Origin of the sequence: Roseomonas fluvialis, from assembly GCF_022846615.1 — a bacterium.
Taxonomy (GTDB): Bacteria; Pseudomonadota; Alphaproteobacteria; order Acetobacterales; family Acetobacteraceae; genus Neoroseomonas; species Neoroseomonas fluvialis.
In genome coordinates this window covers 1,671,644-1,786,986 of the sequence record NZ_AP025637.1, presented here as the reverse complement: position 1 = coordinate 1,786,986, position 115,343 = coordinate 1,671,644, and the positions used below count along the sequence as shown (strand labels likewise).

97 protein-coding genes, 1 tRNA gene and 3 pseudogenes (2 of these 101 running past the window's edge) are annotated in these 115,343 nt (G+C 68.9%); 56 read left to right on the top strand and 45 right to left on the bottom strand.

Annotated features, from left to right (window positions below; genetic code table 11):
* Positions 1 to 980: the 3' portion of a flagellar motor protein MotB gene (locus MWM08_RS08720; protein ID WP_244459057.1), read on the top strand. Its footprint begins 76 nt before the window's first position; the window shows 980 of its 1,056 coding nt (coding positions 77-1,056); its start codon lies beyond the left edge, outside the window; the stop codon is at positions 978 to 980.
* Positions 977 to 1,843 carry a flagellar motor stator protein MotA gene (gene motA, locus MWM08_RS08715; RefSeq protein ID WP_244459056.1) on the top strand — a complete coding sequence of 289 codons (867 nt, stop codon included), beginning with the start codon at positions 977 to 979 and terminating at the stop codon, positions 1,841 to 1,843. The genes MWM08_RS08720 and motA overlap by 4 nt, the downstream gene beginning before the upstream one ends.
* A gap of 172 nt (positions 1,844 to 2,015) precedes the next feature.
* Here motA and MWM08_RS08710 read toward each other — a convergent pair whose 3' ends face one another.
* Positions 2,016 to 2,501, bottom strand: coding sequence for a pyridoxamine 5'-phosphate oxidase family protein (locus tag MWM08_RS08710; protein ID WP_244459055.1), 486 nt, complete (start codon positions 2,499 to 2,501; stop codon positions 2,016 to 2,018).
* A gap of 271 nt (positions 2,502 to 2,772) precedes the next feature.
* Positions 2,773 to 3,132 (bottom strand): c-type cytochrome, encoded by a 360-nt coding sequence (locus tag MWM08_RS08705; RefSeq protein WP_423816022.1) that lies wholly within the window; start codon positions 3,130 to 3,132, stop codon positions 2,773 to 2,775.
* On the opposite strand from MWM08_RS08705, the pseudogene MWM08_RS26515 reads away from it, so the two are divergent.
* Positions 3,089 to 3,181 (top strand): annotated as a pseudogene (locus tag MWM08_RS26515) (hypothetical protein); the annotation flags it as partial. The gene MWM08_RS08705 and the pseudogene MWM08_RS26515 sit on opposite strands and share 44 nt — an antisense overlap.
* A gap of 126 nt (positions 3,182 to 3,307) precedes the next feature.
* Here the strand turns inward: MWM08_RS26515 and MWM08_RS08700 are convergent.
* The 4 genes from MWM08_RS08700 to MWM08_RS08685 all read right to left on the bottom strand — a co-directional run bounded on the left by MWM08_RS08700 (position 3,308) and on the right by MWM08_RS08685 (position 9,168).
* The gene (locus MWM08_RS08700; RefSeq protein WP_244459053.1) at positions 3,308 to 4,981 is read right to left on the bottom strand and encodes a hydantoinase B/oxoprolinase family protein; all 1,674 of its coding nucleotides are present in this window, start codon (positions 4,979 to 4,981) and stop codon (positions 3,308 to 3,310) included.
* Positions 4,981 to 7,053: a hydantoinase/oxoprolinase family protein gene (locus MWM08_RS08695; RefSeq protein ID WP_244459052.1), complete on the bottom strand. Its 2,073-nt coding sequence runs from the start codon at positions 7,051 to 7,053 to the stop codon at positions 4,981 to 4,983. The genes MWM08_RS08700 and MWM08_RS08695 overlap by 1 nt, the downstream gene beginning before the upstream one ends.
* Positions 7,050 to 8,315 carry a Zn-dependent hydrolase gene (locus MWM08_RS08690; RefSeq protein WP_244459051.1) on the bottom strand — a complete coding sequence of 422 codons (1,266 nt, stop codon included), beginning with the start codon at positions 8,313 to 8,315 and terminating at the stop codon, positions 7,050 to 7,052. Before MWM08_RS08690 ends, MWM08_RS08695 begins: the two co-directional genes overlap by 4 nt.
* A 61-nt stretch (positions 8,316 to 8,376) precedes the next feature.
* The gene (locus MWM08_RS08685) at positions 8,377 to 9,168 is read right to left on the bottom strand and encodes an SDR family oxidoreductase (protein ID WP_244459050.1); all 792 of its coding nucleotides are present in this window, start codon (positions 9,166 to 9,168) and stop codon (positions 8,377 to 8,379) included.
* Positions 9,169 to 9,292: 124 nt separating this feature from the next.
* Between MWM08_RS08685 and MWM08_RS08680 the strand changes: the two genes are divergently transcribed.
* The 6 genes from MWM08_RS08680 (at position 9,293) to MWM08_RS08655 (ending at position 15,907) form a co-directional block, all read left to right on the top strand.
* Entirely contained in the window at positions 9,293 to 10,270 is a 978-nt protein-coding gene (locus MWM08_RS08680) for a 2-hydroxyacid dehydrogenase (RefSeq protein WP_244459049.1), read from the top strand.
* 14 nt (positions 10,271 to 10,284) lie between these two features.
* On the top strand, positions 10,285 to 10,923 hold the full coding sequence (locus MWM08_RS08675; RefSeq protein WP_244459048.1) for a flavin reductase family protein: 639 nt from the start codon (positions 10,285 to 10,287) through the stop codon (positions 10,921 to 10,923).
* 207 nt (positions 10,924 to 11,130) lie between these two features.
* Positions 11,131 to 12,108: a Bug family tripartite tricarboxylate transporter substrate binding protein gene (locus tag MWM08_RS08670; RefSeq protein WP_244459047.1), complete on the top strand. Its 978-nt coding sequence runs from the start codon at positions 11,131 to 11,133 to the stop codon at positions 12,106 to 12,108.
* A 171-nt stretch (positions 12,109 to 12,279) separates the two neighbouring features.
* A complete protein-coding gene (locus tag MWM08_RS08665; protein ID WP_244459046.1) occupies positions 12,280 to 13,233 on the top strand; it encodes a Bug family tripartite tricarboxylate transporter substrate binding protein in 954 nt (317 codons plus the stop codon).
* 10 nt (positions 13,234 to 13,243) lie between these two features.
* The gene (locus tag MWM08_RS08660; protein ID WP_244459045.1) at positions 13,244 to 14,920 is read left to right on the top strand and encodes a thiamine pyrophosphate-dependent enzyme; all 1,677 of its coding nucleotides are present in this window, start codon (positions 13,244 to 13,246) and stop codon (positions 14,918 to 14,920) included.
* Between the two features lie 249 nt (positions 14,921 to 15,169).
* Entirely contained in the window at positions 15,170 to 15,907 is a 738-nt protein-coding gene (locus tag MWM08_RS08655) for a TorF family putative porin (RefSeq protein WP_244459044.1), read from the top strand.
* 319 nt (positions 15,908 to 16,226) lie between these two features.
* Here the strand turns inward: MWM08_RS08655 and MWM08_RS08650 are convergent, their stop codons facing one another.
* The 7 genes from MWM08_RS08650 to MWM08_RS08620 all read right to left on the bottom strand — a co-directional run bounded on the left by MWM08_RS08650 (position 16,227) and on the right by MWM08_RS08620 (position 22,247).
* Complete coding sequence (locus tag MWM08_RS08650) at positions 16,227 to 17,657, bottom strand: flavin-containing monooxygenase (RefSeq protein ID WP_244459043.1); 1,431 nt, start codon at positions 17,655 to 17,657, stop codon at positions 16,227 to 16,229.
* A 75-nt stretch (positions 17,658 to 17,732) separates the two neighbouring features.
* Entirely contained in the window at positions 17,733 to 18,119 is a 387-nt protein-coding gene (gene hpxZ / locus MWM08_RS08645; protein WP_244459042.1) for an oxalurate catabolism protein HpxZ, read from the bottom strand.
* Between the two features lie 3 nt (positions 18,120 to 18,122).
* On the bottom strand, positions 18,123 to 19,532 hold the full coding sequence (locus tag MWM08_RS08640) for an AtzE family amidohydrolase (RefSeq protein ID WP_244459041.1): 1,410 nt from the start codon (positions 19,530 to 19,532) through the stop codon (positions 18,123 to 18,125).
* Complete coding sequence (locus tag MWM08_RS08635) at positions 19,529 to 19,717, bottom strand: DUF4089 domain-containing protein (RefSeq protein ID WP_244459040.1); 189 nt, start codon at positions 19,715 to 19,717, stop codon at positions 19,529 to 19,531. The genes MWM08_RS08640 and MWM08_RS08635 overlap by 4 nt, the downstream gene beginning before the upstream one ends.
* A gap of 168 nt (positions 19,718 to 19,885) precedes the next feature.
* Positions 19,886 to 20,863: a Bug family tripartite tricarboxylate transporter substrate binding protein gene (locus MWM08_RS08630; protein ID WP_244459039.1), complete on the bottom strand. Its 978-nt coding sequence runs from the start codon at positions 20,861 to 20,863 to the stop codon at positions 19,886 to 19,888.
* A 23-nt stretch (positions 20,864 to 20,886) separates the two neighbouring features.
* Positions 20,887 to 21,441, bottom strand: coding sequence for a carboxymuconolactone decarboxylase family protein (locus tag MWM08_RS08625; protein WP_244459038.1), 555 nt, complete (start codon positions 21,439 to 21,441; stop codon positions 20,887 to 20,889).
* Positions 21,438 to 22,247 carry an SDR family NAD(P)-dependent oxidoreductase gene (locus MWM08_RS08620; RefSeq protein WP_244459037.1) on the bottom strand — a complete coding sequence of 270 codons (810 nt, stop codon included), beginning with the start codon at positions 22,245 to 22,247 and terminating at the stop codon, positions 21,438 to 21,440. The genes MWM08_RS08625 and MWM08_RS08620 overlap by 4 nt, the downstream gene beginning before the upstream one ends.
* A 165-nt stretch (positions 22,248 to 22,412) precedes the next feature.
* On the opposite strand from MWM08_RS08620, the gene MWM08_RS08615 reads away from it, so the two are divergent.
* Positions 22,413 to 23,396 carry a glycosyltransferase family 2 protein gene (locus MWM08_RS08615; protein ID WP_244459036.1) on the top strand — a complete coding sequence of 328 codons (984 nt, stop codon included), beginning with the start codon at positions 22,413 to 22,415 and terminating at the stop codon, positions 23,394 to 23,396.
* A 1-nt stretch (position 23,397) separates the two neighbouring features.
* Here MWM08_RS08615 and MWM08_RS08610 read toward each other — a convergent pair whose 3' ends face one another.
* A complete protein-coding gene (locus MWM08_RS08610; protein ID WP_244459035.1) occupies positions 23,398 to 25,020 on the bottom strand; it encodes a DUF6311 domain-containing protein in 1,623 nt (540 codons plus the stop codon).
* 341 nt (positions 25,021 to 25,361) lie between these two features.
* On the opposite strand from MWM08_RS08610, the gene MWM08_RS08605 reads away from it, so the two are divergent.
* The 9 genes from MWM08_RS08605 to MWM08_RS08565 all read left to right on the top strand — a co-directional run bounded on the left by MWM08_RS08605 (position 25,362) and on the right by MWM08_RS08565 (position 34,452).
* Complete coding sequence (locus MWM08_RS08605) at positions 25,362 to 26,075, top strand: sugar transferase (RefSeq protein WP_244459034.1); 714 nt, start codon at positions 25,362 to 25,364, stop codon at positions 26,073 to 26,075.
* Between the two features lie 309 nt (positions 26,076 to 26,384).
* Positions 26,385 to 27,887, top strand: a complete 1,503-nt coding sequence (locus MWM08_RS08600) for a flippase (protein ID WP_244459033.1) — start codon at positions 26,385 to 26,387, stop codon at positions 27,885 to 27,887.
* The gene (locus tag MWM08_RS08595; RefSeq protein ID WP_244459032.1) at positions 27,884 to 28,960 is read left to right on the top strand and encodes a glycosyltransferase family 4 protein; all 1,077 of its coding nucleotides are present in this window, start codon (positions 27,884 to 27,886) and stop codon (positions 28,958 to 28,960) included. The genes MWM08_RS08600 and MWM08_RS08595 overlap by 4 nt, the downstream gene beginning before the upstream one ends.
* On the top strand, positions 28,957 to 30,054 hold the full coding sequence (locus tag MWM08_RS08590; RefSeq protein WP_244459031.1) for a glycosyltransferase: 1,098 nt from the start codon (positions 28,957 to 28,959) through the stop codon (positions 30,052 to 30,054). The genes MWM08_RS08595 and MWM08_RS08590 overlap by 4 nt, the downstream gene beginning before the upstream one ends.
* Complete coding sequence (locus MWM08_RS08585; protein WP_244459030.1) at positions 30,051 to 30,923, top strand: glycosyltransferase family 2 protein; 873 nt, start codon at positions 30,051 to 30,053, stop codon at positions 30,921 to 30,923. The genes MWM08_RS08590 and MWM08_RS08585 overlap by 4 nt, the downstream gene beginning before the upstream one ends.
* Positions 30,923 to 31,783 carry a glycosyltransferase family 2 protein gene (locus MWM08_RS08580; RefSeq protein ID WP_244459029.1) on the top strand — a complete coding sequence of 287 codons (861 nt, stop codon included), beginning with the start codon at positions 30,923 to 30,925 and terminating at the stop codon, positions 31,781 to 31,783. The genes MWM08_RS08585 and MWM08_RS08580 overlap by 1 nt, the downstream gene beginning before the upstream one ends.
* Positions 31,784 to 31,851: 68 nt before the next feature.
* Positions 31,852 to 32,268: a Zn-ribbon domain-containing OB-fold protein gene (locus MWM08_RS08575; protein ID WP_244459028.1), complete on the top strand. Its 417-nt coding sequence runs from the start codon at positions 31,852 to 31,854 to the stop codon at positions 32,266 to 32,268.
* 3 nt (positions 32,269 to 32,271) lie between these two features.
* A complete protein-coding gene (locus MWM08_RS08570; RefSeq protein ID WP_244459027.1) occupies positions 32,272 to 33,423 on the top strand; it encodes a thiolase C-terminal domain-containing protein in 1,152 nt (383 codons plus the stop codon).
* 63 nt (positions 33,424 to 33,486) lie between these two features.
* Positions 33,487 to 34,452, top strand: coding sequence for a Bug family tripartite tricarboxylate transporter substrate binding protein (locus MWM08_RS08565; RefSeq protein WP_244459026.1), 966 nt, complete (start codon positions 33,487 to 33,489; stop codon positions 34,450 to 34,452).
* Between the two features lie 72 nt (positions 34,453 to 34,524).
* Here the strand turns inward: MWM08_RS08565 and MWM08_RS08560 are convergent, their stop codons facing one another.
* Positions 34,525 to 35,730, bottom strand: coding sequence for an LLM class flavin-dependent oxidoreductase (locus MWM08_RS08560; protein WP_244459025.1), 1,206 nt, complete (start codon positions 35,728 to 35,730; stop codon positions 34,525 to 34,527).
* A 14-nt stretch (positions 35,731 to 35,744) separates the two neighbouring features.
* The gene (locus MWM08_RS08555) at positions 35,745 to 36,452 is read right to left on the bottom strand and encodes an NUDIX hydrolase (RefSeq protein ID WP_244459024.1); all 708 of its coding nucleotides are present in this window, start codon (positions 36,450 to 36,452) and stop codon (positions 35,745 to 35,747) included.
* 107 nt (positions 36,453 to 36,559) lie between these two features.
* On the opposite strand from MWM08_RS08555, the gene MWM08_RS08550 reads away from it, so the two are divergent.
* Complete coding sequence (locus MWM08_RS08550) at positions 36,560 to 38,089, top strand: AMP-binding protein (protein ID WP_244459023.1); 1,530 nt, start codon at positions 36,560 to 36,562, stop codon at positions 38,087 to 38,089.
* Here the strand turns inward: MWM08_RS08550 and MWM08_RS08545 are convergent.
* From MWM08_RS08545 to MWM08_RS08510, 8 genes are all read right to left on the bottom strand, one after another.
* Entirely contained in the window at positions 38,076 to 39,044 is a 969-nt protein-coding gene (locus tag MWM08_RS08545; protein WP_244459022.1) for a tripartite tricarboxylate transporter substrate binding protein, read from the bottom strand. The two genes, MWM08_RS08550 and MWM08_RS08545, sit on opposite strands and share 14 nt — an antisense overlap.
* A 31-nt stretch (positions 39,045 to 39,075) precedes the next feature.
* The gene (locus MWM08_RS08540; RefSeq protein ID WP_244459021.1) at positions 39,076 to 40,236 is read right to left on the bottom strand and encodes an acyl-CoA dehydrogenase family protein; all 1,161 of its coding nucleotides are present in this window, start codon (positions 40,234 to 40,236) and stop codon (positions 39,076 to 39,078) included.
* A 146-nt stretch (positions 40,237 to 40,382) separates the two neighbouring features.
* The gene (locus MWM08_RS08535) at positions 40,383 to 41,504 is read right to left on the bottom strand and encodes a CaiB/BaiF CoA transferase family protein (protein ID WP_244459020.1); all 1,122 of its coding nucleotides are present in this window, start codon (positions 41,502 to 41,504) and stop codon (positions 40,383 to 40,385) included.
* Positions 41,505 to 41,507: 3 nt separating this feature from the next.
* On the bottom strand, positions 41,508 to 42,248 hold the full coding sequence (locus MWM08_RS08530) for an enoyl-CoA hydratase/isomerase family protein (RefSeq protein ID WP_244459019.1): 741 nt from the start codon (positions 42,246 to 42,248) through the stop codon (positions 41,508 to 41,510).
* Position 42,249: 1 nt separating this feature from the next.
* Positions 42,250 to 43,218 (bottom strand): Bug family tripartite tricarboxylate transporter substrate binding protein, encoded by a 969-nt coding sequence (locus tag MWM08_RS08525; protein ID WP_244459018.1) that lies wholly within the window; start codon positions 43,216 to 43,218, stop codon positions 42,250 to 42,252.
* On the bottom strand, positions 43,215 to 45,329 hold the full coding sequence (locus MWM08_RS08520; protein WP_244459017.1) for an acetate--CoA ligase family protein: 2,115 nt from the start codon (positions 45,327 to 45,329) through the stop codon (positions 43,215 to 43,217). Before MWM08_RS08520 ends, MWM08_RS08525 begins: the two co-directional genes overlap by 4 nt.
* Before the next feature lie 52 nt (positions 45,330 to 45,381).
* Entirely contained in the window at positions 45,382 to 46,254 is an 873-nt protein-coding gene (locus MWM08_RS08515) for an MBL fold metallo-hydrolase (RefSeq protein ID WP_244459016.1), read from the bottom strand.
* Positions 46,251 to 47,438, bottom strand: a complete 1,188-nt coding sequence (locus tag MWM08_RS08510; protein ID WP_244459015.1) for an MFS transporter — start codon at positions 47,436 to 47,438, stop codon at positions 46,251 to 46,253. The genes MWM08_RS08515 and MWM08_RS08510 overlap by 4 nt, the downstream gene beginning before the upstream one ends.
* A gap of 169 nt (positions 47,439 to 47,607) precedes the next feature.
* Here MWM08_RS08510 and MWM08_RS08505 point away from each other — a divergent pair, with 169 nt between their 5' ends.
* Positions 47,608 to 49,890 (top strand): heavy metal translocating P-type ATPase, encoded by a 2,283-nt coding sequence (locus MWM08_RS08505; protein ID WP_244459014.1) that lies wholly within the window; start codon positions 47,608 to 47,610, stop codon positions 49,888 to 49,890.
* A 102-nt stretch (positions 49,891 to 49,992) separates the two neighbouring features.
* Here the strand turns inward: MWM08_RS08505 and MWM08_RS08500 are convergent, their stop codons facing one another.
* Positions 49,993 to 50,733: a dienelactone hydrolase family protein gene (locus MWM08_RS08500; RefSeq protein WP_244459013.1), complete on the bottom strand. Its 741-nt coding sequence runs from the start codon at positions 50,731 to 50,733 to the stop codon at positions 49,993 to 49,995.
* Between the two features lie 96 nt (positions 50,734 to 50,829).
* Between MWM08_RS08500 and MWM08_RS08495 the strand changes: the two genes are divergently transcribed.
* Positions 50,830 to 51,420, top strand: coding sequence for a glutathione S-transferase family protein (locus MWM08_RS08495; protein ID WP_244459012.1), 591 nt, complete (start codon positions 50,830 to 50,832; stop codon positions 51,418 to 51,420).
* 1 nt (position 51,421) lies between these two features.
* On the opposite strand, the gene MWM08_RS08490 is transcribed toward MWM08_RS08495, so the two are convergent.
* Entirely contained in the window at positions 51,422 to 52,123 is a 702-nt protein-coding gene (locus MWM08_RS08490) for a creatininase family protein (RefSeq protein WP_244459011.1), read from the bottom strand.
* Entirely contained in the window at positions 52,120 to 53,700 is a 1,581-nt protein-coding gene (locus MWM08_RS08485) for an ABC transporter substrate-binding protein (protein ID WP_244459010.1), read from the bottom strand. Before MWM08_RS08485 ends, MWM08_RS08490 begins: the two co-directional genes overlap by 4 nt.
* Positions 53,701 to 53,776: 76 nt before the next feature.
* On the opposite strand from MWM08_RS08485, the gene MWM08_RS08480 reads away from it, so the two are divergent.
* The 5 genes from MWM08_RS08480 (at position 53,777) to MWM08_RS08460 (ending at position 59,257) form a co-directional block, all read left to right on the top strand.
* On the top strand, positions 53,777 to 54,754 hold the full coding sequence (locus MWM08_RS08480; protein WP_244459009.1) for an ABC transporter permease: 978 nt from the start codon (positions 53,777 to 53,779) through the stop codon (positions 54,752 to 54,754).
* On the top strand, positions 54,751 to 55,611 hold the full coding sequence (locus MWM08_RS08475) for an ABC transporter permease (RefSeq protein ID WP_244459008.1): 861 nt from the start codon (positions 54,751 to 54,753) through the stop codon (positions 55,609 to 55,611). Before MWM08_RS08480 ends, MWM08_RS08475 begins: the two co-directional genes overlap by 4 nt.
* Positions 55,608 to 56,579 (top strand): ABC transporter ATP-binding protein, encoded by a 972-nt coding sequence (locus tag MWM08_RS08470; RefSeq protein ID WP_244459007.1) that lies wholly within the window; start codon positions 55,608 to 55,610, stop codon positions 56,577 to 56,579. The genes MWM08_RS08475 and MWM08_RS08470 overlap by 4 nt, the downstream gene beginning before the upstream one ends.
* Positions 56,576 to 57,580, top strand: coding sequence for an ABC transporter ATP-binding protein (locus tag MWM08_RS08465; protein ID WP_244459006.1), 1,005 nt, complete (start codon positions 56,576 to 56,578; stop codon positions 57,578 to 57,580). The genes MWM08_RS08470 and MWM08_RS08465 overlap by 4 nt, the downstream gene beginning before the upstream one ends.
* Positions 57,581 to 57,643: 63 nt before the next feature.
* Positions 57,644 to 59,257 (top strand): GMC family oxidoreductase, encoded by a 1,614-nt coding sequence (locus MWM08_RS08460; protein ID WP_244459005.1) that lies wholly within the window; start codon positions 57,644 to 57,646, stop codon positions 59,255 to 59,257.
* 54 nt (positions 59,258 to 59,311) lie between these two features.
* Here MWM08_RS08460 and MWM08_RS08455 read toward each other — a convergent pair whose 3' ends face one another.
* From MWM08_RS08455 to MWM08_RS08445, 3 genes are all read right to left on the bottom strand, one after another.
* Positions 59,312 to 60,655, bottom strand: coding sequence for an MFS transporter (locus tag MWM08_RS08455; protein WP_244459004.1), 1,344 nt, complete (start codon positions 60,653 to 60,655; stop codon positions 59,312 to 59,314).
* 29 nt (positions 60,656 to 60,684) lie between these two features.
* Positions 60,685 to 61,017, bottom strand: a complete 333-nt coding sequence (locus tag MWM08_RS08450) for an FKBP-type peptidyl-prolyl cis-trans isomerase (protein ID WP_244459003.1) — start codon at positions 61,015 to 61,017, stop codon at positions 60,685 to 60,687.
* 117 nt (positions 61,018 to 61,134) lie between these two features.
* The gene (locus MWM08_RS08445; protein ID WP_244459002.1) at positions 61,135 to 62,667 is read right to left on the bottom strand and encodes an AMP-binding protein; all 1,533 of its coding nucleotides are present in this window, start codon (positions 62,665 to 62,667) and stop codon (positions 61,135 to 61,137) included.
* A 777-nt stretch (positions 62,668 to 63,444) separates the two neighbouring features.
* Here MWM08_RS08445 and MWM08_RS08440 point away from each other — a divergent pair.
* Positions 63,445 to 63,651, top strand: coding sequence for a hypothetical protein (locus MWM08_RS08440; protein ID WP_244459001.1), 207 nt, complete (start codon positions 63,445 to 63,447; stop codon positions 63,649 to 63,651).
* A 187-nt stretch (positions 63,652 to 63,838) separates the two neighbouring features.
* On the opposite strand, the gene MWM08_RS08435 is transcribed toward MWM08_RS08440, so the two are convergent.
* Positions 63,839 to 65,008 carry an isocitrate/isopropylmalate dehydrogenase family protein gene (locus MWM08_RS08435; RefSeq protein ID WP_244459000.1) on the bottom strand — a complete coding sequence of 390 codons (1,170 nt, stop codon included), beginning with the start codon at positions 65,006 to 65,008 and terminating at the stop codon, positions 63,839 to 63,841.
* Positions 65,009 to 65,180: 172 nt separating this feature from the next.
* Here MWM08_RS08435 and MWM08_RS08430 point away from each other — a divergent pair, with 172 nt between their 5' ends.
* From MWM08_RS08430 to MWM08_RS08400, 7 genes and pseudogenes are all read left to right on the top strand, one after another.
* Positions 65,181 to 65,495: a hypothetical protein gene (locus MWM08_RS08430; protein ID WP_244458999.1), complete on the top strand. Its 315-nt coding sequence runs from the start codon at positions 65,181 to 65,183 to the stop codon at positions 65,493 to 65,495.
* Between the two features lie 1,709 nt (positions 65,496 to 67,204).
* On the top strand, positions 67,205 to 68,719 hold the full coding sequence (locus MWM08_RS08425) for a glycosyltransferase family 2 protein (protein WP_244458998.1): 1,515 nt from the start codon (positions 67,205 to 67,207) through the stop codon (positions 68,717 to 68,719).
* Entirely contained in the window at positions 68,664 to 70,730 is a 2,067-nt protein-coding gene (locus MWM08_RS08420) for a glycoside hydrolase family 99-like domain-containing protein (protein WP_244458997.1), read from the top strand. Before MWM08_RS08425 ends, MWM08_RS08420 begins: the two co-directional genes overlap by 56 nt.
* Positions 70,731 to 70,822: 92 nt before the next feature.
* On the top strand, positions 70,823 to 71,518 hold the full coding sequence (locus tag MWM08_RS26510) for a class I SAM-dependent methyltransferase (RefSeq protein ID WP_423816043.1): 696 nt from the start codon (positions 70,823 to 70,825) through the stop codon (positions 71,516 to 71,518).
* A gap of 59 nt (positions 71,519 to 71,577) precedes the next feature.
* Complete coding sequence (locus MWM08_RS08410) at positions 71,578 to 73,854, top strand: class I SAM-dependent methyltransferase (RefSeq protein WP_244458995.1); 2,277 nt, start codon at positions 71,578 to 71,580, stop codon at positions 73,852 to 73,854.
* 57 nt (positions 73,855 to 73,911) lie between these two features.
* A pseudogene (locus MWM08_RS08405) lies at positions 73,912 to 74,106 on the top strand (IS481 family transposase); the annotation flags it as partial.
* Between the two features lie 97 nt (positions 74,107 to 74,203).
* Positions 74,204 to 75,318, top strand: a protein-coding gene (locus MWM08_RS08400) for an IS3 family transposase (protein ID WP_244458994.1) whose coding sequence is annotated in 2 segments (ribosomal slippage) — positions 74,204 to 74,420 and positions 74,420 to 75,318 — 1,116 coding nt in all. Because the reading frame shifts where the segments join, the coding sequence is not laid out codon by codon here.
* Positions 75,319 to 75,901: 583 nt separating this feature from the next.
* On the opposite strand, the gene MWM08_RS08395 is transcribed toward MWM08_RS08400, so the two are convergent.
* Positions 75,902 to 75,970, bottom strand: a tRNA-OTHER gene (locus tag MWM08_RS08395).
* 191 nt (positions 75,971 to 76,161) lie between these two features.
* Here MWM08_RS08395 and MWM08_RS08390 point away from each other — a divergent pair.
* The 3 genes from MWM08_RS08390 (at position 76,162) to MWM08_RS08380 (ending at position 80,076) form a co-directional block, all read left to right on the top strand.
* Positions 76,162 to 77,439, top strand: a complete 1,278-nt coding sequence (locus MWM08_RS08390) for a tyrosine-type recombinase/integrase (RefSeq protein ID WP_244458993.1) — start codon at positions 76,162 to 76,164, stop codon at positions 77,437 to 77,439.
* Between the two features lie 238 nt (positions 77,440 to 77,677).
* On the top strand, positions 77,678 to 77,881 hold the full coding sequence (locus MWM08_RS08385; RefSeq protein WP_244458992.1) for a helix-turn-helix domain-containing protein: 204 nt from the start codon (positions 77,678 to 77,680) through the stop codon (positions 77,879 to 77,881).
* A 50-nt stretch (positions 77,882 to 77,931) separates the two neighbouring features.
* The gene (locus tag MWM08_RS08380; RefSeq protein ID WP_244458991.1) at positions 77,932 to 80,076 is read left to right on the top strand and encodes a phage/plasmid primase, P4 family; all 2,145 of its coding nucleotides are present in this window, start codon (positions 77,932 to 77,934) and stop codon (positions 80,074 to 80,076) included.
* A 504-nt stretch (positions 80,077 to 80,580) separates the two neighbouring features.
* Here the strand turns inward: MWM08_RS08380 and MWM08_RS08375 are convergent.
* The 4 genes from MWM08_RS08375 to MWM08_RS08360 form a co-directional block, all read right to left on the bottom strand.
* A complete protein-coding gene (locus MWM08_RS08375; protein ID WP_244458990.1) occupies positions 80,581 to 82,197 on the bottom strand; it encodes a GMC family oxidoreductase in 1,617 nt (538 codons plus the stop codon).
* Complete coding sequence (locus MWM08_RS08370) at positions 82,194 to 83,054, bottom strand: TauD/TfdA dioxygenase family protein (protein WP_244458989.1); 861 nt, start codon at positions 83,052 to 83,054, stop codon at positions 82,194 to 82,196. The genes MWM08_RS08375 and MWM08_RS08370 overlap by 4 nt, the downstream gene beginning before the upstream one ends.
* Before the next feature lie 80 nt (positions 83,055 to 83,134).
* Positions 83,135 to 84,040: a LysR family transcriptional regulator gene (locus MWM08_RS08365; RefSeq protein ID WP_244458988.1), complete on the bottom strand. Its 906-nt coding sequence runs from the start codon at positions 84,038 to 84,040 to the stop codon at positions 83,135 to 83,137.
* Positions 84,041 to 84,362: 322 nt separating this feature from the next.
* A complete protein-coding gene (locus MWM08_RS08360) occupies positions 84,363 to 84,638 on the bottom strand; it encodes a PepSY domain-containing protein (protein WP_244458987.1) in 276 nt (91 codons plus the stop codon).
* Positions 84,639 to 84,783: 145 nt separating this feature from the next.
* Here MWM08_RS08360 and MWM08_RS08355 point away from each other — a divergent pair, with 145 nt between their 5' ends.
* The 5 genes from MWM08_RS08355 (at position 84,784) to MWM08_RS08335 (ending at position 90,540) form a co-directional block, all read left to right on the top strand.
* On the top strand, positions 84,784 to 85,458 hold the full coding sequence (locus MWM08_RS08355; RefSeq protein WP_244458986.1) for a response regulator transcription factor: 675 nt from the start codon (positions 84,784 to 84,786) through the stop codon (positions 85,456 to 85,458).
* Positions 85,459 to 85,514: 56 nt separating this feature from the next.
* A complete protein-coding gene (locus MWM08_RS08350; RefSeq protein WP_244458985.1) occupies positions 85,515 to 86,819 on the top strand; it encodes a sensor histidine kinase in 1,305 nt (434 codons plus the stop codon).
* 93 nt (positions 86,820 to 86,912) lie between these two features.
* Complete coding sequence (locus tag MWM08_RS08345) at positions 86,913 to 87,398, top strand: DUF2271 domain-containing protein (RefSeq protein ID WP_244458984.1); 486 nt, start codon at positions 86,913 to 86,915, stop codon at positions 87,396 to 87,398.
* Between the two features lie 21 nt (positions 87,399 to 87,419).
* Positions 87,420 to 89,618, top strand: a complete 2,199-nt coding sequence (locus tag MWM08_RS08340) for a PepSY domain-containing protein (RefSeq protein WP_244458983.1) — start codon at positions 87,420 to 87,422, stop codon at positions 89,616 to 89,618.
* Positions 89,619 to 89,631: 13 nt separating this feature from the next.
* Positions 89,632 to 90,540: an FAD:protein FMN transferase gene (locus MWM08_RS08335; protein WP_244458982.1), complete on the top strand. Its 909-nt coding sequence runs from the start codon at positions 89,632 to 89,634 to the stop codon at positions 90,538 to 90,540.
* 3 nt (positions 90,541 to 90,543) lie between these two features.
* Here MWM08_RS08335 and MWM08_RS08330 read toward each other — a convergent pair whose 3' ends face one another.
* The 7 genes from MWM08_RS08330 to MWM08_RS08300 form a co-directional block, all read right to left on the bottom strand.
* A complete protein-coding gene (locus MWM08_RS08330; RefSeq protein WP_244458981.1) occupies positions 90,544 to 91,098 on the bottom strand; it encodes a DUF2231 domain-containing protein in 555 nt (184 codons plus the stop codon).
* A gap of 2 nt (positions 91,099 to 91,100) precedes the next feature.
* Entirely contained in the window at positions 91,101 to 92,522 is a 1,422-nt protein-coding gene (locus MWM08_RS08325; RefSeq protein WP_244458980.1) for an ethylbenzene dehydrogenase-related protein, read from the bottom strand.
* 118 nt (positions 92,523 to 92,640) lie between these two features.
* A complete protein-coding gene (locus MWM08_RS08320; RefSeq protein ID WP_244458979.1) occupies positions 92,641 to 93,342 on the bottom strand; it encodes a VIT1/CCC1 transporter family protein in 702 nt (233 codons plus the stop codon).
* A gap of 6 nt (positions 93,343 to 93,348) precedes the next feature.
* Complete coding sequence (locus tag MWM08_RS08315; protein WP_244458978.1) at positions 93,349 to 94,083, bottom strand: cytochrome c3 family protein; 735 nt, start codon at positions 94,081 to 94,083, stop codon at positions 93,349 to 93,351.
* A 14-nt stretch (positions 94,084 to 94,097) separates the two neighbouring features.
* Entirely contained in the window at positions 94,098 to 94,676 is a 579-nt protein-coding gene (locus MWM08_RS08310; protein ID WP_244458977.1) for a hypothetical protein, read from the bottom strand.
* Entirely contained in the window at positions 94,673 to 95,914 is a 1,242-nt protein-coding gene (locus tag MWM08_RS08305) for a 2Fe-2S iron-sulfur cluster-binding protein (RefSeq protein WP_244458976.1), read from the bottom strand. Before MWM08_RS08305 ends, MWM08_RS08310 begins: the two co-directional genes overlap by 4 nt.
* On the bottom strand, positions 95,911 to 96,375 hold the full coding sequence (locus MWM08_RS08300; RefSeq protein ID WP_244458975.1) for a cupin domain-containing protein: 465 nt from the start codon (positions 96,373 to 96,375) through the stop codon (positions 95,911 to 95,913). Before MWM08_RS08300 ends, MWM08_RS08305 begins: the two co-directional genes overlap by 4 nt.
* 301 nt (positions 96,376 to 96,676) lie before the next feature.
* On the opposite strand from MWM08_RS08300, the gene MWM08_RS08295 reads away from it, so the two are divergent.
* The 13 genes and pseudogenes from MWM08_RS08295 to MWM08_RS08235 all read left to right on the top strand — a co-directional run bounded on the left by MWM08_RS08295 (position 96,677) and on the right by MWM08_RS08235 (position 113,904).
* Positions 96,677 to 99,196, top strand: coding sequence for a cation-translocating P-type ATPase (locus tag MWM08_RS08295; protein WP_244458974.1), 2,520 nt, complete (start codon positions 96,677 to 96,679; stop codon positions 99,194 to 99,196).
* 2 nt (positions 99,197 to 99,198) lie between these two features.
* Complete coding sequence (locus MWM08_RS08290; RefSeq protein ID WP_244458973.1) at positions 99,199 to 100,437, top strand: MgtC/SapB family protein; 1,239 nt, start codon at positions 99,199 to 99,201, stop codon at positions 100,435 to 100,437.
* A gap of 334 nt (positions 100,438 to 100,771) precedes the next feature.
* Positions 100,772 to 102,202, top strand: a complete 1,431-nt coding sequence (locus MWM08_RS08285) for a diaminopimelate decarboxylase family protein (RefSeq protein ID WP_244458972.1) — start codon at positions 100,772 to 100,774, stop codon at positions 102,200 to 102,202.
* A gap of 31 nt (positions 102,203 to 102,233) precedes the next feature.
* A complete protein-coding gene (locus tag MWM08_RS08280; RefSeq protein WP_244458971.1) occupies positions 102,234 to 103,607 on the top strand; it encodes an aminotransferase class III-fold pyridoxal phosphate-dependent enzyme in 1,374 nt (457 codons plus the stop codon).
* A 75-nt stretch (positions 103,608 to 103,682) separates the two neighbouring features.
* Positions 103,683 to 104,678 (top strand): Bug family tripartite tricarboxylate transporter substrate binding protein, encoded by a 996-nt coding sequence (locus tag MWM08_RS08275; RefSeq protein ID WP_244458970.1) that lies wholly within the window; start codon positions 103,683 to 103,685, stop codon positions 104,676 to 104,678.
* A 134-nt stretch (positions 104,679 to 104,812) separates the two neighbouring features.
* Complete coding sequence (locus MWM08_RS08270; protein ID WP_244458969.1) at positions 104,813 to 105,583, top strand: GntR family transcriptional regulator; 771 nt, start codon at positions 104,813 to 104,815, stop codon at positions 105,581 to 105,583.
* On the top strand, positions 105,534 to 108,536 hold the full coding sequence (locus MWM08_RS08265) for an FAD-dependent oxidoreductase (RefSeq protein ID WP_341482861.1): 3,003 nt from the start codon (positions 105,534 to 105,536) through the stop codon (positions 108,534 to 108,536). The genes MWM08_RS08270 and MWM08_RS08265 overlap by 50 nt, the downstream gene beginning before the upstream one ends.
* 8 nt (positions 108,537 to 108,544) lie before the next feature.
* Entirely contained in the window at positions 108,545 to 109,471 is a 927-nt protein-coding gene (gene dapA, locus MWM08_RS08260; RefSeq protein WP_244458968.1) for a 4-hydroxy-tetrahydrodipicolinate synthase, read from the top strand.
* Between the two features lie 294 nt (positions 109,472 to 109,765).
* Positions 109,766 to 110,689, top strand: coding sequence for a Bug family tripartite tricarboxylate transporter substrate binding protein (locus MWM08_RS08255; protein ID WP_244458967.1), 924 nt, complete (start codon positions 109,766 to 109,768; stop codon positions 110,687 to 110,689).
* 34 nt (positions 110,690 to 110,723) lie between these two features.
* Positions 110,724 to 111,890, top strand: a complete 1,167-nt coding sequence (locus MWM08_RS08250) for an NAD(P)/FAD-dependent oxidoreductase (RefSeq protein ID WP_244458966.1) — start codon at positions 110,724 to 110,726, stop codon at positions 111,888 to 111,890.
* Between the two features lie 14 nt (positions 111,891 to 111,904).
* Positions 111,905 to 112,435 carry a cupin domain-containing protein gene (locus MWM08_RS08245; protein WP_244458965.1) on the top strand — a complete coding sequence of 177 codons (531 nt, stop codon included), beginning with the start codon at positions 111,905 to 111,907 and terminating at the stop codon, positions 112,433 to 112,435.
* Positions 112,432 to 112,746: an NIPSNAP family protein gene (locus MWM08_RS08240; RefSeq protein ID WP_244458964.1), complete on the top strand. Its 315-nt coding sequence runs from the start codon at positions 112,432 to 112,434 to the stop codon at positions 112,744 to 112,746. The genes MWM08_RS08245 and MWM08_RS08240 overlap by 4 nt, the downstream gene beginning before the upstream one ends.
* 61 nt (positions 112,747 to 112,807) lie before the next feature.
* A pseudogene (locus tag MWM08_RS08235) lies at positions 112,808 to 113,904 on the top strand (IS3 family transposase).
* A 97-nt stretch (positions 113,905 to 114,001) separates the two neighbouring features.
* Here MWM08_RS08235 and MWM08_RS08230 read toward each other — a convergent pair.
* Both MWM08_RS08230 and MWM08_RS08225 read right to left on the bottom strand, forming a co-directional pair.
* On the bottom strand, positions 114,002 to 114,976 hold the full coding sequence (locus MWM08_RS08230) for an ABC transporter ATP-binding protein (protein WP_244458963.1): 975 nt from the start codon (positions 114,974 to 114,976) through the stop codon (positions 114,002 to 114,004).
* A gap of 23 nt (positions 114,977 to 114,999) precedes the next feature.
* Positions 115,000 to 115,343 carry the end of an ABC transporter ATP-binding protein gene (locus MWM08_RS08225; RefSeq protein WP_244458962.1) on the bottom strand. The gene runs 613 nt beyond the window's last position, so 344 of the gene's 957 nt are visible here — the last part of the coding sequence; its start codon lies off the right edge, out of view; its stop codon occupies positions 115,000 to 115,002.

The following is a 115,343-nucleotide window of genomic DNA, read 5'->3' as shown; positions in this document are numbered from 1 at the left end:
ACCATGGAGGCGCGTGGAAGGTCGCCTATGCGGACTTCGTCACCGCCATGATGGCGTTCTTCCTGCTGATGTGGCTGCTGAACGCCACCACCGAGGAACAGCGCCGGGGCCTGGCAGACTACTTCGCGCCCACCAACCTACTGGCGCGGTCGGTGTCCGGTTCCGGGCAGCCCTTCGGCGGCCAGACCCCCAACGACAACGGCAACGTCACCTCGACCACCGGGGCCACCACCATCCAGCCCGGCCAGGTGCCCGTAGTCATGGATATCGAGGAAGACGACACCGACACCCCCGCCCGCCCCATGCCGCGCCGCGAAGGCCCAGAGGCGCGCGAAGATGCCGAGGACCCGCGCCTGGTGGTTCAGACGCCGCCCGGCGCCCATGCCGGCCCCGAACAGCCCCGCGGCGGCCCCTCAGCGACCCCCGCCCCGGAAGCAACACCCGAGGCGCTCGGCGAGGCCGAGTTGCGCCGCGAACTCGCCCGGCGCGAGCGCGAGGCCTTCGAGCAGGCAGCCGAGCAGATCCGTGAGGCGATCGCCGCCGACCCGGCGCTGGCCGATCTCGCGCGCCAGATGCTGGTCGAACAGACGCCCGAGGGGCTGCGCATCCAGCTGGTGGATGCCGAGCGCCAGCCGATGTTCGCGCTCGGCGGCGCTGCGCCGAACGATCGTGCGCGTGCGCTGCTGGCCCGTGTGGCCCAGGCGGCAATGCGCCTGCCCAACCCGATCGCCATTTCCGGCCACACCGACTCCACGCCCTTCCGCGGCGGGGGCGAGCGCAGCAACTGGGACCTTTCGGCCGACCGCGCCAACACCACGCGCCGCCTGCTGATCGAAGGCGGCCTGGCGGAGGGGCGCATCCGGTCGGTGACCGGCAACGCCGACCGCGACCCGCTGCTGCCCGACCAGCCGACGGCCGCGGCCAACCGGCGCGTGTCGATCACCCTGCTGCGCCAGAACCGGGACGAGCCCGTGCGATGACCACCATCCTCGGCATCGTCGTGCTGTTCGTCATGGTGTTCGGCGGCTACATGCTGGCCGGCGGCAAGTTCGACATCATCATCAAGGCCCTGCCCTTCGAACTGATGATGATCGGCGGTGCGGCGGTCGGTGCCTTCCTGTCGTCGAATTCGATGCACGACGTGAAGCACACGCTGGGCGGCTTCGGGAAGATCATCAAGGGCGCGCGCTTCCACAAGCAGGACTACACCGAGATCCTGTCGCTGCTGTACTTCCTGGTGCGCCTTGCCCAGACCAAGGGACCGATGGCGCTGGAACCGCACATCGAAAAGCCCGACGAGAGCGCGGCTTTCCAGAAGTTTCCCAAGATCGCCGCCGACCACCACGCGGTGATGATGATCTGCGACTACCTGCGCATGGTCGGCATGAATGCCGACGACCCGCACCAGATCGAGGACGTGATGGGTCGCGAGCTCAAGAAGGTGAAGGAGGAGGAGATGCACCCCTCCCACGCGCTGCAGGGCATGGCGGATGCGCTGCCCGCGCTCGGCATCGTCGCCGCCGTGCTCGGCGTCATCAAGACCATGGCATCGATCAGCGAGCCGCCGGCGGTGCTGGGCAAGATGATCGGCGGCGCGCTGGTGGGCACGTTCCTCGGCGTGTTCCTCGCCTATGGCATCGTAGGGCCGATGGCCACGCGGCTGAAGGGCGTGGTGGACGAGGAAGCGCGCTACTACGACGTGATCAAGGCGGTGATCGTGGCGCATCTGCACGGCAATGCGCCGCAGGTCGCCGTCGAGACCGGGCGCAAGCTGGTGCCCAGCGCCTATATGCCGACCTTCCAGGAGCTCGAGCAGTCGCTGCAGGAACTCCAGATCGCCTGACGGCGCAAGTCAGTCGCCCCCGCCGGCGCGGTTGCGCCGTCGCGACGCGGGGTCGTGCAGTTCGCGCGCGCACGACCGGCCGCGTTTGCCAAGGCGACGATGATCATGACGAAACATCAAGCCCGTCAGCGCGACACCGTCCGGCAGATCGATAGAGGCGTCGTTTCTGCGCTCAGCGCAGCGTCACCTCGGCGGTCTTGTCCGCGTAGTCCTCCTTGGGATCGATGCCGAGCAGCATCTTGATGCCGGCGACGAAGTTGCGCTCGTTCAGCCAGATCTCGGCGCTTTCGGTGTCGAGGCGCAGGAGCACCAAGTTCGGATCATCCTTGCCGCCGTCAAACCAGGCGGCGATGAAGCGATTCCACAGCCGGTCAATCACCTCGCGATCCGTGGCGACCGCCACGCTGCCATGAACGGTCGCGAACAGATCGTGGCCCTTGGAGACGAAGGTCGCGATGGCACGGTTCCCACGGTCCAACGCATTCACGATGCCATTGTCCTTCGACGTGAAGAACCAGATCGGCCCGTGCGGGCCCTCGATCTGCGCGGTCATCGGGCGGGCATGACCGTCCTCGACGCCATCGAGGCCGAGCATCATGGTCATGTCCGACCCCAGGCTGTCCCAGAACTTCGCGCGGAGTTCAGCATCGTTCGACATCGGGTGTCTCCTGCATGTCGCAGGGCAACACCCGGCCCGTCGATAAGTTGCGCGCGGACCCTCGACGAACGTGCCAGGATCGCGCCGGCGGCGTAGCGGACGCAGCGGTGATGCGCGTAGCGGTCGCGCAAACCCCGCACGATCCGCCGCTCAGCGCCAGGTTGAGCCATGCCCACCAGGCCACGCCTCCGGGACCCTGGCGCTGCCGCTACGGGATCAGACCGGCGCGGGCTGTCGGAAGGCGCCGAATGGCGCCTTCGCAACCGGTCGCTCAGCCCGCCTGCGAGCGGAGATAGGCGATCACGTCGTTGATCTGCTGTTCGTTGCGCAGCCCGGGGAAGGACATGATGCCCTGCGGTGCGACATCCTTCGGGTTGCGCAGATAGGCGCGCAGATTGTCCGCATTCCAGACATGCCCCTGCTCGCCCAGGGTTCGTAGGTTCGCGGAGTAGCGGAAATTCTCGATGCTGGCGGCGCGACGGCCGAAGACCGTGTGCAGGTTGGGCCCGACGCCGTTGCGGCCATTGTTCTCGACGACGTGGCAGGCGCGGCACTGGTTGAACACACGCTGGCCGGCGGCGGGGTCGCCCGCCGCGTCCTGCGCGGTCGCTGGTCCGGCAAGGGCGAGCATGGCAAGACCCGCAAGCGCGGGGGCGATGGCACGCGGCAGCATCATCTGACGGATCCCTCGGAAACGCGCCCCTGTCGGGCGCTGACGAAGCGCCTTCTACGCGCCCACGCATGACGCAGCGCAAGTCGCGGGATGAAGATCATGTCATCCGCATCGGCGCGACCCGCGTGCGGGGTTACGTCTCCCGGCCGTAGATGCGCCGCGCGGCCTCGGGGCTCACCAGGCCGTCCTCGACATCGCGCTGCACCAGCGCGGGGTCGCGATCCTTCGGGTCGCCCATGCCGCCGCCACCAGGCAGTTTCAGCAGCAGGCGCCGGCCCTTCGGAATGATCTGGAAGCCCTTCGTGCGCAGCACCGTGCCGTTGGCGTCGTTCATGCCGACCCAGCCGGCCGCGCCCTCGCCGCCGCCATCGCGGCCCTTGGGCGGGTTCGCCACGCGGTCGAAGATGGCGTTGACGGCGAATTCGGCATCGCCCTTGGCACCGATCTCCATCACCTGGCCGAATCCGCCGCGGGTGCGGCCGGCGCCGGCGGAGTCCGGACGGAGCTGCTTCTGCCAGAAGATGACAGGGGCGACATTCTCGGTCGCTTCCACCGGCATGGTGCGCACGCCGGAGGGGAAGGCCGTGCCGTCGAGGCCGTCCTTGGACGGGCGCGCACCGGTGCCGCCGGAGTTGAAGGTGATGATCTCGAAATCCTCGGTCTCCGCCGCCTGGCCCGAGACCTGCGAGCCTCCGCGCAACGGCGGGTTCCACAGGGCCGAGGAGCCTTCGGCATTGACACGATCCGGTATCGCCTGGTGCAGGCAGCCCATCATCAGGTCAGGGATGAGCTGGCCCACCACATGCCGCACGCTGACCGGATAGGGCCGCGGCGCGTTCAGGATGCAGCCTTCCGGGATCTCCATCTGGAACGGCATGAGCGAGGCCCAGTTGTTCGGCACTTCCGGGGCCACCACGCACTTGATCCCGAAGCAGGCATAGGCGCGGCAGTACGCGGGCGGGACGTTGATGCCGCGGTTCGACAGGCCGGAGGTGCCGGCGAAGTCCACCACGATGCGGTCGTCATGGATGGTCATGGCGGCCTTCATCGTGACGGGCGCTTCGTAGCCGTCCGACTTGATCGAGCCGTGATAGGTACCGCGCGGCAGTTTCGCGATCTCGGCGAGCGTCGCGCGGGTGCTCGCTTCGAAGATGTAGCCGCCGAGGTCGTCGAGGCTGTCCATGTGGAACTCGTCCATCATTTCCACCAGCCGCTTTGCCCCCGCGTCGTTGCAGGCGCACAGGGAATAGATGTCGCCTTCCAGTTCGACCGGCGTGCGGGAGCCCGCGCGGATGAAGTCGAAGAAGGTCTCGTTCGGCACGTTGCGGTCGAAGCACTTCACGATGGGGATATAGAGGCCTTCCTCGAAGACCGACCGCCCCTCCGGCCCCATGCCCAGGCCGCCGATATCGATGATGTGCGCGGTGTTGGCGAACAGCCCGACGATCTCGCCCCGGCGGAAGGCGGGCGTCACCACCGTCAGGTCATGCAGGTGGCCCGTCGCGAGCCAGGGGTCGTTGGTGATGTAGTGGTCGCCCGGCTTCATCGTGTGCGCCGGGAACTTCTTCAGGAAATGCCCGACCGATTCCGCCATGGAATTCACATGACCCGGCGTGCCGGTGACGGCCTGCGCGAGCATGCGGCCCTCGAGGTCGAACACGCCCGCGGAAAGGTCACCCGCCTCGCGCACCGTGGTGCTGAAGGCGGTGCGGATCATGGTCTGCGCCTGTTCCTCGACCACCGCGATCAGGCGGTTCCACTGGATCTGGCGCTGGATGGTGGCGAGTGCGCCGGTCTGCTTGCTCATCACGCGGCCTCCTGCGTCAGGTCGAGGTAGCCCAGCCCATCCATCCGGCAGGTCCAGCCTGGCCCCACCAGCGTGCTGGTCTCGGCTTCCGCCACGATGGCGGGGCCGGCGATGGTCGCGCCGGGTGTCATGTGGTCGCGGTCATAAACCGGCCATTCGGTCACTTCGCCGCTGGCGGTGTCGCGAACCATGTGGGTGCGGATCGGCTTCGGCGCCGCGCTGTCGGCAACCGGCGCGGCAGGGTTCACCGGCGCTTCGACCGTGCGCACGGTGACGGCGAAGGACAGGATTTCCACATCCGACCCCGGCACAGGCCGGTCGTAGAAGCGCGTGTATTCGCTGTCGTACAGCGCGCGAATCTCGGCCACGTCGGCCGCAGTCAGCGCACGCGAGGGCAGCGGGACGGAAATTTCGTGCCCCTGCCCGACGTAGCGCATGTAGGCGATGCGCGTTTCCTCGACCGGCGCGTCGAAGGCGCCCTCGGCGACCACCTTCGTCGCTTCCGCCGACATCGACGCCAGCAGCCCGTTCACCGCGGCAAGGTCGAAGGTCCCGAAGCGCTGGTACAGCGACTTCACCACCTCATACGCCACGGGCGCGCGCAGGAAGCCGATCGCGGACCCGACGCCGGCGCCGGAGGGCACCAGCATGCGCTTCACGCCGATCTTCTCCGCCACGCGATAGCCATGCACCGGCCCACCACCGCCGAAGGCAATGACGATGCGGCCCTCGTAGCCCTTGCCGGATTCAATGGCGTGCACGCGCGCGGCGTTTGCCATGTTCTCATCGACCATCTCGACCACACCGAGCCCGGCCATGTCGCCCGACAGGCCAAGCTTGCTGCCGACATGTTCGGCCAGCGCCGCGCGCGACAGGTCCGGCTTCAACGGCAGCGACCCACCCGCGAACAGGTTCGGCTCGTAGCGCCCGAGCGACAGGTTCGCATCCGTCACCGCCGGATGCGTGCCGCCACGCCCGTAGCAGGCCGGCCCCGGATCGGCGCCGGCGGATTCCGGCCCCACCTGGATGCGCCCCATGCTGTCCACCTGCGCGATGGAACCGCCGCCGGCGCCAATCTCCACCATCTCGATCACCGGGATGCGCAGCGGCAGACCGGATCCCTTCTTGAAGCGCCCGACGCGCGCGACTTCGAAGGTGCGCGACGCCTGCGGCTGGAAGGAATCGATCAGGCAGATCTTCGCCGTGGTGCCGCCCATGTCGAAGGACAGCACCTTGTCGAAGCCGCGCTGCTTCGCGACGAACGCCGAGAAAATGGCACCCCCCGCCGGGCCGGATTCCACCAGGCGGATCGGGAAGCGCGACGCCGTCTCGATGGTGGTGAGCCCACCGCCCGAAAGCATCAGGAACAGCGGGCAGGAAACCCCCGCCGCGCGCAGCCCGGTCTCGAGCCGGCCCAGATAGGTCGCCATCAACGGCTGCACGTAGGCATTGGCGACGGTGGTGGAGAAGCGCTCCCATTCGCGCATCTCGGGCGAGACATCGGAGGACAGCGAGACCGGCATCCCCGGCCACATCTCCCGCACGATCTCGGCCGCGCGGCGTTCATGCGCAGGGTTCACGAAGGCATGGAGGAAGCCGATCGCCAGGCTCTCGATCCCCTCGCCCTTCAGGAACTCAATCTGCGCGCGCACCGCGGCTTCATCCAGGGGCACCAGCACCTTGCCGGTATTGTCGAGGCGTTCCGGCACGCTCACGCGCCAGCGACGGCGCACCAGCGGCTGCGGCAATTCGATGTTGAGGTCGTACTGGTCGTAGCGCGCCTCGTTCGCCAGCGCGAGCACGTCGCGGAAGCCATCGGTCGTCAACAGCGCGGTCTTCGCACCCTTGCGTTCGATGATCGCGTTCGTCGCGAGCGTCGTGCCGTGGATGACCAGTGCGAGATCCGCCGGCGCCATCCCGGCCTTGGCCAGCACCTGCGCAACACCCTCCAGCACGCCCTTCTCGGGCGCGGCTGGCGTGGTCAACACCTTGGCGGTCCAGCGCTGGTCGCCGCGCTCGATGGCCAGGTCGGTGAAGGTTCCGCCGATATCGACGGCCAGGCGCGCGGTCACTGCGCGGCCTCCGCCGCCCAGCGCTGCACCACGGCACAAGCCGCCGCGAAGTCTTCCATACGCATGTCTTCCTTCGGATTGTGGCTGCCGTGCTGGTTGCGCACGAACAGCATGCCGGCCGGGATTTTCGCCTCGGCGAAGGCGGCCGCGTCGTGGCCGCCGCCCGACGCCATCTCGCGATGCGGAATGCCCAGCGCCTGCGCGGCGCGCCGCAGCCCGGCGCGTATGTCCGCGTCCATCGGGCTCGCGCGGCTGCCGGTCTCCGGTCCGTTATCGAAGCGCACGCCGCGGCGCGCGGCGATCTCGTCCATGAAACGGTGCAGCGCTTCGAACATCATGTCGCAGGCGTGGGGCGAGACGCTGCGCACATCCAACTGGAAGGTCGCCTCGCCGGCGATCTTGGTGAAACCGGCCTCCGCCGTCGTCGCCATGGTGCAGAAGGTGCACACCAGCACGTGCCCCATGGCATCGAGCCGGCACCATTCCTCGTCCATGCGATACGCCAGTTCCGCCAGCGCCGCAGCCGCATCGCGGCGGTACTTGCGCGGCGTGCCGCCCGAATGATTGGTCTCGCCGACCACACGCGCCGCGCGCAGCCGCCGGCTGCCGGGAATGCCGGTCACGATGCCGACCGGGATGCGTTCCGCGTCCAGCACCGGCCCCTGTTCGATATGCAGTTCCAGATAAGCCGCGACATTGTGCGGGCCGATCGCGTGTTCGCCGCGCGCCACCGCGTCCGGGTCGAAGCCTTCCTCGCGCATGTGGTCGGCCAGCGCGCGGCCGCTGTCCTGCCGAGCGATCGCAAGCCCGTCGGGCTTCATCAGCCCGAGCGCCATGCGCGACCCGGGATAGGAGACCGGGAACCAGGCGCCGGCCTCCTCCGCGCGGATCGCCATGACCGTGACGTCACGCCCCGGCACGAAGCCCGCGCGCTTCATCCCGGCCACTGCCGCCATGCCCGCCAGCACGCCGGCGGCGCCATCGTAGTTGCCACCGTTGCGCACGCTGTCCAGGTGGCTGCCGATGATGATCCGCTTCGCCGCGCGATCCGTCCCCGGCAGCGTCATGTAGAGGTTGCCCGCGACATCGACGCTGCTCTCGAGCCCGATGCGATCCGCGGCCGCGCGCACCAGCGCATGCGCCATGCGTTCGCCGGGGCCATAGGCCTCGCGCGTCACGCCCTCGCCATCCGCGCTGCCGGCGCGCAGCCCGGCAAACAGCTCCGCGGCCAGATCCACATCGGGCGTCAGGTTCGGCAGCATCGTCGCGATCCTCGGCAGCACGGAAGCAGGTGGCGGGGCGCGCCGGCGCCCCGCCGGTCACTCACAGCATCGAGCGCACACGCCCGCCGTCCACCCGCACCATGGTACCCGTGATGTAGGCGCCGGTGGTCCCGGCCAGGAAGGCGCCCATCGGGCCGTATTCGCCGGGCTGGCCGATGCGCCCCGCGGGCACTTCCTTGCCGGCGCGCGCCACTTCCTCCTCGACGCTGACACCCGCCTTCTGCGCGCGCACCGTGGCGGTCTGCGTGATGCGGTCAGTCAGGATCGACCCGGGGGCGAGGATGTTCATCGTGACTCCATCCGCCGCCACTTCCGCCGAAAGCGTCTTGAGCCAGGCCCAGATCGACGCGCGCAGCGTATTCGACAGCGCCAGCGTCGGGATCGGGTGCTGCATGCCCGACGACCCCACCACGATCACGCGCCCGTACTTCTGCGCGCGCATCGCGGGCATCAGCCGCATGGTGATGCGGATCGGCGAGACCACGATGTTCTGGAACCACTTGACCAGGTCCTCCTCCTTCATGTCGGAGGCCGTACAGACCGGCGGTCCGCCGTGGTTCAGCACCAGGATATCCACACCGCCCATCGCCTTCGTCGCGGTGTCGGCCAGCATGTCCATCTGCTCGCCGGAGGACACGTCCGCGACCACGGTGACCACACCCTGCGCACCGAGCGCCTTCAGTTCGCCCGCTGCCTTCTCCATCGCGGCCGCGTCGCGCCCGCTGATGGTCAGCACGGCGCCTTCGGCCGCCAGCGCATCGGCAATCGACCGCCCGAGGCCCTTCGCCCCGCCCATCACCAGTGCGCGCTTGCCCTTCAGACCGAGATCCATTCGCCCATTCCTTCACGCTGCCGTGGAACCGGGCCGGACCCTGCCCCCTCGGTCGCCCCCTGGCAAGACGGGGCCGGGCGCGCTATGCGCCGCGCAACCGAACCGTTCATGCAGGAAGCGTTCCATGGCCAAGCCGGTCGTCCTCGTCACCCGCAAGCTGCCCGATGATGTGGAGGCACGCCTGTCGTCCCTGTTCGACGCGCGGCTGAACAGCGCCGACACGCCATGGTTCCGCGACGGCGCCGAGATCGCGCGCCGCGCCTCCGAGGCTGGTGCCGCCGGCGTGCTCTGCGCCGCTGGCGACCCGATGAATGCGCAGACCATCGCCGCCCTGCCCGACAGCGTGAAGATCATCACGACCTTCAGCGTCGGCACCGACCACATCGCGCTGGATGCGGCGAAGGCGCGCGGCATCGCCGTGACCCACACGCCCGAGGTGCTGTCCTTCGCCACCGCCGAGACCGCCTTCACCCTGATGCTGATGGCCGCGCGCCGCGCCGGCGAGGGCGAGCGCATGGTTCGCGCCGGCAAGTGGGAAGGCTGGGCGCCGACGCAGCTCATGGGCGTGACCCTGCAGGGCAAGACTCTCGGCGTGCTGGGCTTCGGGCGCATCGGCCGCGAGCTGGCCGACATGGCACGTGGCATGCAGATGACCATCCACTACCACGACGTCCAGCGCGCCGCGCCGGAGCTGGAGAAGGGTGCGGTCTTCCACGCGAGCGAGGACACCTTCCTGCCGGCGATCGACGTGATCTCCATGCATGTCCCGGGCGGGGACGCGACCCGCAAGTGGCTGAATGCGACGCGGCTGGCGAAGATGAAGACGGGTGCCATCGTCATCAACACCGGCCGCGGGCCGTCGGTGGATGACGAAGCCCTGGTCGCCGCGCTCAAGTCCGGCCACATCCGCGCCGCCGGCCTCGACGTCTATACCGCCGAGCCCAAGGTCGATCCCGGCTACTTCGGCCTCGAGAACGTGGCCCTGCTGCCGCATCTCGGCTCCGCCACCATCGAGACGCGCGCCGCCATGGGCGAACGCTGCATCGTCAACCTCGAGGCCCTGCTGCTGAAGGGCACCAACCCGCCGCACCGCGCCGCCTGAAGGACCCGCACCCCATGCTGTTCGACTTCGACAAGATCCCGCACGACCAGGCCTACAAGCTTTGCGTCGCCTCGGTCGTGCCGCGCCCGGTCGCCTGGGTGGTCAGCCAGGACCGCGACGGCGTGGTGAACGCGGCCCCCTATTCCTTCTTCAACGTGTTCTCCGACAACCCGGTGGTGGTCGCGATCGGCTGCGCGGCGCGTAAGCCGGGTACGCCCAAGGACACGCTCGCGAACATCGAGGCGACCGGCCAGTTCGTGGTGAACCTGGTTTCCGCCGCGACGGTGGAGGCGATGAACATCACCGCCGTGGATTTCCCCCCCGGCGTCAGCGAGATCACGGAAGCCGGCCTCACCGCCGTGCCATCCGCGCGCGTGGCCGTGCCGCGCATCGCCGAGAGCCCGATCGCGCTGGAGTGCGAGATCTTCCAGTTCGTGCCCACGCGCGGCCACACCATCGTGCTCGGCCGCGTGCTGGCCATGGATATCCGCGACGACTGCGTGCTGGATGCCGCGAAGTACTATGTGGACACGCCGAAGCTCGACCTGGTGGGGCGCATGCATGGCCGCGGCTGGTATGCCCGCACCACCGACCGTATCGAGGTGCCTCGCATGTCCGAGGCCGAGTGGGCGGCAAAGAAGGCCACGCGCTAGCGCCGGCTCCGCGCGCAGTTTTCCCCGATCGGATGGTTCCAGCCGATCGGGATCTGCCCTGGACCCGGTCCGCGCAGGCGGAACCGCCCGGACCCGATGCGGCGTGCCGGGTCATCCGCCGGCAGGGCTGGACAGTCCCGCACGGCGCCGCCAGCCTGCGGCCAATGCGCCGCGCCGGGACGCGACGGCGCCACGAAGGGAATGTCCATGACCGCCTTCCGCCCTGGCCGCCGGGCCGCCCTGGCGCTCGCCGCCGCCCTGCCCCTGCCCGCCCTCGCCCAGGCCTTCCCCGATCGTCCGCTGCGCCTTGTCATTCCGTGGCCGCCGGGCGGCACCAACGACATCGTCGGCCGCCTGATCGCCGAGGGCATGGGCCAGCGCCTCGGCCAATCCGTGGTGATCGAGAACCGCGGCGGCGCCGGCGGCGCGCTGGGGGCCGAGGTGGTCGCGAAGGCCACGCCCGATGGCTACACGCTGCTGCTGGGCGGCTCTGGCAGCCTCACCATCAACCAGCTGGTCCGCCGCCGCCTGCCCTATGACCCCGCCACCGCCTTTGCGCCGATCGGCATGGTGGGCAGCGGGGCCAATGTCATCATCGTGCACCCGTCGGTGCAGGCCACCACCCTGCGCGAATTGCAGGCGGTGGCGAAGGCCGCCAACCCGCCGCTGAACTACGCATCCCCCGGCGTCGGCAGCACGGGCCATGCCGCCGGCGCGCTGATCACGCAGGTGCTGGGCGTCGAGATGGAGCACGTGCCCTATCGCGGCACCGGCCCCGCCATGAACGACGTGGTGGCCGGGCGCATCCAGGTCTTCACCAATGCGCTGGCCCCCATGCAGCCGCAGATCCAGGCCGGCACGGTGCGCGCGCTGGCCATCGCCGGCCCGCGCCGCAACGCCGCCATTCCGAATCTGCCGACCACCGGGGAGGCCGGCTTCCCCGACATCCAGGCCGCCACCTGGTACGCCATCCTGACCACCGGCGGCACGCCACCCGACCGCGTGCAGCGGCTGTTCGAGGCGCTGACCGGCGCCATCAACGACCCGGGCATCCGCGGCCGGCTCGAAGCCGGCGGCCTCGATGTCGAACCGAGCGAAAGCCCCGCCGCCTTCGCGCGCTTCGTGGCGGAGGACGCCGCGCGCTGGGCCCCCGTGGTGCAGCGCGCCGGGGTGAGCGTGGAATAGCGCGCGGGCCGCCACCGCGGTCAGTGCCGCCTGACGACCTGTTGAATCGGTGCTGACCTCCGCTCAGCCTTGCGGCCTTCGGCCGTTGCGGCAGGATGATCGCCAGGAAACGAGGAACACGTCCATGATCGAACGCCGCCAATGGGCCACGGCATGGCGCCGGCGCGCCGCATGAAGCGCCGCGCCGCCCTCGCTGTCGGCCTGCTGCCGCTGTCCGCACGCGCGCAGGGCAGCTGGCCCACGCGGCCCATCCGCCTGGTGGTGCCCTTCGCACCCGGCGGCACCACCGACGTGGTCGGACGCATCGTGGCCGAACGGCTGGGTGCACGGCTTGGCCAGCCGGTCGTGGTCGAGAACCGCGCCGGCGCGGGCGCCACGCTCGGAGCGCAACAGGTCGCGCGGGCGGAACCCGACGGCTATGCGCTGGTGGTGTCGTCCTCCACCTCGCATGGCGTCTCGCCGGCGCTCTATCCGAACATTCCCTACGATGCGCTGCGCGACTTCACGCATATCGCGATGATCGCGCGCAGCCCGTCGGTGCTTCTGGTCAATCCTTCCAGTCCCGTCCGAACGCTGGCCGACTTCGCCGCGGCCGCCCGCGCGGCGGGGGAAATCCGCTTCGCCGTGGCCGGCATCGGGACGTCGTCGCACCTCGCGGGCGTGCGGCTCGCCGGTGCGCTCGGCGTACGGACCGAGAGCATCCCGTATCGCGGCGCCGGCCCCGCGTTGACCGACCTGATCGGCGGCGTGGTGCCGGCCATGCTCGACAGCCTGCCCTCGGCCGGGCCGCATGTGCGCGCCGGTGCGCTGCGCGCGCTGGCCGTCAGCGGTGCCGAACGCGCCGGCGGCTTCCCGGACCTGCCGACGCTGCGCGAGGGCGGGCTCGATGTCGTCTCCTACGCCTGGTTCGGCATCTCCGGGCCCGCGGGCCTGCCAGCGCCGATCACGGACCGCCTGTCGCGCGAGATCCGCGCCGTACTGACCGACCCCGCGACGCGCGCGCGGCTGGAAGAACTGGGCGGCGCGCCGCCCGACACCACGCCCGAGAGCTACACCGCCTTCGTGCGCGACGAGCTTGCATCCTTCGCCCCGCTGGTGCGTGCCGCCGGCCTTCAACCGCAATAGGGAACGCCCCATGACCCGCACCGTCGGCCACCTGCTGGCTGAAAGCCTCGCCGCGCATGATGTCGATCTCATCTATTGCGTGCCGGGGGAATCCTATCTCGGCCTGACCGATGCGCTGACCGAGTTTCCCCAGATTCGCCTGGTGGTCTGCCGGCACGAGGGCGGCGCCGGATTCATGGCCGCCGCCGATGGGCGCATGCGCGATGGGCGCGCGGGCGTGGCGCTGGTCTCGCGCGGGCCGGGTGTCACGAACGCGATGATCTCGCTGCACACCGCCTATCACGACGCGACGCCGCTGGTGATCCTGATCGGCCATGTGGAGCGCAAGGATGTCGGCCGACTCGCGCTGCAGGAACAGAACTATTCCCGCCTGCTGTCGGACGTGACCAAGGCGGTTTTCGAGGTGATCCAGCCGATCCAGGCGAGCGAGGTGATCGCCCGCGCCTTCCACCTGGCGCAGACCGGCACGCCCGGCCCCGTCGCCGTCATCCTGCCCGAGGACATCTTCGACGAACCGGCGGAAGGCCCCGTGGTCGCGCCGCGCATCCAGCCCAAGCCCGGCCCGCGCGCCGAGGACCTCGACCAGCTGGCCGACATGATCGCGAACGCCGAGCGCCCGCTGGTGCTGGTGGGTGGCGCCATGGCGGCGTGCGGGGACCAGGGCCTGGCCGACCTCAAGCGCCTCGCGGAAGCCTGGTCGCTGCCGATCAGCCCGACGCATCGCCGCCCGCATCTGTTCGATGCCGACCACCCGAACTACGGCGGCTACATGGGCATCCGCGTGCCCAAGCCGCTGCTGGACGAGATGAAGAAATCCGACCTGATGATCTGCCTGGGCGAACGCCTGTCGGATTCCATCAGCCAGTCCTACACCTTCCCCGCCGCGCCCGACCCGCAACTGCCGCTGGTTCAGGTCTGGCCCGACGCCAACGAGATCGGCCGCGTGTGGCGCGTCGACCTGCCGATCGCCGCCGACCCGCATGCCGTGATCCGTGGCCTGCTGGCGCGCAATGCGCCGGAGGCCAGCGCGGGGCGCAAGGCCTGGGTGAAGGGGCTTAACACCATCCATCGTGGGCTGCTGGCGCCGGAATGGGATGCAACGCCCGACGGCGTGAACTTCGCCGCCGTCTGCGCCGCCATGGCGCGGCACATTCCGGCGGATGCGGCGGTGACGTCCGATGCCGGCAACTTCTCATCGTTCCTGCACCGCTACTTCCCGTTCAAGCAGACGCATATGTTCCTTGCCTCGAATGTGGGCGCGATGGGGGCGGCGGTGCCCATGGCAGTGGCAGCCGCCCTGCGCCGGCCGGGTAAGCGCGCGGTCGCCTTCGTGGGCGACGGCGGCATCCTGATGACCGGCAACGAAATCGCCACCGCCATGCGCGAGGGCGTCGCGCCGGTCATCATCCTGTCCGACAATTCCGGATACGGCACGATCGGGATGCACCATGAAGGGCGCTACCCGGGCCGCCCCTATGACCAGGCGACTAGCCTGGTGAATCCCGACTTCGTCGCCTGGGCCCGGGCTTTCGGCGCGGCTGGCCTGTCCATCACGGCCGAGGACCAGGTCGAAGCCGTGCTGGCGGAAGCCTTCGCCATCACCGACCGGCCGGTGGTGGTGCATGTGAAGTCCTCGGCGCTGCAGGCTTCGGCCTGGAAGAAGCGGACCATGCCCCTGCCGGCCTGAGGCCCGCGCGGCGCCCCCTGCCGGGCGCCGCCCCCTTTGCGCCGCAGCCTTTGCGTCGCCCTTGCGCGCGGAACGCGGGTTCCACATCGCGCCTTTGCGCCTGCCTCGTGGAGTCTGCGCGTCGGGGTCCTTCGCCCGTGCACTGCGGCACGGCGCTTGCTGCGCCTGCGGCAAGGGCAGGTCGACCGGGACGACCGGACCCCAGCAACCGCGCGCAGGCCGCGCAGGACATAGGGATTGGACACCTTGATGCTCAGGAAGATCGCCGCAGCCGCGCTCGGCATCGGATTGCTCGCCTCCCCGGCTGCCGCACAGGTGGAACTCGGCAGCGGGTTCAGCGCGACCGGCACCGTCATAGGCACCACCGACTACGTGTTCCGCAACATCAGCCAGACGCGCAGCCGCCCTGCCATACAGGGCTCGGTCGAGCTGTCGCACGAGATCGGCCTCTATGTCGGCGCCTTCGCCAGCAACGTCACCTTCCCGAACACCAATGCGCGCCAGGAAGTCGACGGGATCGTGGGCTACCGCCGCACGATCGACAGCTTCACCTTCGACATCAGCGGCGTCTACTATGGCTATCCGGGCTACACAGCGCAGCCGGGCCAGTACGAGATCGCCTTCGCCGAGGCGATCCTCAAGCTGAAATACGAACTCGACCCCGTGACCTTCGTGGGCACCGCGGCCTGGTCGCCCGACTATTTCGGGTCCTCCGGCAACAGCGTTTGGCTGGAAGCCGGCATCGACTGGAAGACGCCGGTGCTCGACGCCGTGCTGTCCGGTCGCATCGGCTACCAGTGGATCGACAACAACGCCCGCTTCGGCGCGCCGGACTACCTCGCCTACAGCATCTATCTCACGGTGCCGATCCGCTACGGCTTCTCGGTCGGCGGCGGCTTCTACGGCACCGACATCAGCCAGAGCCAGTGCGGCGGGTTGAAGGTCTGCGACAACCGGTTCATCGCCTTCGCGAGCTGGACGTTCTGAGATCAGGATAGCGCGCAGGCGCGATCCTGGGCCTTTCGGGCCCTCAGACGGCGGGCGGCGGGCATCCGCCCGCCGTTCCTTCGCGCGATGCACTGCTGCGCGGGGCGCTGCTGACCGTTTGGGCGCGGTCGCGCATTCGCGCTCCCGGATCGCGGCGTGCCGCGATCCGCTTTGCTGTTGATCCCTCCGATGGCAGTCGGGCTACGTCCGCAGCGCTGGCCGGCGCGCGGTGCGTCGGTGCGCCGGGGCCATCGTCGGGCTGGGCGGTCGCGCCTCGCCGTCCCGGATCGCGCCGTCGCACGATGCTCTCAGGCTGACGCTATTCGGCTGCGAGCCGCGCCGGGTCCAGCGTCACCTGCGGTATCGCATAGTCGCGCAGGTCCGCGTACAGCCGCGGCATATCCGCCTCGAACAGCCCGCGCGTGATGCCGGCCGCCAGGCGCGGCACGGCGATCGTCATGGCATTGATCGAACTCCCGGCCGGCCCGAAGGACAGGCTGGTGCCGATCCCGAACAGGTGAATGTCGCGGATCCATGGCGTTTCGCCCGGCCGCTTCTCGCTGAAGGCATAGTCGGGCGCCAGATATGGGAAGCACGACAGGCGTTCATTCGCCTCCTCCGCGGGCGGCGTGTAGCGGTCGCCCCAGGATGCGATGTTGTCCGCGCAGTCCGCCAGTTCCGGCACGCAAGCCGGGTCCATGCGTACGCCGGTGCCGCAGATCGCGTAATCCGCGGCGACTTCACCCCGCGCCGTCTCCAGCACCGCGCGCCCGCCTTCCGCGCGCGCCCCCGTCCAGGGCCGGCCGACATGCATCGTGAAATTCGGAAACGCCAGAACGCGCGTGTAGGTGTCCTGCGGGAAGCCCTCGCGCAGGCCCAGGATGTAGGACATGAAGCGCCAGCGCCATTCGTCCGGCATGTCGCCCATGTGGCGCAGGAAGCCCGCGAAGGTCAGCCAGCGATAGGGCTGGATGATCATGGGTTCCGCGCGGCGGCAAAACAGGTGGACCTCCGCGGCCCCAGCCTCGAGCGCGGTGGCCGCATTGTCGAAGGCCGAGGCCCCCGCGCCCAGCACCGCCACCACCTTGCCGCGCAGCGCGGCGAAGTCGATCTCCTCGCTGGCATGGGCGCGCAGGGCTTTCGGCAGCGCCTCGACGTAATCAGGCATCCACCACCCGCCAACACCTTCCTGCCCGGTGGCCATCACTACCTTGCGGGCCAGGATCGGCCCCTCGCTGGTCTCGACCGACAGGCAGGGCAGCCCGTCATCGGTGCGCGCGGGAGAAATGCGCCCAGCCGTCACGCCATTGCGCACCGGGATGCCGGTGACGCGGCGGAACCACAGCAGGTAGTCGTTCCACAGCTCCTTCGGGATCCAGCGGAGTGCCTCGAAATGCGCCGCGCCGAACTGCGCCTCGTGCCAGGCCTGGTAGGTCAGGGACGGGATCTTCAGGTCAGGCCCGGTCTGGTTCTTCCAGGACCGCAGCGTGTGCATCCGCGCATAGGTGACCCAGGGTCCCTCGCGCCCGTAATCGGCGCGATCCAGCACCAGGATATTGTCCACCTTGTCGCGCTTGAGTGCGAAGGCGACCGCAACGCCGCATTGCCCGCCGCCGATCACGAGGCAATCCAGCACCGGCGCGCCACCGCTGGTCTTGGGCTCCAGCCAGGGCGCGCGCGGATGGGCGGTCAGTTCCAGGTCGCGGAGGACATCCGCTTCAAGCTCGGCGAGGGTGCGGGGTGCGGGCATGCCCTCGAGGATAATGCCGCTTGCGCGCGCGGCAATGCGCTGCCGCAACGCCCGCGATGCAGGCAGCCTGCCGCGTCAGGCAGCAGGCGCGTCGATCAGGCTCACATGCGCCGCCACCACCCGCCAGCCTTCCGGAAAGCGCACCCAGGATTGCTGCTGCCGTCCCACCTTCGCACTGCCCTCGCGGCGGAAGGTGATCGACGCCGTGGCGAAATCCCGCCCGTAGGTGGTGATCGACCGGCGCAGGATGTCCCGCTGCAGCCCGACCGGCGACCGCGACGCACGGAAGGCCGCGATCTCTGCCGCGCCGAACAGGTTCTCGCCGGCGCCGAAGCGCACCGTGGTCGGGCTTTCCCAGAACAGCTCGTCCAGCACCGGCACGTCGTTGGACACCAGCGCGGCCTCGTAGCGGTCGAAGGCGGCCTCGACTTCGGCCTTCACCTCGGGAATGTCGATCTGCATGGGTCAGGCTCCGAAGGGGGCGACGGGGGCGCGGGCGATGCCCTCGCGTTCCAGCACGCGGGCCACGCGCAGGGCCAGGTCCTCGCGCCAGGCGGGTGCGATCACCTGCACCGCCAGCGGCAGCGCGGCACCCGGCGGCCAGATGGGCACCGCCACCACCGGCAGGCCGATGAAGGAAATCGGCTGCGTGTGCACCCCGATATTCGCGCGCAGCGGCAGCTCCACGCCCTCCAGCGTGACAGTCTGCGTGCCGAGTTTCGGCGCAGACATCGGCGTGGCGGGGGCGAGCAACACGTCGTGGTCGCGGAACACCTCGGCGGCGCGTGCGGCGAACCAACGCCGGAAGCGCTGCGCCGAGAGCACCCAGGCGGCCGGCAGCAGCGCGCCCGCAATCAGCCGGTCGCGCACCGCCGGGTCGAATTCCGCGGCGCGCGATCGCAGCCGCGGCAGGTGCAGTTCGGCCGCCTCCGCCATGGTGATCAGGAAGGCCGCACCACGGGCGCCCTCGGCCTCCGGCAACACCGCCTCGCGCTGCACGCGCAACGCGGTGCAGACGAGGTCCATCGCCGCGTGGCTTTCGGGCAGCAGGTTGCGCGCGAACCAGCCGCCGAGCCGGGCGATGCGCAGCCCGCCAATGCCGGCCTCGAAACCTTGCCCGATCGGCTCCGCCGCACGCCGCGTGCAGGCAGGGTCAGCTGCATCCGGCCCAGCCAGCGCATCATGCACCGCCGTCAGGTCGCGCACCGACCGCGCCAGCGGCCCGACATGGTCGAAGGCCGCGACGAAGGGGAACGCCCCCGCCCGCGACACACGCCCATAGGTCGGCTTCAGCCCGAAGGTGCCGCAGAAGGACGACGGCACGCGGATCGACCCGTTGGTGTCCGACCCCAACGCGACCGTGGCCAGCCCGCCCGCCACCGCGCCGCCCGACCCGCCCGACGACCCGCCCGTCATGCGCGTCGTGTCGTGCGGGTTGCGGGACGGCCCGTCATGCGCGTTCTCGCCCGTGAAGTCATAGGCGTATTCGCCCATGTTCAGCCCGCCGAGCAGCAGCCCACCGGCGGCTTCCAGCCGCGCCACGGCGGTGGCATCGGCATCGGCGGGCGGGTGGTCGCGGTTGATGCGCGACCCCGCCCGCGTCACCACGCCGGCGATGTCGAACAGGTTCTTGGCGGCGACCGGCGCGCCGGCCAGCGGCGGCAGCGCGTGGCCATGCGCACGTGCCGCATCCAGCGCGGCGGCGCGGGCGAGTGCGCGGTCCGCCGTGACATCGGTGAAGGCATTCAGCACGCCGTTGCGCGCGGCGATGCGCGCGAGTGCGGCCTGCGCGATCTCGGTGGCGCTGGCGTCACCGCCGCGGAAGGCGGCCGCGATGCCGGTGGCGTCGCGGTCGAGCAGGCTGTCCACGCTCATCGGCCGGGCTCGAAGATCGGGGCGGGTTCGACCTCGTCGGGCAGCGGGAAGGATTTCAGCGCCTCGGCGATGGTGCCGGCGATGCGCAGGTTGGCGGCGATGGCGACGCGCCACGCCGGGTCGACCGGGATGCCCGTGGCGGGCAGCAGGGCGGCGATGATCGCCTCGGGGTCGGCTTCGGGCATGGGGTCAGGCTCCGGCAGGCCGCGGGGCGTGCAGTCGCCGCGCGTGTTGGTGGCAGAACGGGGCGCCGCGGCGGGCGGCGGCGGTACCGCCCCCGGCCCAAGCAAGCGGTGCGCCGTGGCTGTTCCGGCCGGCGACCCCCGGGCTGGCCCTTTCCGTCCGGGCTGACCTCAGCCCGCCGTGATGTTCGCCGTGCGCGCGATCTGCCGCCAGCTCTCGGTCTCGCGCGCCACGCGGTCGGTCAACGCGGCGGCGGTGCTGGGCGCCACCAGCGCGCCGGCGTCGAAGGCGCGCTGGCGCACGCCCGGGTCGGCCAGCACCTCCTGCAGCTTGTCGGACAGCAGCGCCACCTGCGCCGCCGGCACGCCGCGCGGCGCGAACACTGCGAACCACACGTTCAGCCCGGTATCGGGCAGCCCCTGCTCGGCAGCGGAGGGAATGTCCGGCAGCCCCGGATGGCGTTCGTTGGAGCTCACGCACAGCGCGCGCAGCTGCCCGTCGCGCACCAGCGGCGTGAGCGGCGGGGGCGAATTCATGTAGAACTGGATGCGCCCAGCGATCAGGTCGCGGATCGTCTCCCCGGTGCCACGATAGGGCACGTGCACCAGGTCGATCCCCACGCGATGCTTCAGGTATTCCGTGCCCATGTGGTGCATCGACCCGATGCCGGCCGAGGCATAGTTCATCGCACCCGGCCGCTGCTTCGCCAGCGCGATGAATTCCTGCAGCGTGTTGGCCGGCACGCTGGGGTGCGTGACGAACAGCTGCGGCGTGTCGGTGATGACGCCGACCGCCTGGAAGTCGCGGATCGGCTGAATCTCGCCGATGCCGCCGATCGCAGGGCGCGCGGTCATGGTGGCGCAGTAGCCGCACAGCAGCGTGGTGGCATCGGCCGGCGCGCGCAGCACCGACATGAGCCCGACCACGTCGTTACCGCCGGGGCGGTTCTCGACCACCATGGTGGCGCCCAGCGCGCGGCCGAGGGGCTCCGCCACCAGGCGCGCGGAGAAGTCGGTGCCGCCGCCGGCCGGCGAGGGCACCACCAGCGTGATCGTGCGCCCGGCCAGGCTGCCCTGCGCCCAGGCGATCGCCGGCGTCGCAAGCGTCGCTGCACCCAGCAGGGCGCGGCGCGATGTGCGGATGGTCATTCTTGGTTCCTCCCTGGGCTTCGTCAGGACGCGTCGGGGAAGGGCTTCGGGTCAGGCACCGGCACCTCCCCCACGTTCAGAATGAAGGACAGCAGCGTGTAGTAGCCGAGCACCGCCAGCAGCTCGACCAGCCGTGCCTCGCCGAGCGCATCGCGCGCCGCGGCGAATTGTGCATCGTCGAGCCGGCCATGCTCGAGCACCAAGCGTGCGGTCTGCCACACCAGCTGCTGCGCCGGGTCGGCGAAACGCGGGTCCTCGCCCTGGCGGAGCCGGTCCAATGCGCTGACATCGACGCCGGCCTTCACCGCGATGGGGTGATGCGCGAACCATTCGTATTGCGCGGCCCAGCGCCGCGAGACGGTCAGGATCGCGATCTCCCGCAGCCCGTCATCCAGCAGGCCGGAAAAGCGCAGCGCCGCGCCGAGCCGCTGCGCCGCATCCCCCACCGCGGGCGCACGCAGCAGCACGTTGAAGGGCCCCGTCACGCCGCCGCGCGGGCCGGAGGCGATGGCGTCGAACACCGCGCGCTGCGCGTCGTCCAGCTGCTCGCGCGGGATGGGTGGAAAGCGATTGCTCATGCGGCCCCCGGCATCATGGCGCTCATGCCGCCATCGACGATGATCTCAGTGCCCGTGATGTAGTGCGCCTCGTCCGAGGCGAGGAACAGCACGGCGTGCGCCACGTCCCAGCCGGTCCCCATCTTGCCCATGGGCACCTGCGCGTCGCGCTTGGCGATCAGCGTGGCGGCGTCGTTGGCACCCAACTGCCGAAGCAGCCGGTTCTCCACGAGCGGCGTGTGCATCAGGCCGGGGATGACGGTGTTGCAGCGCACGCCATGCCTGGCCTGGTCCATCGCGACCGACTTCGACAGCCCGATCACGCCCATCTTGGACGCCGAGTACGCGATATGCGGCCGGTCGCCGCTCATGCGCAGCGCGGCGATCGAGGCGATGTTCACGATCGCCGCCGTCTTATGCGCGCGCAGATGCGGCAGCGCGTGCTTGCAGCCCAGGAAGGCGCTGCGCAGGTTGATGTCGAATTGCCGGTCCCAGACCTCCTCGGTCATGGATTCCGCGCTGCCGGGATGCGACCCGCCGACATTGTTCACCAGGATATCGAGCCGCCCGAAGGCAGCGACCGCGGCCTCGATGGCCGCCTTCACGTCCTCGCTGCGGGTCGCGTCGGCGGTGTGGGCGATGGCGCGCCCACCCTCCGCAGTGATGAGGCCGACCGTCTCGGCTACCGCCTCCGGGTTGTTGTCGATGCAGAACACCGCGGCACCCTGGCGGGCCAGCAGCACCGCCGTCGCCTTGCCATTGCCCCAGCCCGGCCCCACCGAGCCCGCGCCGGTCACGATGGCACCCTTGCCTGTCAGATCGAGCACGCTTCCTCCACCACCTTGCTTGCCGTCCGGATTACGCGCCTTCGCCCGGCTTGGCGACCCTGCCGGGGCCTGCTCAGCCCGGCGCGCAGCAATGCTGCCTTGATTTGGCCCGCCGCGTGCTGTTCCTGGCGGTGTCGCGTGCCCACCGCCCGCCCGGAACGCTCCATGACCGACGCCCCCGCGCTGTCCATCGTCGTGCCCGCCTATAACGAGCAGGAGGTCCTGCCCGAATTCCATCGCCGCCTGGCCGGCGCGCTGGAGGGGATCGGCATCGCCTGGGAGGTCGTCTATGTGAATGACGGCTCGCGCGACACGACGCTGGACGTGATGCTCGGCCTGCAGCGCGACGACCCGCGCGCCGCCGTGGTCAACCTCTCGCGCAACTTCGGCAAGGAGATCGCGCTGACCGCCGGCCTCGACCACGCGCGCGGCACCGAGGCGATCGTGGTCATCGATGCCGACCTGCAGGACCCGCCCGAGGTCATCCCCGCCCTGGTCGCCGCCTGGCGCGAGGGCTTCGACGTGGTCTACGCCCAGCGCAACACGCGCGAGGGCGAGACCTGGGTGAAGAAGGCGACCGCCGCCGGCTTCTACCGCGTGATGCAGCGCCTGGGCGGGAAGGTGAAGCTGCCACCCGACACCGGCGATTTCCGCCTGATGAGCCGCCGCGCGACCGACGCGCTGCTGAAGCTGCGCGAACAGCACCGCTTCATGAAGGGGCTGTTCGCCTGGATCGGCTTCCCGTCCAAGGCGGTGCGCTACGACCGCGCCCCGCGCGCCGCCGGCGAGACCAAGTGGAACTACTGGAAGCTGTGGAACTTCTCGCTGGAGGGCATCACCTCCTTCACCGTCGCACCGCTCAAGGTCGCGACCTATTTCGGCTTCGGCATCGCGGTGCTGGCGTCCTGCTACCTGGTGTTCATCGTCACGGGCACGCTGTTCCGCGGCAACCCGGTCGCGGGCTATCCGTCGCTGCTGGCGGTCACGCTGTTCCTGGGCGGGGTGCAGATGATGATGCTGGGGATCATCGGCGAATACCTCGGGCGCATCTTCAACGAGACCAAGCAGCGCCCGCTCTATTTCACCGAACGCTACAGCCCGAGCCGCATTTCCGCCGGCGCCGTCGAGACCCTGCGCCGGTCCGCCTGAGTCACCGCGGCCCGCAGACCAACAACTCGCCGAGCGGCGCGCAGCGCGACGCGGCGTCCGGCATGGTGGCCATCGCGGCCTCGCGCGCGCCGGGCAGGATGATGCGCAATTCGCCGGGTGCGAGCGGCGTCGCCAGCACCGCCGCATCCGTGCAGGCCGGCCGCGCGCCGCGCCAGCGCGCGACGTACATGGTGTTGGCCGGCACGGGCCGCTCCGCCGCGAGCGTCAGCACCTGCAACTGCCGCACATGGTCGCCGAAGGGGTCGCGCGGCGGCACGCAGGGCCAGGAGGGCAGCACCGTCACGCTCTCCGCCTGCGCCAGCAACCCGCGCAGCGCCGGCGCATCGACCACCCAGGCCGGGCGCTGGTCCGCCCAGGCCGCGAGTGCGGCACGATTCGGCGCGGCATCGGCGAATTGCACCAGGCCCATCGCCAGCACCGACAGCGACCCGATATGCGGCGCGCGCGCCAGCAGCGCCGCCGTGCCGATCAGCAGCGCGCAGCCCACCGGCCAGAAGAACCGACCCGAGGCGCGGAACTGCTCGAGAAACCCCGGCGCCGGGCCGAGGTCGAGCAGGATCGCCTCCCCCGCCCCCACCCGGAACGACACCGCGAGCACCGTCAGCCCCGCCAGCGCAAGCACCAGGCCCGCATGGCGGCGCAGCGCCGCGCCGGTCGCGCGCGGCCGCGTGGCCAGCACAGCCGCGATCGCCACCAGCAGGCCAAGGCCGAGCCAGTTGTAGCCTTCCCACCCGCCATGACCGGTCGCGTCGATCTCCTGCGGCGCGAGCGCGCCCAGCACCCAGGACCGATAGGGCCAGAACGGCGAGGCCAGGTTCAGCGCGAATTGCCCGAAGCCGCCATCGCCCTGCGCGCCGACATAGCCGAAGGCGAGCATCACGCCGGCCACCAGCACCACCGCCACCGCCACGCCGATGCCCGCGCCGACCCAGCGCGAATCGCCGCGCAGCAGCAGCGTCAGCGGCGTAGCGGCCAATAGCGCGAGCGCCATCGCCGCCAGGTAGGGGTGGATCAGCAGCGTCGCGACCATCGCAGCCGCCGCCCCTGCCCACAGCGCGACCGACGGCGCCCGCACCAAGCGCAGGTAGAATCCCAGCGCGACGAAGATCGTGAACTGCCCGGTCAGCGCCGCATGGCCGTAGCGGTTGATGAAGGCCGGCATCGAGACCGCCGCCAGCGCCACGCCGATGGCGGGCAGCAGGCGCGTCTCGCCCGCCGCGCGCAGGCACCACACGGCAGCGACCGGCTGCGCCACCCAGGCGATCGCGTACCACAGGCCGATGCCGTGGAAGCCATCCGGCAGCACGCCGCGCAGCGCCTTGAGCAGCATCGCCTGCAGCGGGATGCCATCGGAGAAGGCGATGTTCAGCCCCTCCGGCGGGATCAGGTTGCGCGCCACCAGTGGCGGCCAGCGCCAGGCGTCGCCCAGGAAGTATCGCTGCGCGATGGCGTGCTGCGCGGCATCGCCCTGCGGCGCCCAGCCCATCCCCGCCCGCGGCACCAGGACGTCGATCGGAAAAAGTGCTGTGACCATCGCGAGGCCGATGGCCAGCGCGACGACATAGGACAGGGCCGCGGCCAGCCGGAAAGACAGGGTGCGCACTCCGCAACGGACCCGGCGCGTCTAGATGACGCGAGGCATCGCAGGCAAGTTCAGCCGACATGAAGGGCTTGGCCCGGTGTCCTGCGGCACGGTGTGAATCAGCACGCCCGGCGATGGCGTGAATCCCTCCCGCTGCGATCCGGATGCGGAATGCTGCGCCGCCACAATCCCGCCGCAAGCCGGTCCCACATCCGCCCGCGCCGACGACCATCTTGCCGTTACCCGAGGATCGGGTCCGCCCCCGGCCGCCACGCGGCGAGGGCGCTCCAGGTCCGGAGGGACACCCTTTGGCCGCCGCCGGCCCCCACCGGCGCGGTACACCCAGAAGGCCCGCTTCGCTCATGTCCAGCGTTCCGGTTGGTCCTCTCCCCCCGCAGGATGCGCCTTCGCGCGCCATCGCAAGCCTGTCCGGCTTCCTCGGTTCGGCCGATCGCGCCGCGGCGCGCCTGCCGATGGCCAAGCGGCTGGTCGACATCGCGATCGCCGGGACGGCGCTGCTGCTGGCATCGCCCTTTTTCCTCGTGGTCGCGCTCCTGGTGCGCGCCGATGGTGGGCCTGCCTTCTACGCGCATCCGCGCGTGGGCCGCGCCGGGCGCATCTTCGGCTGCCTCAAGTTCCGTTCCATGGTGATCGACAGCCAGGCGCGGCTCGACGCACTGCTCGCCATCGACCCCGCGGCGCGCGCGGAGTGGGAGACCACCCGCAAGCTGAAGTACGACCCGCGCATCACCCGCATCGGCCGGTTCCTGCGCGCCACCTCGCTCGACGAACTGCCGCAGCTGATCAACGTGCTGCGTGGCGAGATGAGCATCGTTGGCCCGCGCCCGGTCACGCAGGCCGAACTCGACCGATACTACGGCGCAGCGGCGGCGCATTACGTGACGGTGCGCCCCGGCATCACCGGCCTGTGGCAGGTGAGCGGCCGCAGCGAGACGACCTACGACCAGCGCGTCGCTCTCGACGTCGCCTATGTCTCGCAGCCCTCGATGCTGGCGGATGTGCGCATCCTTCTGAAGACGCCGGTCGCCGTCCTCTCGCGGCGCGGCGCGCATTGAATGCGGGCTGCCGCGGCAGCCAGAATCCAATCGATGTTTGCATGATCCTCAGACGGCGGGCGGCGGGCATCCGCCCGCCTTGCCTTCGCGCCACGCACTGGTGCGCTAGGGCGACTGACTGTCTCGGCGCGGCCGCGCGTTGCGCTCTCGGATCGCGCCGTCGCGCGATCCGCTGGGTGGCGTAAGGGGCACGGGAAGCGCGAGCCGACATAGCCGCCGTGTGCAGCCGATTCCGCGCCAGGTGCCACGCCGTCGCTCTAGACTGTCATTCCCCATGATCCCTCCGGCGCTCCGAATCGGACCCACCCCATGACAGCGACGGCGCCCGACGGCGCGCAGGAACGGACCGGCGGGCGCAGGCTGGTCTCGGGCGTGCTCTGGAACGCGCTCGGGCGGGGCATCCCGTTGCTGCTCGCGCTCGCGCTGACACCGGTGCTGGTCCACCTGATGGGAACGGATCGCTGGGGGCTGTTCACCCTCGCTCTCGCGCTGGTGGGGATCTTCGGCGTCTTCGACCTCGGCCTCGGCATGGCATTGACGCGCGCGGTGTCGGAGCGGATTGGCGAAGGCCGCGGAGCCGAGGCCCCCGCGCTGGTGGGCGCGACGCTGTGGTCGCTGCTGGGCGTGTCCATCCTGATGGCGGCGCTGGCCTGGTGGTTCATGCCGGTGCTGATCGGGCGCGTGCTGCTGGTGCCCCCGGCGCTGGAAGCGGAAGCCCTTGCCGCCTTTCGCGTGCTGGCCGCGGCCGCGCCGCTGGTGGTGATCAATGCCGCGCTGTGGGGGGTGCTGGCGGCCTGGCAGCGCTTCCGCGCGGCGAACCTGGTGAACATGCCGGTCAGCGTCTTCTACTACCTGGGCCCGGTTTTCGCGCTGCTGGCCTTCGACAGCCTCGTGGCGGTGATGGTGGCCCTTGTGCTGGTGCGGCTGGTCAGCGGCCTCGCCTATGCCGCGCTCGCCTGGCGCGACGTGCCGGGGCTGGGGCTGGCGCGCCCGGGCTTCGGGCTGCTGCGGCCGCTGCTGCGCCAGGGCGGGTGGATGTCCCTGTCCGGGGCGCTGACGCAGGTGCTGCTGTATGCCGACCGCTTCCTGGTCGGCGCGCTGATCGGGCTGACGGCGGTCGCGTTCTATGCGACACCGCTCGACCTCGTCATGCGCATGTGGATCCTGCCCGTGGCGGTGGCGCAGACGCTGCTGCCGGCCATCGCCTCCTCCTTCCGTTCGGCCCCCGAACGCACCGCGCTGCTGATGCGCCGCGGCACGCTGATCGTGGCCGCCTTGGTGCTGCCGGCCTGCCTAGTTCTGGTGGCTCTGGCGGAGTGGCTGCTCTGGCTGTGGCTGGGCAACGACTTCGCGCAGGGCGGCGGGATGGTGCTGCGCATCCTGGGTGTCGGGATCTTCTTCTCCTGCCTGGCCTTCGTGCCCGGCACGCTGCTGGATGCGATCGGCCGCCCCGAGGTCGTCGCGACTTTCTCCCTGGTGCAGGCGGCGGTGTTCCTGCCGCTCGGCGCGCTACTGCTGGTGCTGATGGGGATCGAGGGTGCGGCGATCGCCTGGGCGGCGCGCGCGGCAACCGACTGCGCCGGGCGCTTCCTGCTGGCGGCGCGCTTCTACCCGCCGGCGCGCGAGGCCGGGCGCGCGCTGCTGCCGCTGCTCGGCGCAGCGGGGATCGGCCTGGCGGCGATGGTGCCGCTGGGACTTGGCACAGCCATCGTGGTCGGCGCGCTGACATTCGGCGCGGTCGTCGCACTCGGCTGGCGCATCGCGCCCGCCGAGGACCGCAGCGCCCTGCTGCGCCGCGCGGGGTTCGCATGACGGGCATCGCCATCAATGGCCGCTTCCTGACGCAGGGCATGACCGGCGTACAGCGCTTCGCCACCGAGATCACCGCGGCCGCCGATGAACTGGCCGCGCGCGGCGCATGGCCCGCCGCGCGCGTGTTGCACCCGCCGGGGGCGCGCGATGCCGGGCTGCGCGCACTGCGCGCCGAGCCGGCCGGCACGCGCAGCGGCCAGGCCTGGGAACAGCTGGACCTGCCGCGCGCGCTGCGGGGCGACGTACTGATGAACCTCGGCAATACCGCGCCGATCCTCGCCGGCGCGCGCCAGGCGGTGGTGATCCACGATGCCGGCGCCTTCGACACGCCGGAGAGCTATTCCTTCGCCTTCCGCAGCTGGTACCGGCTGCTGCAACGCCTGCTCGCGCGGCGCGGGGCGCGCATCCTGACCGTGTCGCACTTCTCGCGCGGGCGCATCGCGGCGGCGTTGCGCATCGATCCGGCGTCCATCGCCGTGCTGCCGGAAGGCGGCGAGCACATCCTGCGCATTCCCGCCGACGGTGCGGTGCTCGGCCGGCACAGGCTGGAGCCCGCGCGCTACGCGCTGGTGGTCGGCAACCCTGCCGCGCACAAGAACCTCGCGGCGCTGACCGCGGCGGCCGATGTGCTGGGCCAGCACGGGCTGACGCTGGCGGTGGCCGGCGCCGCCGACCCCGCGGTGTTCCGCGCCGGGGGCGGCGTGGCGGCCGGGGCCGCGCGCGTGCTCGGGCGGGTGTCCGATTCCGAACTGCGCGCGCTGTACGAGAACGCTCTGTGCCTGGTGTTTCCCTCCCGCTACGAAGGCTTCGGGCTGCCGCCGCTGGAAGCCATGACCTGTGGCTGCGCCGTTGTCGCCGCCCATGCCGGCGCGGTGCCGGAAGTCTGCGGCGAGGCCGCGCTGTATTTCGACCCGGCGCAGCCCGCGACACTGGCCGAGGCACTGGACCGCCTCATCACCGAGGACGGCCTGCGCGACGGCTTGCGCGACGCCGGCCGCGCACGCGCCACCCGCTTCACCTGGGAAGGCGCCGCGCGCGAGCTGCTCGCGCACGTGACGGAGATTCGCGCATGAAGGTCGCCATCGTCCATGAATGGCTGGACTCCTTCGCCGGATCGGAGCGCGTGGTGGAGCAGCTGCTCGCCGAATGGCCCGAGGCCGATCTGCATGTTCTGGTCGACTTCATGCCCGAGGCCGAGCGCGGATGGTTGGGCGGCCGCACGGTGCGCACCAGCTTCCTCCAGCGCCTGCCCTTCGCGCGGAAGCACTTCCGCAAGTATCTCGGCCTGATGCCGATCGCGGTCGAGCAGTTCGACCTGTCCGGCTACGACCTGGTGCTGTCGTCGTCGCACGCCGTGGCGAAGGGCGTGATCACCGGGCCAGGGCAGCTGCATGTCAGCTACGTGCACAGCCCCATGCGCTATGCCTGGGACCTGCAGCACCAGTACCTGCGGGAATCCGGCATGGAGCGCGGGCTGAAAGGCCTTTACGCGCGCCGCCTGCTGCACCGGCTGCGGCAATGGGACCGCAGTTCCGCCGCCAGCCCCGACCTGGTCGTGGCCAATTCCACCTTCATCGCCGAGCGCATCGCCAAAGCCTGGCGGCGCGACAGCATCGTGGTGCACCCGCCGGTCGACGTGGAGCGCTTCGCGCTGCAGGAGACGAAGGGCGATCACTACCTCACTGCCTCCCGCATGGTGCCCTACAAGCGCATCGAGGTGATCACCGCCGCCTTCGCGCGCATGCCCGGACGCCGCCTGGTGATCGTGGGCGACGGCACCAACGAGGCGCGTGTGCGCGAGGCCGCGGCCGGCGCGCCCAACATCGAGTTTCGCGGACGCGTCGCGACGGCGGAGCTCGTCTCGCTCACGCAATCCGCGCGCGCCTGCGTCTTCGCCGCGGAGGAGGATTTCGGCATCGCGACGGTCGAGGCCCTGGCCTGCGGCACACCCGTCATCGCGTATGGCCGCGGCGGCGCGCGGGACATCGTGACGGATGACACCGGCCTGTTCTTCGACGCCCAGACGCCCGAGGCGATCATCGCCGCGGTCGATCGCTTCGAAACACTGTCCATCAGCCCCGCCGCCTGCCGCGCGCAGGCCGAGCGCTTCTCCCGCGCCGCCTTCCGCGCCGCCATGCGCCGCGTGGTCGAGGACGCGCGGCCATGAGGTTCTCGCTGGTGGTCGCAACGCTCGGGCGCGATGCGGAGGTGGGTGAGTTGCTGGACAGCCTGTTGGCGCAGAGGCGGTCCGATGTCGAAGTCATTATCGTCGACCAGAACGAGGACGACCGGCTCGGCGCGATCGAGGCCGCCCATGCGCCGCGCATCGCACTGCGCCGCCTGCGTTCGGCGGTCCGCAGCGCGAACCACGCGCGCAACCTCGGACTGCGCCACGCACGCGGCGAGATCGTCAGCTTCCCGGACGATGACTGCCTCTATCCGCCAGGCGTGCTGGATCGCGTCGATGCCGCCTTCGCCGATGCGTCGCTCGGCGTGCTGACCGGCCCCGCGGCCTCGCCGTCCGGCGGACTTGGCTCCGGGCGCTGGCGGGCCGAGAGCGGCGCGATCGACCTCGCCACCGTCTGGACCAGCGTGATCGAGTTCAACATCTTCCTCCGCCGCGAGGCCGCGCTCGCCCTCGGCGGGTTCGACGAGGGCATGGGCCCAGGCAGCCCCTTCGGGTCGGCCGAGGGCAACGACCTGGTCTGCCGCGCCATGGCGCGCGGCCTGCACGCGCACTACGACCATGGGCTGCGCATCATCCATCCCGACAAGCGGCTGTCGGATGTCGCGGTGGAGCGGGCGGAACGCTACGGGCGCGGCCTCGGCTTCGCGCTGCGGCGCAATGGCGCGCCCCTGTCCACGCGATGGACCTTCCTGGTGCGGCCACTCGGCGGCGTGGCGGCAAGCCTGCTGCGCGGGCGGATGCACGAGGCCGGCTACTACTGGATGACCTTCCGCGGCCGGCTCGCCGGCATGCTGGCCCCGGCGGCGCGCCGCCCGCCGGCGGTTGCACCGCTGACGGAAGCGGCGTGATGCGCATCGCGATCGGCATCGCCACACGCGGGCGCCCCTTGATCCTTGCCGGCGTGCTGGCCGACCTCCGGCGCCAGACCCGCGCGCCGGACCGCATCATCGTCTGCCACGTCACGCCGGACGACGTCATGGGCTGCGAAGGCGCCGAGTTCATCACCGCCCCCGCCGGCCTGCCGAAGCAGCGCAACGCCATAATGGATGCCGCGACGGATTGCGACGTGGTGCTGTTCCTCGACGATGACTTCCTCTGCGCGCCGGACTACCTGCGCGTGCTGGAAGCCGCCTTCGCCGCGCGCCCGGACATGGTGGTCGCGACCGGCACCGTGGTGGCGGATGGCGCGAACGGGCCGGGCTATTCCCTGGCGGAAGGTGCGGCGCTGCTCGCCGCCGACGTGCCGCCCGCCGATGCCATGGCCATGGCGCCGCACTTCAACGGCTATGGCTGCAACATGGCCTTCCGCATGGATGTGGTGCGCGCGGAGAACATCCGCGTCGACGAACGCCTGCCGCTCTATGCCTGGTACGAGGACATCGACGTCACGCGCGTGCTGGGCCGACACGGCACGATCCTGCGCCTGGCCGGCGCGCGCGGCGTTCATCTCGGGTCGAAGTCCGGACGCGTGACGCAGGTCAGGCTCGGCTATTCGCAGGTGGTCAACCCGGTCTACCTGGCGCGCAAGGGGACCTTCCCCTGGAGCCACGCCATACCCTCGGCGGCCCGGCATTGCCTCGCGAACCTTGTACGGTCGCTGAAGCCCGAACCCTGGGCCGATCGTCGCGGCCGTTTGCGCGGCAACATGCTGGGGCTGTGGGACCTGCTGCGCGGGCGTGCCGCGCCGGAACGAATCCTCGACCTCTGACGCCCCCCTTCCGCCCCGGCCCGCTTCGCGCGACCATGTGGGCAAGCCAAGGCAGGAGGAAGCACCAGATGACACTCGAACCGGGCCGCGCGCGGCCGGAACCCACGCCCGAGACCAAGCATTTCTGGGACGGCACGCGCGACGGCAAGCTGCTGCTGCAGCGCTGCGGCGATACCGGGAAGGCCTATTTCCCGCCGCGCCCCTTCAGCCCCTATACCGGCACACGCAACGTCGAAGTGTTCGAGGCCTCGGGCCGCGGCACGCTGCATTCCTACGTCATCCACCATCGCCCGGTGCCAGGCTTCAAGCCACCCTACGCCATCGCGGTTGTGGAGCTGGAAGAAGGCCCGCGCATGATGACCAACATCGTCGATTGCCCGCAGACACCCGAGGCGCTTGTGCTCGACATGCCGCTCGAGGTGGCCTTCACCAAGATGGACGACGACATCACCCTGCCCCTGTTCCGTCCCGCGAAGGGGTCCTGAGCCATGACCATCAAGCCAGGCGAGATCGCCATCGTCGGCGCGGCGGAGACAACGAAGCTCGGCGCCATTCCAGACATGGCGCAGATCATGCTGCATGCGGATGCCGCGCTGAACGCGATGGCCGATGCGGGGCTGAAGCCGTCGGACATCGATGGCGTAGCCTGCGTGGGTCCGATGATGCCGCAGCAGATCGCCCACTACCTCGGCATCACGCCGCGCTGGGTGGATGGCACGGGCGTGGGGGGCTGCTCCTTCATGCTGCACGTCCGCCACGCGGCGGCGGCCATCCATGCGGGCTATGCCAAGACCATCCTCATCACGCATGGCGAGAGCGGCAAGTCGCGCGTCAACGCAACCCCGCGCCCGCCCGAGCCGCAGTCGCTGAACGGCCAGTTCGAAGCGCCCTTCGGCCCGATGGGACCGCCCACGCTGTTTCCCATCCCCGTGCTGCGCTACATGAAGAAGTACGGCGTCACGCACGAACAGATGGCGATGGTCGCCGTCGTGCAGCGCGAATGGGCGGCGAAGAATCCGCGCGCCGCCTTCAAGGACCCGATCACCGTTGCCGACGTGCTGAACAGCAAGATGATCGCCTACCCGTTCCGGCTGCTGCAGTGCTGCCTGGTGACGGATGGCGGTGGCGCGCTGATCCTGACGTCCTCCGACCGCGCCAAGGATTTCCCGACCAAGCCCTGCTACATCCTGGGCAGCGGTGAATCCGTCGAGACCACCATGGTCAGCCAGATGGAGGACTTCACCAGTTCGCGCGCCTTCCGCGTGGCGGGGCCCGAGGCCTTCCGCATGGCCGGCATCAAGCACAGCGATGTCGACCACCTGATGATCTACGACGCCTTCGCGCACCTGCCGATGTACGGTCTGGAAGACCTCGGCTTCGTCGGGCGTGGCGAGGCGAAGGACTTCATCTGGGAAGGCAACACGCGCCCCGGCGCGAAGCTGCCGCTCAACACCAACGGCGGCGGTCTGTCCTACACGCACACCGGCATGTACGGCATGTTCGCCCTGCAGGAGAGCGTGCGCCAGGTGCGCGGCACCGCACCCGCGCAGGTGCCGGATGTGACGATCAGCGTCGCACACGGCGTGGGCGGGATGTTCTCCGCCTCGGGCACCGTGGTGCTGTCGAACCAGCGGCCCTGAGCCGCGTCTCCGGCGCTGCGGAGCCAACCGCGGCGCCGGCATGAACCAAACGGGAGGAAGACCATGACCATCACGCGCCGCAGCCTGATTGCAGCGTCGAGCGCAATGCTTGCCGCGCCCGCCATCGCGCAGGCCGGTTTTCCCAGCCGCCCCATCCGCCTGATCGTGCCCTGGCCGCCCGGCGGGTCCACCGATGGGCAGCTGCGCGCGCTGGCGGAAGTCGCGACGCGTCATCTCGGCCAGCAGGTGGTGATCGAGAACCGCGGCGGTGCCTCGGGCACGCTCGGCGCGCAGATGATGGCGGCCGAGGCGCGCGGCGACGGCTACATGGTCGGGCAATTGCCGATCACCGCCTTCCGCTTCCCGATGATGACATCGCGTCCCACCTGGGACCCGATGCGGGACTTCACCTACATCATCCACCTGACGGGCTACCTGTTCGGCGTGGTGGTGAAGGCCGACAGCCCCTGGCAGACCTGGCAGCAGTTCCTGGACTACGCGAAGGCCAACCCGGGCAAGGTCGCCTATGGTTCGCCCGGTGTGGGCAGCACGCTGCACATCACCATGGAACGCATCGCCGCCGAGCGTGGCATCGAGTTCCTGCACGTGCCCTTCCGTGGCGGTTCGGACAACGCGGCGTCGCTGCTGTCCGGTGGCACGCAGGCGATGGCGGACAGCACGTCGTGGGGGCCGCTGGTGGATGGCGGGCAGTTCCGCCTGCTGGTCACCTGGGGCGCCGAGCGCGCCAAGCGCTACCCCAATGTGCCGACGCTGCGCGAGAGCGGCTTCGACATCGTCTCCGCCTCGCCCTACGGCCTGGCCGGGCCGAAGGGCATGGACCCGGGCGTGGTGCGCGTGCTGCACGATGCCTTCAAGGCCGCGCTGAACGACCCCGCGCACCTGGCGGTGCTGGAACGCTTCGACATGCCGGTCATCTACATGAACAGTGACGACTACCGTGCATCGGTCCAGCGCATCATTGTCGAGGAAGGCGCCGTGATCCGTCGCCTCAACCTCACCATCAACTAGAGCCGCCTCGCGCCGCTTGTCGCCACGCCTAAATTCACCCGATCGGATGGGAGCATCTGATCGGGATCGGCTCTAGACCTTCGGCAGATCCACCTTCCCGGTGTGGAGTTCCAGGCGCGAGAATTCCGGCGCCTGCTGCCCCGCATCGCGGAAGGCCTGCTTCAGCGCCTGCATGTTTGGCGCGAAGATGGTTTCGCGATTGGCACTGACCCAGTCGCGCGACTGCTGCGGCATGGCCAGCGTGCCCTGGAAGCGCGGCATGACCCAGCGGGCGAACAGTTCGAAGGACCGCCAGGTGGCTTCGCGATCCGCCCATTCATGCGCGCGGAACAGGATGCCGCCCGCCCCGCCATCGGTGTAGGAGAGCAGCCGCTCGATGCCCGCCGCGACGGTCTCGGGCGAACCCACCAGCGTCGAGCCCATCGCCAGGCCGTCGCGCAGCGGGTCCTCCGATCGCATCGGCGGGCGGCCGAGGGTTTCGCTGAAATAGGTCAGCGTCTCCTGCACTTCGCCGACACGGACATCGCGCAGCGCACGTTCGTCGTCCTCGGCGCAATGCAGGTTCACCACCAGGCGCCAGTTGCGGCGATCCATGGTCTTGCCGTGCTTCGCGGCCTCGGCCTCGGCCACGCGCCACTGCTCGGCCAGCATCTTCGGCCCGCCATGCAGCCCGGCACCGAGCGACAGCAACCCCAGCCCGTGCTTCGCCGCAGCCAGCACGCCCGAGGGCGTGGTCGAGGACGCGACCGAGATCGGGAAGCACGGTTCCGAATACGGCGCGAGGTGAAGACGCGCCTCGCGCAGCGTGAACCAGTCGGTCTCCATCGTGACCGGCGCCTCGCACGCCAGCAGCCGCGTGATGGCGGTGAGCGATTCATCCATCCGCCGCCGCTGGTGCGCCGGGTCGATCCCCATCATGTAGGCGTCCGACACCAGCGCGCCCGGACCGCAGCCGAGCATCACGCGCCCGCGCGTCATGTGGTCCAGCTGAACGAAGCGCTGCGCGACCAGCAGCGGGTGGTGATACGGCAGGCTGGTCACGCCGGAGCCCAGCTTGATGTGCTTGGTGCGTTCCGCCGCGGCGCCGATGATGATCTCGGGGCTCGCGATGGTCTCCCATCCCGCCGAATGATGTTCGCCGACCCAGGCCTCGTCGTAGCCGAGGTGGTCGAGCCACTCGATCAGGTTGATGTCGCGCTCGATCCCGAGCGTCGGGTTGTCGCCTACGCGATGGAAGGGTGCCAGGAAGATGCCGAAGCGCAGGCGGCGCGGAGCCATGGGCTGATCCCTCATCACATCGACGGCGGGTCGCCCGCCAGGAATTCCTCGGCACCATAGCCGGCCTCGATCGGGATGCGCAGCACGCGCCCGGCCTCGGTCATGCGCATCTGCGGCATCACGGTCACGACAGGCGTCGCGGCGGCCATCGCGAACGCCTCCGCCACGCTGTCGTGCCGCGCCAGCTTCTGCAGGTTCATCCGGGTCGGGAACACGACCTTGCGCGACCCCGCCTCGGCCGCGGCCAGCGCATCGGCGGGGCGGATCCAGACGCTGTCCACAGCCTCCTGCCCGTCATGCAGCGCCACCTGGCCTTCCGGCGCGGCAGCGAGGAAGAAATGCGTGTCGAACCGCTTGGGCACCGGGATCGGCGTGATCCAGTGCGCGAAATGCGCCAGCCCGCCGGCATCGGGCACCAGGCCCCGCGCGGCCAGCATCGCGGCGAAGTCACCCTCGGCCGACGGCGGCGTGCCAGGTTGCGCGAGCAGGATGCCGCATTCCTCCCAGGTCTCGCGGACCGCCGCGACGCGGAACGCCGCTTCTGGATCGCCCCCCGCCAGGACCGTGTCCGCCGCCTCGACCCGCCCGCCGGGGAACACCAGCGCGCCCGAGGCGAAGTCGATCTGGTGGTGGCGCACCACCATGAAGACCTCGAGGCCCTGCACGCCGTCGCGCAGCAGCAGGACGGTGGAGGCAGGTCGCGCGGGAACCGGTTCGGCCATGACGCGTCATTGCAGCGCGCCCGGGCTGCTACGGCAAGGCGCGTCGGCGTCGTTGACGCGGCCATCGCGCGACAGCAGGCTTGCGCGAAACGCAGGGGAGGAACCGCATGGCGCTGTTGGCGCGCTGGGCAGAGGCCACGCCCGACAAGGTCGCGGCGCATTTCCCCGATCTCGGGCGTGCCATCACCTTCGGCGAACTGGACGCGCGCGCGACACGCATCGCGCAATGGCTGGTCGCACTCGGCCTGCAGCCAGGCGACGGCATCGCCATGCTGATGGACAACCGGCCGGAATTCTTCGAAGTCGCCTTCGCCTGCCGGCGCGCGGGGCTCTACTACACGCCGCTGTCGGTGCATCTGCGGCCGAGCGAGGTCGCCTACATGCTGGGCGATGCGGGTGCGAAGGCGGTGATCGTCTCGCCGGGCGTTGCCGACCTCGCGACCGCCATGCTGCGCGAAGGTGCAACCGGCAGCGTGCCGCGCTTCGCGGTGGGCGAAGGGCTGCCGGGCTATGACGGCTTCGAGGCCGCCATCGTCGCGGCCCCCGCCCACCCGCTGCCGCAGCGCCCGGTCGGGCGCGAATTCCTCTACTCCTCGGGCACCACCGGCCTGCCGAAGGGGATCAAGCGCCCGCTCGTGGCGTGGGAGAACCGCCTGGCGCCGGACTGGGACATGACCTGGAAGACCCTCTATGCCTGCGGGCCAGGGATGACCTACCTCTCCCCTGCGCCGCTGTACCACGCGGCACCGCACAGCTTCACCATCCGCCGCACCATCGCCGAAGGCGGCACCGTCGTGGTGATGGCGAAGTTCGACCCGCTGCGCGCTCTGGAACTGATCGAGCAGTACGGCGTCACCCACAGCCAATGGGTGCCGACCATGTTCGTGCGCCTTCTGGCATTGCCGGATGCCGATCGGCGGCGATTCGACCTGTCGTCGCATCGCATCGCGATCCACGCCGCCGCCCCCTGCCCCGTCGGCGTCAAGCAGCGGATGATGGACTGGTGGGGTCCGATCATCTGGGAATACTACGCGGGATCCGAGAGCGTCGGCACGACTGTGGTCTCGCCGCAGGATTGGCCGCTACGGCCCGGCACGGTGGGCCGCCCCGTAAACGGCGTGACGCTGCATATCGTCGATGACGAGGGCCGCGACATGCCGTCTGGCCAGGTCGGACGCATCTGCTTCGCCGGCGCGCCGCGCTTCGCGTACCACAACGCGCCGGAGAAGACCGCCGCGGCCTATGACGCGCAGGGCCGCGCCACGCTTGGCGACCTCGGCCGCGTGGACGATGAAGGCTGGCTGTACCTGTCCGACCGCCGCGCCGACCTCATCCTGTCCGGCGGCGTCAATATCTACCCGGCCGAGATCGAGGCCGTCATCGCGCGGCATCCGGACGTCGCCGAGGTCGCCATCGTCGGCATCCCGCATGCCGAATTCGGCGAGCAGGTGCATGCGGTTATCGTGCCGCGCGGCCGCGGGGATGGCCTTCAGGCGACGCTGGAGGCGCTGTGCCGCGAACACCTGGCCGGCCCCAAGCGCCCGCGCTCGTGGGAATTCGTGGACGAACTCCCGCGCAGCGAGGCCGGCAAGCTGCTGCGCAGGATCCTGAAGGAGCGCTACCTCAGCCCGTCCTGAGGCCAAGGCGTTCCACGCGCTGGCGTTCCTGCTCGTAGACCTCGATCATGTTCCGCGCATAGGCCTCGCTGTCGAGGTATTCCAGCGGCTGGTCGAGCCGCCGCAGCGTCGCGATATGCGCCGAGTCGTACAGCGCCGCCTTGAAGCCATCATGCAGCGCGCGGCGGATCGCGGGGTCGAGCCCCGCCGGCGCCACCAGCCCATAGGGCGATGTCACCACCATGTTGGCATAGCCGAGTTCGATCAGCGTCGGCACGTTCGGCCAGCGCGGCGAACGTTCGCGCGACCACACGTTCAGGAAGCGGAGCTTGCCCTCATCTACCAGCTGGCCCACGCCCGAACCGCTGGCGCCGCCCTCGATATGCCCGCCGAGCAGCGCGGGCGTCATGTCGCCCTCCCCACGGAAGGGCACGTGCACGAACTCGATGCGCTCGCGCTCCGCGAGATCCACCAGCGTCAGGTGCGGCGTGCCGTTCGCGCCGGTATTGCCCAGGCGCACCTGGCCCGGGCGCCGGCGTGCATCGGCTACCAGGTCAGCCCAGGTCTGATAGGGGCTCTCGGCGCGCACCACGACGGCGAACAGGTAGCCGGTCAGGTGGATGATCGGCGTGAAGTCCTTGGTCACGTCATAGGGCATGCGCTGCATGTGCGGCAGGCGCAGTGCCGGCAGCGTCATCTGCGAGACGGTGTAGCCGTCGGGTCGCGCGCGCGCCACCGCGGCCGCGCCGAGCGTGCTGCCTGCGCCGGGGCGGTTCTCGACCAGCACGGTCTGGCCGAAATGGCGGGTCGCGGCTTCGGCGAAGGATCGCATCTGCACATCGGTCGCCCCGCCGGCCGGGAACGGCACGTAGATGGTGATGGGGCGGCTGGGGAAACGCTCCTGCGCCACGGCGCCGTGCACGAAGGGCGCGGCGGCTGCGGTGCCGAGCACGGCGCGGCGGGTGATGGTCGTCATTCGTGGTCCTCCCGGTTGTTGCATCGTCGCGTCACAGCGTGCGCGCGATGATTTCCTTCATGATCTCGGAACTGCCGCCATAGATGCGGCCGACGCGCGCATCGGCCCAGGCGCGGCCGATCTCGTAATCGGCCATGTAGCCATTGCCGCCATGCATCTGCAGGCAGTCGTCCAGCAGGCGGTTCTGCATCTCGGTGCCGAGCAACTTGGCCTGCGCCGCCAGGTCGATCGACAGCCCGCCATTCATGTGCAGTGCCAGGCAATGGTCGCAGAACACACGGAACATGTTCGCCTGGGCGCGCAGTTCCGCCAGCTTGAAGCGGTTGTGCTGGAAGTCGAACACTGTCTGGCCGAAAACCTTGCGGTCCTTGGCGTAGTCGATGGTCTTCTGCAGCATCACCTCCATCGACATCGCGCTGCGGATGGCGATGACCAGGCGTTCCTGGGGCAGGTTCCTGATGAGGTAGGAGAAGCCGGCATTCTCCTCGCCGAGCAGGTTCTCCGCCGGCACGCGCACATCGTCGAAGAACAGTTCCGAGGTATCGGCAGCGTGCAGGCCGATCTTCTCGAGGTTGCGGCCCTTGGTGAAGCCGGGCGTGCCTTCCTCGACGCAGATCAGGCTGATGCCCTTGCGGCCCGCGCCCGGGTCGGTCTTGCAGACGACGATCACCAGCCCGCAATTCTGGCCGTTGGAGATGAAGGTCTTGGATCCGTTGATGACCCAGTCGGACCCATCGCGCCGCGCATGAGTCTTCACGGCCTTGAGGTCCGACCCCATCCCGGGCTCGGTCATGGCGATGGCGGTGATGATCTCGCCGCGCGCCATGCGCGGCAGCCATTCGCGCTTCTTGTGCGGCAGCGCGAATTCCTCGATGTAGGGCACCACGATGTCGGAATGCAGCGGGAAGCCGATCCCTGATGCATTGGTGCGCGCGATCTCCTCGATGATGATGGCGGCATAGCCGAAATCGGCACCCGCCCCGCCGTGTTCCTCGGCCATCATCGGGCACAGCAAGCCTTCCGCACCGGCCTTCAGCCACACCTCGCGCGGGACGATCTCGGCGCGTTCCCAGTCGCGGTGGAAGGGCACGATCTCGCGTTCGAAGAAGCGCCGAACCTGCGTGCGGAAGATCTCGTGATCGGTGTTGAAGACGCTGCGCGCGGAGCCCACGGGCGGGGCGGCGGTGTCCATGGACGGTTCCTTGTTTGATTGCCGCCAGCCTAGAGCAGATCCCGATCCGTTGGAATCATCCGATCTGGTGAAGATCCTCGCGAAAACAAAAGGCTAGAAGCGTCGCCGGCAACGATGGCAGCTGAGGCCCCTGGCGCGGGCGGGTGTCAGCCGCCCAGCGCGGCGCCGATCATCGACGCCTCCAGGCCCCAATCGGCCAGCGCCGCGGCGCCATCGGCACCGCGCCGCGGTGCTGGCATGGGTTCGGCCGCCGGCGTGCGCGAAAAACGCGGGCTGGGCGCCGGCTGCGCACCGCCGCCGCGCGCCAGGAACGTCCCGCGCGCGACATTATGCGGATGCCGCGGCGCTTCCTCGAGGTCCAGCACGGGGGCCACGCAGGCGTCGCTGCCGTCGAACACGCCCGCCCAGTGCTCACGCGGACGGCTCGCGAAGATCGCCGCGAATTCCGCGCGGATCGCCGGCCACCGCGCGGGGTCGGTGCGATCCGCAAAGCGCGCCGCATCCAGCCCCAGCCCCTTCAACAGCAGCGCAAAGAACTGCGGTTCCAGCGCGCCCACCGCCACATACATCCCGTCCGAGCATTCATAGGTGTCGTAGTAGGGGCAGGCGCCATCGAGCAGGTTGCTCTCCCGCGCATTCTTCCAGCGCCCTTGCGCAAGCTGCCCGAAGAAGGCGCCCATCAGCGTGGCCGACCCATCGGTCATCGCCGCATCCACCACCTGGCCGCGGCCGCTGCGCTGGGCTTCGAACAATGCCGCCATGATGCCGTAGGCCAGCAGCATCCCGCCGCCGCCGAAATCCCCCACCAGGTTCAGGGGCGGCACCGGCCGCTCGCCCGCGCGCCCCATCGACCACAGCGCGCCGGTCAGCGCGATGTAGGTGATGTCGTGCCCCGCCACCGACGCCAGCGGCCCGTCCTGTCCCCACCCCGTCATGCGGCCATAGACCAGGCGCGGGTTGCGCGCATGGCAGGCGTCCGGCCCCAGGCCAAGCCGTTCCGTCACACCCGGCCGGAAGCCCTCCACCAGCACGTCCGCGCGCTGCGCCAGCGCCAGCACGGCGGCGATCGCCTCGGGCCGCTTCAGGTCCAACGCCACGCTGCGCCGCCCGCGCCCGAGCACATCCGCCGGATGCCCGCCGGGCGGCCCGTCGGGCCGGTCGATGCGCAGCACCTCCGCGCCCAGGTCGGCCAGCATCATGCAGCAGAACGGTCCGGGACCGATGCCGGCGAGTTCGACCACGCGCAGCCCCTGCAGCGGCCCCGGCATCGCTCACCGCCCTTCGAAGCGCGGCGGGCGCTTTTCGCGGAACGCCGCCTTGCCCTCCGCGAAATCCGACGAGGCGCGGATCGCCGACATGCGCTGCCCATGGATCGCCATCTGCTCGGACGGGCCACGCGGGATGATCTCCTCGGTCACCATGCGCTTGATCTCGCTGAGCACCATCGGTGCCATGCCGCACAGTTCCGTCGCCCATTGCCGCGCGGTGTCCAGCGCCTGGCCCTCGGGCACCACCTCGTTCACGAGGCCGATGCGCTCCGCGCGCGCCGCGTCCACGGTGCGGCACAGCAGCATGATCTCCATCGCGACCTTGTGCGGAATGCGCGAGACGAGCCCCGCGATCATGCCCCCCGTCAGACCGAGCTTCGCCTCGGGGTAGTAGAACTTCGTGCCGGCGCCGCAGACCATCAGGTCGCACATCATCGCCAGCACGATCCCGCCGCCGACGCACCAACCTTCGACGGCGCAGATCACGGGCTTGAGCGGCTTGAAACCAACGGTCGGGATGGCGCGCCAGAGCTCCGGCGGGTCCGCCACATCCGCCCCGAAGGTGAAGGCGCGCGTGCCGGTCGCAGTGATGATCGCAACGCGCAGGTCTTCGCGGCGCTCGAAGTCCTGCATCAGGCGCTGCACCTGCTCGGCCATGGGCTTGCTGATCGCATTGCCCTTGGCCGGGTTGTTCAGCGCCACGATTCGGATGGGGCCTTCGTCCGTGACAGTCACCAGTTCCACGTCAGTTCACTCCTGCTCCGGTGCGGCGGATCACATCCGCAAAGATCGCGCGATCGCGCATGATACGGTTGGCGAAGGGTTCGCCGGTCTCGAAGGCGGGGCGCAGGCCACCGATCGCCATGCCACGGGCGACCTGGTCGGATTTCAGCGCCTCCTCCAGCGTCGCGGCGATGCGCGCGCGGAGCGCCGGCGGCAGCCCGGCGGGGGCGGCGATCCCGAACCACGACATGGCCCCGCGCTCCGCGAGACCGAGTTCCATCAGGGTCGGCACGTCGGGGAATTCCGGGTGCCGCGTGTCGCCGAAGCTCGCCAGCGCGCGCAGCCGTCCGTCGCGCACCTGCGGCAGCGCGGCGGGGTCGCAGATCATCTGGATATGCCCCGCCACCAGGTCGTTCACCGACAGCCCGGACCCGCGATAGGGCACGTGTTCGAGCCGCACGCCCGCCGCCTCCCCGAAGATCTCGCATTGCAGCTGCGTGATGGTGCCGTTACCCGCCGAGCCGAAGCGCAACTGCCCCGGCCTTGCGCGGCCATACGCGACCAGTTCCTGGATGGTGCGGGCCGGCACGGCGTGGTTCACGATGACGAAGGCATCCGAACTCGCAACCCGCGCGACCGGCACGAAGTCGCGGTCCGCGTCGTAGGGCGGGCGCATCATGGTGGGGCTGATGGTGAAGACCGCGGTCGGGAACAGCAGCAGCGTCTGCCCGTCAGGCCGCGCGCGCGACACCAGCTCGGCGCCGATCGTGCCACCGGCGCCGCCGCGGTTCTCGATGACGATGGTCTCGCCGATGATGCGCGACCATTCCTGCACCAGCGGCCGCGCGACATTGTCGGTACTGCCGCCGGGCGGATAGGGCACCACCAGCGTGACCTGGCGCTGCGGCCAAACCGGCTGGGCCAGGGCGGGGCGTGCCAGCAAGCCGGCGCCCAGCAGCGGCAGGGCACGGCGATGAAGCGGCGTGTTCATGGCGTTTCCTCCTTGGCCAGTGTGGCGCGGGCATCAACGGCGATCGCCCCCTGCCCTGCCGCGCGCAGGATCAGCGGATTGATGTCGAGTTCGACAAGCCGCGGACCAAGCTCCGCCGCCAGCCAGGACAGGCGTGACAGCGTATCGGCCGCAGCGCCGGTATCGGCGGGGCGGCCGCGCAGCCCGGCCAGCACGGGTGCGACGCGCAGCCCCTCGATCATGGCGCGCGCCTGCTCGGCCGAGACCGGCGCCGGCGCCATGCACACATCCTGCAGCACTTCCACCAGGATGCCGCCGGCGCCCACCAGCACCATCGGGCCGAATTGCGGGTCGTGGATCGCGCCGAGGAACAGTTCGGCCTCGCCGCGCGCCATCTCCTGCACGACGCAGCCCTCGGCGTCCGGCCCGAGCCGCGACGAGACCTCGGCGAAGGCTGCGCGCAGCGCCGCGTCGTCACGCAGGTCGAGCCGCACGAGCCCGGCGTCGGATTTGTGCACCACGGCGCGGCTGACGCCCTTCAGTACGACCGGGTAGCCGATGGCCTCCGCCGCCGCGACGGCCTCCTCGGCCGACTGCACCGCGGTTTCGCGCGTGGTGGCGATGCCGCAGGACGCAACGAGGCGCTTCGCTTCGCCTTCGGTGAGCGCGCCGCCGGGCAGCGCCGGTGCCGGGGCCATGCCGGCGGGCCGCTCCGGTGCCGGCGGCACGGCACGCCCCGCCGCCGCCTCATCCAGCGCGCGCATCACCGCCAGCGCATCCGAGACGCGGTCGAAGAACGGGAAATCCGCCGCGCGCATCGCCACGCGCGACGCATCGCCGACCTTGCCCGCCGACATCACGTAGAACAGCGGCTTGCCGCCCGCGCGCGCCAGCGGCGGCAGCAGTGCCGCGCGCCCGGCCATGTCCGGCTGCGTCGTCATCGGCACCGCGACGGCGCCGACATCGGGGTCCGCCATGAAGGCGCGGATGCACTCCGCCAGGCCGTCACCGCTGGTGCCCTCGTGGAAGGATCCGGTATCGACGGGCAGATGGATGTGGCTCTCGGGCATCCAGCGCGCCAGCACCGCGCGTGTCGCATCCGCCATGCGCGCCAGCCGCAGCCCATGCCCCGGCAGCATGTCGGCAAACGTCACGGTGCTGCCGCCAGAGGACGCGATGGGCGCCAGCCCCAGCCCGGCTGCCGGCCATGGCGGCAGGCGCAGCGCCGCATCGGCCGCGAGCACCATCGCCTGCGGGTCCTGCATCACCACCGCGCCCTCGGCGCGACAGACGGCTTCGAAGGCGGCGAAGGCGCCGGCCAGGCTGGCGGTGTGGCTGCGCGCGGCGGCCGCACCCGCCTCGCTGCGCCCGGCCTTGACGATGAAGACCAGCTTGCCGGCAGCGCGCGCCCCGCCCAGCAGCGCGCGGAAGCGGCGCGGGTCGCGCAGTCCCTCGATGTACAGCGCGATGGCGCGCGTGGCGTCGTCGGTCACCAGGAAATCGAGAAAGTCCTCGAGCGCCAGGTCCGCCTGGTTGCCCACCGACACGCAGCGGCTGAAGCGCGCGCCGTGGTGATGCCCGAAGGACAGCAGCGTTCCCATCAGCGCGCCGGACTGGCTGACCATGCCGATGCCGCCGGGGCGGTAGTCGTCTTCCTCCAGCGCCAGCGAGGAGGACAGCATGGCGCGATCGACCGGGTTGAAGATGCCCAGGCAATTCGGCCCGACCAGCCGCATCCGCGCGCCACGCGCGATGGCCAGCACGCGCTCCTGCAAGGCAGCACCCGCCGGCCCGGCCTCTGCCAGTTTCCCGGTGATCACGATGCAGGCCCCCACGCCGGCCGCCGCGCAATCGGCGACCTGCGCCTCCAGCGCCGAGGCCGGCACGGCCAGGATCGCCACATCCGGCGGCTCCGGTGCGGCGGAAGCCCGCGGGAAGGCCGGCAGCCCGCGGATCGTCGCGCGGTTCGGGTTGATCGGCAGGATGCGGCCGGGAAAGCCGTGCTTCAGCAGGTAATGGATGACCCGGCCGCCGAACTTGCCGACATCGTCGGAGGCACCCACGACCGCGACGGATCGCGGCGCGATGATGCGCGCGATGGGCAGGGGGCGCCCGGTTTCCGCTTCCTCCACGCCCGTCTCCATCCGCGGGATCCGGACAGGCTAGGCCAGGAAATCGCCCGCGTCAGCCCACGGCTTCGGCGCGAAACCCGTCGCCCCAGCGCGACAGCCGCGCGCGGGATGGCGAGGGGAAATGCGCGAAGCACAGCAGCGTGCGCGCCTCGCAGGCGCACTCCAGCACGCGGCGGCGCGTGACGGCGGCCTGCGCCGGGTCGAAATCGGCGCGCATCGAGATCTCTGGATAACGCGCCTGCAGGGGCGAATGGATCAGGTCGCCGGTGAACAAGGCGTCATGGTCGCCGCGGCCGACGCGCAGCGCGACATGGTGCGGGGTGTGGCCTGGCGTGGCCTCCAGGCGGATGTCGTCCGTGATGGCGTGGTCGTCCGCGACCATCTCCGCGCGCCCGGCGGCGACGATGGGCAGCACGGAATCGGCGAAGGGCAGCACCGGCGCCTTCGCATTCTCGGCGTTCCAATGCGCGAATTCAGCCGCCGAGAACACATAGCGCGCCTTGGGGAAGGTCGGCACCCAGACGCCGTTCTCAAGCCGCGTGTTCCACCCGACATGGTCGACATGCATGTGGGTGCACATCACCACGTCGATGTCGTCCACGCTCAGGCCAAGCGCCGCCAGGCCACGCATGTAGCCATCGCCGCGCAGCCGGTTCCAGAACGGGTGCAGTGGCCGGTCCTTGTCGTTGCCGACGCAGGTATCGACCAGGATGGTGTGGTGCTTCGTGCGCACCACCCAGGACTGGATCGCCAGCACCAGCTTCCCGGTGACGGGATCGAGCGCCGCCGGTTCCAGCCAGGCGCGGTTCTCGTCCAGCAATTCCTTCGTCAGCGTCGGGAAGAAGGTCAGCGGGTCGAAGAGCGGCGTCTCCTCCTCGATGATCCGTTGCACCGTGATGTCGCCCAACGCGAAGCCATTCGTCATCGGTTGTCCGCCTCCCGTTCCGCGCGCAACAGCACGATTCCCACCACCAGCGCCGGCAGCCCGCAGACCGCGAAGCCCAGCCCGTAGCTGCCGGTGGCGATCAGCACGCCCGAATAGACCAGCGGCAGGATCAGCCCGCCCAATTGCCCGAAGGACAACACGCCGCCGGTCGCAGCACCCGCCTGGCCCGGCACGGCCAGCCGCGCCGCCTCAGACAGCAGGATGCCGTGCCAGGACATGACGGTGGCGCTCAGGATCGTCGCAACCACGCCGATCAGCAGCAGCGGCCAGGACGGCCCCAGCAACGCCATCATCGCCGTGCCGCCCGCCATGCCGAGCGCCAGCCAGCACATCACCACCACCGGATCGACCCGCCCGCTGCCGAGCCAGCCCCAGAAGATGCGCCCCGGCACCGCGATCACCATCGCCACCGAGAAGACCAGCCCCGCCGCGACAAGCCCATGCCCGAGCTCCACCAGCGCCACCACGAAGTACGAGGTGAACACCGTCTGCAGCCCGTTGAACGCGAAGCACGCGAAGGACAGGCGCCGCAGGTCGGGCCTCGCCATGACGTTGAGTATCGTGGTGTGGAAATCCGACAGGCGGAAGGATTGTGTCGGCACGCGGTCGGCATCGAATTCCGCACGCAGCGGTTCCAGCATCGCGGCGAAGACCAGGCAGGACAGGGCGGCGATCAGCAGCGCCCCGCGCCACCCGGTCAGCCCCGTCAGCCAGGGCCCCAGGATGCCCGCCACCAGAAGCCCCGCCGGGACCGCCGTCTGCTTGATCGAGAAGACCAGCGGCGCCTGCCGCGGCGGCGAATAGCGCCCGAGCAAATGCGAACTCGCCGGCGTCGACATCGCCGCCGCGCCGCCGCCGATCACCGCCGAGACCAGGAACAGGAAGGCCGGCCCCGCGGTGGCCACCGCCATGCCGATGCCGAGCAGCACGAGCGCCACCTGGCTCATGCGCATCGCGCCATAGCGCAGAATGAACGACCCGCAGCCAAGCTGGAACAGCAAGGCCGAGAGTGCGGCCGCCGCCACATAGATCCCGAGCCACGCCGGATCGATCGCGAGATCGGCCAGGATCGCCGGCGCGATGATGGGCGGCAGCGACCGGCCGAGCGTCGCGAAGGTCTGCTGCAGGAACATCGCGGTCAGCACGATCAGCAGCAGCTTCATGGGTCGGTCGGCGCGCATGATGCTCCGTGGCGGTGCCAGGTGGTCACGATAGGCCCACACGGGCGCTACTGCGAAGGGCCGCCGACGCCGCCCGCGCGACCGCACCGGCAACGACCGCACTTGATCCCGGACAAGGGCGCGATGCGCCGGCCATGGCAGGATGACGTGTATGACCCCGGCACCAGCATCGATGCGCCGCTTCCTGCTTCTCGCCTGGGTCCTCGCGGGTCTGGTTGCGGGCGGCCTTGCGCTGCTGCTGGGCGCCGGACCGGCCGCGGCTTGGCTGTGGTCGGCCGCGGCGCTGCCGGTCGCGGTGCATGTCGCGATCGGGCTGGTGCGCTCGCTCGCGGGCGGTCGGATCGGCGTCGATGCGGTGGCGCTTGCGGCCATCCTCGCCGCGGTCGCGCTGGACGAAGCCGCGGCAGCCGCCGTGATCGGCCTGATGGTTGCCGGCGGTGAGGCGCTGGAAGCCTGGGCCGAGGGCCGCGCCACCGGCGCGCTGACCGCGCTGATGGCGCGCGCGCCGCGCCGCACGGCGCGCATCGATGGCGAGGCGATCAGCGAGATCGACGTCGCCGACATCCGCCCCCGGGACCTGCTGCTGGTCCGCCCCGGCGAGACGGTGCCCGCCGACGGCACGCTCGAGGACGACGCCGCCACGCTCGACGAGAGCGCCCTGACCGGCGAACCGCTGCCCGCCACGTTCCGCCGCCACGCGGCGCTGCGCAGTGGCGGCGTCAATGCCGGGGCGGCCTTCCGCATGCGCGCCACGCAGGATGCCGCCGCCAGCACCTATGCCGCCATCCTGCGCCTGACGCAGGAGGCCGCCGCGGCGCGCGCCCCGCTGGCGCGCATGGCGGACCGCTGGGCGTTGGGCTTCGTCGGCGCCACCGCCGTGCTGGCCGGCGGTGCCTGGGCGCTGTCGGGCGATCCGGTGCGCGCGCTGGCGGTGCTCGTGGTCGCGACACCCTGCCCGCTCATCCTCGCCGCGCCGGTGGCGCTGGTGGCCGGAATCGGACGCGCGGCGCGCCGCGGCATCGTGGTGAAGGGCGGCGGGGCGCTGGAACGCCTCGCGCGCATCCGCACCGTGCTGTTCGACAAGACCGGTACGCTCACGCCCGGGCAGCCGCGCCTGGCGGCCATCGATGCCGACCCGGCGCTGGGGCGCGACGGCGCGCTGCGCCTCGCGGCGGCGCTGGCGCAGGCGTCGACGCACCCGGTCTCGGCCGCGCTGGTCGCCGCCGCGGTCGCGCGCGGCATCGACCCACCGCTGCCGCAGGACGCCGCGGAAGTGGCCGGCGGCGGCGTCATGGGGCGCGTTGACGCAAGTACGCTGATGCTGGGCTCCGAGGGCTTCCTGCACGCTGCCGGGATCGACCCGCGCAACGGCTTCGGCCTGGTCGCGCAGGTCGCCGTCGCGGCGGGGTCGATCGCGTGGCTGGCGATGGACGGGCGCATCGCCGCCGCCTTCGTCATGTCGGACGGGCTGCGGCCGGATGCGCCACGCGCGGTGCGGCGGTTGCGCGCGCTCGGCGTCCGGCGCATCGCGCTGGTCACGGGCGACCGTGCGGCGGCGGCCCAGGCCGTCGGGCGCGCGCTGCGCCTCGACCAGGTGTTTGCCGACCAATCACCGGCCGACAAGATCGCGCTGGTGCGGGCCGAAGCCGCCGCAGCGCCCACCGCCATGGTCGGGGATGGCGTGAACGACGCCCCCGCACTGGCAGCCGCGGATGTCGGCATCGCCATGGGCGCGGCGGGCACGGCCGCGGCGGCGGAAGCGGGCGACGTGGTGCTGCTGGTCGACCGCGTGGACCGCGCGGCCGAAGCCATCGCCATCGCGCGGCGGTCGCGCCGCGTCGCGCTGCAGGCGATCGGCATCGGCATGGGGTTGTCCGGCGTCGCGATGGTGGCCGCCGCGCTGGGGTTCCTCACGCCGCTGGCCGGCGCAGTGCTGCAGGAGGGCATCGACGTCCTCGCCATCCTGCATGCCCTTACCGCGTTGCGCCCGGGCGCCGAGGAACGGCTTGGCGCAGACCTTCCGCCACAGGCGGGCATCGAGGAGCGGCGGGCCGAACATGCGGGCCTGCGACAACTCGCGGAGAGCCTGCGCAGCGCGGGCGAGGCAATCGATGCCGACGACGCCGCACCGCACCTCGCGGAGATTGTCGCGCGGCTGCGCGATGACCTGCTGCCGCACCAGCGCGCGGAGGAACGCGCGCTCTACCCCGAGGCTGCCGCGCGGCTCGGTGGCCAGGACCCGATGGCGCCGCTGATCCGGATGCATGCGGAGATCGAGGCGCAGGTCGAGCGCCTCGCCGCACTGCTGCGCCTGGCCGAAGGGGAGAGCTGGCACGTAGCGGCACCCGAACTGCGCCGCACGCTGTTTTCCCTTGAAGCACTGCTCCGGCTGCATCTGGGCATCGAGGAGGAGATGCTGGCCGACCTGCGCTAGAGCAGTTTTCGTTCGCCTTGGCTCACTGCAACGACCCTAGCCTTTTTTTTTTTCGCGAGCATCTCTACCCGCTCTCAGGATTCCGTTTGAGCGCGCGATTCTTTAGCCGAGCCTACGCCGGTACAGTGCGATCAGCCGTTCCCAGTGCCGCTCCGCCGCGGGCTTGTCGTAGCACCAGCGTTGTGGGAAGGCGAAGCCGTGGTGGACGGCGGAATGGATTTCCAGTTCGCCCGCAGCACCCGATGCATCGAAAAGCGCGCGCAACTCGGCCACCATCGGCAGCGGCGCCAGCTCGTCATGTTCGGCGCAGGAGATGTACAGTTCGGCGCGGCCCTTGCCGAGCGTCAGGTGCGGGCTTTCCTCGGCATCCGATACCAGCCAGGTGCCGTAGAACGACGCTGCGGCAGCGATGCGACCCGGGTAGCGCGCGGCAGCGGCCAGCGCATAGGGGCCGCTCATGCAGTAGCCATGCGCGCCCACCGGCCCGGCTGCGGCGATGCCCTCGCGGTCGAGAAAGGCCAGCATCGCGGCCACGTCCTCCATCACCGGCGGGATGGTCATCCTGGTGCGGATGGCGCGCATGCGGTCGCGCTCGGGGTCGCCCAGGGTCAGTACGCCGGGGCCGAATGTCGTGTCGCGCCCCGCGCGGTAATACAGGTTCGGCAGCAGCACGCAGTAGCCGCAGGTGGCCAGGCGGCGCGCCATGTCGTGCAGTTCCTCGCGGATGCCGGGTGCGTCCATCAGCATCAGTACCGCCGGCGCGGGCGCGCCGCGCTCGGGGCGGACGATGAAGGTCTCCATCGCGCCGTCGCACGTGGGGATGTCGGTGGTGGTCTCGATCATCGGCTGGTCCTCTGAGGCGGGAAGGCTACCCGCCGCCTGGACGGATGGCGATGGGCGCGGGAGGATGCGTCACCTGCATCGGAGGAACCGCAGTCCATGAAGCTCGCCTATTCGCCCAACAGCCCGTACGTGCGGAAGTGCCATGTCTGCGCCATCCTGCGCGGCATCGACGATCGCATCGAGTACTGGACCATTGCGACGGCCGACCCTGCGCTGGCGGCCGTGAACCCGCTGTCGAAGGTGCCGACCTTCATCACGGATGACGGCATGGCGCTGTACGACAGCCCGGTGATCTGCGAGTTCCTCGACAGCGTGGGCGACGCGCCGAAACTGATCCCCGCGCCGGGCCCCGCGCGCTGGCGCGCGCTGACGCTGGCCGCACTCGGCGACGGCATCCTGGACGCAACGCAGCCGCGCCGGCGCGAAGTGGCGCTGCCGCAGGACGAAGGGCGCGTGACCTACATCGCGCAGCAGCAACTGAAGGTGACGCGCGCGCTGGCAGTGCTGGAGAACGAAACCCTGGGCATGCTCGAGACGATCGGCGATGTCTCGGTCGCCTGCGCGCTCGGCTACCTCGATTTCCGCTACCCGCACGAACCGTGGCGGCCCGGCCATCCGAAGCTCGAGGCCTGGTACGCGAAGGTGTCGGCGATGCCGGCCATGGCGAAGACCGTCCCGCCAGGCTGAATCACGGCCAGGGGCCTTGCAGCGCCGCGCGGGTTTCCGCCACGCCGGCCTGCCAGATCCGATCCATGGCGGCGTCGGGCTTCTGCCAGGCGCCGCCGAAACTGCCATCGCCCAGCATCTCGCGCACCCGCACCGGCGGGCTGGCCTTCATCAGCGCGAGATCGACGCTGGGCTTCGCCCCCTCGGGGGCCGGGGCATGCGCAAGGCGCGTCCAGGGAAAGTTTTCGAACCAGTTGCCGTGGCTGGCGGACGGATCCTCGGCCTGCGCGGCCGCCCAGGTCGCGGGCGCGTTCCACCAGTTGTGGAACCTGAGCGACAGGCGCGGATCCTCGGCCATGATCTGCTGCGCCAGCGCACCCACTGGTGCATTTCCGCCATGCCCGTTGACGATCAGGATGCGACGGAAGCCTGAGGCCGCGACAGAGGCGATCACGTCACGCGCGACCGCCAGCAGGGTTTCCACGCGCAGGCTGACGCTGCCCGGAAAGGCTGCGAAGTACGGCGCGAGCCCGAACGGCATAACGGGGAAGACCGGCACGCCGAGCGGTTCCGCCGCCTCGATCGCAACGCGTTCGGCCAGGATGGCATCGACGCAGAGCGACAGCCCCGCATGCTGCTCCGTGCTGCCAAAGGGCAGCACGCAGCGGTCGTCCTGCGCGAGGTAGGCCTGGATGTCGCGCCAGTTGCTGTCGGCGATCCTCATCGCGTCACTGGCGAGACGTCCCAGGCGTAGGTCTCCTCGTCCGACCGCCCGACACGCAGTGCGGCGCGGTCGCGCCGCATCGCCCAGGCCGAGCCCACCGCCGCGATCGGGATCACCACCCGCTGCGCGGTGAACAGCGCGCCGACCTGCTGCAGCAGTTCCTCGCGCTTCTTGTCGTCCAGTTCCACGTTCGCCGCCTGGATCAGCCGGTCGATCTCGGGGTTGGAGAAGCCGTTCCAGTTGAAGGCGCCCAGGCGCAGCTCGCGGTTGTTCGTGTGTGCATTGGCCGCGTAGTAGTAGTTCGCCTCGCCGGTCAGCGTGCCCCAACCAGCGATGATGTTGGAGAGTTCACCCCGCGCGCGCGCCGGAAAAATCACCGCCGCCGGCTGGCCCGCCGCCTGCACCTCGATCCCGATGCGTGCCAGCATCTGCGCCATCGAGGTACCCACGCCATTGTCGCCGGGCAGGCGATTGTTGGTGAAGTTCAGCACCATGCGGAAGCCGTTCGGATAGCCGGCCTCGGCCAGCAATTGCCGGGAGCGCGCGACGTTCGGCGTGGGCAGCTGGATGGCCGGGTTGAATCCGAAGATCCCTGGCGTGACCATCTGCGCCTGCGGCGTGCCCATGCCTTCCATCGCCACTTCCGCCAACGCGCGGCGGTCGATGGCGAGGTCGATCGCCTCGCGCACACGGGCGTCGCGGTAGGGGTTGGCGGGCAGCCGCGACCCGTCGCGCGCGGTCACCTGCGGCGTGGTCTCGCGCTGGTCGAGCGCCAAGTTGAACACATAGACCGTCTCGGCCTTCACCACGCTGATCGCGCGATCGCGTTCGAGCGTCGGCACATCCGCCGCCGGCACGCGCACGATCATGTCCACCTGGCCGGTGCGCAGTTGCGCCACGCGCGCAGCGGGGTTGGAGATCTCGCGCCGGACATGCCGCGCCCAGGCCGGGCGCCCACCCCAATAGGCGTCGTTGCGTTCGACCGTGAATTGTTCGCGCGGCGTCCAGGACCCGAAGCGGTAGGGGCCGGTGCCGATCGCCGCGCGGCCCGAATTGAACGCCTCGTTCGAGGCTTCCGGCGTCAGCCCGGCGGTGGCGCGCGCCGAGACCACGAAAAGCCGGATGAAGTCGTTGGGCAGCGTGGGCGCCGGCCCGTCCGTCACCACGCGCAGCGTGTGCGGGTCCACCACCTGGATCTCGCGCACACGCCGCACATAGATGCTGGTTGGGTTGGGTCCGGACAGGGTCTGCATGCGGCGGATCGACGCCGCGACATCCTCCGCCGTCATGTCCGAACCGTCATGGAACTTCACGCCGCGGCGCAGGCGGAATTCCCAGGTGGTCGGGTTCACCACCGACCAGGATTCCGCGATGCCAGGTTCGATCTGCAGCCGGTCGCCCGATCGAGTCAGCGTGTCGAACACATGCGCCAACGATTCGGCATGGGTGCCGGTCGCGGTGAAATGTGGGTCGATGCTTTCGGGCCCGGCGATCACGCCCATGGTGAGCGTCTGCGCCGATGCGCCGCCGGCCAGGATGGCGCCAAGCGCGACAGTGGCGAGTGCGAGACTGCGCATGGTTCTTGTCTCCCCGTTGATGCGCGGGATGCTGGAATGCCTTGCGCCGCCTGTAAATGCCCCGATAGTCCAGGCCATGCTCGGCTACGTCATCCAGCGCCTGCTGCAGGCCGCCCTTGTCATGCTCGCGATGTCCGCGCTCGTGTTCGTGGGCGTCTACGCGATCGGCAATCCGATCGACGTGCTGATCTCACCCGACGCCACGCAGGACATCCGCGAGGCGGCGATCCGCCGGCTTGGGCTGGACTTGCCGCTGTGGCAGCAATACCTGGCCTTCCTCGGGCGGCTGCTGCGCGGGGATTTCGGGACGTCCTTCGTGTTCGGGATGCCGGTGCTGCAGCTGATCCTGTCGCGCCTGCCGGCCACGCTGGAACTGGCGCTGGCGGCGGTACTGATCGGCACGCTGGCGGGCGTGCCGCTGGGCATCTACGCCGGCTACCGGCCCGACAGCGCGGTTTCGCGCGCGATCATGGCGGTCTCGGTGCTGGGCTTCTCGGTGCCGACCTTCTGGGTCGGGCTGATCCTGATCCTGACCTTCGCGGTAAACCTCGACTGGCTGCCGGCCGGAGACCGCGGGCCGCTGGTGGACGTGTTCGGCATCGGCTGGTCCTTCCTGTCGCTGGAAGGCCTCTCCTTCCTCGTGCTGCCGGCGCTGAACCTGTCGTTGTTCAAGCTGGCGATGATGATCCGCCTGTCGCGCGCCGGCACGCGGGAGATCATGCTGACCGACACGGTGAAGTTCGCCCGCGCGGCCGGGCTCTCAGACGCCACCATCCTGCGGCGGCACGTGCTGCGCCTCATCTCCATTCCCATCGTCACGGTCTTCGGGCTGGAACTGGGCTCCACGCTCGCCTTCGCCGTGGTGACCGAGACCATCTTCAACTGGCCGGGCGTGGGCAAGCTGATCATCGATTCCATCACCTCGCTCGATCGGCCCGTGATGGTCGCCTACCTGGTGCTGGTGGCCTTCCTGTTCGTCACCATCAACCTCGTGGTTGACCTCTCCTACGCGCTGCTCGACCCGCGACTGCGGCGCGGCGGGGCGGCGGCATGAAGGCTTTCTGGCGCGAATACGCCGAGAACCGCGTAGCCCTGCTGGCGCTGGTGGTGGTCCTTGTCATCGTCGGCGCCGCGCTGTCCGCGCCGATCTTCGCGCCGCAGGACCCCTACGACCTCGCGAGCCTCGACCTGATGGATGCGCGCCGGCCGCCGGGCTTCGTGGGGTCGAACGGCTACGTGCATGTGCTGGGCACGGATGCGCAGGGGCGCGACCTGTTCTCGGCGATCCTGTACGGGCTGCGGATATCGCTGCAGATGGGGCTTGCCGCCGGCACCGTCTCGCTGGCCATCGGCGCGCTGCTCGGCATCCTCGCCGCACAGGCCGGCGGCTGGGTCGAGACCGCCATCATGCGCGTGGTCGACCTGCAACTCTCCTTCCCCGCCATCCTGCTCGCGCTGGTGCTGGTGGCGGTGCTGGGCCAGGGCAAGACGCAGCTGGTCATCGCGCTGGTGGCCGCGCAATACGCGTATTTCGCGCGCACCGCCTATGGCGCCGCCAGCGCCGAACGCCGCAAGGACTATGTCGAGGCCGCCGCCGCCACGCCGCTATCCACGCTGCACATCGTGTTCCGCCACATCCTGCCCAACGTCCTGCCGCCGCTGATCGTGGTGGCGACCGTGCAGGTCGCCAATGCGATCTCCCTGGAAGCCACGCTGTCCTTCCTCGGCCTCGGGCTGCCACCGACCGAACCCTCGCTCGGCATGCTGATCGCCAACGGCTTCCAGTACATGATGAGCGGACGGACCTGGATCTCGGTCTATCCCGGCATCGCGCTGATCGTCCTGGTTGTCTCGATCAACCTGGTCGGCGACCAGCTACGCGACCAGACGAACCCGCGGCTGCGCCGATGACCGCGCCATTGCTCGAAGTGACCGACCTGCGCACGCATTTCTTCACGCGCGCGGGCGTCGCGCGCGCGGTGGATGGCGTGTCCTTCTCGCTCGCCCCCGGCGAGATCCTCGGCCTGGTCGGCGAAAGCGGGTCGGGCAAATCCGTCACCGGCTTCTCGCTGATCGGACTGGTCGATCCGCCCGGTCGCATCGCCGGCGGGTCCATCCGCTTTGCCGGCCAGGAACTGGTCGGTCTGCCGGAGGACCGCATGCGCGCCATCCGCGGCAAGCGCATCGCCATGGTCTTCCAGGACCCGCAGGCCACGCTGAACCCGGTGCTGACCATCGGCACGCAGATGGCCCTCGCGCTCCAGGCGCATGGCCGCGTCTCGGACCGCGCCGCGGCCGAACGCGCCGGCGCCATGCTGACGCGCGTCGGCATTCCCGAGGCCGCGACGCGCCTGAACAACTACCCGCACGAATTCTCCGGCGGCATGCGCCAGCGCGTCGCCATCGCCATGGCGTTGCTGAACGGGCCGGAACTGATCGTGGCGGACGAACCGACCACCGCGCTCGATGTCTCGATCCAGGCGCAGATCCTGGCAGAGATGAAATCTATCGCCCGCGATTCCGGGACGGCGCTGATCTGGATCAGCCACGACCTCGCGACGGTCTCCTCCCTCGCCGACCGCGTGCTGGTCATGTACGCCGGGCGCATCGTGGAGAGCGGCCCGGTCGGCGCCGTGCTGCGCGCGCCGCTGCACCCCTATACGCGCGGGCTGCTCGACAGCCTGCCCGCCATGGCGAAGCCCGGCCAGCGTCTGGCGCAGATTCCCGGCAGCGCACCGTCACTGCTCGCGCTGCCCACCGGCTGCCCCTTCGCGCCGCGCTGCGCCCATGCCGATGCAGCCTGCGCCACGCCACCGCCGCGTGTGGACCGCCCCGGCCGCCACGCGCTGTGCCACCACCCGCTGGACGCCGCGGCATGACCGACATCGCGCCGGCGGCGCGTGGGACGGACATCGTCGCCGCCACGTCCCTCACCCGCCGCTTCGACCCGCATCTGTCGATCGGCGATCGCATCGCCGCCGCCTTCGGCGCGCGCGTCGAGACCCGCGCCGTGCGCGCCGTCACCGACGTCTCCTTCACGATCCGCCGCGGCGAGACCCTCGGCCTGGTCGGTGAATCAGGCTGCGGGAAATCAACACTGGGTCGCCTGGTGGCCGGCATCCTCGGCCCGACCTCCGGCAGCGTCGCGATCGACGGCGCCCCCATCATGCGTCGCGGCCGCAAGACCACCACGCGCATCCAGACCGTGTTCCAGGACCCCTTCGCGTCGCTCAACCCGCGCCGGCGCATCGACGCCACGATCAGCGAGGGGCCGATCGCGCATGGCCTCATCACCCGCGCGGCCGCGCCTGCCTTCGTGGCGGACTGGCTGGCGCGCGTCGGCCTCGACCCGGCCGTCGCCACGCGCTTTCCGCATCAGTTCTCCGGCGGCCAGCGCCAGCGCGTCGCCATCGCCCGCGCGCTGGCCATGAAGCCCGACATCCTGGTCTGCGACGAGCCGGTCGCGTCGCTCGATGTCTCGATCCAGGCGCAGGTGCTGAATCTGTTCCTCGACCTGCGCGCCGCGCTCGGCCTGACCTGCCTGTTCATCTCGCACGACCTGTCGGTCGTACGGCATGTCTCGGATCGCGTGGCGATCATGTACCTCGGCCGCATCGTGGAAATCGGCCCGGCGGCGGAGATCTACGCCACGCCGCGCCACCCCTACACCCAAGGCCTGCTCGACAGCGTGCCGAAGCTGCGCCTCGATGCCGATGCCGTCGGCTTCCGCCCGATCGCCGGTGAACTCCCCTCGCCGCTCTCCCCGCCCGAGGGCTGCGCCTTCCACCCGCGCTGCCCGCGCGCCACCGACCTGTGCCGCCGCGAACGCCCCCTGCTTGCCGCGCATGGCGCGGCCGAGGTCGCCTGCCACCACGCCTGAACAGGGGTGCCAAACGCCGCGCCCGCGCTATCCTCCCCGCCGCGACCACCAGGGGATGGAACCGTGACCGACAGCGCGAACGAAGCCGACTACGTGATCCTCGGCGGCGGTTCCGCCGGCTGCGTCATGGCCGCGCGCTTGTCCGAGGACACTGGCACGAAGGTCATCCTGCTCGAAGCCGGCCCCTGGGACCGCAACCCCTGGATCCACATCCCGATGGGCTTCGCGCGGCTGTACGTCACGCGCAAGTTCGACTGGAACTACCAGACCGAAGCCGAGCCGGAGCTCAACAACCGCAGCCTGTATTGGCCACGCGGGCGCGTCATCGGCGGCTCCGGTTCCGTCAACGGCCTGGTCTTCCTGCGCGGGTCGCCGCGCGACTACGACCGCTGGGCGCAATCGGGCGCGCGGGGGTGGTCCTACGACGATTGCCTGCCCGCCTTCCGCAAGCTGGAAACCTTCGCCGGCCCCGACAGCGACTTCCGCGGCAAGGACGGCCCCGTGCAGGTCGGCGAGGTGCCCGAGCCCTCCGCCGGCTGCCGCGCCTTCATCGCCGCCTGCGAGGCGCTCGGTTTCACGCGCAACCCCGACAACAACGGCGAATGGTTCGAAGGCGTCGCCCCCAACCAGCTCAACGTGCATCGCGGCTGGCGCTGGTCGCCGGCGACCGCCTACCTGAAGCCTGCGCTCGGCCGCGCCAACCTGGTCGTGCACACCGAACAACTCGGCCAACGCATCATCATCGAGAACGGGCGCGCCGTCGGCGTGGTGGTGCGCGGCCCGCAGGGCGAACGGACCTTCCGCGCGCGGCGCGAGGTCATACTGTGCGCCGGCGCGATCGAGAGCCCGAAGCTGCTGATGCTCTCGGGCATCGGCGACGGCGCCGCGCTGCAGGCCATGGGCATCGACGTCGCGGTGAACGCGCCGGAGGTCGGGCGCAACCTGCAGGACCACTTCATGGTCCGCTACGCCTTCCGCACCAAGCCCTGCGGCACGCTGAACGAGATCATGGCGAACCCGATCCGCGCCGCCGGCCTCGGCCTCGGCTGGCTCACCGGGCGCAACAACCAGATGGCGGTGGGTGCCTCGGAAGCCAGCCTGTTCGCCCGCGTGCTGCCGGGCAGCGAGGAACCCGAGGTGCAGTTCCAGTTCGTGAATTTTTCCCTGGGCGACCAATCGCGCGGCGCGAGCAGCCTCGCGAAATACCCGGGCTTCACCTTCAACTACTGCGTCTGCCGCCCCGACAGCCGCGGCGAACTCACGCTGCGCGCGCCCAGCGCCGAGGCGAAGCCGGTCATCCGCGCCAACTACCTCAGCGCGGCATCGGACATCCGCATCATGCTGGAAAGCCATCGCCTGGGCCGGCGCATCGCCGCCACCGAACCCTTCGCGAACCTGGTCGAGCGCGAGGAATTCCCCGGCCCCGCGACGCAATCCGACGACGAGGTGCTGGACTACATCCGCGCCAATGGCAGCACGGTCTACCACCCCTGCGGCACCAACCGCATGGGCGCGGACGACCGCGCTGTGGTGGACACCGACCTGCGCGTGCGCGGCCTGGACGGGCTGCGCGTGGTCGATGCCTCGGTCTTCCCGCTGGTGCCTTCGTCCAACATTCACCCCGCGGTGCTGATGCTGGCCGAACGCGCCGCCGAGATCATCCGCCGCGCCGCGTGACCGGAGCACCCGCACCACGACGCCGCGGCCATGCTGCAGCGCCGGACGCGCGCCTCACGCTCCGCGCCGTGGCAGCGCCAGCAAGGCCAGCAGCGGCAGCGGCGCCGCCACCAGGAACACCAGCCGGAAGGCGGCACCGAAGGCCGCTTCGGGCGCCGCACCGGCACCGAGGCGCGCGGCCTCGACCGCGCCGAACAGCAGCGTCAGCAGCGATGCGGCGCTGACCACGCCGATCGTCCGCGTGAGTTGCGTGAGGCTGCCGGCCACGCCGCGATCCTCGCGCCGCATGGTCGCCGTCACCACATCGGTATAGGCGAGCGTAAACAGCGCGAGCCCCAAGCCCTGCACCAGCAGCGCGGCCACAAGCGCGCCGAGCGGCCCGCCCAAGCCCACCATCAGCAGCCCCGCGGCCGACAGCACCGCGCCCAGCCCCGCCGCCACCCGCGCGCCGAACCGCGCCGCGACCCAACCACCCAGCCACGACCCGGCCACGCTGCCCACGGCATTCGCCAGCAGCACCAGCCCCAACAGAATCGGCGAAAGCCCAAGCCCGCGCGCCAGGTGGAAGGGCACCAGCAGCATCACCGCGAAGCCGGCGAATTGCACCAGCGCACTCGCCAGGTTCAACGCCGCGAAGCCGGGCCGGCGGAACAGCGCCACGTCGATGATGGGGTGCGCATGGCGCGCGCTGCGCCAGGCGAAGCCCGCCGCGCAGGCCAGGGCCGCCCCCGCCAGCACCAGCGAAACCGCCGCCGGCGCGCGGTTCACCGCAAGGACCGCGCAGGCGACCGTGGCCGTCAGCAGCACCGCGCCAGGCAGGTCGAAAGGCTCCCGCGCGCCGCTGCGCGCCGGCACCGCCATGCCGCGCGCTAGCCACAGTGCCGCCAGCGCGATCGGCGCGCGCACGCCCCAGACCGCCTGCCAGCCCAGCCACTGCACCAGCACGCCGCCCAGCACCGGGCCGACCGCGCCCCCCAGCGCGATCCCGGCTGCGTAGGCCGCCAGCGCGCGCACGCGCATCGCTTCCGGGTACAGCGCGGTCGCCAGCGCCGGCCCACAGCCCAGCACCAGCGCCGCCCCCACGCCCTGCAGCACGCGCGCGCCCAGCAGCCAGCCATAGGACGGCGCCAGTGCGCAGGCGATGAAGGCCGCCGCGCTCCAGGCCAGGCCGAAGCGGAACACCCGCGCATGGCCCAGCACGTCGCCGATCCGCCCGACCGCGAGCAGCAGCGCGCCATAGGTCAGCACGTAGCAGATCACCAGCCACTGGATCTGCGGCACCGCCAGCCCGAAGGCCTCGAGCACCGCCGGGAAGGCGACATTCACCATCCCGTCCAGCGGCACGATCGACGTGCCCAGCACCAGCGGCGCGAGGCGGAGCAACGCGCGCGGCGTCATCGCCCGGCGGGCTCCGCGCGCCGCCTCCGTCAGCCGACCGCGAGCAACTCCACCTCGAAGATCAGCGTCGCGTTGGGCGGGATCACGCCGCCCGCGCCGCGCGCGCCGTAGCCCTGCTCCGGCGGGATCACCAGCGTGCGGGTGCCGCCCACCTTCATGCCGGCGAAGCCGTTGTCCCAGCCCTGGATCACGCGCCCCGCACCCAGTTCGAACGAGAACGGGTCGCCGCGATCGCGCGAACTGTCGAACTTGCGGCCCTTGTTCTCCGGCGCGCCCTCGTCGAACAGCCAGCCGGTGTAGTGGACCGTGATGTACTGGCCGGGCGTGGCCTCCGCTCCGGTGCCGATCCTGGTGTCCGTCACGTGCCGTCTCCGTGTGCTGGTCGCGCCGCGCGCGCCGGTGCGCGCGGTCCGGGCGTGGTTACAGGGTCGCGCCGCGCCGGACCAGAGGGCGCGGGCGTGGCCGACAGCGGTTGCGCGTCAGCCCCGCCGCGCGCCCAGCCCGACCGCGCTGCCGAGCGCGCCACGGCCCTCCGGCGCGCCGGGCAGCGCCTTGGCGAAGGCGACGCGCCGCGGCGTGCGGTGGCCCGGCAGGCAGTGGCGCATGAAGTCGCGCAGTTCCTCCGCGAGCGCCGGGCCGGGTGAGGCGTCGGTGCGCGGGACGATGATGGCGGTCGCATGCTCGCCGGCCATCGCATCGGCGGGCCCGACCACCGCGGCCAACGCCACGGCGGGGTGCCGGCGCAGGCAGTGCTCGACATCCTCGGGGCCCATGAACTCGTTGCCGGCGGCCAGCGCGGCCAGGTCGTCCGCCGGCAGCGCCACGGTGCCGTCGGCCGCGATGCTGGCCGCGAAGCCGGTCGGCAGCCAGCGGCCCCGCGGCGCGGCGCCCTTCCAGTAGCGCAGGAAGGCGCCCTCATGAGCGCGCCGCACCACCAGGCGGCCGGCCTGGCCCGCCGGCAGCGGCGCCCCATCGGCGCCGAGCACCGCGACCTCATGCTCCGGCACCGGCCGGAGCGGCCCTGGCCCGCCGGCCAGCACCAGGTTGCATTCGCCGATGGCATGGGCGTGTCGCGGCGCGACCCCCAGACGCGCCTCGGCCCAGGCGGCCAATCCCGCATCGGGCGCCACGCCGCTGGTCACGAGGCTGCGCAGGCCAATCGCCCCCGGCCCCGGCAGGTCGGCCGCGTGCAGCACGCGCAGTGCGGCGGCGGGCAGCACGGCGTTGCGCACGCCATGCCGCGCCATCAGCGCGACCGCGCGCCGCGCGTCGAAGCGCGGCATCGCTGCCGCCAGCACCGGCACGCCGTGGCACAGCGCCGGCAGCAGCGCATCGAACAATCCGGCGCGCCAGCCCCAGTCCATCGGCGTCCAGACCAGGTCGCCCTCATGCGGGAAGCCGCCGTGCAGGTGGTCGATCGCGGCGAGTTGCCCGGCCAGCGCGCGATGCGCGTGCAGCACGCCGCGGACCGGCGCCGCAGTGTACAACAGCACGGCCGGGTCGCCCGGGTGCCGAGGCATGTCGGGCGGGCCAGGCGGCGCGCGGCCGGCTTCCTCCCAGAAGGAGAGCACGCCGCGGCGCGCACCCTCGGTGCCCAGCACCAGCCGCAGCCTGGGCAGGTGCCGCCGCAGCGCGGCGGTGGCGGCCAGGCCGGCATCGTCGGTGACCAGCGCCACGGCGCCGGCATCGTCCAGCCGGTGCGCGATCGCCCCGGCATCGAGCATGCGCGGCAGCGGCACCATGATGGCGCCGATGCGCCATGCGGCGAGCATCGCGACCACCGCCTCCGGCCCCTGCGGCAGCAGGATGGCGACGCGGTCGCGTGGCGCGATGCCCCGCGCGACCAGCACCTGCGCCATTCTGCAGGAGGTCGCGTGAAGCGCGTCGAAGCTGACGTCCTCGACCCGGCCATCCGGGTGCACGCAGACCAGCGCGGTCCGCGCGCTGCCATCGGCCCAGCGGTCGCAGCAGGCCGCGGCAAGGGGGGCCGCCGCGGTGGCGGGATTCAGCACTGGGTGCCCCGCGGATGGCGCGCATCTGCCGCACTGCGGCCGGCCAGCGCAGACCGGGCCGAAGGCTTGGATCGGTCGCGGGCGGTCGGGGGGCCGCAACGCGTCATGGTCAGACCTGTCCTCCGGCGGGGGGCCGGCGTGTCGTGCCGCGCCGGGGGGCTGGCGTAGCGGGCATGGGGGCCACCAACGCCTGTTCTGGCGCCGGGGATGCCAAAGTATTCGAGGGAGTCACGACCTTGTGCAATGGTGATTCTGCGGGTCTGCACAACGTATTTGGGGTCCCAGACACAACTTGTGCGGGCTGTACGCAGCATCACTTCGCCGAATTCGCGCGTCCGCCCCGGCGCGGCGCCCCCTGCGGGAGTGATGCCGCCCAGCGCCGCGCAACCGGTCGCAAAGCCGCGGATATGGCGCCTTGCGGCTGCACCGCGGCCGGTACCACGCCGTACCACCAAGCGCCTGGCGGCGGCGCCGGTCGAATTCTTTGGACAACGCCCAGGAACGAATGCTCGTTGCGGGTTTTGACAGGATTGTCTTCGCCCGGATGGGCGATACACCAAACATTCCGCGCAAGGTTCGAAAACCGGGGTGATTCTCTTCTGCAACACTCGGCAAAGACAATCGCGCGCGGCGGCCGAGAAGCCCGCTTGCCTGTGTCGCGCTGCGACTCGCCGGGGCAGAATGCCGACTCGGGCGGGCACCCATGTGCTGCGCGCCCGGCCATGGCTGGCAGGTGCGGGGGCATCGCAGGTCATGGCGGAGGTCAGGGGGTCATCGATGAACCAGGTCGTCACAGGCATGTTTCTGCGCGAACGCTCGAGCGCGTCGCGCGGCGTCACCGAGCCGAGTGTCCGGCCGATCGCCGCGGCCGCGGCCGCGATCGAACGCTGCCTGGCCCAGGCCCACGAGGTCGGCGATACCGAAGCCGTGCGCCTGCTGCATGCGGTCAGTGCCCTCCTGGTAGTCTCACCAAAGACGCGATGAATTGTTGAATTATTCAATCATGGGTTTTGTTCCGGCAAGCGGATAGGCCGCCAGTCCCGTCAACCGGGCGTGAATTCGTATCGCTGGCGTTGCTTCACCGACGATCCCGGTCGGATGGCCGCATCCGGCCGCCTGAAGATGCGCGCGAGATCAACGGCCTGGCGAGGTTCAGGGAGCCGCGCCAACCCTAGCCGCCTGGGCGCAGCCGCTGCGCGACCGCGCGCGCGACCGCCGCCGTGCCGTCCCGCCCGCCGATGTCCGGGCTGCGCAGCCCCGCCGCGAAGGCTCCGTCCACCGCGGATTCGAGCTCGGCGGCAGCATCCGCAAAGCCCTGGCCGGCGCCGCGCGCGCCCAGCCAGTCCAGCATCATCGCCGCACTCAGCAGCGTCGCTGTCGGGTTCGCCAGGCCGCGCCCGGCGATGTCGGGCGCGGTGCCATGGGCGGGCTGGAACACCGCATGGGCATCGCCGATATCGGCCGAGGGCGCGAAGCCCATGCCGCCCACCAACCCGGCGCCGAGATCGGACAGGATGTCGCCGAACATGTTCTCGGTCGGCAGCACGTCGAACTCCCAGGGGCGGCGCACCAGGTCGAGCGCCATGGCATCGACGTAGTGGCTGCGGCTCGCGACGTCGGGGAACTCGGCAGCCACCTCGGCGAAGATGCCGCGCATGAAGGCGAAGGCGCGGAACACGTTCGCCTTGTCGACCAGCGTCACTACGCCCGGCCGATTGCGCGCCTCCGGGCGCCCCCCACTGTGCGCCTCCGCGCGACGCCCACTGCGCGCCTCCGCGCGACGCCCACTGCGCGCCTCGGCGCGACGCCGCGCCAGCTCGAAGGAAAACCGCGCGAGCTTCTCGGTCACCGGTCGGGTGATGCGCAGCGTCTCCTCAGCCATGTCGTGGCTGACAGTTCCGCGGTCGCGCGAGAAGAACAGCCCCTCGGTGCTCTCGCGCACGATCACCAGGTCGATGTCGCGCGCACGCGGGTCGGCCAGGGCGACCGGCACGCCGGGAATGGCGCGGAACGGCCGAACGCCGGCATAGAGGTTAAGGCGGAAGCGCAGGTCGAGTTGCGGGGCGATCTCGGTGCCGTCGGCCGTGCGGATCTCGGGCCAGCCCATCGCGCCGAGCAGGATGGCGTCGGCCGACGCGGCGGCGGCGAAGGTCTCCTCGCTCATGGCGGTGCCGGTGTCGCGGTAGCAGAAGGCGCCGGCGCGCAGGGTCTCGAACGCCAAACCGATACCGTGGCGCTTCGCCAGGGGTTCGAGCACGGCGAGCGTGGCCTCGGTCACCTCGGTGCCGATGCCATCGCCGGGCAGCACGGCGATGCGCAGCGTGTTGGACGGGGTCGGCATGGCGGGCGGGCCTTTGGTGCAGGACGGTACGCAGGCTAGCGCGTTTTCCGATCAGACGGCACGGGCTGCTGGGCCCGCCAGGGCGGGCCCGCGCCGCGGGTGCCCAGGTGCCGCGATTCCGCCCGCATGGCGCCACCCCGCGACCATCGGCGCGCGCCATCTTCAATGGGTCATGCGCACCATCCTGCCGATCGCCGCCGCCGTCCTGCTCGCCGCGTGTTCGAGCATGGACACGCATCGGATGGCCTGTTCCGACCAGCTCGGCCTCGCGCCTTCGATTGCCGTGAAGGACAGCGCCGAGACCGAGCCCGACCCCGCGGTTGAATCCTGCGCCGCGCAGCGCCGCCTGGCTGAGGAACGCGCGGTGGGCCAGGGCATCGCGGTCGGGCTGGGGGCGGTGGCGGTGGGCGCGGTGCTCGGGGCGTCGTCCGGCCATGGCAGGCCGGCGCCGCGGGGGTATCGGCGGGCGTATCGTCGGGGGTGGTGAGCGGTGCAGCCGCAACGTCTCGGCCGAGCGGGAGACGTTGAGGGGCGAAGCCGGCGCAAGACACGCGGCGTCCAACTCGCGCCGGACTGGTCACCGCATGGAACGGTGCATGCCGCATACGTCGCGAGAGATGAAGAAGAGTGGCGTCCCCTCCCGCAGCAAGGGCACCTTCGCGCAGCGCAACCGGGGCGACCCCGAGCGACTCGGAGTCATCCTCGCCGACGCTGATCGTATACGCGACCTCGCTGCCCGCCTCACGCCCGCCGCCGGCCGCCTTTGGCTGGTGGTCGCAGCGCAGTCCAGGGGTGGCAGGAAGCGGGCAATGCATGGGGCAAGCTCTCCCGTCCATTCATCTGCAACGCCGCCATGACCCGGCAGCGGGACCTCGGCGAAGCGGGATATGTCACGCAGGAGGACGGCAGGACCGAACTGCACGCCGGCGGCACTTTTGGCAACCGGGCGGAAGGCGCGGGAGCGCATCAGGATCGGCGAGGAAGCGCGACGCAGCCACTCATCCGCTACCCGCCTGCGCCGCTGCGCTCGCTGGCCCCATGGGGACGTTCGAGGGTGCTCCCGCGCTGGTCAGCGCGCAGGCCCTCACGGCCGCGATCGGTGACACGTTCTCGACAGAAAGTCGGGCTTTTGACGGATCAGGCGACGAGAGGCCCGCGCATCATTTTCTCGTCGCGTGCAGCCAAAGCGCACGGCTGTCCAAGGAGGGCGTACGGTTTGTCCAAAGAGGGAGCGCGGGGAAACTGCTCTTCTCGCCACCCAACCCTGGCCTGCGCGGCACGGCGGTGGCGACGACGGAATGCGCAAGACTGCCTCGGCTGCGCTACCGCCCGACGATCAAAGTAGGCCGCCCTGGGTCGGTGCGCGGCGCGCTCCACCAACGACTACGTGAGGTCGACGTCTCGCCTGCGAGTATTCGTGGCCCATACTCATGCTCGTCGATCTGCACACCGCCCCAAGAGGGTATGGGCTCATCGATCCTGCTGGTCATGGCCCCCTGTCCAGACGCACGGTCCGGAGCGGCGAAGACTCGTGATGCCTGCAAATCCCAATCCCGTCGCGGCTTTCGAGACGCCGAAGGCCCCTATCCCTTCGGCCAAAGTCACCTTTTCACGAAATCTCCACGTCGGAATCCTCATTGCCCGCATGTGGAGTCCCAATGGCCTGATCGATCGAAATAACAAACGCGAATACTTCGCTATGGCAGACCCGTCGACAGCCTTGCCCCGGCGCCCCTCCCAGGAGCAGCCCGAACACGTTACCATTCCGCCATGGACGCGCCGACTCCCCCGGACGATATCCTACGCCCGAGCTCCACGCCCGCCAGGTCATCGGTGGCGAATTCACCAGTGCCGGTTGGAGCGTTAAGGAACGCGATGCTGTGCACCTCCGGGGGGCCCCGGCATGGCTGTCGTCGAGAACCGCACCAACAGCACTCCCGGCTCGCCGGGGTGATCGCCATAGTCGACGCATTTCTCACGCAGATGCGCCCAAGGCGGGCGTGAGGCGGCGCCCGCCGACCGCGAATAGCCGTTCGACGGTCGTCAGCACAAAGCGCTATGGCAGAGCACCAAGCAGATCAGCGAAATGGGGAGACGTCGGTTTCTATGACAGACTTGGTTAAGCTTACGGCAGGTCCAGCCTCTCTGGCCGCAGCATTGATCCAGCGGTCTCTGTTGGTTCAGGAGCGAGCCAGGTTGGCCAAGGAGAATGCTGACGCTGCTCAGCGCAAGATGGCCGACTTGGAAAGACAGCTGGCCGACGTTCAGGCCAGCACCAGTTGGCGGCTAACGGCTCCATTGCGTGCCGTCGGCTATGCACTTCGCAGCGTCATCTCGCGGCGACGGGCCACGCCTGAGGGCCAAACGCGTTCGGAGCCCGCGTGCGACACCGAACTCGCAACCTCACAACGACGCCACCCCGAAGATGAGGCGAAGCAGGAATTTCGTCGGAGTTGCAGCAACGCTTTGGCCGCATTCCTCGCCGGCAGCACCAGACTGGCGCTCCCTCGCTCGGCCACCCCGCGGGTCAGCGTGATCATCGTCGTGCACAATCAGGCTGAACTCACGTTTGCTTGCCTTGAGTCGCTCGCCCGCGAGGCTCCGCTTGATACGGAGGTCATTATCGTCAATAATGCATCGACAGATTCTACGTCGGCGTTGCTCAAGCGGATCGATGGCGTGTGCGTAGTCAACGCCTCGGAAAATCTCCACTTCCTTCGTGGCGTCAATCGCGCCTCCCTAGAAGCGCGTGGGCGGCACCTGCTCCTGCTGAACAACGACACGATAGTCGCGCCCGGCGCGATCAAGGCGGCGTCGGATCGGCTGGACCAGGAACCTGATCTCGGTGCAGTGGGAGGAATGATTCTCCGCCTTGATGGTACCCTGCAGGAAGCCGGCTGCATCACCTGGCGTGATGGTCACTGCGAAGGCTACGGGCGCGGTGAACATCCCGAATCGCCCGCGTTCGCCTTCACCCGCGACGTGGACTACTGCTCCGGCGCCTTCCTCATGGTCCGCCGGCAGGTTTTCGAAGCACTGGGCGGTCTGGACGAGGTCTTCGCGCCCGCGTATTTCGAAGAAGTCGATCTTTGCATGCGAATCCGTGCTGCGGGGTTCCGAGTTGGCTACGAACCCCGTGCCCAGATCACGCATTTTGAATACGGCAGCGTCGAGTCCTCAGCTTCCGCGAAAGCTTTGTACGATCGCAACCACGTTACCTTCGTTGAACGTTACGGTTCAGTGCTACGCTCTGCACACCTGGATCCAACTCGAGGCGCACTCGCGGCTCGGGCCCGGACTCCGCATCCCGGCGCAGTTCTACTTCTCGACGGGGCGGAGGATGTCGGCGACGAAACAGACAGCCTCTTTCGTGACGCCTTCACGTCGCTCCGACTGGCCGGGACCGCAATAACCTATCTTCGGCTCGCGCCCACGGATCGGCCGGGAATGGAGGAAAATGCGCTGCGGCGGTCGGGCATTGAGGTGGTCCGCGCTGCAACACTTTCGGAGATCCGTGCCTTTCTCGCCGAGCGTGAAAAATTCTATTCGCTTGTCATCCACTCCGCGAGCAAGAACGTACACCTCGTAGACGAAGCCATCGCGGCGATCAGCTCTACATTGATCAAGGACGAAGCCATCGCGCTCGGCAGGGCAGATGTTCGCCGGGGCCGTCCTGCTGAAGGAGAAGAATCGCGTGAAGACCGCAGCTGACATCTATCGGTTCAACGTCGACCCAGACTCCGATACCGCGGCGGCGAACGTCCTGCGGTTCGTCGGCCGCGACAAGAAGGTGCTCGAGATCGGCGCTGGGCCGGGCTCGATTTCCCGTCCACTGCGGGAGTTCAACGGCTGCCGCATGAGCGCCGTCGAGATCGACGAAAGGAGTGTCGAGATCCTGCGTGGCTTCTGCGAGGAAGTCTGGCGCCGCGACCTGAACGATCCGTCATGGGCCGAGGGAATTCCGAACGCTGTGTACGACAATGTGGTGATCGCCGACGTTCTCGAGCATATCGTCGATCCGTGGACCATGCTGCGGCGCGCGGCCGGCTTCCTTAAGCCGGGGGGAAGTATCGTTGTTTCAATCCCTCACGCCTCCCATGCAGCGGTACTGGCGTGCCTTCTGAACAACGATTTCGACTACCGTGACTGGGGACTGCTTGACCGTACGCATATCAGGTTCTTCAGCATGAAGAACCTGCAGGCGCTGTTCGAGGGGGCCGGGCTGCGGATCGCCGATTTCTCCTTTGTGCTCAAGCATCCCGCCGAGACGGAATTCGCCGACGCCTGGCTCGCCCTGCCGCCCCGGACCCGCGCCGTGCTTGAGACCGGGGACTACGCCAATGTCTATCAGGTCGTGCTGCGGGCCGTGCCTGAAGCGAGCGCGGGCACGCTGCCAGGCCGCGTGCTCACGGCGTTCCCCGCGCCTCCGCTCTCGAAGCTGAAGTATATCGCCTTCTACCTGCCGCAGTTCCACCCGATCCCCGAGAATGATGAATGGTGGGGCAAGGGCTTCACCGAATGGACCAACGTCACCAAGGCGCAGCCGCTCTTCACTGGCCACCAGCAACCGCATCTTCCGACCGAACTCGGGTTCTACGACCTGCGTGTGCGCGAGGTGCAGCATCAGCAGATCGCGCTGGCCAAGGCTCATGGCGTCGATGCCTTCTGCTTCCACTACTACTGGTTCAACGGCAAGCGGCTGCTCGAACGCCCGGTGCTCGATTTCCTTGCCGACACGAAGGCGGATATCGAGTTCTGCCTCTGCTGGGCGAACGAGAACTGGACGCGGAAGTGGGATGCCTCCGAGCACGAGGTGCTGATGGAGCAGACCTATTCGCCCGAGAACGACATCGCCTTCATCGACAGCGTCATCCCCTTCTTCCGCGACCCTCGCCATCTGCGCGTCAACGGCGCGCCGGTGTTGGTGGTCTACCGGCCGCAACACATGCCGGATGCGCGCGCGACCGCCGAGAGATGGCGCGCGCATTGTCGTGAGGCCGGCATCGGCGAGATCCACCTCATCGCGGCGCTGACGCACGGCAACGATGACTTTGAGCAGTTCGGCTTTGACGCCGGGGTCGAGTTCCCGCCGCACAACGTCCATACTTCCCCGCGCCGTCCGCCGCAGAACCTGGTGGACAAGGTGGACGCGCAGGAGCCGCTGACAGGCATTATCTGGGATTATGGCGAGGTGGCACGAAGCTTCATCGCGCAGGACCATACGGGTAGGCGCGTCTATCGCGGCGTCTTCCCGGCCTGGGACAACACCGCGAGAGTCGGGACGCGGGCGGTGATCATCCAGGGCGGTACGCCAGGGAACTACGAACGCTGGCTCGACGCCACATCCCATCGCACCGTCGCAGAACGCGCGCCTGGTGAACGGCTCGTGTTCATCAATGCCTGGAACGAATGGGCCGAGGGCTGCCACCTCGAGCCGTGCCGGGAGTTCGGGCGCGACTTCCTCGAGGCGACGCGACGGGTCAAGACTGGGCATTCGACGGCCGATGTTGAATGGGAAGCCGCCCTGCCCGTTGCCGGACAACCGGCGCGGGCGGCAGCCCGCGCCGCCGCGCCGCCGCGTCCCGCGGCCTATGCGCCCGATACGCCGCTGACCACGCGTCTGGCGATCAAGGTCTCGAACGCGCTGCAGCGCTACCCGACGCTGCACGACGCGGCGCGCTCCGCGTATCGCGTGACGGTGAGACGGGACGGCACACGATGACGGACGGCGGCGAATACTCGCGCCGTTTTTTCGCGCGTGGCGGACTGCTGGCGGACAAGTGGGCTCAGTACCTACCGGTCTAAGACCGCGAGATCGCGCCCTTCCTGGCCGCGGGCAAGCCGGTCCGCCTGCTCGAGATTGGGATCGCCGCCGGCGGGTCGCTCGCGATCTGGGAAGCCCTGCTGCCACCGGGGTCACGCATCACCGGGATCGACATACACCCGGCCTGCGCCGTTCTGCCCTTTGGGCCGGCCGTCGATGTGCACATCCTCGACGCATCGGATCCTGCTGCTCTCGATGCCGCACTCGGCGATGCTGTCTTCGACATCATCATCGACGATGGATCCCACAGGTCGGAACACGTCATCGCCACCTTCGGTGCATGCTTCCGCCGTCTCGCGCCCCGCGGGATCTATATCGTCGAGGATCTACACGCATCCTATTGGCCGGATTGGGGCGGGCGCTATCGTGCCCCAGGCTCGTCGATCGAATTCCTGAAGACCCTGGTCGACGCACTCCATGCTGACCATTTCGCACCATGGGATACGGGCATCCCAGAGGATGAGCGCGCCCGCCTTGTGGTGCAGGGGGCCGAAATCACCCGCGTCACCTTCCATGATTCGATCGCCGTCATCGAACGCGGATCAGATACGCGGTCAGCCCCCTATCCCCCGCGTCTCAAGCGGCGGCGATCGCGGCCCGGATGTGACTTCACAGGCCCCCGCGGGCGGATTGCCCGAGGGATCGGGCGGCACCGTCGTGTGCTAGGCCCTCGCGGCGCGGGGTAGGCGCCGTGTCGCCGCGCCGCACCCTGGCGCGGAGCGTCGCGCGGAGGTAGCACCAGGGCATGAACCTCCCCGACGCCGGCTCCGAAGCCCTGGCCACCTTGCCGCCTCTGATCCCCATCCGGGAGGCGGCGCCCGATTCGCTGACGCTTGCCGAGCTGCTGTGGGGGCACGCTCCGGGTCACGCCTCGTTGGGCGGCGGAAACGTCGTGAGACGTGCGGCCCGGGTGGCGCTCCATGGGCCGGGGGAGGAGGCGGATACCCGGCTCGCAACGCTCGCCGCTCTCTTTGCCGACCCGTCCTACACCAGCGAACCCGTCGTCGCGGGGCGCCTGAAAGACGTCACCATCGAACTCACCTACGGCGTCACCCTGCTGCGCGATGGCGCGGCGGTCGAAGAGAGTGCGTTCGTCGCCCGTCTCCTGGATCCGGGGCTCTCGGTCCTCGGGGGTCTGCAGGACAGGGTCGCTGGGGATGCCGCTTTCGGCGCACCGCTGCTGCATGCCTTCCATCGGTCCGTTGGCGCTTACGGCCATTTCGTCTTCGATGCACTGGTCACGCTTGAAGCCTTCCTGCCGACGATCCGGCAGGGCCGCCTGTACGTCCTTGTGCCGCCCTATGTCCCGCGCTGGGCAGTGGCTGCCATGGGGACCCTGGGCATCCCCCAACAGGCTGTCCACATGCCGGACGGCGAGGCGATCCGCTGCACGGAGATCGTGATTCCGTCCTCGATCCGCAGTTGGACGAGCTTCCGGCCCGACCCTGCCCGGTGCCGTTCCCTACGCGACCACCTGCTCGCGCGCGTCGAACCCGGCGCAATGCGACGGCGGATCTACCTGTCGCGAGCCAACCAGACGAGCTATTCGCAGCGTACTATCGTCAACGAGGCCGAACTTGCCGCGATGCTGGCCGAGCGCGGCTTCGAGAGCCTGGAACCGGGTAACATGCCTTTCCCGGACCAGGTCCGCGCCTTCGCCGAGGCGCAGGTGATCGTCGGCGCGCATGGATCGGCTTTCGGCAATCTCGTCTTCGCGCGGCCGGGGGCGACGGTCATTGACCTCATGCCGGCGGATTGGATCGGATACTGGGCAGCGGACCCGCCGCCAGAACGATGGCTGCTCAACGTCACCTCCGCCATGGGGCTCGCCTACGAACTTGTGATGTGCCGGTCCCGCATGGAGCGCGTCCTGCCCGAGGACGACACGAGCGGACTGCAAAAGATGGGCATGGAGAGCGAGGTCGACCTCGGTCTGCTGCGGCAGGTGCTGGACGGGGTCGAGGAATCACAGCGCGCGCTTGCGCGTTCACGGCGAGAGGGGAGCGATATGGCTAACGTGGAGCCGATCAGAATGACCACGGCGCTCGATGCATTTTGCGATCCAAGACTGGAACCGATCTTCCGCCTGCCGGACCGGCGCGGGACGAACAGCGCTTGGTGGGGGCACGTACCCTTTGCAGCTTGGCTGGTCGGCGCCGCGCGCCCGCGCAGCATCGTCGAACTCGGCAGCTTCGCGGGCGTATCCTACTTCGCCTTCTGCCAGGCCGTGATCGCCGAAGGTGTCGATTGCCGATGCCACGCCGTGGACACCTGGCAGGGCGACGCCCATGCCGGGCAGTACGATGATTCCATCCACGACGACTTCAAGCGCCACCACGACGCAAACTATGCTGCCATATCGACGATGCACCGCTGCACCTTCGACGAAGCACTGGCCCGCTTCCCCAACGGTTCGGTGGACATCCTCCATATCGACGGGCTGCATACCTATGAGGCGGTCCGCCACGATTTCGAGTCCTGGCTTCCAAAGCTCTCCGACCGCGGCGTGGTCCTGTTTCATGATGCCAACGAGCGCATGGCCGACTTCGGAGTTTGGCGCTTCTGGGAGGAAGTCTCCGCGCGGTGGCCGGGATTCCTGTTCCTGCATTCCCACGGGCTTGGCGTACTGTGCGTCGGCGCCCAAGCCCCGGAGGCGGTGCGCGCGTTGTGCGGCGCCGACCCTGAGCGCATCCACCTATTGCGCGAGCGCTTTGGGACCATCGGCGACCGTTGGTACGCGCAGGCGCAGTGGGACGTGACACGGCAGGCGTTGGAGGCGCATCGTGCCGCGCTTGCACCGGAGCGCGCGGCGCGCGTGGCGGCCGAGCAACGCGCCGAAGCGATCGAGCGCAGCACGTCCTGGCGACTAACGGCGCCACTGCGCAGCTTGGGCAACTGCTTTCCCAGCGCCGCACGGCTCGGCCGGCGGGGCGCCAAGCTGCTCTGGTGGACGTTCACGCTGCAACTGCCGGCCCGGTTAGCTAAGCGAAGAGCAGCGCGAAGCAGTAACACGCGTGTCTAGATGTTTGATCCAAGGGTTTGATAGTGCAGTCTTTTCCCCGGTATGGAAGGACGCGCTATGGGCCAAGTTCTTCATGGGAGCGCCGCCAGGACCGAGGCGGTTCGTCGCGCGATCCAGCATAGTCAAGCGAGCCTAAGGGGACTGGCGCGGCACTATGGGGTGAACCCGAAGACGATCGCCAAATGGCGCAAGCGTATGTCGGTCGCCGACCTACCGACCGGCCCTCGGGACGCGCACTCCTCGACGCTCTCTGAAGTTGACCCGGTTTCGTGGACACCCCGAGGCTTGAGATGGAGGTGTCCGAGATGCCGAGATTCAGGGTGCCCACCCGCCGGAGTTCCGGCGGCAGATGGTGGAGCTGGTCCGATCGGGACGAACCCCGCAGGACCTTGCGCTGGAGTTCGAGCCGAACGCACAGTCGATCGCGCATTGGGTTCGCCAGGCGGACCGTGAGGCCGGAGCGAGCAAAGGCGGCGGGACGACCAGCGCCGAGCGCGAGGAGCTGAGCCGTTTTCGCCGTGAGAACCATCGCCTGCGCCAGGAGCGCGACATCCTGGCAAAGGCGGCGGCCTGGTTCGCGCGGGACAAGACCCCGTCCGGGTCTTCGAATTCATGAGCGCGCACCAGGCCGAATTCCCCATCCGCGTCATGGCCCGCGTGCTGCGGGTCTCGGCCTCCGGCTACTACGCTTGGCGCAGCCGGCCGGCCTCGGCGCACGCCCCGTCGGATGCCGCCGTGCTACGGCGGATCCCCACCATCCATGCCGGCTCGCATGGGACCTACGGCGCGCCGCGGGTGCATGCCGAACTGCAGGCCGAGGGCACGGCGGTCGCCCGCAAGCGCGTGGCGCGGCTGATGCGTCAGGCCGGGCTGCGCGGTGTGTCGCGGCGTCGCTTCCCAATCACGACGCTGCGCGAGCCAACGCATAGGCCGGCCAACGACCTCGTCGGCCGCGTCTTCACGGCGCCGGCGCCAAACCTGCTGTGGGTCGCCGACATCACCTATGTGCCGACCGCGGCAGGCTTCCTGTTCCCGGCCGTCGTCCTCGATGCCTGGTCGCGGCGCATCGTCGGCTGGGCGATGGCGAACGACCTGCGCACGCAGCTCGCCCTCGACGCCCTCGACATGGCCGTCACCACGAGGAAACCGGCCGATGTCGTGCATCATAGCGATCAGGGCAGCCAATACACGTCGCTGGCCTTCGGGATGCAATGCCGGGGAGCCGGCGTTCGCCCTAGCACGGGATCGGTCGGCGACGCCTACGATAACGCGCTGGCCGAGGCGTTCTTCGCCACGCTCGAGTGCGAGTTGCTCGACCGGCGCCGCTTCCGCTCCCAGGCCGAGGCCCGCGTGGCCGTGTTCCACTTCATCGAGCGCTTCTACAATCCGGCTAGGCGCCACTCGTCTCTCGGATACCTATCGCCCATCGAGTTCGAAGCGAGGAAGATGCTCATGAAGGAATGACCGCTACCCACAAAGCGTCCATGGAAGTGGGGCAACTTCAGGACGGGACTCTTGCTCCCGATCACGTAACGCCACCTGCGGTGGGCAGCTTCGGGATGATCCCTGCAGCATCCTAATCGCGCCGAGGCCGTTCTCGACCGCCCCAGTTACCTAAGGACGCCCCCCCAAAGCCGCTGGCGCGCGCTGTGCCGGCCGGGCACCTGACCGCCTGCACGGTTGGCAAACCCAGACCGGGGCCTGATCGAGTCGCGCAGACTGGTTGTCCGGGCGGACGGTATCGCACTGGCGGTGACGCGTGGCGCCTATGCGGTCATGTCGATCCTGACTGCAATAAGGGCTCGCGACAGGCGGGGGCTCGCCGTACCGCTCGCAACGCTGACCTGGCACCCGCCTCCGGCGTGCCCGGCCCTGAGCCATGTGCGGGTGCTTGTGGCAGCCGCCGGCACGTCGGTAGGCGCGGGCCGCGTACGCTGCCGCGTGACGCCGCTGGGAGAGTGATCCCCCGGGGATGGGCTCTGAAGTGGAGTCTGTTGTGGGGACCCGAGCGCAGAAGGCCAGCGAAGCCCCAGAATTGTTTGGGATATGGCGTCCCCTAGGGGATTCGAACCCCTGTTACCGCCGTGAGAGGGCGCCTTTTGAAACAATGAGGGACGACAAGAGACACATCTAAGTATATGTTTTCGCTAACTTCTAATTACCTTGATCCCCCACCGTCCCACATGGGATATCAGGTATGAAACAGGTGCGGAGCCGGCGGGGATGACCAGAAGGACGACGGCGGCGGGCAAGTTGGAAAGCAGGACGTCGCGGGCACGGCTGGCCGCACAGCGGAACCCCCACTGGATGCTGATCGCGCCTGAGACCCACCTCGGATACCGTCCGGCGGCGGTGAAGGGCCGCAACGGGACGTGGATCGCACGGCGCGCGGTCACACGGCCCGGCGAGCGAACCAAGTACAAGGAGCAGGCACTTGGCGCGGCGGACGACCACCCGGATTCCGTGGCCGATGGCACGGCTGTTCGGACCTACCACCAAGCGATGGCAGCGGCGCGGGAGTGGTCGCTTGGTCAGATGGCCGCGGATCGCGCATTGGCGGTTGGCGGAGCCGACGTCACGGTGAAGGATGCGATCGAGACCTACGTCGCCGCGCGCAAGCGACGTGCTGCGATCGCCGGGCAGGATGCGGAATGGCGCCTCACGCATCACGTCGTGGGCGCCCCCTTGGCAGGCGTGGCGATGCTGGCGCTTACCGAAACCGACCTCACCCGGTGGCGGCGCGGCCTCAAGCGGGGCGGCCGTGGCAAGCGTGATGATGTGCCGCTCGCACCCTCAACCCTCGCCCGTCTGTTGAACGATCTTCGCGCCGCCCTGACCGCGGCAGCCCGACGCGCCAAGGCGCCGAGTGACCTCCACACGATCATCCACGACGGCACGCGCCCGCCTGAGTCGCCGGAGAGGGCGCGGGAGATGCAGGTGCTACCGGACGCCGACGTGCGGAGATTGGTCGAGACTGCGGAAGCCCATGACCCCGACTTCGGCGCCCTGGTCACGGTGCTAGCCACCACGGGCGCGCGATTTGGTCAGGCCGCTCGCCTGACCGTCGCGGACCTGCAACCGGAGGCGCGGCGCGTCATGCTCCCCCCCAGTCGGAAGGGTCGCGGCAAGAAGCAGGTGCACCGGATCGCGGTCCCCTTGCCGGACGATGTGGTGGCGCGACTTCGAGCACTCGCCTCCGGCCGCGCAGGTCATGAGCCCCTGTTGATGCGGTGGCGCCACAAGCAGGTGCCCGGCCCGACGATCCGGTGGGAGAAGCAGGACCGCGTTGCCTGGTCCGATAGCGCCGACATGATGCGCGGATGGACGCTTGCGGTGGCGGCGGCGAAGCTGCCGAAGGGGCTGGTCCCCTACTGCCTTCGACATTCGTCCATCGTCCGCGGCCTGCGCGCGGGGCTTCCTATCAAGCTCGTGGCAAGCGTGCACGACACCAGCACGAGCATGATCGACGCACACTACGGCAAGTTTATCGTGGACGCGACCGAGGACCTACTTCGCCGCGCCTTGGTGCCGATGGCGAGCGCCAACGTGACTCATCTTCGACTGGCAGGCGCCGATCAACGATGAGCGTCAACGATATGTTGAGTAATGCTCCAGACAATGGAGCCCCTAGGCGAACAATATATTGAACGCTTTATGTTTTGTTGTTGACGCAGCGCCCCGTTGCGTCCACTATTATCCGTGCGAGCCTTGGAAACACGGAGGCGCGACGCTCGCAGGGTATCGGTTCTCGGGTGGGCCGATTCTGCCGCCGCCGGTAGCTTCGGCCCGGAACTCCCTCAACTGATTCCCTGAGGGTCTCTGCATGTCCAAAAGCCGCCCGGCTTCCCCGCCACCCCCTGGCGCGCGCTACGCCGACATCCCCGCCGTTCACGCAGGCTACGGCCTGTCCCGCAGCACAATTTACCGCCTCCTCGACCGCGAGGAGATCCGCGCCACGAAGATCGGCAAGCGCAGGCTGATCGACCTTCGCAGCCTCGACGAATACATGGCGGGGTGCGCGTCGTGAGGGCCGAGGAAGCGGAGGCGCCCGGCGAGCACTGACCCATGGCGCAGTTAATGCGCGATATCGCCGCGCTGCCCGTGTGGGTGGCGTGGCGCGAGGACACGACGCAACAGGGCCGCTCGGCGAAGGTTCCGTACCACGCCACTGCCGGTGAGCGCGCATCGGCGACCGACCCCGGCACCTGGGGCACGCGACCGCAGGCGGAGCACCGCGCGAGACCTGGCGGCAAACTGCTTCGCGGCGGTAGGAAGGGCGGCATCGGCCTCGTCCTGGGGCCTCTTCCGGCGCCGCATGATGTGTGGGTGCTGGGGTTCGATCTCGACAGTTCCCGCGATGCCACGACGGGGTGCCTCGAACCCTGGGCGCAGGATGTAGTGAATCTCATTCCGTCGCGGTGGGAAGTGAGCCCGTCGCAGACCGGGGTGAAGAGCGTCTTCACTGTGGCCGCCGCGGACATGCCGGCGATCCTCCAAGCGCTGGGTCTGGACGCAGGCAAGCAGCGCTACGGCCGTCAGTGGCGCCGCGGCAGGGAGACCCACGGCCCGGCGATCGAGCTGTACTGCCGCTACCGCTACTTCACCGTCACCGGCGCGCATGTCGCCGGCACGCCCGAGGACATAGGCGCGGTGCCGCTCGACGCTATTCTGCACGTCATCCGTGTCGCCGGTCCTGGCCTTGAAGGACCGCGCCAGACGGATCGCAGCCGCAGCGGGCGCGCGTTCGGCATCGCCTGCCGCATCCACCGCGATATGGGCAGTAGAGCGGATTTCGAGAAGGCGGTGGCCGAGGATGACGAGCTTGCCGCGTGGGCAGTTGACGCACGCGAGGTAGATCGCGCCTGGCGCAACTCCGAAGGACAGTTTGCACCGACCGAGGACGGTGTAGCGCTGGCGTTCGCCGCTTGGCACGCCGATGACCTGCGATACTGCCACGAGACAGGCGAGTGGCTGGTCTGGACCGGATCACGGTGGGCGTCCGAGAAGACACGCCTTGCGTTCGATTGGGCGCGTGGCGTGACGCGGGAGATCGGGGGAGACAAGAACGGCCGGGCGGCGTTCGTGAGCGGCGTAGAGCGGTTCGCGCAGGCCGATCGAAACTTCGCCACGACCGTCGCAGCGCTCGACAGAGATCCGTGGCTGCTGGGCACGCCTGGCGGCACCGTGGACCTGCGCACGGGCATCATGCGCGTTGCGCGGCAGGAAGACTTCATCACCAAGCACACCGCAGTCGAACCGCACGCGGCGGAAGGCTTCGACCCCGACCTATACTGCCCGGTCTGGATGGACACGCTGCGGCAGGTGACGCTGGACGACACGCCGCTGATCGACTTCCTGCAGCAGTGGTTCGGATACTCACTGAGCGGCGACACGCGGGAGCAGCGCTTCGTCTTCATCCACGGCGAGGGCGGCAACGGCAAGGGCATAATCGCGAACACGATCGGCGACGTCCTAGGCGACTACTGCACCAACATCGCGCCCGAGACCTTGACGGTTTCGAGCGGCGAGCGTCACTCGACAGACATTGCTCGACTTCGCGGCGCCCGCATGGCGCGGTCCTCAGAGACCGAGGAAGGCAAGCGCTGGGCCGAGAACCTAATCAAGGGCGTAACGGGTGGCGACGTGATGACCGCGCGTCTGATGCGTCAGGACAATTTCGAGTTCAAGCCGCAGTTCAAGTTGACCGTCATCGGCAACAACAAGCCGTCGCTGTCTAAGGTGGACGAGGCAATGCGTCGTCGCATCATCGTCATTCCCTTCCTGTACAAGCCTGAGAACCCGGACAGGACGCTAGCAGGGCGCCTCAGGGCGGAATGGCCCGGCATCCTGCGGTGGGTCATCGAAGGCTGCCTTGCGTGGCAGCGGCACGGCCTCATCGTGCCGCCCATCGCGACACAGGCGACGGAGACCTACTTCGTCGAACAGGATCGCGTTGCCCGGTGGATCGCCGAGTGCTGCGAGACCGGGCCAGACTTGAAGGACACGCGCGAAAGCCTGTTCGAGTCATGGCAGCAATTCGAGCGCGATGACGGCACGCGTCCGGCAGAGCGCACCGGGTTGGGCGAACTGATGACCAGCCTAGCGAAGCGCGGCTTCCCTGAGTGGCGGACGAAGGGCGCCAGGCGAGGACGGCGGGGGATAAGGGCGCACACATCAACGCATGCAGACCCTAACCCATGGGGTGACGGGGGTGACGGGTGATGACACCGATTCCCGTATGTTCGCTATACGCGCGCGCGCCCACATAAAGAGGACAACGCGAAAACGACGTCACCAGCCGTCACCCCGTCACCCCCTTGGGCAGTCCCTTCCCGGGTCAGTCCCGGTGCGGGAATGCGCTGAGCCCGGGCCACTCCCGGACTTGGATCGACCATCAATGGTGCCTTGAGGGCCCCCCAAATTCTGCTGACCCGGGCTCAGCGCCCTCCCCCGCGCCGCCAGGGCGTGGATGGGACCCGTTACCCTCTCCTCGACCGCGCACGTTGGGCGCTGGCTCGGGGTCGAAGGTTTGAATCCCTTTGCCCGCAGCGGTGGGAACCGGGATCCAACCTTCTATGGGCGTTGCTCGAAGAATGGCCTTGGCCAGGCCCGCCAGCGGGCTTCCGACGCCCTGATCAAGCAGGGCACGGCCACAGGCCGCACATCTGTTCCCGCCCGCACCGGCAAATGGGCCCGCTTGCGCCGCGCCGGCAGCGCCTGCCTGACCTACGGGTTTGTGGTGGACTGTCGAAGCATCATGGCCGCCGCCTTAGCTGCGATCATCATCGTCGTGGCATTCGTATTGGCCGAGACAATACGCGGCATGACAGAAGCATCGGCCACGCGCAGCCCGTCGACGCCGCGCAACCGCAGCTCCGGCGTCACGGGTGCTCCGTCGCCACCCATGCGACAGGTGCCGCACAGGTGATAGACGGTCGCCCCTTTCGCCCGCGCATAGGCTAGCAGGGCATCGTCGTCCTGCCGCGCCGGACCGGGCGCGGTCTCCGCCGCCGACCAGGGCGCGAGGGCGCGCGTGCCCAGAAACCGGCGCGCGACGCGCAGTCCGGTGATGGCCGCAGCGCGATCCTCGGCCGCCGCCAGGTAGTTTGGCTGGATGGCGGGCGCCTGGCGCGGGTCCGACTGCCTGGCACGCACGAAGCCACGGCTTTCGGGCCGGCATTGCCAGACGCCGATGGTCATACCCGGCACATCCTGCAACTGCCCCGTCACGCCTTCCTCCGAATATGAGGCGGGGGTGAACACGAACTGTAGATCGGGCTCCTCGAGCGTGTCGCGCGACCGCGCGAAGGCGCCGGCATGGGCCGGGCTATAAGCGAGCATGCCGCGACGCGTCAGCACCCAGCGCGCCATCTCCCACCACAGGCGCGGCGGACGCGCCTGTTCGTTGAGCGTGACCGGGCGGATCACGCGATGGACGACGCGCATGGCGTAATGGTCCTGCAGGTTCTCGCCGACGCCGGGATTGTCGGCGATGACCGGCAGGCCGAGCGCCCGCGACAGCGCGGCCGGGCCGAGGCCCGATACCTGAAGCAGATGTGGCGAGCCGATCGCGCCCGCGGCGAGCACGATCTCGCCCCTCGCATGCGCCGTCAGCGCGCGGCCGTCGCGCACGAAGGTGATGCCGGTGGCGCGGCCCGACGCCGTCTCGATGCGCAGCACCATCGCGCCTGTGACAATGCGCAGATTGGCGCGGCGACGGATAGGCGCGAGAAAGGCGCTCGCCGCGCTGAAGCGGCTGCCCCGACGGATGCTGCGCTGGTAGGTGAAGACGCCCTCCTGCGCCGCGCCATTGTAGTCCGGATTGCGCGCCAGCCCGCATTCGGCCCCGCCATCGAGGAAGGCGGCGACGATCGGATGCAGCGCGGGGATGTCCGAGACGTGCTGCGGCCCGCCGGCGCCGCGATGCGCGCTGTCGCGGTAGTCTTCGAGGCCGCGGCAATACGGTAGCACCTCCTCATGCGACCAGCCGCGGCAGCCCGCCTGCGCCCAGCCGTCGAAATCGCGGGCCGATCCGCGCACCCAGAGATGCCCATTGATTGCCGAGGAGCCGCCGAGCACCCGCCCGCGCGGCGTATGCATCGCCCGATCGTCCACGCCGGGGCCGGGTTCGGTGGTGAAGTTCCAGTTGAAGCGCGGATCGCGAAAGGTCTTGAGGAAGCCGGCCGGAACCTGGAGGTAAGGGTGGCGCGCCTCCCCGCCGGCCTCCAGCAGTAGGACGCGGCGGCGCAGATCGGTGGAGAGGCGGTTGGCCAGCACGCAGCCGGCGCTGCCAGCGCCGACGATGATGTGGTCCCAGTCGCCCTCGAAGCGCTCGGCGCTCACGCGGCGGCGGCAAGCGTCGGCGCGGCGCCGGCGACGCAGGTGCGTACCATGTGGCGGCGTTCCGTCGTCGTCGCGAAGGGGGTGGCGCGATGCAGCACGGCGCGATTGTCCCACATCACGAGGTCATGCGGCTGCCAGCGATGCGCGTATGTGAAGGCGGGCTGCGTCGCCAGCGCCATCAGCCGGTCGATCAGCAGGCGGGACTCAGCCTCGTCCATGCCCTCTATGCTGCGCGCATGGGCGCCGAGATACAGCGCCGGACCATGCGGATTCTCCTCCAGGACCACTGCCTGGCGCACCGGCGGGTGCTGGTTGCGTTCGGCCTCGCTGACCAGCGCGGCATCGACCCGCGAGCGTGACCAGCCGAAGTCATGGATGGCGACGCGGCCACGCAGCTCGTCCTGCTCGGCCGGGTCGAGCGAGGCGAAGGCCGCGCGCATGGAGGCGAATTCGGTGTCCCCGCCGGCAGAGGGGATCTCCCGCGCCGAAAGCAGCGACGCCCGTGCGGGCACCGGCTTGAATGATGAATCATGGTGCCAGAGTCGGTTCGCCTTGTTGTTCAGCACCTGATTGTCGGTGGGGGGCGTAATTGCGCCGTCCGAGCCGATATTGGACAGGATGATCACCGCGCTGCCCGCCCCGGGCGCGCCGGCGCGGGTACGTTCCAGCGGCCCGAAGCCCTCGCTGAAAGCGATCTGCGCCGCGTCGTCGATGCGCTGGTCGGGGAAGACCAGCACCGAAAAGCGATCGAGCGCATCGCGCAGCGTGGCCATCGTCGTGGCGTCCACGCCGCGGGCGATATCGATGCCCGTGATGCGGGCGCCGAGCACGGGGGTGAGCGGGGTTGTCTCAATCATTGGGGCGTTTCCTCCTGCTCCCACCTTGGCGCCGCGTCGCATTCGGGCGCCAGCCGGCATCTTCGCAAAACACTCTGCCGTCAGGCGGCAGGATCAGCGACGGCGAGCAGATGCGTGACGAAGGCAGCGATCTTGGCCGGAAGCCGATCGGCGCGGGCGTGCACGGCGTGGATCTCCGCCTGGTAGCGGCCGGGCCAGGCCGGCAGACCGGGCAGCAGCGGCGTCAGGCGACCGGTGGCGACATCCTCGCCGAGCATCCATTCGGGCAGCAGCACCAGGCCCATGCCGTCCAGCGCGGCCTGCCGCAGCGCCTCCCCGCTGTTGGAGCGGAACGGCCCGGAGACCGCGACCTCCTGCCGCGCGCCGTCGGCTGTGGTGAAGACCCAGATCGGCGCCTCATCGGCCTCGCGATAGGTCAGGCAGGGGTGGTGCAGCACGGCGTCGGGCGAGGCCGGAGCGCCGTGCCGGGCGGTGTAGCCTGGGCTGGCGCACAGGATGCGCCGGCCCGATGCCAGCCGGTGCCCGGTGAACGACTTTCCCGCCGGCACGCCGAGGCGGATCACCAAATCCACCCCATGCGCCGGCACCAGCCCGGTCTGCTCGGTCAGCTCCAGGTCAATCTCCACCCGCGGATGCGCGGCGCGGAATCCGGCGAGATGTGGCACCACATGGCGCAGCGCATAGGAGCGCCGCGCGACGATGCGCAACGTGCCGGTCGCTTCCTCGTGCATCTCACGCGCCTCGACCATGGCGGCGTCGAGGCTCTCGAGCAGGGGCATGATGCGGGCAGCCAGGCGACGCCCCGCCTCGGTCGGCGCGACATGGCGCGTCGTGCGGTCGAACAGCCGCAGCGCGAGGTCGTCCTCCAGTTCACGCAGCGCCCGCGATGCGGCCGTTGCCGACAGTCCGAGCGAGCGTCCCGCCGCGGCGATGCCGCCCCGATCGAGAGTGCGCAGGAAAAGCCGGAGCGCGGTCAGCTGGTCCATGAGGCAACGCTAGGGCGAGCGGGGCTGCGCCGGAAGCGGGGTTGATCGCGACGCGGGCCCGGGGTGTGCAGAGTGCCCAGCCATCCTGACGCCTTGGAGACGCCCTCTGATGATGCCTCCCATGCGGCGACGCGTGCCGAGCGCCGCGGACATACCTGCGCACGAGGTACCCTGCAGGATATTGTGGATAGGAGTTGTTGGCGGAGGGAGTGCGCCTGGGTTCGAACCGTCGCCACTCGCCGCGTATACGACGCGGCCTGCTGGAGGATGTGCGCATCGATACAGGCGGTCTCCAGGCTCGAGCCTTGGGAGAGCGAGACACCTACTCGTACTCAATCTCCACCTTGAGGACCCGCAGCGTGCCAGGGTGGAACGTCCCCTCGTAGCGTTCGCCTCGGTCGTTCGTGCCATGTACGCGGTAGCAGCCATCCTTGGTGCGGATACGGGTCACCCGCCACCCTTGGGCCTCGACCTGCTGCTGCAATGCGGCCCGCGGCTGCCAATCCGCCAGCGGTACGTTGCAACGCTGGTCCGCCATGGCCGCCCCGGTGCCAAGGGCGCAGAATGCGAGCGCGATCGCTGGAAGTAGTCGGGTCATGGCATCGCATCCTGTCAGTTGAACGATAGGATCACAAAGCCATGCCAACCTGACGGCAGACTGAATGCCCGGGCTTAATGGTTCAGCTTGCTGTCAGGCGCCGGCACTACGACCAGGAGCGGCCGGCGACGCGAAGGACCAACGGATGCGTGTTCTACTGATCGAGGACGACGCCATCCTGGGCGCCGCGGTGCGCGACCAGATCGCGGCCGACGGCCATACGGTGGATTGGGCGACGCGGCTGGACACGGCGCGGGACTGCGTCGGCACGGTGACCTACGAGCTCATCCTGCTCGACCTCATGCTGCCGGACGGCCGGGGGCTGGACTTCCTCAAGGCACGCCGCGCCGCGCGTGACGCCACGCCGGTGATTATCCTGACCGCACGCGACCAGATTTCTGATCGCATCGCCGGGCTGAACACCGGTGCAGACGACTACCTCGTCAAGCCGTTCGACCTGGCCGAGCTTTCGGCCCGCATCGGCGCCGTGGCGCGTCGGTATGCCGGAAATCCGAACCCGCAGGTCGAAATCGGCGACCTCACCATCGACCTAGCGCAACGGATGATCCAGCGGGCTGGGCACCCCATCACCCTGACGGCGCGCGAATGGGTGCTGTTCGAGGCCTTCGTGCAGCGCCCCCGCGCGCTGGTCACCAAGGCGCAGATGGAGGAGCGCCTCTATTCCTTCGGCGCCGAGGTCGAAAGCAACACCATCGAGGTCTATATCGGCCGGATCCGCAAGAAGCTCGGCCACGACATCATCGAGACGATCCGCGGCATGGGCTACCGGCTTGGCCAGCCGAAGCGTGCGGCATCCTAGTGGCGTGGCGTCCGCAGAGCCTGCAGCGTCGCCTCGGCCTTGGCCTCGCGCTGGGGATGATCCTGCTCTGGCTTGCGGGCAGCGTGGCGGCGGGGCTGATCCTGCGCAGTGAGATCGACGAAGTCTTCGACAGCGCGCTGCAGGAAGTCGCACAACGCGTCCTGCCCCTGGCCTACAGCGAGATCCTGAACAGCGATCCGCCGGCCGAGGGCGAGAGCCCCATCCAGCGATTGCCATCGGTACTGCCGCACCAGGAGCAGATCACTTACATCGTGCGTGACGGTGAAGGCCGCGTCCTGCTGCAATCCCATGACGCTGATCCGGCCGCGTTCCCGGTGCTGATGACGATAGGGTTTCAGGATCTGCGCGGCCTGCGCCTCTACACCGAGGCTGCCGTGCAGGGCACTTTGTTCGTCACCGCCGCCGAGCCAATCAGCCATCGCCGCCAAGCCGTCATCGAAGCGGTCGGCATGCTGCTGTGGCCGCTGGCGCTGCTGCTGCCGCTCAGCCAGATCGGTGTCTGGGCGCTGGTGCGCTTCGCGCTGCGGCCGGTTCAGGCCTTCGAGCGGGAAATTGAGGCGCGGGGCCGTGGTGACCTGTCGCCCGTTAACGCGACAGCGCTTCCGCGTGAACTTTCCCCTGTCGCGGGCTCGGTCAATCGGCTGATCGCGCGGCTGCGGCGCGCGCTGGAGGCGGAGCGTGGCTTCACCGCCAGCAGCGCCCATGAACTGCGCACGCCTGTCGCGGCGGCACTGGCGCAGACCCAGCGGCTGATCGCCGAAGTGCCGGACGGTGCCGCGCGCGAACGCGCCCGGACCGTGGAGGCAGCGCTTCGCCAATTGGCACGCCTTTCGGAGAAGCTGCTGCAGCTGGCCAAGGCCGAAGGTGCCGGACTGCTGGCCGAGACACCCCAGGATCTGGCGCAGGTCCTGGGCTTTGTCCTGGACGAGTTCAGGGGCGATCCGGACGCCGCTACGCGGCTCACCATCACGCTGCCCGTGAGCGGCGTTCTGCTGTCCCGCATGGACGCCGACGCCTTCGCCATCCTGGCCCGCAACCTCATCGAGAATGCGCTGAAGCATGGCGCTGCCGATCAGCCAGTAACTGTCGTGATGAGCGAAGATGGGCGACTGCGTGTGTCCAACGGCGGCGCCGTGGTCGAGCCGGAGACGATGGCCCGCCTCAAGCGGCCCTTCGAACGGGGCGAAAGCCGCACGAGCGGTTCTGGCCTCGGTCTTGCGATTGCGGAGGCCGTCGCCGCGGGAGCCGGCACCGAGCTGGAGCTGACCTCGCCCGTGCCGGGTCGCGCTTCCGGCTTCGAAGCCCGCGTCCAGCTACCGGGGCTCGTCGCGCCGCGCTGAACCGCCGATGAACGGGTCGCCCGTTCAGGTTCAGGCCAGCGTCAGATTGGACGTCCATCTCTCCCGCATCGCAATTCCTGCTGGAGAGATTCGATGAACAAGATCGTCGCCACACTCGGCCTCGCGGCCACGCTCGCCTTCCCGGCCCTGGCCTTCGCTCCGCCAGCCGAGGCGCGCAGTGTCACGCTCACGACGCAGCTGCGCCCCTATGGCGGCAATGGCGCCTACCTTGCGATCTATCTCGTGGATGCGCAGGGCCGCTTCCATTCCACGCTGCGCGTCGCGGGCGGCAAGGCCAAGTACTACACCCATCTGAGTGCGTGGGCACGTGGCAGGACCAGCGAGACCGCCCGCATCGACGGCATCACCGGCGCCAGCGTTGGCAGCGGCCAGACGCTTCGTGTCACCGTCGACATCGCCGATGCCTTGATCGATGCCGGCTACCAGATCCGCGTCGATACCGCGGTCGAGGACGGGCGTGACCACCCTGGTGAGATCACCGCGCCACTGACGACGGCGGCCAATGGCCGCCCCGTTTCGGGCCGCGGCTATGTCGCGTCCTTCAAGTTCGACATGTGACGACGACGCCGGATCGCTGACATGCTTCGCCGCCTCCATTCCCTGCCGGGCCTCTTCGCCGCGTTGCTTATCGCGGCGCTGGCGTTGACGGGCGCTTTCCTCGCCTTCGACTCGATTGTCGATCGCAGCGGCTCCACCATTCCTGCAGCCGGTCAGGTCAGCGTGGCCGCCATCGCCGAGGCCGTGCAAGCGCGGCATCCGGAAGTGGAGCGGATCGTCAGGACAGCCTCCGGCTCGGTCATCGCCTACTACTTCGAGGCGGATATGCCGGGCGCGGAGCTGGTCGACCCCCTCACCGGCCAGGCGAAAGGGCCGTATGAGCCCTCGAACCTAAGCCGGACCATCACCAATTTGCATCGCTCCTTCCTGATGGGCGACGCAGGGCGCGTGGCGGCGGGACTGGGGGCGGCAGCGATGCTGGTGCTGTGCGTCTCGGGTGCCTTGCTCCTGGCAGCGCGACTTGGCGGCTGGGCGGTGATCCTGCGGCCCAGCCGAGGCACACTCTCCCAGCGGCTGCATTGCGAGCTCGGACGCTTCGCGGTGATCGGCCTCACGCTGTCGGCGTTGACCGGCTGCTGGATGTCGCTTGCGACCTTCGGCGTGCTGCCTGATGGCGCGGCGACCGAGGTCGCGGCGCTCGTGCAACCGAGCGGTGCCGCGCGGCTTCCGCCGGGGCAGTTGGTGGCGCTGCAAGCGGTGGATCTGTCTGCCCTGCGCGAGCTCACCTTTCCTTATGGCGACGACCTGACCGACCCCTATACGCTGACCGCGGCGCAGGGCATCGCCCATGTGGATGCCGCGACCGGGCAGGTGCTGGACTTCACGCCGAACGGCCTGGTGCGGCAGGTGCACGAGACCATCGTCATGCTGCATACCGGCCGCAGCGTCTGGCCGCTGGCGTTGCTGCTCGGCCTGGCTGCGCTCACCGCGCCCGTTCTGGCTGGCGCCGGTGGCGTGATCTGGTGGCGCCGGCGCGCTGCCCTGCCGAAGATCCGGCAGAATGTCGGCGCACAATCCGCCGACACGATTATCCTCGTCGGCAGCGAGGGCAACAGCACCTGGGGCTTCGCCGTCACCCTACACGCGGCACTGACCAAGGCCGGGCATCGTGTGCATGCCGCGCCGATGAACAGCTTGGCGCCGCGCTATGCCCAGGCGAAGCGCCTGCTGATCCTGACCGCGACCTATGGCGAGGGGGATGCGCCGGACTCCGCGAAGCTGTTCCTCCAACGGCTGGAACGGGCCAGTGGCGCTCTTCCCGTGGCAGTGCTCGGCTTCGGTGATCGAAGCTTTCCCAAGTTCTGCGGCTTTGCTGAACAGGTGACCGAAGCGCTCAGTGCGAAAGGCTTGCCCGTGCTGCTCGAAGCTTGGACGGTAGACCGGCAATCGGCACAGACCTTCGCCGCTTGGGGCATTGTGCTGGGTGAGGCGATCGGCACCAAGCTCGAACTGGCCCATGACGCCGCGCGCCCGAAGACCACGGCGCTGGAACTCTCCAGCCGCGTCGAATACGGCGCGGAATCACAGACACCCACCGCCATCCTGAGCTTTGCACTGCCTGCCGGCGGTGGCTTCTGGCGGCGCCGAAGCCTGCCGCGCTTCGAGGCTGGCGACTTAGTCGGCATCCTGGCATCCGGCACCGACCTGCCGCGCTTCTACTCGCTCGCTTCAGCCTCGACCGATGGCGTGCTGGAGATATGCGTGCGCAAGCAGGCGGGCGGCCTGTGCTCCGGCTTCCTGCATCACTCGCCGATCGGCGGTCGGATCGAGGCCTTCATCCGACCCAATCCTGCCTTCCGCCCGAGCCGTGGCAAGGCGCCCGTGATCCTCATCGGGGCCGGCACCGGGATTGGCCCGCTGGCAGGCTTCATCCGCCACAACACCAGGCACCGGCCGATGCACCTCTACTGGGGTGGTCGCAATCCCGGCTCAGATTTTCTCTATGGGTCGGAGTTGGGCCAATACGTGGAGGATGGGCGCCTTGCACGGCTGAACACCGCCTTCTCCCGCGTGCCGGGCGGCGGGTACGTGCAGGACCGGCTGGCCGCCGATGCCGCGGCGCTGCGCGACCTGGTGCAGCACGGCGCGCAGGTGCTGGTCTGCGGCGGGCGCGACATGGCGGGCGGCGTCGCACGCGCTTTCGAAGCGATCCTGCACCCACTGGGCCTCGACCTCGCAACGCTGAAATCGGAGGGCCGCTACCGTGAAGACGTCTATTGAGGCGGCGCCGTTGGTGCGCCACGCGCTCAACGGCCCGACCATGGGCACACGCTACGCTGCGGTGCTCTTCGCGCCTGAAGGCATGGCGACCGACCCACTGGCGGCGGCGCTGTTCGACGCCGTGGATCACGTGGACCGGCAGATGTCCACATGGAAGCCCGACTCCGACCTCAGCCGCCTAAATGCGGCGCCGGTTGGCGAATGGGTCGCGATCCCGCGCGAACTGCTGACCGTGCTGGCCGAGGCGCTGAAGATCGGCCGGGCCACGAACGGCGCCTTCGATATTGGCGTTGGCGCGCTGGTATCGGCCTGGGGCTTCGGTCCCGGGCCCCGACAGCCGGACCAGAGCCTCATCGCGGCTGCGTCCGCACTGCCGCGTGCCGCCACGACAGAGGCCTTGCAGTTGGACGTCACCGCGTCCTGCGCGCGTAAGGTGGCTCCGCTCACCCTTGATCTCTCGGGCATTGCCAAGGGCTTCGGTGTGGATGAGATGGCGCGCGTCATGGACGCGTCAGGGATTCGCTCCTGGCTCGTCGGCATCGATGGCGAGATGCGGGCGCGGGGCGTGAAGTCGGATGGCACGGCCTGGGCCGTGGCGCATGAGCGTCCGGACCGGCACAGCCGCGAAGCGATGGGCGTGATCGAGCTGACGGACATGGCCGTTGCGACGTCCGGCAATTATCGGCACTGGCGAGAGGCGGACGGCACGGTGGTGTCGCACACCATGGATCCGGCGGCACGCGCGCCCCTCACGGACGGCATCGCCTCGGCCTCGGTGCTGGCGCCGAGCTGCATGGCGGCCGATGCCTGGGCGACCGCGGTCATGGTGTTGGGTGCGCAGGCGGGCCAGGCGCTGATTCGCAAGGCGGGGTTGGACGCCATCCTCGTGGGCGAGGATGGCGCCGTCACCTCCACGCTGTGAGACTCAGGCGGCGCGTTGCCGCCGCGCCACCAGCCCGATGCCAAGCAGCACCAGGCAGGCGCCGCCAATGGCCCACAGCGTGCCATCCGGCACGTAGTAGGTGGTGTAGACCTCCCACCCCATTGCGCGCAGCGCCTGGGAGGCCGCGGTCGGTGTGCCGGTCAAATGCCCGCCGAGCGTGCCGGTGATGGTCAGCAACAAGCTGCCGAGCAGCGCCAGGCCGACCATCACCCAACGCGACGGCCCCTCCCACACCGCTTCGCCCGCGCGCCAGCGGACCGCCAGCAGCAGCGCCCAATAGGCCAGTGTCCAGCTGGCGGAGAGTATGTGGTTCCGCCCGAGCGGCGAGGTGGAGATGGCATCGAAGGGCCACACCAGCATGCCGATGCCGAAGGCCACCGCGCTGGAGACGACGCCGATCGCGAGCAGCGGCACAAGCGCGTGATCCACCGCCAGCGCGAGCCGTCCTGTGGAGACCGCACGCAGCAGGATCGCGAGCATCGCGACCGTCAGCAGCGCAATCGGGAAATGGACGATCAGGATGTGATAGGCGGCCATGATCAGGCGCTCCTTCCGCGGCCGATGGTGCTGGTCAGGGCGAAGCCGAAGGCGGCGATCAGCGCCACGCCCGCGGCAAGCGTCAACAGCCACTGGTGTCGGATCGCCTCGCGGAATTCCATCTCGACACCGTAATGCGCAAGCTGATCCTCGCTGTGCCGGAAACGCACCGGCACGCCGGCGCGCACCCGGTCGGCACCGGGGTGGCGCTCGCTGATGATCAGCGGCCAGTTCACTTGGCCCGGGTAGAACAGCGTGACGGCGTTGGCCGGCTGTTGCCAGCCGGGCGCCTCGCCCTCGAAGCGCGTGGCGACGATGTCGGCCTCCCGCCCCAGACCGACGCTGAAGGGCAGGGAGACGTAGTGCCAGCGCCCGCCGGTCGCCTGGCGATGGATCGCGAAAGCCGCCTGGTAGACGCCACCATCGCGCAGGATCTTGTCCTCCTGCGGCTGGCCCGTGTCCATGCGCCGGCGCAGCGTGACGTCCCAAAAGCCATCCGCCCAGCGCGCGCGCCCGGCCACCGCTATGTCGGCGCGCGAGGCCTGCGGGGCGCGCAGGATGCGCCGCGGCAGCGTATCGCCCTCCTGCCAGGCCAGCGACGGGTCGAACGGGGCCGAGAGGTCCGGCCGCAGCGCGTTCACGTCATCCTGCCCGACGCGGCCTTGCACCACATCATCCCAGCGCAGTGCCGTGCGGCCGGCGCGGGCCGGGTCGAACATCAGCTGCGGACGACGGTTCGCACCATCCCAGTTGGTGGCGTAGGCACCGCGCCCGGCATCGCTGAGCCGGCCGGCGGTGATGAACTGGTCATCCGCCACGCCCATCGGGTTCGAGCGCGCGGCGCGCCAGTGCCAGAGGTCCAGGAAGTATCCCGCCGCCTGCAGGCGGCGCTGCTCTGCCTCCGGCACAACCGAGGACCAGTCCTGCGCGTTGCTGCGCGTCGCGGGCAGGTATTTCGTGGCCTCGTCCAGCCCGAGACGGCGACCGAGTTCCGGATGCGCCGCGATCTCGCGCCCGCTGGCCTCGACCGTGAAGCCCGCGAGCCTGTCGCCGATCGCGAAATAGCCGCCATAACGGCCGAATTCCGGCACGCTGCCGTCATCGAGCATCATCGAGACGCGGTCTTCATGCAGCCCATCGGGGTTTGAGCCCGGCGCGGCGCCGCCGCGCACCTGCCAGGCCGTGCCATCGAAGCGCAGCATGTCGTGGAAGATGCCGGCATTCGGCGCGGGCCAACGATAGCGGAACCACACATCCGTGCCGTTGTGCGCGACCTGGACGGTCAGCGGGACAGTCAGCGCCTGCGGAATGCTGATATGTCGCGATGGATCGTCGCGCACGACACCGCTGCCATGCGTCCACCATGACAGGCCAAGCGCGCCACCGAAGACGACCAGACCAGAGACAAGGCCAATGCGCCGCATGGGCAGTTCCCCCCAACACAACGGCTCTGCGCCGTATGGCTAGACCTCCGTGGACCCGAAAGCGCGCAATGTCGTTGATCTGAAGCAACCGACGAGGCCCGGCCAGGCAGGGCGTGCTTCACACAGCGATGCCGACCACCGCACCGATGCCGGCGGTCAATGCCATTGCCAGCGCGCCCCAGAAGGTCACGCGCGCCGTGGCACGCAGCACATTTGCCCCACCCGCCTGGGCGCCAATGGCACCGAGCAACGCCAGAAAGGCCAGCGAGGCGCCGGAGACGACCCAGACGAGCAGTTGGGTTGGTGCGACGACCACCATCAGCAGGGGCATGGCCGCGCCCACGGCGAAAGTCGCGGCCGAGGTCAGCGCGGCCTGGATGGGCCGCGCGGAGGTGATCTCGGACATCCCGAGTTCATCCTGCGCATGCGCCCCGAGCGCGTCCTTGGCCATCAGCTGTGCGGCGACCTGCCGGGCCAACCCACGCTCTACGCTGCGGCGGACGTAGATGTCAGCCAGTTCCTCGTGCTCAAAGACGGGGTTGTCCCGCAGCTCCTCCGTCTCCCGTGCCAGGTCGGCCTGCTCGGTGTCGGATTGGGAGCTGACCGACACGTACTCGCCGGCCGCCATCGACATCGCACCCGCGACTAGTCCGGCCACGCCGGCGATCAAGATGTCGCTCTGCGTGGCTGCCGCAGCCGCCACGCCGACGATGAGGCTGGCGGTCGAAACAATGCCATCATTCGCCCCAAGCACCGCCGCGCGCAGCCAGCCGATGCGCGAGACGAGGTGACGTTCAGGATGCAGGTGCAGGCGCGGCATGTGGCTTCAGTCCCTTTCCCGGCCGCTGCGTCCATCACGGCGATCGCGTCCACCGGGGCGCTCCGGCTCGCCATGCGCGCTGCGATGGCAGGACACGCAGTTCTGGAGGTCGCGGCTCCCCTCCCGCAGATGCCTGGCGCTGATACGATCTTGCTGATGCTCGTGGCAGCCATAGCAGGTGTAGCGGCTGGTATCGTTGTTCACATGGCAGGTGGCACAGGGCGCGTTGTGATCGCCGTCCAACTGGAAGAAACGCGTATGCTCGAGGGTGGCGGGCCTCCAGCGCTCGGTGCTGTGGCAGGTGGAGCAAGCGGCGGTCAGCCCGCGATGCAGGTTGTTCGTTGGCGCCGTATGGCAGGTGGCGCAACTCGCCCGCGTCGCCGGTTGCAGCAGTGCATGCGAGAACGTCATGCGGGTGCTTTGCCCGACCCGCGACCCCTGATGGTCGCTATGGCAAGCGAGGCAGTTCTGCGCGACCAGGTGCTGGTGGAAGGGCGTCCGCGCCGCGGGCCCGGTTCGCGCCAGCGCGACACCGGTGGTCGAGCGCACGCCGATATCCGCGACGGCGTGGCAGGTGACGCAACGATCCGCCGACGCCCCAAGCAGCGGCGTGTGGCAGGCAAAGCAATCTGTCGCCAGTTGCGCATGCGCTGGCACCAGTGGTCCGGGACTCACCATCAGATGCGGGTAGACGAAGGCGAGTGCGATGATCACGGCCAGGTTGGCCGCGACGATGAGCATGATCCAGGGCCGCTTCATCGCCACCCCCAGAACAGGAAGACACTCAGGATGTGCGCGGTCGCCAGGACGGCGAAGGCGAGCGTGATCGGGAAATGCACCACCCGCCATTGCTTGATCACGTCGAAGGTCAGGCTGTCCCAGTACAGCCGTTCTTCGACGACGAGCGCGGACAGCCCCTTGTCGCGGAATTGCTGGCGGCTCGCCTCCATCCGGCGGCGCGATCGGGCCAACAGGTACTTGCCGGTCAACCCGCTGGCGACATTGATGAGCATCGCCCAAACCGCCAGCCAGGCGAGGATGGCGTTGAAATGGATACCGGCATGAACGAGCACGAGTAGCGACCCGGCCCAGGCCATCCATTCATGTCGGCGTAGCAGCGACACTGGATCACCCGTGGTGATCAGTTTGCGCTTGCGCAGCGAATAGCGGAGCGAGAGCAGGATCAGCACCGTGCCGGGAATGCCCAGGTACCTGCCGATCCAGACCGCATCGGCCAGATGCAGGCCGAGATCGAGCAGCAGCGCCGCGGCCGCCAGCGCCGCCAGCGCCAGCACGAAGGGCAGCACCTCGCGGTTGAGCAGGCTGCCGGTCATGCGTCGAGCACCAGCGCCGAGCTCGGCGTGCCGACGCAGAGCAGGCAGCGGCCGGGGGCCACGTCGTGGTCCGGCTTCACCGCATAGCGGACGGTGCCGGACAGGATGGCGGTCTCGCAACTGCCGCAACTGCCGGACCGGCAGCCGGACTCCACCGCCACCCCGTGACGTTCCGCGAAGTCGAGCAGGCTGGCGTCCTGCCCATCCCACATCAGCGTACGTCCGGAGCGGCGGAACTGGATATCGACAGCGGTGGCAATGACGGTCGCCGCCTCGCCGGCCGCGGCCTGCACCGGGGCGAGGGAGGCCGGCCCGAAGGCCTCGTGGTGGATGTCCTGCGGGGCGATGCCCCATTCGATGAGGCCCGGAATCAGGCTCGCCATCATCGGCGGCGGGCCGCAGATGTAGAAGGCGTGACGGTCATGCGGCAGCGTCTGCCGCAGCAGCGCGACATCGACATAGCCCGCGTGCTGATGGTCCCGCCCGAGGACATCGCCTGGGCCTGGCTGGCTGTAGACCACGTTCAGCTGCAAGGCGGGATGCTGGGCCGCCAGCGCCTCAAGGCTTGCCTTGAACGCATGCTCACCACCGTGCCGCAGCCCGTAGTAGAGGTGCAGGACGCGTCCGGGCTGCTTCTCCAGGCACCAGCCCAGCATGCTCATCATCGGCGTAATGCCGATGCCTCCGGCGATGAAGACCGCCGGGACCTCGGTTTCAGCATCGATGAAGAAGCGACCGGATGGCGCCCGCACCCGAAGCAGGTCGCCCTCCTGCACCCGGTCATGCAGGTGGTTGGAGGCGATGCCCGGTGGCAGCTCCGGTCGGTTGGGTGGCGACGGCACCCGCTTGACCGTGATGCGGTAGGCATCCGGCCGCGGTGCGTCGGAGACGGAATAGCAGCGCGTGATCGCCCGGCTTGCGCCGCCCGCAGGCTGCGGAATGTCGAGCGCGAAAGTAAGAAACTGGCCCGCCCGAAATGGCGGCAGCGCCACGCCATCCACCGGCACCAGATGGAACGAGCATTGCGTCAGCAGCGCATCCTCGAACTGGCGCCGCAGCACACGGAAGTCGCGCAAGCCCGGCCAGGCAACGGTCTGCTCGCGCGCGCCCGCCTCGAAAGGCAGTGTCGTCGGCGACGTGACGTTGCGCCGCCAGCGCCAGGCCGCGAGGCCGATTCCGATCGTGAGCTGAAACAGCAGCGCGGCGCAAATATAGAAAAGGAGCTGGAGCGCCGTCACCCGTGTTTGTCGAGCGCAGGGCTTCTTTGCACCGACCAGTTGGCCGGTGCGTCGTCCTGGTCTGCATCGGCCACCGCCGATGTCGCCTGCACCTTACCGGGTTTGTGATGGGCGGGCGCGTAGATGGCGTAAACCTGCATCGGTGTCGGCCCGATGTTGGTGATGTTGTGCCAGGTCCCGGCCGGCACGAGGACGCACCAGCCGTCCGATACGTCCTTCTCGAAGGGCATGTCGTCCTTCGCCGGCCCCATCTGAACGTGGCCATGGCCAGCATCGAGGCGCAGGAACTGATCCGTCTCCGGATGCGCTTCGAGGCCGATATCGCCGCCGACGGGGATCGACATCAGCGTCACCTGCAGATAGCGCCCGCTCCAGGCGACGGCGCGATAGTCCAGGTTTTCCTTCGTCGCGTTCTCAATGTCGAAGGATTGCGGCTTCGGGCCAATGTCCTTGATCGTCATGGTGACCTCATCGCCTACGGCTTCGGGCGCGGCCTCTTGCCCGCCCGGCAGGTATCGCCATCCGACGCGCCCAACGTAAGCGCAGCCGGTCGCCAGCGTCCTTGCAGCAGATCAACGCGAGAGCCGGGCAAACGGGACAACCATGGTCGAAACTTAATGCGTCCGGCGGTTGGGCTCCTTGGTGCGCAGATTCCCGGAACATGCCTCGACCAATCATCCCGCCGGTGCGTTCTGACCGAGCGATCGCGCCCTCCTTCGGAATGCGGGCATTCGGCACCAGGTGCCCTAAAGGACAACCGCCATGCTGGACGCACTGAGTACCAAGGCAATCGGCAGCGGCCTTAGCGAGCAGGAAGCCGCTTCCCGCCTGAAGGCCGATGGCCCCAATGAGCTGGCGCGCACCGGCCGGCGAACGCCGTTCCGGATCGTGCTCGAGGTACTGCGCGAGCCCATGCTAGCGCTCCTGCTCGGTGGCGGTGTGCTCTACCTGCTGCTCGGCAGTCCGGAAGAGGCGCTGATCCTCCTGGCCTTCGCGCTGTTCTCCATCGTGATCACCGTCGTCCAGGAAAGCCGCACCGAGCGCGTGCTGGAGGCGCTGCGCGACCTGACCAGTCCGCGCGCGCTGGTGATCCGCGGAGGCGAGCGCAAGCGCATTGCCGGTCGCGAGGTCGTGCGCGGCGACCTGGTGGTGCTGGCGGAGGGCGATCGCGTGCCGGCCGACGCCAGGCTGATCGAGGCCAGCGACGTCCAGACCGATGAATCGCTGCTGACGGGAGAGTCGGTGCCGGTGCGGAAGGTGGCAAGCGCGGCTTCGCCCCCGGCGCGTCCCGGCGGCGACGATCTGCCGCATGTCTTCTCTGGCTCGCTCGTGGTGCGGGGCAGTGGCATCGCCGAGGTGACGGCGACCGGCCCGCGCAGCGAGATCGGGCACATCGGGCAGTCGCTTAGCGCGCTCGATTCCGAGCCAGCACGGCTGCAGGCGCAGATGCGCCGGCTCGTAAAGCTCTGCGCGATCTTCGGTGGCGTCGTCAGCGTACTAGCGGTGGTGCTCTACGGCACCCTGCGCGGCGGGTGGTTGGATGCGCTGCTGGCCGGCATCGCAATCGGCATGTCCATGCTGCCGGAGGAACTGCCGGTGGTGCTCACCGTCTTCATGGCGATGGGCGCCTGGCGGATCTCCAAGGCGCGGGTGCTGACGCGGCGCACGGCTGCGATCGAGACGCTCGGCTCCGCCACGGTGCTGTGCACCGACAAGACCGGCACGCTAACGCAGAACCGCATGACGGTCGCAGAACTGTGCCTGCCCGACGGTACGGCCTTCCGACCGCGGGGTGACGCGCTGCCGGCGGGGTTTGCGCTGCTGGCTGAGACCGGCCGACTGGCCAGCGCGCCACAGCCCTTCGACCCGATGGAGAAGGCCTTCCATGCGGTGGTAGAGGGGCTGCCTTCGCCACCGCTGGGCCTCGTTCATACCTACGGGCTTCGGCCCGACCTGCTGGCGATGACGAATGTCTGGCGGTCGGGGACGGAAACCATCGTCGCCGCCAAGGGCGCGCCCGAGGCTATTGCCGCGCTGTGCCACCTGGACCCCGCCGCAGCCGCCGAACTGACCGTGCGGACCGAGGCGCTGGCCGCCAAGGGCATGCGCGTGCTGGCCGTGGCCCGCGCCACGCCGCACGGGCAGGCCTGGCCCGAGACACAGGACGGCTTCGCCTTCGGCCTGCTCGGACTCGTCGGCCTGGCCGATCCGCTGCGCCCGGGCGTGACCGAGGCTGTGGCCGAATGCCGCACGGCCGGCATCCGCGTCATCATGATCACCGGCGACTACCCCGCCACCGCCGCCGCCATCGCGCGCCAGGCGGGGCTGGACGCCGACATCATCGTGACGGGTGACGCACTCGCCGGCATGGACGACGCGACTCTGGCGGCACAGGCGCGCAGCACCACGGTCTTTGCGCGCATCATGCCCGAGCAGAAGCTGCGCATCGTGGCCGCCCTGAAGGCCGATGGAGAGGTCGTGGCCATGACCGGCGATGGCGTGAACGACGCGCCGTCGCTCAAGGCCGCGCACATCGGCATCGCCATGGGTGGGCGCGGTACCGACGTCGCGCGCGAGGCGTCGTCGCTCGTGCTGCTCGATGATGATTTCGGCTCGATCGTCGCCGCAGTGCGCCTAGGCCGGCGCGTGTTCGACAACCTGCGGAAGTCGATGGGCTTCATCATCGCCATCCACGTGCCGATCGCGGGCCTCGCGCTGCTGCCGCTGATATTCGGCCTGCCGATCCTTCTCTGGCCGATGCACATCGCCTTCCTGGAGATGGTGATCGACCCGGTCTGCACTCTGGTCTTCGAAGCCGAGACCGAGGAGGAGGGGATCATGCAGCGCCCGCCGCGCGATCCGGCGGCTCCGCTGTTCTCCGCCTCGCTGCTGGGTTGGAGTGTGCTGCAGGGGGCCGTCGTGCTGGCGCTGACGGCAGGCATCTACCTGGTCGCGCTGGATCGCGGCATGCCGGAGGCTGAGGTCCGGTCGCTGACCTTCTTCGCCTTGGTGCTCAGCATCGTCGGGCTGATCTTCGTCAATCGCTCCTTCAGCGCTTCCATCATCACGGCCTTCAGGCGCCGCAACGCGGCGCTGCGCTGGGTGATGCTGGCGGTGACGGTGATGCTCGGAGTCACCTTGGCACTGCCCTTCGCGCAGCGCATGTTCCGCTTCGGTCCCCTGCACGCCGACGACCTCGCGGTGACCGTTGCGGCCGGGCTGGCGACCATCCTCATCCTCGAATTCCTGAAGCCCCACTGGCGCAAGCGCCTGATGTCGTGACGATGCCGTGGTACAATCTCGCGGTCGCGCTGGGCATCGGGCTGCTGATCGGCCTGGAGCGGGAACGCAGCAAAGGTGACGGCCCGACACGGCGCCCGGCCGGCATTCGGACATTCGCTCTGGCGAGCCTGCTCGGTGCGGTGGCGATTCATCTGGGCGGGACGGTGCTTTTGGCCGTTGCCTTGGCCGGGGTGATTGCGCTGACGGCCCTGTCCTATGTCCGGAGCCATGACACGGATCATGAGCTGACAACCGAGATTGGCCTCTTGATCGCGCCGCTGCTCGGTGCTTTGGCCATGGCTGAACCGCTGCTCGCCGCAGGGCTGGCGGCGGCCGTCGCCGTGGTTTTTGCTGCGAAGGCGCCGCTGCATGGTTTCGTGAAGGGCGCGCTCACTGACCCCGAGGTGAAGGATGGCCTCGTCTTCTCGATCGCCACGCTCGTCATCTGGCCGCTCGTCCCCGATCGACAGCTTGGGCCGTTCGACGCGATCAACCCGCACAACGTCTGGCTGCTTGTCGTCCTTATGCTGGCGATCGGCGCGGCGGGGCATGCCGCCACGCGTCTCTTGGGCGCCCGATTCGGCTTGCCAGTGGCGGGACTGGCCGCCGGCTTTGTTTCCAGTACGGCGACCATCGGCTCGATGGCAGCGCGGGTGGCCGAGGACCCGGCGAGCACGGGCCCGGCCGTCGCTGGGGCTGCCTTCTCAACCTGCGCAACCTTCCTGCAGATGGCCGTCCTGCTGTTCACCACGAACCAGGCAACACTGCTTGCGATGGCGCCCATGCTTGTCGCAGGGACGGTTGTCGCCGCGGCCTATGCGCTTGTCTTCGCGCTGCGTCCTTCGGCTTCGCGGGACACCCAGGAGGCTGAGCCTGGTCGGGCATTCAGCCCGGGCGCGGCACTCGGACTGGCCGCCATGATGGCGCTGATGCTTGTGGTCTCGGCCGAGATGAAGGACTGGTTTGGCGAGGCGGGTGTCATCGTCGGCGCCGCCGTCGCCGGGATCGTTGATACGCACTCCGCTGGCATATCCGTGGCATCCCTTGTGGGGACCGGAGGTCTGTCGGCCGAGGCCGCCATTGCGCCGATCCTTGCCGCAATGACAACCAATGCAGCCGCCAAGATTACGATGGCCATCAGCCTCGGGGCGCGCGGATTCGCCGTGCGCATCGTTCCGGGGGTTGCGCTCTCCATGCTTGCCGCCTGGGCGGTCGCCGCGGTGATGCTGAACTGGGGTTAGAGATTGCCGGTGTGACGACCATCCCCGCCGGCGGCGACGGGCAGCCGTAGAGCACCGCCGGCGCATCCTCCGGCAGCCCGAACAGCCACAGCGCCTCGAACTCGACATGCCCGTCGAAGACCGATGATGCCGATCTGCGCGATGGGCGCTGAAAGCAATCTTGTGATCGCACCCTTCGCTCCGTCTCCGCGCGAAGCCAAGCAATTCTACCGTTCGAAAAAGGCTCTGAAGCCTAACGCGATCAGACTAAGAGCGAGCGCAACACCGGCGTTGACTCGACGCTCACTGGGAGCATAGGTTTCGTCGACGGTCGACGCTTTTGGGAGGGGTTGAGATGGACGTGCATGTCGGACCGCGGTTCGCGGACCTCCGCTACCCCATCTTCCAGAGGCACTACACTGAGTTCTGCGGCGTCGGGACCAATGGCCATCTCTGGGTAGATGGATGCGATGTAGTGGATCTCGCAGCGCGTTTCGGCACGCCGCTCTACGTCATTAGTGAGAATCAACTACGTCACAACTACCGCCGCTTTCGCGACGCTTTCCGAGCGCACCATCCACAGACGGAAATACTGTTTGCAAACAAATGCAACAACGGGTTGGCTGTGCGCCACGTGATGAACCAGGAGGGAGCTGGAGGAGACTGCTTTGGCGTGCAGGAGCTTTATCTATCGCTGCTTTCTGGATGCGATCCCGACAAGCTCGTTCTGAACGGTAGCAACAAATCTGCAGCAGAGGTCGAGCTGGCCGTCGCCAACGGTGTGATGATCAACCTCGATGCGCTCGACGAGTTAGATTTAGTGAACGCGATTGCGGAGCGCCTGGACCGCCGGGTAGACGTCGGGATCCGTGTGAAGCTGACGCTCGATACGCTCGAGGCACGCTACGGCGCTGCGCTGCACGGGTCGGGTAGCATCGCGGAGCAGGCCCGCGCGCACAAATGGGGCATGACGCCGGAGGAGACCATTGCGATGGTCCGCCGGATCGACGCGGAAATGCCTAGGCTCCGCTTCAGGGAACTCAGCTACCATCTTGGGCGCCTCAGCAACGATGTCGGCGACTTTGCCGCGGTGGCGCGGGAGATGGTGCGCTGGGCGGCGAGGCTGCGCGAGGCGACAGGCGCAATTACCGAATATATCGACCTCGGTGGCGGGTGGGCGTTCGGCCGCCCCGAAAAGACCGGGCCCAACGGCCAGGATGACGAGACGACCCCTAGCTTCGAGCAATACGCGTCCGCCGTCTGCCCGGCGATCGCCGAGGAGTGCAAGCTTGCGAACTTCCCGCTCCCGAAACTGAAGATCGAGCCGGGCCGTGCGCTGGCAGCCTGCAGCACCATCACGGTCGGGCGGGTCGGTGCAGTGAAACGGCACCCCGCGAAGACCTGGGTGAATGTCGACTGCAGCCAGAACCACATCCTTCGGATCTTCACCTCGCACTGGTACCACCACATCGTCGCGGTCAACCGCGCTGCTGAGCCCTGTACTGACAAGGCGGATGTGGTCGGTTCTCTCTGCAGTCTCGACGATCTAGGTTTCGACCGCATGCTGCCGCCGCTCGAGCGCGGCGACTTGCTGGCACTGCTCGACACTGGGTCGTATGCAGAGGCGACGGCGGCGAACTTCAATGCGGAGCTCCGACCCGCCACGGTGATGGTGTCGGGCGACAGCGTAGATATCACCACCGAGCGCGAGCGGATGAGTGACGTCATCGGCCGCTTTCGCGTCCCCGCCCGCTTGCTGGCCAAGTCCTTCGGCCGCGGCGCCTGATGACACGCCCCCGCGAACCGGAGCCGCTCCCATGCCTGACGACCTAACGACCTACCACCCGCATAAGAGCGTGGCCGATCAGAACCGGCATCACGTCATCTTCCCCTGGACGAAGCAGGCAGGGCTGAAGCCCAAGGAGATTATGCGAGCCGAGGGCGTGTATGTCTGGGATGGTAGCGGAAAGCGTTACCTCGACCTTGCCGCCCAGCTTGCATGTGTCAATGCGGGCCACCAGCACCCACGCATTGTCCGTGCCATACAAGAACAGGCTGCGAAACTCTGCTATGCGGCTCCACAATTTGCCACCGAGGTTCGCGGACGCCTTGCGCAGATGATTGCCGAGGTTATGCCGGGGGACTTGAATAAGGTTTACTTCACGTCGGCCGGTGCCGAGGCGAACGAGTATGCCGTTAAGATTGCGCGCACCGTCACGGGACGCCCTAAAATCATCGCCCGCTATCGCGCGTATCATGGCGCGACACATGGCGCGATGAGCCTGACGGGCGATTGGCGCCGGGCCTATAACGAGCCCGGCATGCCGGGCACCGTACATGCCTTCCAGCCATACTGCTACCGCTGCACCTTCGGCCAGGAGCCTGGAAGCTGCGCGCGCGAATGCCTCACCTCGCTGGAAGAGATCATACAGTTCGAGAATCCAGAATTCGTTGCAGCAGTTATCGTGGAAACCATCACGGGTCCGTCTAATGGACTCTACGTGCCGCCTGACGACTACATGCCGAAGTTGCGCGCGCTTTGTGACAAATACGGCATCATGTTGATTTGCGATGAGGTGATGTCAGGCTGGGGCCGTACGGGCGAATGGTTCGCAGTGAACAACTGGAACGTAGTGCCCGACATCATAACCACGGCGAAGGGCCTCACCAACGCGCAGGTGCCGCTCGGCGCGGTCGTGGTCTCTGGGCGCATCGCGGAGGCACTGGAGGAGCAGACGCTCTGGGCAGGTTCCACGTATAGCGGCCATGCGCTGGCTTGCGCCGCCGGCATCGCCGCCATCGAGACCTATCGCGAGGAGGGGCTAATTGAGAACTCGCGCAGGCTCGGCACGGTCCTACTTTCCGAATTGCAGCGCATCCAACAACGGCACCCGACGGTCGGGGACGTGCGCGGCCGTGGGCTGTTCGCCGCAATCGAGTTGGTCAAGGACCGCGGCACGCGTGCGCCACTGATGCCAGCGCGGGAAGAACCCTACGCGACACGTGGGGGGCTGGGCGCCATCAAGCGCGCGTTGGACGAGGCGGGTGTCATGGTGTTCACGCGCCCGAACCTCATCGGCATCAGTCCACCGCTCAACATCACCGAGGAGCAGTTGATGGAAGGGCTTGCCGCGCTCGATCGCGCTCTCGACCACGCAGATGCGATGCTGCTGGAGAGTGCCGCTGGCTGACAATCGCAAGGCGTCGCACCACACGGCTGCGAACGCCGAACGAAAGCGGGAATGGCAGAGACGAGGGAAGCGAACATGAAGATGACGGATTCGAAGGGCATCGGTCGGCGCGTCGCACTCGCGTTCGGCGGTCTCGCGGGCACACTGGCACGACCCGCTCTCGCCCAGACCTGGCCCAGCCGCCCCATGCGCTGGATCGTGCCCTTTCCGCCCGGTGGCGGCACTGACCTGGTGGCTCGTACGGTTGCCGCGGGTGTCGGTGCCCGGCTTAGCCAGCCTATCGTGATCGACAACCGCGCCGGCGCCTCTACAATTATCGGGGCCGAGGCGACGGCGCGCTCGGCACCGGACGGCTACACAATGATGACGGCGACCAGTACTACGCTGGTCTTCAATCCGGGCATGTTCCAGCGATTGCCCTACAACCCGCTTGACGACTTCACGCATGTCGCTGGACTGGCCATGTTCCCGCATGTGCTGGTGGTGAACCCGCGGCTCGAAGCCCAGAACGTCGCAGAACTCGTTGCGCTGGCGCGGCAGCGGCCAGGCTACCTCAACTTCGCCTCGCCAGGCATCGGCTCATCCGGGCACCTCGCGGTAGAGCGCTTCGCACGCAAGGAACGCCTCCAGATCACGCATGTGCCTTATCGCGGCGGCGCACCGGCGGTGACAGACGTCGTCTCCGGGTCGGCGCATGCGACTTTTATGGACATCGGCAGCGTAGCGACGCAGATCAATACCAACCTCCTGCGTCCGCTCGCCTTCATGCAGCCAACGCGGGTCGAGAAATTCTCCACCATCCCAACAATGGCGGAGGCAGGCTTTCCAGGTTCGGACGTGTACTCCTGGCAGGGCGTGGTAATGCCAGCGAGAGTACCGAGCGAAATCGCGGCGCGGATGTCTGCAGAGGTTGCCGCCGTTCTCCGCGAGGCCGAGTTGCGCCAGCGCTTCGCCGAGATGGGCATGGAAACTATGGTCAAGTCGCCCACCGAGTTGCGCGCATTCCTGATGGAGGAGACTCAGATCTGGGTGCCGCTGATCCGAGAACTCGGCATCCGGTTGGATACCTGAGTCGATGCGCGAAGGGCGCCGGCCGACCGGGGCAACCGGGCCGAGCCGCCCCTCGGCGGCGAGAGATGCGGAGGCTAAAGTCGCTTTGCGCTTCGGCACCCGCCGGCCAGGCGCAAGGCCAAGGAGGTTTCCGTTTGAGCACAGCCCACCGGCGCGCACCGCCATCGACGCCTGTTTTGCCGGCGCAGCGGCCGCAGGCGGATGCATTTACTCCGCTCGGGCGCGAGCTGCTGTCGGAGCAGGTCACGCGAATCGTCGTGGATGGCCTGCTTGCCGGCACCCTTCATCCCGGCGACCGCTTGGTGGAGGAAGAAATCGCCCGCGCGCTGCGCATAAGTCGTTCGCCTGTGCGGGAGGCTTTTGCGGAACTGTTAACCAGCGGCGTGCTCGTCAAGGACCCGGGCCGTGGTACGACCATCCGCCGCTGGTCTGTACGCGACGTGGAGGAGTTCTACGCTGTCCGTGCGCTCCTGGAGGGCGAGGCCGCGAGCTGCGTGGCGGAACGCGTGAAGCGGGCCGGGCTCGGCGCACTGCCGGGCATCGTGCAGACTATGGGCGAGGCGGCATTAAAGCGGGACGAGTCGACCCTGATCGACCTGGACTTGCAGTTCCATCGGGAGATCTGGCGACTGTCGGGCAACGGCTTCCTCGAGAAGGTGCTTTTGGGCCTGGCCCCGCAATACCGCATCTTCCTAGCCCTCAACGTAGACATCCATGCCGACTTGGCCGAGGTAGCGACCCTGCACGCGGACGTCGTGGCCGAGATCTCCTCCGGCTCCGCAGCGCGGGCACGGTCGGCAGTCCGCGCACATTTGGAAGCCTCCTCGCGGCGGATGATTGCCGGGATGCAGGCCGATGGCACGACGTCGCCGACTGCGCCGAAACGGCGGAGAAGCCAAGACTAGGTTGCGGCGCGGTGCTCGGATGCGGCTGAGAACCGCCGCATTCCGACAGCCCGCTGCGCCGGTCCGTATACTGGTCGACGGACAACCAGTAGACGCGTTGCCCGGCGAGAGCTTGGCCTCCGCCATGACGGCTGCGGGGTTACGCGGGACCGGCCCGGGCAAAGCGCGGGAGCGTTCACCCTTCTGCGGCATGGGCGTCTGCCAGGACTGCGTTGTACAATTGGCTGATGCTGGCCGCGTGCGGGCCTGCTTAACGCCGGTCGTAGCCGGCCTGGTGGTGACAACAAACGCCGATACCTGGTCCGCGCGCATTGCTCCGCCCGCCGCGGGACAGCCCGAGTGCGTGGGCTGCGATGTGCTGGTGGTAGGTGCTGGTCCCGCAGGTCTTGCGGCTGCCTGCGCGGCGCGGGAGGCAGGGGCCGACGTCATTGTCGTCGATGAGCGTCCTTCGTCGGGGGGACAATACTTCAAGCCGCTCGCGACCTCGATGGCTTTCGCTGGCAAGCCCGCGGACGGTCAGTACGCGGAGGGCATCGCGATCTCGGACCGCGCACGCGCGCTCGGTGTGGCGATTTGGCAGGGCGTCGTCGTATGGGGCGCGTTTCCGGGCCCCGAACTTGCGGCAGAAGTCGCCGGCCGCGGTGCGGTGGTATTCCGGCCACGTCGACTTGTGCTCGCCACCGGTGCCCACGAATGGGTGCGGCCGATACCCGGCTGGACTTTGCCCGGAGTCATGACCACGGGCGCTGCGCAGACCTTGCTAAGGGCCTATCGCGTCGCACCTGGCCGGCGGGTTGTGGTGGGTGGAGGCGGGCCACTGAACCTCCAGGTAGCCGCGGAACTCGCCGCAGCTGGGGTCGATGTTGCGGCTTGCATCGAGGAGGCACCAACTCCCGGCTTCAGCAGCTTCCATGTCGGAGCACTTGTCAGAGCGCTCGCAGCCGATCCTGGCCTAGTGGCACAGGGGGTGCGCCACCGCGCTCGGTTGCTCCGCGCTGGCGTGCCGGTGCTTCATGGAGCAACGGTGGTGCGGGTGCTCGGCAATGCGCGGGCCACCGGCGTGGAGGTAGCGCCGCTTGGAGGCGGTGCGACGAGCAACTTCGAGGCAGATGCTATCTGCCTGAATCATGGCTTCCTGCCGAATGCAGAACTCGCGCTGTGCCTCGGTGCGCGGGCGCGCCACGATAGCCGGGGTGCAGCGCTGGTAGAGCGCGATCGGGAGGGCCGCCTTTCCGTCCCCGGTGTCTTTGTTGCCGGCGACGGCGCGGGGCTGGGCGGAGCACGAGCTGCATTGGCCGAAGGCGAGATTGCTGGCCGTACCGCTGCCGCCGACCTCGGCTTCCACGCAGGGAGCAATGCCGCAGCGAGGCGATCTCTTGCACGCCATCGACGTTTTCAAGCTGCACTTTGGCAGATCTTCACCCCCGTTCACGACGCGCCGATGCCGCCGCTTGAAACGGTTGTGTGTCGCTGCGAGGGCATCACCCTTGGCGCGGTCGCCGACGCGCTATCGCCGGCCGGCACGGAAGGCAGCGCCACCACGCTGCCTGAGCTCAAACGGCGAACCAGGCTGGGTATGGGCCCGTGTCAGGGCCGATACTGCCTACCCAGCACGATGCGCCTATTCGGTGCGTCTTTCGAGGGTGATGTACCACGCAGTCGACCGCCCGCTCGTCCCGTAAGCGTTGGTGCCCTCGCGGCAGAGCAGCCGGAATGGATTCGTCATCGCAGCACGCAGCCGCCTGTGATTGGCCCGTCGCCGCGCATCAACGACATCGAAGAGGAAACCGACGTCGCAATCATTGGCGGTGGCGTGGTCGGACTCTGCCTTTCGCTGGACCTGGCGCGTGCGGGCATTGCGACGGTTGTGCTTGATGCCGGCATGCCTGGCGCTGGGGCTTCGGGCGCCAATGCCGGCAGTCTGCATGTGCAACTCCAGTCGCATTTGGCACGCCTGCCCGAAGCCGGCAGACACCGCGCAGCGGCAATTCTCCCGCTGTCGCTAGCCGGTGTTGAGCGATGGTCGGCCCTTGCGGCTGAGTTCGACGGCTTCGAACTGCGTCGCAAAGGGGGACTGATGCTGGCGGCAAGCGCCGCGGAGGCAGTGCTGCTGCGCGGCAAGGCTTCCTTGGAGCAGAGTTGGGGTCTTGAGGTCGAACTGCTGGAGGGTGACACGATCAACCGTCGATTTCCCTTCGTCGCGCCCGGGATCGAGGTAGCGAGTTTTTGCCCAGCTGAAGGCATGGTTGACCCGCTCGCCGCAAACCGCGTTCTGCTGAACGCCGCGCTTACCTCCGGGGTTCGAGTCGCGCCGCATCGCGCCGTGACCGCGGTGGAGAAAACAGCGTCCGGCTGGCGTCTGATAACGAGTCGGGGCGCGGTGCGCTGCTGCCGGATGGTTCTGGCGGCGGGCCCTTCTGCCGGGCGCTTTGCGCGAGACAAACTCGCCCTCGACTTACCGCTCAGTGCGACGGCGCTGCACATGAATGTCACGGAGCCGGCGCCACCGCTGATCGCGCCGCTGATCGAGCATGCCGGCCGGCATTTGACGATGAAGCAGTTGCGTGCCGGCAATGTCGTCATTGGCGGTGGCTGGCCGGGCGAGGCAGCGGACGACGGAACGTTGCATTCCCCCCGCGCTAGCATTGAGGGCAATCTCTGGGTTGCTCAAAGCCTAGTACCCGCCCTCGCCGGGTTGCGCGTGATACGTACATGGACCGCGCTGACGACCGTCTGCGAGGACGACCTGCCATTGCTGGGCGAGCTGCCTGGCCTACCCGGCGCATTCGCCTGCGTCACCCACACTGGTTACACGCTCGGTCCCATCTGCGCCCGCCTTGTTGCGGAGCGTATTTGCGGTCGCGCACCGTCGCTTAGCATCACTCCTTTTCTCGTGGAGGGTCGCGCCGTAACGCGCCCCCCCGCGCCTGTCGCCAACCTGCAAGGAGTCTGAGATACGCCATGGACAAGAGCAGCGTGAATTGGTCGGGCGCTATCCCGGCCCTCGTAACTCCGTTCGACGCGAATGGCGCGATTGACGAGCGCGGCTTCGTCGAGAACATCCAGGTTTGCATAGCGAACGGTGTCGGTGCCTTGGTGCCGAGTGGCTGTACCGGCGAATTCTGGGCACTCACCTCTGCAGAGCGCGTTCGGTTATTCCAGCTGACGGTCGAGGCTGCGGGAGGCCGCGTGCCCGTAATTGCCTCTACCGGCGCTGTCACCACTCAGGAGGTCATCGCGCTCAGTACTGCAGCGCGCGATTTGGGATGCGACGGGATCATGGTGCTGCCTCCCTTCTTTGTGCGGCCGACGGCGGATGACCTCGTTGCGCACTATCAGGCGATCTCGGACGCAGTGAAGCTGCCGATGATGCTTTATAACATCCCGAACACCGGGAACCCGCTATCGCCGGAACTCGTGGCGCGTCTGGCTGAGATCGACACGGTAGTGGCGATCAAGGAGAGCTCACTCGACTTCGTAAATCTCTATCGCACCATGCGCCTAGTGGGCGATCAACTGCATGTTTTCTGCGGGCCGGCGACGCTGTACGGCGTGCCCGCCCTCCTTATGGGCGCGCCCGGCATCATCGACACCATCCCGAACTATTGGGGCTCCGGGGCTGTAGCGATGTTCCGTGCGGCTACGACAGGCGACTTGCCGAGCGCACGCGCTTTGCAAGCCGAGGCGCTCGCCCTCAAGGACATGCTGAACGCCAAGGGGCGAAATCAGTATGCGGCGATTAAGGCGCTTATGAACATCCTAGGACTGCCAGGTGGTCAGCCACGGCTTCCGCTTCGGTCGCTGACACCTCAGCAAGTGGAGGAACTGGCGGCAGATGCCGCAGCGATCGGACTACCTGTGCGGACGCGACGCGCGGCAGCAGAGTAGCGAACGGCTTCTGCAAGTAGCGCGATACGGGTGGGCTGCTGGGCAAGTTTCCAGCAACGCTGCTACCGGCCGATCCGGGTCGAACGTAGGCAGACTAGCTTGGGGGCAATGAAAATTCGGCGGCGTCCATGTTGGGGTGAGTTCTGCAATTGGTACAGTTGGCATGAATTTTGATGGCGCCGGATTAGTCCTCTTAAGTGCACCATCGCAAACCGGTCCTGGCGCCGGCCAAGGAGATTGATCGACATGCTACGGGCCGTACCAGTCACCACTCTTGCCGCCCTAGTAAGCCTCGTGCTCGGCTACCTGCCTGCTGTCGCGCAAACCTACCCGTCGAGACCCATCACAATGGTGGTGCCTTTCGCGCCCGGCGGCGCGTCGGACGTCAGCGGGCGGGTCCTCGCCAACCGCATGGGCGAGATCCTGGGTCAGCGGGTGGTCATCGAGAACAAGCCAGGCGCAGGCGGGGCCATTGGTGCCGAAGCCGTAGTGCGTGCAGCGCCCGACGGCTACACGCTACTGTTCTGGAATGTTGGGATCGCCACTACGGCGCACCTCTCGCGCCTCCCCTATGATCCGCTGCGCGACCTACAGCCGATCGGCTTGGCGGGCAGCATCCCGACAATCCTGGCCGTTGGAGCCGGCGTGCAGGCCGCGACGCTGCGCGATTTGATCGAAATGGCGAGGGCGCGTCCGGAGGCGCTCAACTACGGCTCTTCCGGCATTGGCTCGTCGGATCACCTCGCCGTCGCCATGTTCGAGTCGCTCGCGGGCGTGCGCCTAACCCATATCCCCTACCGCGGCGGCGCACCGGCGGTGACCGCCGCGATGACGGGCGAGGTCCAGTTGCTCGGCCTGACTGCCGGCTCCGTGCTCAATCAGATCCGCAGCGGTCATTTGCGGGCCTTAGCGATTGCCAGCGACAGGCCTTACCCCGGCCTGCCCGGCGTCCCGACGGCTGCTGAAGCGGGACTACCCGGCTTCTCGGTGGACGTCTGGCTCGGAGTATGGGCGCCTAGCGGCACGCCCCGCCCGATTGTTGATCGCGTCAACGCCGCGATACGCCAGGCCTTAGCGACGGATGCCACGGTGGCCGCCCTGGGGGCCGCAGGCATTGAAGCAGCTAGTTCCACCACCGACGAGTTCACAGCACATGTGGGCGTAGAGTTCGAGCGCTGGGGACGCGTGATCCGTCAGGCCAACATCGTCGTTCAGTGACCAAGCGCCAAATCCAAACTTCCCGGGAGACGGCATGAACTACGACGTTATCATTGTCGGCGGCGGGGGCATGGGCTCCAGCGCCGCCGTCCACCTCGCGCAGTCGCCTAATGGCGCTCGCGTCGCGGTCATCGAGCGCGACCCGACCTATATCGACGCGCAGACATGGCGTGCCAACACCGGCGGCATCAGGCGAACACACTCGCTGCCCGAGAACATCGCGCTATCGCAGTATTCTATAGAATATTATCGTGACTTTGCTGCACATACTGAAGTGGACGGCATTGGCACTGATGCGGAGTTCGTCCCGGGTGGCTACGTGATGACCGCGTCACCTGCGGGTATCGCCAACCTGGCTGTCAATTTCGAACTACAGACGACAATGGGCGTCGACGTACGCTGGCTGGAACCATCCCAGGCAGCATCGCAGTTCCCGATGCTGCGCCAGGACCATATCGGTGCTGCAGTGCATTCACCGGCCGACGGCTGGGCCAATCCGCAGCGCGTGCTGGAAGGCTTGCGCCGCAAGGCGGTTGCACTCGGGGTAGACTATCTAGTCGACGAAGCCATGGTATTTGAGCGGGCAGGCCGGCGCATAAGCTCCGTCACCCTAGCCTCTGGCCGGACGCTCCGCGCACCAACTATCGTTCTCGCCGCAGGGCCGTGGAGCGGCTTGGTCGCGAAGAAGGCTGGCGTGACTATACCGGTCGGCCCGCTGCTGAGGCATGATTTTGACTTTGAAGTCGATGCTCCCTCGGCTCCGCAGCCGTTCATCAGAGATTGGGCGCGCATCGCCTTTCGCCCCGAAGGCAGGGGCTATCGCGGCGGCGCCCAAACAACGGCGACATCGCGTTCTTTCGATTTCGCGGCGGATCCCAATTTTTTTGAGACAATGATGCGCCCTGCGTTGACCGACAGCTTGCATGGCTTCGAGGGCGTGCGCCAAGTTGGCGCGGTCACGGGCTTGTTCGACTTCAATGCCCTTGACCAGAATGCGATCATCGGTCCCTGCAGTGGTACGCTCGACAATCTCTATCTTCTCACTGGGTTTTCCGGGCATGGATTCATGCATGCGCCTGGCGCCGGGCGTGCGATCGCCGAACTGATTATCCACGGTGAGTTTCGCACCATCGACCTCACGCGGCTTGGGTGGCAGCGGGTAGTTGACGGCAAGCCGTATCTCGATCGCAAGGCTGGCTAGGAGGACATGCTGCGATGTCAGGCGATCGGCAAACGGCCAGTCGGGCTTTGGTAGTGCATGCCGAGGACGCGCCAAGCTTCTGGCAGCCGGTCCCGGCGAACGGCTTCGTGCAATGCCTGATGGACGACAGCATCGCCGGTAGTGTGGCCCGTTTCGCGATGGGCCGGCAGACCGTGGCGCCCGGTTGCTTCGTTCGGCAGCATACGCACGATCGGCACGAGGAGGTCATCCATGTTGTCTCAGGCTATGGCGCCGCGCTCCTTGATGGCGTCGAGCACCCGATCCGAGCAGGTAGCACTGTCTTTATCGGTCTCGACCGCAAGCATGGCTTCATCTGCAAAAGCGAGGAGCCGCTGACATTCGCCTGGCTGCTAATGCCAGGCGGGCTGCAGGACTTCTTCGCGGCGATCGGACGGCCGCGATTTCCAGGGCAGCCGGCGCCCCAACCGTTCGCACGCCCGGCCGACGCAGGTGCGATCGAGAAGCAGACCGTGTTCGGCTGGAGCGACCCCGCTTTTGGGCCCGGCAAAGGAGACAACCAATGATCGTCGAGGAGCGCGACTACCGCCTGAAGCCCGGTAAACTTGGTGCGTTCGTCGCGGCGTATGAGGCACATGGTTTACCCATTCAGATTGAGCTGCTCGGCGAGTTCCTGGGCTATTTCACTACCGAGATTGGGGAGCTCAACCATGTTGTGGCTTGGTGGCGCTACACGAGCTTCGAAGATCGCTTGGCGCGGAGAGACCGGATGATGGCCGACCCTCGATGGCAAGCGTATCTCGACCGGGTCACCGACCTGGTCGATGTGCAGCAGACTCGCCTTCTGCGTCCGACGCGCTTTTCTCCAATCCAGTAGGTGACCCTGCCCCCTTGGATGCCCCCGCCCTGAGCTAGAGTCCGTCGAAGGGAGACGGATGATGAAGCGATCGAGGTTCACGCAGGAGCAGATCATTGGGGTGCTGAAGGAGCACCAAGCGGGTGCGACGGCGCCGGATGTGTGCCGCAAGCATGGGATCAGCGAGGCGACGTTCTACGCTTGGCGGTCGAAGTACGGGGGCATGGAGGTGTCGGATGCCCGCAAGCTGAAGAGCCTCGAGGATGAGAACGCGCGGCTGAAGAAGCTGCTGGCGGAATCCCTGCTCGATGTCTCGACGCTGCGCGAGATGCTGGCAAAAAACTTCTGACGCCCGGCTCGCGGAGAAACGCCGTGACCTGGGCGATCGAGGAGAAGGAGTACTCGCAGCGGCGGGCCTGCCAACTCGTCGGCCTGGCGCCGAAGACGTACCGCTATGTCTCGCGACGCGCCGACGATGGCGAGGTTCGTGTTCGGCTGCGAGCCCTGGCGAATGAACGTCGGCGGTTCGGCTACCGGCGCCTGCACATCCTGCTGGCGCGGGAAGGGCACCGGCTGAACCACAAGAAGCTGTTCCGCCTGTACCGGGCGGAACGCCTCGGCGTGCGCCGGCGTGGCGGGCGCAAGCGCGCGCTCGGCACGCGGGCGCCGATGGCGCTGCCGCAGGCGATGAACCAGCGCTGGTCGCTGGACTTCGTCTCGGATGCGCTGGCGTGCGGGCGGCGGTTTCGCGTGCTGGCCGTGGTGGACGACTTCACCCGCGAGTGCCTGGCGCTGGTGGCGGACACCTCGCTGTCGGGGCTGCGCGTCGGGCGTGAGCTCGACCGGTTCGTGGCGCTGCGCGGCTGTCCGGCGCTGAACGTCAGCGACAACGGCACCGAGCTGACTTCGCACGCGATGCTGCGCTGGCAGCAGGAGCGCGGCGTGGCCTAGCACTACATCGCGCAGGGCAAGCCGCAGCAGAACGGGTCCGTCGAGAGCCTCAATGGCCGGTTCCGCGACGACTGCCTGAACGAGCACCTGTTCGGCAGCCTGCCCGCGGCTCGCCGGCTCATCGAAGCATGGAGGAGCGACTACAACACGACCCGCCCGCACACGAGCCTGAACGGGCTCACCCCAGCAGCCTTTGCAACCCGCCCCGCATCGCGCGCAAATGGATAACAGACTCTGCTCATGAACGAGGGCATTTAGGGGGCAGGGTCAGGCGGGTCCAGAAATCGGGAGGCAGGTCAAAGGGGATTGATCCAGCTCCCCTCTGTCAGGCGAAGTGACAGGCAACGCGATGACCAACTCCGCCGCGTGACTCCAACTCAGGAAGTTCTGTCGCACAGATTGACTGCGCACGCCAACAGCGTGTCCGGAACGCACAACCCGATGGCGGGTGCATAGGGTTAGGCAGATCTCCTGTCAGTATTCGCCGCGCGCGCACGCGCTCTGCCGCCGGATCGGGCACGTTAACGCTGTCGATCAAAACCTGTGTGTAGGGATGGCGTGGCTCGGAAAGGACGTCGTTCGCGGACCCCATCTCCACGATGCGGCCGAGGTAGATCACTGCGACATCGTGTGACATCGCGCCGACGATCGCGAGGTCGTGCGAAATGAACACATACGCGACACCCATTTCCTGTTGGAGGTCTTTCAATAGGTTGATGACCTGCGCCTGAACGGAGACATCCAGCGAGGCGACGGGCTCGTCGCACACCACGACGCTGCAGGTCCGCACCAAGGCGCGCGCGATACCGACACGTTGGCGCTGGCCGCCTGACAGTTCATGCGGATAGCAAGTTGCCATGTCAGGCGTAAGTCCGACGCGCTGGAGGATGGCGAAAACACGATGGAGTCGATCTTCCTTCCCGGTACCCGGCTCGAGGATGTCGAGTGGCTCGCGCACGATGTCTGCAACACGCATACGCGGATTCAGCGAAGCATACGGCGACTGGAACACCATTTGGATACGCGAGAGCGCCTGTTCCCTCTTGCCGCCACGCAGTGCTGTCACGTCCTCTCCCTCGAGTTCGATGCGCCCTCCGCTTGGATCTAAGGTGCCGACCAGCATGCGCCCCAGTGTGGACTTCCCGCAGCCTGACTCTCCGACGATCCCGAGCGTACGGCCGCGGCCAAGTTCGAAGGCCACCGACTGAACCGCACGCAACATGCGCGGCCGGCGTCCCCATTGGCCGTGCACCGAAAAGGTCTTTGACAGGTCGCTGATTCGCAGGACCGGATTGGGCACGGAGTCATCTGGAACCGGGGCGCTCACAAGTTTGCTTCCTGCGAAAGCCGGATGCAGGCCGCTCGATGTGAGTGCCCTAGTTCCACGAGCGGCGGCACCGTTTGGCTGCATGCGGTGACCACTGAGGCGCATCTTGGGTGGAACGCGCAGCCTGGCGGAAGCGCCTGCAACGAGGGTGGGGCCCCCGGAATAGGGTGGAGTGGCTCGGCGCCGCGTCCCAGTCGAGGCACCGCTTCCAACAGAGCACGCGTGTAGGGGTGAGCTGGCCGAGCAAACACTTCCTCCGCGGTGCCGACCTCCACGGCGCGGCCCGCGTACATGACCAGCACGCTGTCTGCGAGTCGCGCGACGACGCCCATGTCATGGG

Coding starts and splice junctions, on each gene's coding strand:
- MWM08_RS08495 (WP_244459012.1), top strand. CDS start 50,830: ATGAAGCTCGCCTATTCGCCCAACAGCCCGTACGTGCGGAAGTGCCAT.
- MWM08_RS08420 (WP_244458997.1), top strand. CDS start 68,664: ATGTTCGCCGGGGCCGTCCTGCTGAAGGAGAAGAATCGCGTGAAGACC.
- MWM08_RS08350 (WP_244458985.1), top strand. CDS start 85,515: ATGATCCTGCTCTGGCTTGCGGGCAGCGTGGCGGCGGGGCTGATCCTG.
- MWM08_RS08635 (WP_244459040.1), bottom strand. CDS start 19,717: ATGCCCGAAGCCGACCCCGAGGCGATCATCGCCGCCCTGCTGCCCGCC.
- MWM08_RS08505 (WP_244459014.1), top strand. CDS start 47,608: ATGACCCCGGCACCAGCATCGATGCGCCGCTTCCTGCTTCTCGCCTGG.
- MWM08_RS08545 (WP_244459022.1), bottom strand. CDS start 39,044: ATGACGACCATCACCCGCCGCGCCGTGCTCGGCACCGCAGCCGCCGCG.
- MWM08_RS08295 (WP_244458974.1), top strand. CDS start 96,677: ATGCTGGACGCACTGAGTACCAAGGCAATCGGCAGCGGCCTTAGCGAG.
- MWM08_RS08280 (WP_244458971.1), top strand. CDS start 102,234: ATGCCTGACGACCTAACGACCTACCACCCGCATAAGAGCGTGGCCGAT.
- MWM08_RS08370 (WP_244458989.1), bottom strand. CDS start 83,054: ATGATTGAGACAACCCCGCTCACCCCCGTGCTCGGCGCCCGCATCACG.
- MWM08_RS08690 (WP_244459051.1), bottom strand. CDS start 8,315: ATGCTGCCGAACCTGACGCCCGATGTGGATCTGGCCGCGGAGCTGTTT.
- MWM08_RS08560 (WP_244459025.1), bottom strand. CDS start 35,730: ATGGCTCCGCGCCGCCTGCGCTTCGGCATCTTCCTGGCACCCTTCCAT.
- MWM08_RS08615 (WP_244459036.1), top strand. CDS start 22,413: ATGACCGACGCCCCCGCGCTGTCCATCGTCGTGCCCGCCTATAACGAG.
- MWM08_RS08340 (WP_244458983.1), top strand. CDS start 87,420: ATGCTTCGCCGCCTCCATTCCCTGCCGGGCCTCTTCGCCGCGTTGCTT.
- MWM08_RS08300 (WP_244458975.1), bottom strand. CDS start 96,375: ATGACGATCAAGGACATTGGCCCGAAGCCGCAATCCTTCGACATTGAG.
- MWM08_RS08525 (WP_244459018.1), bottom strand. CDS start 43,218: ATGAACACGCCGCTTCATCGCCGTGCCCTGCCGCTGCTGGGCGCCGGC.
- MWM08_RS08640 (WP_244459041.1), bottom strand. CDS start 19,532: ATGAGCGTGGACAGCCTGCTCGACCGCGACGCCACCGGCATCGCGGCC.
- MWM08_RS08410 (WP_244458995.1), top strand. CDS start 71,578: ATGAACCTCCCCGACGCCGGCTCCGAAGCCCTGGCCACCTTGCCGCCT.
- MWM08_RS08290 (WP_244458973.1), top strand. CDS start 99,199: ATGCCGTGGTACAATCTCGCGGTCGCGCTGGGCATCGGGCTGCTGATC.
- MWM08_RS08570 (WP_244459027.1), top strand. CDS start 32,272: ATGACCATCAAGCCAGGCGAGATCGCCATCGTCGGCGCGGCGGAGACA.
- MWM08_RS08655 (WP_244459044.1), top strand. CDS start 15,170: ATGCTCAGGAAGATCGCCGCAGCCGCGCTCGGCATCGGATTGCTCGCC.
- MWM08_RS08240 (WP_244458964.1), top strand. CDS start 112,432: ATGATCGTCGAGGAGCGCGACTACCGCCTGAAGCCCGGTAAACTTGGT.
- MWM08_RS08670 (WP_244459047.1), top strand. CDS start 11,131: ATGACCGCCTTCCGCCCTGGCCGCCGGGCCGCCCTGGCGCTCGCCGCC.
- MWM08_RS08360 (WP_244458987.1), bottom strand. CDS start 84,638: ATGACCCGACTACTTCCAGCGATCGCGCTCGCATTCTGCGCCCTTGGC.
- MWM08_RS08385 (WP_244458992.1), top strand. CDS start 77,678: ATGTCCAAAAGCCGCCCGGCTTCCCCGCCACCCCCTGGCGCGCGCTAC.
- MWM08_RS08585 (WP_244459030.1), top strand. CDS start 30,051: ATGAGGTTCTCGCTGGTGGTCGCAACGCTCGGGCGCGATGCGGAGGTG.
- MWM08_RS08550 (WP_244459023.1), top strand. CDS start 36,560: ATGGCGCTGTTGGCGCGCTGGGCAGAGGCCACGCCCGACAAGGTCGCG.
- MWM08_RS08665 (WP_244459046.1), top strand. CDS start 12,280: ATGAAGCGCCGCGCCGCCCTCGCTGTCGGCCTGCTGCCGCTGTCCGCA.
- MWM08_RS08605 (WP_244459034.1), top strand. CDS start 25,362: ATGTCCAGCGTTCCGGTTGGTCCTCTCCCCCCGCAGGATGCGCCTTCG.
- MWM08_RS08565 (WP_244459026.1), top strand. CDS start 33,487: ATGACCATCACGCGCCGCAGCCTGATTGCAGCGTCGAGCGCAATGCTT.
- MWM08_RS08265 (WP_341482861.1), top strand. CDS start 105,534: ATGGCACGACGTCGCCGACTGCGCCGAAACGGCGGAGAAGCCAAGACT.
- MWM08_RS08320 (WP_244458979.1), bottom strand. CDS start 93,342: ATGCCGCGCCTGCACCTGCATCCTGAACGTCACCTCGTCTCGCGCATC.
- MWM08_RS08660 (WP_244459045.1), top strand. CDS start 13,244: ATGACCCGCACCGTCGGCCACCTGCTGGCTGAAAGCCTCGCCGCGCAT.
- MWM08_RS08485 (WP_244459010.1), bottom strand. CDS start 53,700: ATGCGCAGTCTCGCACTCGCCACTGTCGCGCTTGGCGCCATCCTGGCC.
- MWM08_RS08475 (WP_244459008.1), top strand. CDS start 54,751: ATGAAGGCTTTCTGGCGCGAATACGCCGAGAACCGCGTAGCCCTGCTG.
- MWM08_RS08310 (WP_244458977.1), bottom strand. CDS start 94,676: ATGACCGGCAGCCTGCTCAACCGCGAGGTGCTGCCCTTCGTGCTGGCG.
- MWM08_RS08390 (WP_244458993.1), top strand. CDS start 76,162: ATGCTGATCGCGCCTGAGACCCACCTCGGATACCGTCCGGCGGCGGTG.
- MWM08_RS08600 (WP_244459033.1), top strand. CDS start 26,385: ATGACAGCGACGGCGCCCGACGGCGCGCAGGAACGGACCGGCGGGCGC.
- MWM08_RS08625 (WP_244459038.1), bottom strand. CDS start 21,441: ATGAGCAATCGCTTTCCACCCATCCCGCGCGAGCAGCTGGACGACGCG.
- MWM08_RS08455 (WP_244459004.1), bottom strand. CDS start 60,655: ATGACGCCGCGCGCGTTGCTCCGCCTCGCGCCGCTGGTGCTGGGCACG.
- MWM08_RS08325 (WP_244458980.1), bottom strand. CDS start 92,522: ATGCGGCGCATTGGCCTTGTCTCTGGTCTGGTCGTCTTCGGTGGCGCG.
- MWM08_RS08315 (WP_244458978.1), bottom strand. CDS start 94,083: ATGCTCATCGTCGCGGCCAACCTGGCCGTGATCATCGCACTCGCCTTC.
- MWM08_RS08650 (WP_244459043.1), bottom strand. CDS start 17,657: ATGCCCGCACCCCGCACCCTCGCCGAGCTTGAAGCGGATGTCCTCCGC.
- MWM08_RS08595 (WP_244459032.1), top strand. CDS start 27,884: ATGACGGGCATCGCCATCAATGGCCGCTTCCTGACGCAGGGCATGACC.
- MWM08_RS08480 (WP_244459009.1), top strand. CDS start 53,777: ATGCTCGGCTACGTCATCCAGCGCCTGCTGCAGGCCGCCCTTGTCATG.
- MWM08_RS08440 (WP_244459001.1), top strand. CDS start 63,445: ATGAACCAGGTCGTCACAGGCATGTTTCTGCGCGAACGCTCGAGCGCG.
- MWM08_RS08465 (WP_244459006.1), top strand. CDS start 56,576: ATGACCGACATCGCGCCGGCGGCGCGTGGGACGGACATCGTCGCCGCC.
- MWM08_RS08700 (WP_244459053.1), bottom strand. CDS start 4,981: ATGAGCAAGCAGACCGGCGCACTCGCCACCATCCAGCGCCAGATCCAG.
- dapA (WP_244458968.1), top strand. CDS start 108,545: ATGGACAAGAGCAGCGTGAATTGGTCGGGCGCTATCCCGGCCCTCGTA.
- MWM08_RS08685 (WP_244459050.1), bottom strand. CDS start 9,168: ATGGATCTCGGTCTGAAGGGCAAGCGCGCACTGGTGATGGGCGGGGCG.
- MWM08_RS08345 (WP_244458984.1), top strand. CDS start 86,913: ATGAACAAGATCGTCGCCACACTCGGCCTCGCGGCCACGCTCGCCTTC.
- MWM08_RS08575 (WP_244459028.1), top strand. CDS start 31,852: ATGACACTCGAACCGGGCCGCGCGCGGCCGGAACCCACGCCCGAGACC.
- MWM08_RS08675 (WP_244459048.1), top strand. CDS start 10,285: ATGCTGTTCGACTTCGACAAGATCCCGCACGACCAGGCCTACAAGCTT.
- MWM08_RS08330 (WP_244458981.1), bottom strand. CDS start 91,098: ATGGCCGCCTATCACATCCTGATCGTCCATTTCCCGATTGCGCTGCTG.
- hpxZ (WP_244459042.1), bottom strand. CDS start 18,119: ATGCAGATCGACATTCCCGAGGTGAAGGCCGAAGTCGAGGCCGCCTTC.
- MWM08_RS08285 (WP_244458972.1), top strand. CDS start 100,772: ATGGACGTGCATGTCGGACCGCGGTTCGCGGACCTCCGCTACCCCATC.
- MWM08_RS08435 (WP_244459000.1), bottom strand. CDS start 65,008: ATGCCGACCCCGTCCAACACGCTGCGCATCGCCGTGCTGCCCGGCGAT.
- MWM08_RS08515 (WP_244459016.1), bottom strand. CDS start 46,254: ATGACGAATGGCTTCGCGTTGGGCGACATCACGGTGCAACGGATCATC.
- MWM08_RS08430 (WP_244458999.1), top strand. CDS start 65,181: ATGCGCACCATCCTGCCGATCGCCGCCGCCGTCCTGCTCGCCGCGTGT.
- MWM08_RS08590 (WP_244459031.1), top strand. CDS start 28,957: ATGAAGGTCGCCATCGTCCATGAATGGCTGGACTCCTTCGCCGGATCG.
- MWM08_RS08540 (WP_244459021.1), bottom strand. CDS start 40,236: ATGGACACCGCCGCCCCGCCCGTGGGCTCCGCGCGCAGCGTCTTCAAC.
- MWM08_RS08365 (WP_244458988.1), bottom strand. CDS start 84,040: ATGGACCAGCTGACCGCGCTCCGGCTTTTCCTGCGCACTCTCGATCGG.
- motA (WP_244459056.1), top strand. CDS start 977: ATGACCACCATCCTCGGCATCGTCGTGCTGTTCGTCATGGTGTTCGGC.
- MWM08_RS08380 (WP_244458991.1), top strand. CDS start 77,932: ATGCGCGATATCGCCGCGCTGCCCGTGTGGGTGGCGTGGCGCGAGGAC.
- MWM08_RS08500 (WP_244459013.1), bottom strand. CDS start 50,733: ATGATCGAGACCACCACCGACATCCCCACGTGCGACGGCGCGATGGAG.
- MWM08_RS08250 (WP_244458966.1), top strand. CDS start 110,724: ATGAACTACGACGTTATCATTGTCGGCGGCGGGGGCATGGGCTCCAGC.
- MWM08_RS08490 (WP_244459011.1), bottom strand. CDS start 52,123: ATGAGGATCGCCGACAGCAACTGGCGCGACATCCAGGCCTACCTCGCG.
- MWM08_RS08555 (WP_244459024.1), bottom strand. CDS start 36,452: ATGGCCGAACCGGTTCCCGCGCGACCTGCCTCCACCGTCCTGCTGCTG.
- MWM08_RS08630 (WP_244459039.1), bottom strand. CDS start 20,863: ATGACCATCCGCACATCGCGCCGCGCCCTGCTGGGTGCAGCGACGCTT.
- MWM08_RS08705 (WP_423816022.1), bottom strand. CDS start 3,132: ATGCTCGCCCTTGCCGGACCAGCGACCGCGCAGGACGCGGCGGGCGAC.
- MWM08_RS08470 (WP_244459007.1), top strand. CDS start 55,608: ATGACCGCGCCATTGCTCGAAGTGACCGACCTGCGCACGCATTTCTTC.
- MWM08_RS08245 (WP_244458965.1), top strand. CDS start 111,905: ATGTCAGGCGATCGGCAAACGGCCAGTCGGGCTTTGGTAGTGCATGCC.
- MWM08_RS08275 (WP_244458970.1), top strand. CDS start 103,683: ATGAAGATGACGGATTCGAAGGGCATCGGTCGGCGCGTCGCACTCGCG.
- MWM08_RS08680 (WP_244459049.1), top strand. CDS start 9,293: ATGGCCAAGCCGGTCGTCCTCGTCACCCGCAAGCTGCCCGATGATGTG.
- MWM08_RS08510 (WP_244459015.1), bottom strand. CDS start 47,438: ATGAAGCTGCTGCTGATCGTGCTGACCGCGATGTTCCTGCAGCAGACC.
- MWM08_RS08535 (WP_244459020.1), bottom strand. CDS start 41,504: ATGCCGGGGCCGCTGCAGGGGCTGCGCGTGGTCGAACTCGCCGGCATC.
- MWM08_RS08580 (WP_244459029.1), top strand. CDS start 30,923: ATGCGCATCGCGATCGGCATCGCCACACGCGGGCGCCCCTTGATCCTT.
- MWM08_RS08710 (WP_244459055.1), bottom strand. CDS start 2,501: ATGTCGAACGATGCTGAACTCCGCGCGAAGTTCTGGGACAGCCTGGGG.
- MWM08_RS08355 (WP_244458986.1), top strand. CDS start 84,784: ATGCGTGTTCTACTGATCGAGGACGACGCCATCCTGGGCGCCGCGGTG.